Origin of the sequence: Microbacterium sp. Cr-K20 (assembly GCF_000708325.1) — a bacterium.
GTDB lineage: Bacteria > Actinomycetota > Actinomycetes > Actinomycetales > Microbacteriaceae > Microbacterium.
In genome coordinates this window covers 1-115,343 of record NZ_JARE01000028.1, presented here as the reverse complement: position 1 = coordinate 115,343, position 115,343 = coordinate 1, and the positions used below count along the sequence as shown (strand labels likewise).

Sequence of the window (115,343 nt, the reverse complement as noted above, 5' to 3'; positions counted from 1 at the left end):
GCGCGGCGGCCTACGACCAGCGCTGGAGCGATCACGCTCCGGTCGTCGTCGACTACTCGTACTGACCCGATCCGGGGGCGGCCTCGGCGTCGCGGTCGGTGCGCTCCGCATGACGGTACCAACCGCGGTACTCGAGGACTGTTCCGAGCACGGGGTTCGTGGCGCGCATCGCGATGGTGCGACGCTGCTCGGCGTCGTCCCAGCCGTCGACGAGGTCGACATCGAGGCGCAGGATGCCGCGAAGTGTGATCCGGTGTCTGCCGACCCGCAGGGCCACCGCGCGGGAGCGCATCCGCAGGGACCCCTCCGACGTGACGGAGCACTCTTCGAGCATCTCCACGCGTCCGCGAACGCCCAGTACGTTGTGGAGGATCCCGGGGCGCTCGGTCACCGTGAGGCGATCGGAGATGTGCTGGATCGCCCCGGGAAACCGGAACTCCCGCCGGGCGGCGAGGGTCGCCCGGCCCGATCTCGATCGGCCGGCCACCGTGTCGATCCGGAACGGGACATCGCGGGCGAAACGTGTGACGAGCAGTCCGGGGCCCACCACCGGGTACCCCAGAGCGGTCAGCCGCCCGAACCGGCTGCCGGCGACCGAGAACACGCCGGCCGCGCTGTCGCTCTCGGCCTCCACCCGCATCTGCGCGAGGATCTCCGGGTGCAGCCGCTCCGCGTCGTCGCCGAGCGCGGCGAGGAAGACGGCGCCCCTGGCCGTCATTCGCGAAGCTCCTCACGATAGGGCTTGACGGTCGCAGGCGCCGGCCCGTCGACGAACTCGCACGTGAACGCGCCGCGGTAGCCGAACAGGAATCCGAGGATGTCGTTGTGGATCTCGAGATCGATCAGGAACCGCTGCTGCTCATCGTCGTATCTCTCCCGCAGCCGCGCCCGCCCGCTGAACAGCATCGGGAATCGGAAGGCGAGAGGCCCCTCGTAGAACCGCTGCTCGCCGGAGGTCAGCTGCAGAGCGCCGTCGTCGGTGACGGTCAGGTCGAGGTCGACCGCCAGGTGCTGATGCGTGCCCAGATAGTCGACCACTCGACGGCGGGCGTCGCTGTAGATCATGGTGGCGTCGAAGCGTCGGCGACGACCGGGGCGCACTTCCATCGTCCGGACGAACGTCACGGTCTCACGGCCGAAATCATCGAGGTACGCATGGTTGTCTATCCGGAACGGGACATCGCGTCCGCGCTCCGGGAAGAGGATGTTCCGGAACGTCCCGATCAGCAGGAAGGGCAGCGTCCACCAGGGGCCACGACGCACCTCCGTCATCGTGCCGCGTCCGATGCAGCCGTACCCGGCCTCGACGCCGACCCCGAAGCGACGCTGGAGCTGCGGGTGGAGCCGGGCGAAATCGTCTCCGAGCGCGCGCTCGAAGATACCGGTCGACGTCGTCATGCGATCTCCTCGAGCGATCTCGGTGCGTCGTCCATGATCGTGCGCCCGGTGCGGCGGGCAGGTCGCGATCGACAGTTCCGCGCACGGGGCCGATATCCGCGGCGCAGCGACCGCCATCCGCTGGCTTGCTCCGGGGAGGTCCCCTCTTCCGCCCACATCCGCAGGCGGTCGAAACTCCGCGCGGTCAGCCACCACACGAACGGGCGGATGAGGAGCGGGTCGCACAGGCGCCCGAGCCATCCCCATCCCGGCACGTAGTCGTAGCCGGTCAGGAATCGCACGCCCTCCGGCGTCGGGATGTAGCGCCAGTACCCGCGACCCGCGCCCAGCGGGGACAGGGCGTCCTCCGTGTCGAACAGCAGAGCAGAAGTCCGCTCCCCGGCAGGTCCCTCGCGAGTGGCGAGGGAGACTCCCGTGCCGCGGATCGTGTGCACCCCGAGGTCGAGCTCGTATCGGAACTCCCGTGCGCCGTCCGATCGCGTGCGCTGCGGAACGATGTCGCTGAATCGCGCATCCCAGCGCACGTGAGAGGCGGGATCCTGCGTCAGCCGCCAGACCTCCTCCAGCGGCGCGCGGATGAGGACCTCGACGTAGAGGGCTTCGTCCCCTCGTCTGCGGCGGAGAGGGGATTCGGGCGTCATGCGCCCATCGTATGGGCCCCGCACACACCCCATAGGATTGAGGGTGTGACGAAACCGCGCCTTTACTCCGGAATGCAGCCCTCCGCCGACTCCCTCCAGATCGGCAACTACATCGGCGCGCTGCTCCAGTGGCGAGACCTGCAGAGCTCCTACGATGCCTACTTCTCGGTCGTCGACCTGCACGCGCTCACCGTCGCACAGGACCCGGCAGAACTCCGTGAGAAGACACGTCGCACCGCCGCGCAGTACATCGCCGCGGGCATCGAGCCGTCGCTGTCGACCCTGTACGTGCAGTCCCATGTGCGCGCGCACGCCGAGCTCGCCTGGATCCTCAGCACGATCACCGGTTTCGGCGAAGCCGGCCGCATGACGCAGTTCAAGGACAAGTCGACGCGGTACGGAGCCGATGCCACCAGCGTCGGCCTGTTCACGTATCCGGTCCTCATGGCCGCCGACATCCTGCTCTACCAGACCGATGTGGTGCCGGTGGGCGACGACCAGAAGCAGCACGTCGAGCTCACCCGTGATCTCGCCGAACGCTTCAACTCCCGCTTCGGCGAGACCTTCACGGTGCCGATGCCGGTCATCCAGAAGGAGACCGCGCGCATCTACGACCTGCAGAACCCGACCGCCAAGATGTCGAAGTCGGCGGAGAGCGACGCGGGAGTCCTGTGGATGCTCGACGACCCGGCGAAGTCGGCGAAGAAGATCATGCGAGCGGTGACCGACAACGAGGGCTCCGTGCGCTTCGACCGGGAGAACAAGCCCGGCGTCTCGAACCTCCTCACGATCTACGCGGCCCTCAGCGGCCGCCAGGTCGCCGCGATCGAGGACGAGTACGCGGGTCGCGGCTACGGCGACTTCAAGAAGGGCCTCGCCGAGGTGGTCGTGAACGAGTTCGAGCCCGTGCGCGCGCGTGCACTCGAACTGCTCGACGATCCTGCAGAGCTCGACCGCATCCTGGCCGAGAACGCCGGCCGCGCGGACGCCGTCGCCGATGCGACCCTCTCGAACGTGTACGACCGCGTGGGGCTCCTCCGGCGCGTCTGAGCCGCGCCCTAGGATGGGGGACGTGACTGATCCACAGCTGCCTCCCCCTTCCGGCGCCGAGCCCTTCGCGCCGCCGGCACCGCCCGCCGCACCGCCGTACGCAACGATTCCGAACGCTCCGGCTGCCGCGTATCCGGCAGCCCCTCCGGGCGCGTACCAGGTTCCCGTCGGCGGCTACGCCTCCCCGGCAGGCGCCTACACGGCCCCCGACACCACGGTCCGCCCGTCCGGCCTGTTCGGGACGATCGCGCTGATCCTCGCGCTCCTCGCCGCGGTCGTCACCCCCATCATCGCCGGCATCGCGGCCTTCGAGATCGGGCGCGTCCTCCCGCAGGGCGTGACGACGTCGACCACCGAAGACCTCAGCGTGCTCTCCCCTGCACGGGACCAGGTCCTCTGGGCCGAGCTCTCCTTCTGGATCGGCACGGTCCTCGGGATCGCCGCGATCGTGCTCGGCATCATCGCCATCGCCAAGCGCAGGGGCCGTGGCGCCGGTATCGCAGCCGTCGTCGTCGCCGTGCTCGGCGCGGTCATCTTCTTCACCGTGCTGGTCGCCGCGCTCGCGGCCGGAAGCGCCGCAGGCTTCGCGACCTACACGTCCTGACGACGCTCTCGGAGCAGCGGGAGCGCCACCGCGGCGTCAGCGCGGTGCGTGGTGCTTCTGCTGCGCCGCGAGAAGTCCTTCACCGACGAGGAGCTCTACCGCATCGGCGGCATCATCGACGAGGATCGGCAGGTTCGGCCGTTCCTCTTTGCCGAAGGGTGAGAGCACCCAGTCAGCGGGATCCTGGCGGCCGACAGGTCGACCGATCCCCACGCGCACACGGGGGAACTCCGCAGTTCCGAGCGCCCGAGCGACGTCCCGCACCCCGTTGTGGCCGCCGTGCCCCCCGCCGATCTTGAGCTTGACCGTGTCGAAGGGGATGTCGAGTTCGTCGTGCACGACGACGACCTGCTCTGCGGGCACCGAGTAGAAGCGCGCCAATGCCGCGACCGGGGTGCCCGAGACGTTCATGAAGGTGTTCGGCTTGGCCAGGACGAGCTTGTCCGAGCCAGGACGCAGCCACGTCTCGACGACGCGCGCTCCCCCCTTGTGCTCCCGGAACGCCTCGCTGCGTCGCGAGGCCAGCTCATCGACCACCATCTGACCGATGTTGTGCCGGGTGGTCTCATATCGCGGGCCCGGGTTGCCGAGTCCCACCACGAGCCAGGTCGATGCCATGTCGTCGTCCTCTCCCCGCCCGGTGCGAGCCCCGGTCAGGATACGACAGAGGGGACGCGATCGGATCGCGTCCCCTCTGTGATGAATCAGTCGGAGATCACTCCGCGGCAGCCTCTTCGGCAGCCTCGGCGGCCTCGGTGCTCTCGCCCTCGGCGTCATCCTCGGTGGGTGCGGCCGGGACGGAGATCGCGACGACGAGGACCTCGGGGTCGGAGAGCAGCGTGGAGCCCTTGGGGAGCTTCACGTCGGCGCCGGTGATGTGCGCGCCCTCTTCCAGGCCCTCGACCGAGACCTCGATGTTCTGCGGGATGTGCGTGGCCTCGGCCTCGATCGAGAGCGTGGTCGCGTCGAGGTTCACGATGGTGCCGGAAGCCGACTCACCGGTGACGATGATCGGCACGTCGATCGCGACCTTCTCGCCCTTCTTCACGACGAGCAGGTCGATGTGCTCGATGATCTGGTGTACCGGGTCGCGCTGGACATCCTTGACGAGGGCGAGCTGGCCCTTGCCCTCGATGTCGAGCTCGAGCAGCGCGTTGGCGCGGCGGATGATGAGCGAGACCTGGTGGCCCGGCAGCGCGACGTGCACCGGCTCGGTGCCGTGGCCGTAGATGACGGCGGGGATCTTGCCGGCGGCGCGGAGGCGGCGGGCGAAGCCCTTGCCGAAGCTCTCGCGGAGCTCGGCCTGGACCTTGGTGTCTTCAGACATGGGGTTCTCCTTCGGGGCACGCAGCGAAGGCGCCGCGCGGTGGTCTTGGAATTGTCGAACTCGCTGACGCAGGAGGAAAGCCACCGGGCTTGCTTCGCCGCGTCGATAACGGATGAACGCGCACGCGCAGAAGCATCCCTCGCCGAGGTACAGCCTCAATGGTACCGGATGACCCGATAGGCTGAGGACACCCGGTCCTTTTCTGCAGAACACGGAGAACCCCCATGCTCGACGGCGCCTTCCTCTCGCACGCAATCCTCTGGCTGATCGGCGCCATGACCGTGTGCGCGGCCGTCACGTCGTTCATCGCACTGTTCGCCATGGGCCGCTCGAGCTACCGCAAGGACTGATCGCGGCTCAGACCGCCGACGCCTGCACCGCATCGCGGATGAGGCGGAGCTCCTCATCCAGAGCGAGTGACGCAGACACGCGGACTCCGGCTTCACCGTCCTGCAGCGACTCCAGAGTCTCCAGCTGGGAATCCAGCAGGGATGCGGGCATGAAGTGCTCTGCGCGCTGCGTCAGCCGCGCCTCCAGAGTGGCGCGATCCACCACCAGCTCCACGAAGAACGTATCCGGCGACTCTTCGCGGATCGCATCCCGATAGCGACGACGCAGCGCGGAGCAGGCGATGACGATCCGGTCCTCGCCGTGGAGCGTCGCTCCGACCGTGCGAAGCCACGGCATCCGATCGGCGTCATCGAGCGGGATGCCGGCGGCCATCTTCTCGACGTTCGTCAGCGGATGCAGGTCATCGCCGTCGATGAAGCGCGCCCCCATGCTCTCCGCGAGCGCACTGCCGACGGTGGACTTGCCGCAGCCGCTGGGACCCATCACGACGATGCGCACACTCATATCTCCAGGCCGAAGTCGATGAGCACCTTGCAGGAGCTCGCGGGATCGGCCGCCAGCGCGAAGGCATCGTGAGCATCCTCCACCGGCAGCACCTCGCTGATGATACCGCGCACGTCGAGGCTGCCGTCGGCGAGGGCGGCGATGACGTCGTCGAACTCGTCACCGAAGCGGAACGAGCCGCGGAGCGTCAGTTCACGGGTGATCGCCGTGGCCAGGGGTGCCGGAACGTCTCCCCCGCGTTGCAGGCCGAGCAGCACGACGGTTCCGCCACGGATCGCCGCCGAGACCGCGGCCGCGAGACCGGGCACGGTGCCGCTGGACTCGACCACGACATCGGCGTGGAGCTCAGCGATCTCCGCCTCGGCCCTCGCATCGAGCGACCGGATGCCGCGCGCCTCGGCGATCTCGCGCGGACGCTGCTGCAGGTCGGTGACGGTGACGGACGCCGCCCCGCCGCGCTGGGCGACCGCGGCGACCAGCTGACCGATGGGCCCTGCGCCGATGACCACGACACGACGCCCGCGCACATCGCCGGCGCGCTGCAGGGCGTGCCAGGCGACGGCTGCAGGCTCGGCCAGCGCGGCGGTTCTCAGATCGAGTCCGGCGGGCAGGGGGTGCAGCATGCGCGTGGGCATCGCGACCCGGCGTGCGAACGCTCCCTGCGTGTGCGGCAGGTGCATCGCCGAGCCGAGGTACGTCGAAGCCGGGGCGAGATTCGGCTGATCCGACGGCCAGGGCGTGCGTCCGTCGCCGTGCGCGGTGAGGGGATGCACGGCGACAGCCGTTCCGACGACGGGACCCGACCCGTCCGCCGCCGCGACGGCCACGACGCCCGCGACCTCGTGCCCCAGGACCATCGGCTCGCGCAGCACGGAGGCCCCGGCTGCACCGTGCCGGAAGTAGTGCAGGTCGGAGCCGCAGATGCCCCCGTAGGCGACGTCGACGACCGCCTCGTCGGAGCGGGGCGCGGGAGCACCGATGTCTTCGATCCGCAGATCGTCGGCGGCGTGGGCCACCACGGCGAGATTGTCCACCATGTCTCCTCCTCGGTCAGACGAACGCCGTGACGAGCTCGACTCCGGCCACCCTGATCGTCACGTGCTGGCCGGGATGCACCGGCGCCTGCGAATGCGGGGCGCCGGTCATCACGACGTCGCCGGGCCCCAGCACGGACCACGCCGCGACATACGCGAGGCAGTCTCGGATCGGCATCGGCAGCTGCCGGCTCCCGGTCCGGGCGACGAGGAGCCCGTCGACCTCGACGTCGAGGTCGACGTCGTCGATCCCCACCACGGTATCGATCCACGGGCCGAGTGGCGTGTATCCCTCCCCCGACTTGGATTCGAAGTTGCGGGGATCGCTGTGCGCGCGGTCGGGGCTGGAGAGATCGTTCACGGCCGTGACGCCGAGCACATACTCGTGGGCATTCTGAGCCGTCAATCCGTGGGTCGCCCGGCCGATCACGACGGCGATCTCGCCCTCGGCCACCGGGGCGCCCGCATCGCGCCGCAGGGCGACCTCCGCTCCGCTTCCGATCACGGTCCGCGGGCTCTTGAGCCACGCCTGCACCGGCGAGGTGTGGTCGGGGCCGTTCTGGGCGATCCCGACGATGACGAGGGGGTCGACCGGCGCGACGACGGGTCCTTCGACGGCGTCGCCCTCGTCATCCGGGGCGCGGCCCTCGGCGAACGCGAGGAACGGGTCCGAGATCGGGATGAGCCCGTGGTCCGTCTCACGCACCCACCGGGGGTCTGCGGCGGACGCGACTCGACCGAGCCGCATCAGACGACCGCCGTCATGCCGCCGTCGACGAAGAGCGTCTGGCCGTTGACGAAGTCGCTCGCCCCGCCGGCGAGGAAGAGCAGAGCGCCGACGAGGTCTCGGGTGTCGCCCCAGCGTCCGGCCGGAGTGCGTCCGCGGACCCATGCCGAGAACTCCTCATCATCGACGAGCGGCTGCGTGAGAGCGGTCGCGAAGTAGCCGGGAGCGATGGCGTTGGCTTGGATGCCGTGCGGGGCGAGATCGGCGCAGAGCCCCTTCGTGAACATCACGATCGCGCCCTTGGTCGCCGAGTACGCGGCGATCGAGGGGCGCGCGAGCTGCGACTGCACGCTGCCGATCTGGATGATCTTCCCCGAACCGCGGGCGATCATCCCGGCGGCGACACGGCGCGACAGGTGGAAGACGCTGGAGAGGTTGGTCTGCACGAGCGCATCCCAGTCCTCGTCCGCGAACTCCGCGATCGGCGCCCGGCGCTGGACACCCGCGTTGTTCACGAGGATGTCCGGCGTGCCGATGAGCTGCTCGACCTCGCGCATCCCGGCATCCACCGCCGCGGCGTCGGTCACGTCGAAGACGACGCTGTGGGCCACGACCCCCGTGCCCTGCATGATCTCGGCCGCGACCGCCGCGGCCTTCGCGGCATCGCGTCCGTGGACCACGACGGTCGCACCCGCTCCAGCGAGTCCCTCCGCGAGGGTCCGGCCGATGCCCTGGCTCGATCCGGTCACGAGCGCCGTGCGGCCGCTGAGGTCGAAGAGGGCGAGGCCCGCAGGCACGGCGCTCACCGTCCGACGGCCTTGATCGAGACCGTCGTGGCGAAGACGTCGTCGCCGCCCTCTTCGCGGGAGACCTTGATCGCGTCGTCGATGCGGGTGAGATCGCGGCGGAGCGTCTCCGGAGCGAGGAACGTCGAGGCGGTCGTGATGATGGCGAGCACGGCCATGTAGATCGCCAGGAGCACCCAGTTCCCCTCGCTCACCGCGATCAGGTACGCACCGAGGACACCGGCGAGGCCGCCGGCGAGCACGGCCGAGATCTCGCGAGCCATCGCGACGCCGAGGTAGCGGTGACGGTTGCCGAAGAGCTCGGGGAGCATGGCGCACTGCGGTCCGAGCATGCTGTTCACGGCGACGCCGATGCCGATCGCGATCACACCGATGGCCACGGCGTAGTTCCCGAGCGACAGCAGCCACCATGCGGGGAACGTGTAGACGAGCATGAAGACGGCGCCGAACCGGTACACCGTACGGCGCCCGAAGCGGTCGGAGAGGTGTCCGGTGAACGGCACGGAGAAGACGCCGATCAGCGATCCGAGGGTGACGCCCCACGTGAGGAGGCTCTTGTCGGCACTGTCCCCGACCACCGTGACGAAGAAGGCGAGACCGAGGGTCTGGAACATGTAGGAGCCGCCGTTCTCGGCCATCCGCAGACCGATGCCGACGATGACGCCGGGGAGGCCGTGCGTGAAGATCTCCTTGATGGGGCGATCGGCGATCTGCTCGTGCTTCTCGAGCTCGACGAAGGTCGGCGTCTCGCGCAACCGCATCCGGATGAACAGGGCGAGGAGGATCAGCGCGAAGGAGGCGAGGAACGGCACGCGCCATCCCCAGCTCAGCAGCTGGTCCTCGGGGAGCAGCGTGATCAGCCCGAAGACGACCGCGGCGAGCAGGGTTCCGGCCTGGATGCCGACGAACGGCAGGGCGGAGAAGAACCCGCGGCGCTTGACCGGCGCGTACTCGGCCATCAGCACGGTCGCGCCCGCCTGCTCGGCACCGGCACCGAAGCCCTGGAGGAGGCGCATCAGCACCAGCAGGATCGGGGCCCAGAGCCCGATCGCCTCGTAGGTGGGCAGCAGACCGATCGCGGTCGATGCCCCGCCCATCAGGACGATCGTGGCGACCAGGACCCACTTGCGCCCGAGCTTGTCGCCCAGGACGCCGAAGAACAGGCCTCCGAACGGTCGTGCGAGGAAGCCGACGCCGAAGGTCGCGAACGCGGCGACCGTGGCCATGGCGGGGTCGTCCTGCGGGAAGAACAGGACGTTGAAGATCAATGCCGTCGAGAGCCCGTAGAGCGCGAAGTCGAAGTACTCGAGCGCGCTGCCGATGCTGGACGCGAGCGTCGCGCGGCGCAGATTCGCCGCGTACTCCGGGTCATCGGACACTGCGCGTGCTGAGGTGCGGTGGTCGGTCACTGCCATCTCCTTCGATCGGCTTCGCCTGCGGCGTGACCCCGACTGTACCAGCCCGTTGGATTGCGTTCAACCCTTTGGACCGAGTTTCGACGCACGGAAGGACAGACCGCGCGCAGGACGCGGCAGCGCGGAACGAGTCAGCGACGAACGGCGGTGCTGAAGGGGTTCGTCAACGCCGCGGCAGCCGCGCGCAGCGCCTCGCCCACGCGCTCGATGCGCTCGTAGTCCGCCTCGGCGGCACGGATGGCGACGCCGAGAGCCAGCGGCGGATCGGTCGGCGCCCAGCCCTCGAGCGGGACGGCGACGCCGACGATGCCGCGGAAGGACTCCTCCGCATCCAGCGCCCAGCCCCGCCGACGGGCGGTGGCGAGCGCTTCCAGCAGCCCCGCCATGGTCGTCGCGCTCCGCTCCGTCAGCGACGGGAAGACCGCGTCCTCGCCGAGGAGCTCGATGACCTCGGCATCGGTCATGGCGGCGAGCAGCGCGCGCCCGGTGGCCGAGAGCGGCGCGGGGAGCCGCGAGCCCAGCGGAGTACCCAGTCGCAGCGACCGCGACCCTTCGTGCCTGGCGAGATACAGCGCATCCGTGCCGTCGAGCATGGCGACCTGCACGAGCTCGGAGGCCAGCTGCGGCGAGGCCTCGCACACGCTGTAGAACTCGCGCACCTGGTTGAACTGGGCCGCGAACGCACCCCCGAGCTCGGCGGTGCGCACTCCCAGACGATAGCCCTGCGGCGTGCGGTCGACCATGCCCCCGGCCTCGAGAGCGAGGCACAGATTCGCGGTCGACGACTTCGCCAACCCGAGTTCGCCGGCGAGTTCGGTCAGTGTCCGGGGGCCACCGGCGTCGGCGAGGAGGCCGAGCAGGCGGATGCTGCGGGTGACGGCAGGCGCGGGATCGCGCCCCTCGCGGGTGTCGTCGTCCATGGCTGCGCCTTCCGCCGTCGGTGGGGCCGCGGGTGCACGCGCACCCGCCTGCGGATCAGTAGAACTCGACCGTATCGACCACGGCGGTCAGCGGCTCGCCATCGAGCAGGCGCGCCGCGTTCTCCGCGAAGCGCCGGGCGATCCGCTCCTCCTCCTTCGAGTTGAGCGCGGCCGTGTGCGGGCTCACCAGCACGTTCGGATGCGTCCACAGCGGCGAAGCATCGTCGAGGGGCTCCCGCTCGAAGACATCGAGAGCGGCGAAGGAGATCCGACCGTCGTCGAGAGCCGCGAGCAGGGCGGTCTCGTCGACGACCGAGCCGCGACCGACGTTGGTGATGATCGCCCCCGGCTTCACCGCAGCGAGGACGTCGGCACCGATCAGGTGATGGGTCTGGGCGGTGCCGGGCAGCGTCACCACGATCGCATCGACGTGGGCCACCGCGTCGCGCAGCTCCTCGAGCCGCACCAGGCGATCGACGCCGGCGACCGGCTCGCCCGACCTCGTCGTGCCCCACACCCTCGCACCGAGGGCATGGAAGCGACGCGCGCATTCCGCGCCGATCCCGCCGAGGCCGACGATCAGCACGGTCATCTCGTCGAGCTGCCGCATCTCCCAGCGGTCGGGCCAGGTGCGGGTGCTCTGATCCGCGAGGAGGCGAGGGAGGTTCTTCGCTCCCGCCATCACGCCGAACACCGCGAACTCGGCCAGCGGCCCGCCGTGCACGCCCGCACTGGTGGTGAAGACGACCCGATCGAGGTCTGCGCGGTCGAGCGCTGCGGCCTTGACCGCCGCCCCGCCGCCCGCCGCCGTCGTCATGACCCAGCGCAGTCGAGGGTTCGCCGCCACCGTGCGGGCGAGCGCTGCGGCGTCCACATCGGGGATGCCGAAGAGCACGTCGGCGGAGTCGACCAGTTCGTCGAAGGCCTGCTGCTCGCTCGCGGTGCGTGCGAAGTCCGGGTCGCCGGACCAATCCGCAGGCCCCCGCATCGGCGGGAGGAGCGAGTGATCGCGGACCACCTCGACGCGAGGCTCGAGCTCTTCGATGAGCCGGCAGAGGTCTTCGCGCAGCGGTACCGTCACGACGGCGCGCAGCTTCTTCTCGGTCCCCGTCATGCTGATCCCTTCCTCGGGAAATCTGGAATCCCTCACTTTAGCTCAGATCCATCCCGTTGGACACTGTTCTCTCCGTTGGATTGTTGCTACGGTGTGCCCATGGACATCTCATCCGTCACCGTCGGAGCCGTCGGACTCGGCGCCATGGGCCGCCCGATGGCCGACCATCTGCTCGCCGCGCACGGCCGACTGGTGATCCACGCCCGCCGCCCGCAGCCGGAACTGCTGACAGCCGGAGCCGACTGGGCGGAGACGCCGCGCGAACTCGCCTCCAGAGTAGACGTCCTCCTGATGATGCTGCCGGATCTTCCCCCGTTCGAGGCGATGCTCGACGGCCCGGACGGGCTCCTCGCGGATGCCGGCGAGCTGCTCATCATGATCGGATCCACCTCGTCGGCCCCGGCCGTCCGTGCGCTCGCGCAGCGCATCGGCGCGCAGACCGACGGACGGGTGCGAGTCGTGGACTGCCCGGTCTCCGGCGGCGAGGACGGGGCCATCGCCGGGACCCTCTCGATCATGCTCGGCGGCGATCCCGAGGACGCAGCCCTCGCGGCCGAGGTGCTGGCTCCGTGCGGCACCCCCGTCCTGCTCGGGCCGCTGGGCGCGGGCGAGGTCGCCAAGGCCTGCAATCAGCTCGTGGTCTCCGCCACCATCCTCGCGCTCGGAGAGGCCACGGTGCTCGCCGACCGCTCCGGACTCGACCTCGATGCCCTCTGGTCACTGCTCTCCGGCGGCTATGCGGGTTCGCGACTGCTCGACAGCCGACGCGAGAAGCTCGTCACGGGCGACGACTCCCCCAGCGGCGTCGCGGAGTACATGGTGAAGGATCTCGGCTTCGCCGCTGACATCGCCGAGGCCACCGGCACCTCCCCCGTGCTCCTTCCCACCCTGCGCGCCGCGTTCGACGAGCTGGTGGCCGCGGGCCTCGGAGACCGCGACATCGCCGTGTCGCGGCGCTTCATCGCGTCGCGTGACACGGACGAGCACTGACCTCCCGGACAGCGATACGCTGAAACCACCCCTTCTTCACCCTCGAGGAGCCTTCTGTGCCCGAAGCATCAGCGAACATCGGAGTCGTCGGACTCGCCGTCATGGGATCGAACCTCGCCCGCAACCTCGCCAGCCGCGAGGGGAACACCGTGGCGATCTTCAACCGCAGCTACGAGAAGACCCAGACGCTCCTCGACGAGCACCCCGAGGCCGGATTCGTCCCGGCCCGCACCTACCAGGAGTTCGCCGCCTCGCTGCAGAAGCCGCGCACCGCGATCATCATGGTCAAGGCCGGCGGCCCGACCGACGCCGTGATCGACTCCCTGGTCGAGGTCTTCGAGCCGGGCGACATCATCGTCGACGGCGGCAACGCCTACTTCCCCGACACGATCCGTCGCGAGAAGGCCGTCCGCGAGACGGGCATCAACTTCGTCGGCGCCGGCATCTCCGGCGGCGAGGAGGGCGCCCTGCTCGGCCCGTCGATCATGCCCGGCGGCTCGGACGAGTCCTGGGTCACGCTCGGACCGATCCTGCGCTCGATCGCGGCGGTCGCCGAGGGCGAGCCGTGCGTCACGCACGTCGGCCACGACGGCGCCGGACACTTCGTGAAGATGGTGCACAACGGCATCGAGTACGCCGACATGCAGCTGATCGCCGAAGCGTACGACCTGATCCGCCGCGGCACGGGCAAGACCCCCGCGGAGATCGCAGAGATCTTCGCCGAGTGGAACCGCGGCGAGCTGGAGTCCTACCTGATCGAGATCACCGCCGAGGTGCTCCGCCAGGTGGATGCCGAGACCGGCAAGCCGCTCGTCGACGTGATCCTGGATCAGGCCGGCGCCAAGGGAACCGGCGCGTGGACGGTGCAGACCGCGCTCTCGCTCGGCGTCCCCGTCTCGGGCATCGCCGAGGCGACCTTCGCCCGCTCGCTCTCCTCGCACCCCGAGCAGCGCGCGGTCTCCCGCGACCTGCCGGGCCCGGAGGAGGAGTTCTCGGTCGAGGACACCGACGCGTTCATCGAAGACGTCCGCCTCGCCCTCTACGCCTCGAAGATCGTCGCGTACTCGCAGGGCTTCGACGAGATCCGCGCCGGCGCCGCCGAGTACGGCTGGAACATCGACCTCGGCGCGATCAGCAAGATCTGGCGCGGCGGCTGCATCATCCGCGCCCAGTTCCTCAACCGCATCGCCGACGCCTACGCCGAGACGCCGGACCTGCCGGTCCTGCTCACCGCCCCGTACTTCACCGAGGCGATCACCCGCGCCCAGGCCGCCTGGCGCCGAGTCGTCATCGCGGCAGCCGAGGCCGGTATCCCGGCGCCGGCGTTCTCGTCGTCGCTGTCGTACTACGACGGCATCCGTGCCGACCGCCTCCCCGCCGCGCTCGTGCAGGGGCAGCGCGACTTCTTCGGCGCGCACACCTACAAGCGCATCGACAAGGAAGGCACCTTCCACACGCTGTGGTCGGGCGACCGCACCGAGATCGAGGCGGAAGACACGCACTGACGTCTCCTCACGTAGGGCCGGGCACCGCGAGGTGTCCGGCCCTTCGTGCATCACACGAGGATGTTGTGGTTGCGCCGGAAGATGTTCTGCGGATCCCACGCGGCCTTGGTCGCGCGCAGCCGCGTGAGCGCCTCCGCCGAGAACATCCCCGGAACCGCATCCGGCCGCTCGGTGTCGGCGAAGTTGCCGTACTCCGCCAGGCGACCGGCCCGGATGCCCTCGCCGTCCGCGTCGATCGCCGAACGGGTCTGCTCGTCGAGCATGCCGGGGATGTCGAACGCCCCGGCCATCACGAACCAGTTCGCCGCACGCGCCGGGAACGCCGTCTCCTCCTGCGCGACGTCGTGGAACGCGCCGCCCAGCGACCGGAGGAAGACCACCGAGGCCGGGTACGTGCGCCGGAACGCGACGAGCCGCTCGATCAGCGCGTCATCGAGCTCGGCGTAGAGCCCGTTGCCGCCGAGGAAGCCGGGAGGGGCGGGCGCGTCATCCCCCTCGGGCTGGGGCATCTCCATCAGGACCTCGCGATACGGCGGAGTCGTCACCTGCGTCTGCACGCCGGGGAGCGCGGAGATCGGCTCCCACACGGCGCGCAAGCGGTCGGGCTCCGGTGCCGCCCACACCGCGCTCAGGCGCGCTCCCGCCGGTGCGCTCGGGTCCATCGGCGGCACGTCCATGTACGTGACCGTGAGCTCACGCGGAGCGTCGCGGAGCAGATCGCGCGCGGCACGCAGCACCGCGGTCGCATCACCGTCGATCACACTCTCGGCGAAGGCGATCCCGGCCAGCGGATGCGCGGCGAAGTCGAAGCGCGTGACCACGCCGAAGTTGCCGCCGCCGCCGCGCAGTGCCCAGAAGAGCTCGGGGTTCGTCTCGGAAGATGCGTCGACCACCTCGCCCGAGGCGGTGACGACCTGCGCGCCGATCAGCTGGTCTGCGGCGAGACCCCAGGCCCGCACCATCCATCCGATTCCGCCGCCGAGCGTGAGCCCTCCGACGCCGACCGAGGCGGTGTCGCCGGAGCTCAGCGCGAGACCGTGTGCGGCGAGGGCCGTGGCGACATCGCCCCAGACCGCCCCTCCTCCGATGCGCACGGTCGTTCCCTCGACCTCGATGCCGGACAGGCCACCGAGTTCGAGACGGATCCCGTCGGCGGGTGCGTGCGACCACGGCCCGTGCCCGCCGGCGACGACGGTCACGGGGACGGCCTCGCGGGAGGCGCGTCTCACGACCTCGGCGACTTCGTCGACGGTCGAGGGACGGTGGACGGAAGGATCGGGAGCACCAGCGCTGTCAGCCATGGCGACATGGTAGCCAGAGCCGCCGACATCGTGCCCCCGTCCTCCGCACCGCCCTACTTCGTGATGTCCTGCACGACGCCCTTCGTCAGGCGCAGACGTCGAGTCGCCCGCCGGGCTACCGCCGAATCGTGGGTGACCACGATGATGGTGATGCCTTCCGCGCACAGGGACTGGAGCAGCGTCAGGATCTCGTCCCGCATGCTCTCGTCGAGGTTGCCGGTCGGCTCATCCGCGAGGAGCACCCGGGGGCGCTTCACGATCGCCCGCGCGATCGCCACACGCTGCTGCTGCCCGCCCGACAGTTCAGTGGGCAGGTGGTCGACGCGGTCGTCGAGACCGACATGCGACAGCGCCGCCGCGACCCGCTTCCGCCGTTCCTCCCTGTCGAGGTGCAACGGCTCGAGCGCCATGTCCACGTTCTCCGCGGCGGTGAGCGTGGGGATCAGGTTGAACCCCTGGAAGACGAAGCCGATCTCCTCGGCACGGATGCGAGCGAGCTCCTTCGCCGACGCCGAGGACAGCTCTCGACCGTCGAGCAGGAGCGAACCGGTGGAGGGAGTGTCGAGCGCGCCCAGCAGCTGCAGCAGCGTCGACTTCCCTCCCCCGGTCGGGCCCTGGATCGTGACGAACTCGCCGGGCAGAATCTGCAGATCCACTCCGGTCAGCGCCTTCACGATGCGTCCTTTCTGCGTATAGGTGCGCGTCACTCCTGCCGCGCGGTAGAGCGGTCGGTCCTGCTCCGGACCCCCTGTGGTCTCCACGATGTCTGCCATGGTCATGTGCTTCTCCTTCTCGTATGCCGCTGTGGACGGGCCGCTGTCGCCGATGCCGGACGGGATCATGCGACCGACCGCAGTGCTTCCGCCGGGCTGAGACGCGCGGCGCGCCAACCGCCGAATGCACCCGCCACGAGACCGCCGAGCACCGCGAGACCCACCGCTGCCACCAGCACCCAGGGTGTGAACGGCGCCTGCAGCACGATGTCGGCCGCCTGCGGCGTCGGCACCATCCCACCCGCGCCCCCGGTCGGGCCGGCGCCCATGCCGCCGGCGCCGGGGCCCTGACCGGCACCGCTCGCCGCGACAGTGGGCTTCAGGATGTTGATCACCACGATGCCGGCGACACCGAGGGCGAGCCCGACGGCCCCACCGATCAGGCCCTGCACCATGGACTCGCCCGCCACCTGGCGCACGACCCTGCCGTTCGACCAGCCGATCGCCTTGAGCGTGCCGAACTCCCGGGTGCGACGTCCGACGCCCGACAGGGTGAGGAGCACCGAGAGCAGCACGGCGACGGCGAGCACGATGATCGACAGCCACGTGCCGAGGTTCGTGATCAGGGCGCTCGCGTTCGAGAGTGATCCGGAGACGGTCGATGCGAGCTCGGACTGCGAGGTGACGGTCGCCTCCGGAAGCTCGTCGGCGAGCGCGGATTGCACGGCGTCGATCGACGCGGCCGAGTCCGCCTGCACGTACACGGTGGAGACGACGTCCTCGACTCCCGCGAGGGTCTGCGCGGTGCTCAACGGCAGGTAGACGTTCGCCGCGGTGTCCGCACTGTCCGAGGTCGAGCCGAGGAGCCCGACGACCTCGACGTCGGAGCCGGCCACATCGATGGCGTCGCCGACGGAGATCTCGTTCGTCGCGGCGTATGTGCCGTCGACGAGGGCGACGAGGGCATCGCCGTCGTCCGCGTCGAATCCGCGTCCCTCGCTCACCTCGGCCGAGGCGAGCGGGCCGATCGCCGTCGCGGCGGGATCGATCCCGAGCACGGAGAACGAGTCGACGCCGAACGATCCTCCGCCACCCTGTCCGCCCTCCGGGGGCGCCTGCCCCTCTTCGGGGGCGGCTCCCTGCCCGCCGTCCTGCGGAGCGAACCCGCCGCTGGGCATCTCACCGGAGAAGGTGGAGTTCGTGAGGCTCAACGCACCGGAGGCTGCTGCGACACCCTCCGTGGATGCGACCGTGTCGAGCACCGAGGAGTCGAGCGTGCCGCGCAGGAAGTCCGTCCGCAGCGTCGACTGCGCGAGAGTGGTGGTCTCACCATCGGTCTCCCCCGCGTCCGCGTCGAAGTCGAAGCGGGGCCCTCCGCCCTCGCCGGGCTCGGTGGCCGCCCCCGTCACGGTGAGATCGGTACCGACACCGTAGACGGATTCCAGCGCCTGCGTCTGCGCATCGCGCACGCCGGTCGTCAGGGCGTTGACGACGATCACGAGGGCGATCGCGATCGCCAATCCGACCGCCACGATCAGCGTCTGCTTCTTTCGGCCGGCGAGTTCCCGCCGCAGATATGTTCCGTACATCTCTCTCCTTCCGCCGCGGCCATCGCGGGGGTGAGATCGACGTTAGGAAGCGCGCATTTGCGAGATCGAGGGACGGGTGATGAGGAACCTATGGAACGGGTGACCGGGGGTCAGGCGCCGTGCAGCGCCTCCACGAACGATCGGGCGCGAACGGCGAGAGCCGCGAGATCGCCGCCGGGCGTCGCGGCATCGCCGACGAGGGGTCCGCCGACCCCGATGCCGAACGCCCCCGCGGCCAGGTACTCGCCCACGGTGTCGACACTCACTCCGCCCACGGGGATGATCCGCGCATCGGGGAACGGATCGCGCACCGCGCGGATGAAGCCGGCTCCGAGCGCCGACGCCGGGAACAGCTTGACCGCCGCACTGCCGAGGTCGTGACCGCGCTGGATCTCCGTGGGCGTGTACACCCCGGGGAGCACGCCGATCCCCTGCGCGACCGCGTACTCGACCGAGGCGCTGAGGGTGGGCGTCACCATGAACTGCGCTCCGGCCGCTGCTGCGCGCTCCACATCGGCCTCGCTGAGCACGGTCCCGGCGCCGATCAGCGCCTCGTCCGGAGCGTCCTGCACGACCTGGGCGATCGCTTCCTCGGCGTCCGGCAGGGTGAGGGCGATCTCCAGCGTCACGACGCCCGCATCGATGAGCGTGCGCGCCGCGGCAACCGTCGCATCGACGTCCGTACCCCGGAGGATCGCGACGAGCCGCGCGGTCCGCAGCCGCTCCCGGAGCTGCGCGTTGTCCACGGTGCTCACAGCGCCGCCTCCGCGATCGACCCGGCACCGTGCTGGACGGGCGCCTCACCCGCCCAGGGCCACGCCGGAATCCCGCCGACGTCGACCTGCACGCCGAGCAGCGCGCCGTCGGCCTCTCCGGGTGCTGCGAGTCCGATGCTCGCCGTCGTGATCACGAGCACCGAACCGACGAGGGCGACCGCGGTCGGTCGCTTCGCCGGGAGGGCGATCGTCTCCAGGAGTTCGCCCTCGGGCGAGTATCGACGCACTTCGGCGGCGTCCCACACCGCGACCCAGAGGTTGCCGTCGAAGTCGATGGTCATGCCGTCGGGGTTGCCGCCATCGACGCGGCACACCGTGCGGCGGTTCGACAGCGTGCCGTCGGGGGCCACGTCGAAAGCCTCGATGCTGCGGTGCGGCAGGGTGTCGATGTAGTAGAGGGTGGATCCCGTCGGATCGAAGGCGAGGCCGTTCGACACGGTCACACCGTCGAGGCGCGCGACGGGGATGCCGTCGGCGCCGATGCTCCACAGCGTGCAGTGGGGATCCCGCGGCATCGACTGACTGCCCACCCAGAAGCGGCCGGAGGGGTCGCCGCCGCCGTCGTTCATGTAGTCGCCCGGTGCGGCGACGTCGCCAGTGAGCGCCGTGACGACCGCGTCGTCGCCGACGTGCACCACGCGGCGATCGACACCCACCAGCCATCCGGCACCCGGCTCCGCGAGCGGGATCGGGGCTCCGATCTGCGCACCGATGACGACCGCGGTCTCGGGGATCACCCTGCCGTGCTCGAGTCGACCGCGATGCAGCGACCCGGTGGCCATGTCGATCCAGGCGAGGCCGCCGTCGCGACCGTCCCAGCGCGGCGATTCGGCCTGCACGTAACGGGCGTCGGAGAGGATCTCGACGGTTCGGGAGGGCGGGGTGTGCGACATCCGGATCATCCTTCGCTGGTAGCTCGTAACCGTTATGTGGCAGACTATCTCACAATATGCATAACACTTGCGAGAAATGTGGACACACGATGATGAAGCGGGGAAACAGCTGATGGCTCCGACACTCCACGGCCTGATGCCCATTCTGGCGACTCCGTTCGACGAGACGGGCGCCCTCGACCGCGCGAGCCTGCGCCGACTGGTCGAGTTCCAGCTCGCTTCCGGCGTCGACGGCGTCGCCGTCTTCGGGATGGCGAGCGAGGGCTTCGCCCTCACGACGGAGGAGCGCCGCACGATCCTCGACGATGTCGTCCGGGTCGTCGACGGGCGGATCCCCGTGATCGCCGGCGTCAACGGCACCTCCACCGCGACGTCCATCGAGCAGTCCCTCCTCGCCGAGGAGGGCGGCGCGGATGCCCTCATGGTGCTCCCGCCGTTCATGGTGAAGCCGCCCGCCGGCACGCTCGTGGACTTCTACGGCGACGTGGCCGCTGCGACCTCGCTCTCCGTCATGGTGCAGGATGCGCCCGGCGTCACCGGCGTGGCCATGGCGCCGAACCTGATCGCCGAGATCGCCCGCCTCGACGGCGTCGATTCCGTCAAGGTCGAGGCGCCGCCGACCGCCCCCAAGGTCGGAGCGGTCGTCGCCGCGATCGAGGACCCCGACTTCGCGGTGCTCGGCGGTCAGAACGCCCAGTTCTGCCTGGAGGAGTACGCCAGGGGCGCGGTGGGCACGATGCCGGCCTGCGAGTTCCCCGACCTGCTCGGCCCCGTGCTCGCGCTGTTCACCGAGGGGCGCGTCGAGGAGGCGCGTGCCGAGTTCCGTCGTATGCTCCCTCTCGTGCTCATCGGTCTGCAGGGAGGCATCGCCTGGGCGGTGCACAAGGAGGTGCTCGTCGCACGCGGCGTGATCGACCATGCCACGGTGCGCTACCCCGCATCGCGCCTGGACGCGGGCAGCCGCGCCTCGGTCAAGCTCGTGATCGACGAGCTCGCCCTGCCCCCGATCCCCGCCACGGTGCGCGTGTGACACGCCGCGGTGTGCTGCTGATCGGCGGCAGTTCCGACATCGGACTCGCGATCGCCCGCGCCTTCGTCGACGGCGGAGACGCCGTCGTCGGCGTGGGGCTCGAGGACTCGGCGGACCCGGTCTTCGAGCGCTACCTGGTCGCGGACTGCAGCGCGCCGGAGGCCGCCGACCGCGCCGTCGCCGACGCCGAGCTGGCGCTGGGCCGGCTCGACGTGGTGGTGCTCGCCGCGGGCCGCATGCCGATCGGGCGTGCCGAGGCCACGAGCGACGAAGACTGGCGCGGAGCGCTCGGCGCGACGCTGGACTCGGCGTTCTTCGTGGCGCGGGCGGCACTCCCCCGCCTCACGCGCGGATCGTCGATCGTCGCGGTCACCTCGGTGAACTCATCGCTCGCCGCCCCTGCCCTGCCCGCCTACGCGGCCGCCAAGGCGGGCGTGGACGGCCTCGTGCGGCAGCTGGCGCTCGACTACGGCCCCCAGGGCATCCGGGTCAACGCCGTGCAGCCGGGCAGCATCTCAGCCGCGGACACCGGTGAGAGCGAGGGCTACCCCCTCGGACGCATCGGCCGACCGGAGGAGGTCGCCTCGGTCGTGGCATTCCTCGCTTCCGACGCCGCCTCCTTCGTCACGGGAACGTCCATCGCGGTCGACGGCGGCCTCTCGATCTCGTCCCCCGCAGCCTGGCTGAAGCCGGTCCTGCGGGATCGCTGGCTCTGATCCCGCAGTCCACACGACGAAGAAGGCCGCGTCCCCTTTCGGGACGCGGCCTTCTTCGTGCGGGGGCTCAGGCGTTGGAGTCGAGCAGCCCCTGGACTTCCTTCTTCAGCGCGTTGAGCCCGGCCTGGGCCTCGACCTGACCGGCGAGGATCGTCGCGACCCCGGCACCGATCGCGGCATCGATCTGCGCCGTCACGGCGACACGGTCCCACGCGGCGCCACGAGCGTGCTCGGAGACCTCCGTGCGGAACGCGCCCTGGAACTTGTCGGCCGCGAGCGCCGGGATCTTGTCGGCGACGCTCTTGGCGGCCGGAGCCACGGCGGAGTTCTCGTACAGCGCCGTCGCCGCTTCGACGTTGGTCGCCGCATAGAGGATGAAGTCGCGGCTGGTGAGCTCGCCCTCGCCCGCCGTCGCGAACACGCCGCTGCCCCAGGCCCGGTTGAAGGAGTCCTTGCCCCCGGCCGTCGGACGCGAGATCGCTCCGATGTTGTCGATGATGTTCTGCGCGGCACCGTTCGTCTTGACGAAGGTCGAGGCGAGCGGGGCGTCGTCGTAGAGCGCGGCCCGGCCGCTGGCGAACAGGATGCGGGCATCGCTGCGGGCGACGTTCGTCTGGGTCAGACCCTGGTCCTGCAGGGACTTGTACCAGGTGACGGCCTCGACGCTCTCGGCGTCGCCCAGCGTGCACTTGAGGTCGTCGGTGACGACATCGCTGCCGAAGCCCCACATCCACGGCACGGAGTCCTTGAGGTCGGGGTTCTTGGTGACCGCGGCGTACGGGATCAGCGACTTGTCCTGCTTCTTGATCTTCTCGAGCGCGGTGGCGAACTGCTCCACCGTCATGCCCGACTTGATGCCGACGCTCTTCGCGATCTCGCCGTTGGTGATGATGCCGATGCCGGCGGCCGTGAGCGGCAGCACGAGCAGCTTGCCGTCCATCGTGTACGAGTCGAGCACGCCCTGCGGGATGCCGAGCCCCTTCGCGAGGTCGGTGAGGTCGGCGAGCACATTCATCGGCGTGAGGACCTGCCATCCGCCCGACTGGCCGACGCCCATGAGGTTGCCGGAGCGCCCGGTCAGGGCGAGCTGCGTGGCCGCCTGGTCGTACGGGTAGATGACCGGGGCGACCTTGACGCCCTCCTTCTTGGAGAACCCGTCGAGGATCCCCTGCCACGCGGACTTCAGCGCCTCCTCGCCGAGTGAGTTGCCGTAGAAGTTGATGGTCGCAGCTTCCGTCGCGGCACCGGCCGAGGCCCCTCCGGCACCGGCTCCGGGGGCGGCGGGCGTTGCACACCCGGCGAGCGCGAGGGCACCGAATGCGGCGAGCACGGTGCCGCCTCCGAGGAAGGCTCGGCGGCTCAGCTGTGAGTTCGAGATGGTCATGGAGACTGCTCCTTCGAGGTGATGGGGGTAGAGCTGTTCGGGAGACGCATGGCTACCCCTTGACCGCTCCGGCGGCGAGGCCGGAGACGAAGTAGCGCTGCAGGAGGACGAAGATGATGACGAGCGGGAGCGACGTGATGAGGGACGCCGCCATGAGCGCCGGCCAGTCGGCCGTGCCCTCGCGGATGAACGCCTGGGTCAGACCTGCCGGCAGCGTCTGCTTGTCGGGGCCGGCGAGCGTGAGGGCGAAGAGGAGATCGCTCCAGCCGCGCATGAAGGCGAACATGCCCGCGGTGATGAGACCGGGGACCACGAGCGGGAACACGATGCGGAACATGGTGCCGGTGCGTGAGAGGCCGTCGACCTTGGCCGCCTCGAGGATGTCGTCCGGAAGGGCGTCGATGATGCCCTTCAGCAGGAACACCGCGAGCGGCAGGGTGAACGTCGTGAACGAGATGATCAGCGCCGTGTAGGTGTACAGCAGCCCGGCCGAGCTCAGCATCAGGTACAGCGAGATGAGCAGCAGTGCGCCCGGGATCAGCTGGCCGATGAGGAACATGAACATGATCGCGTTGCGGCCGCGGTAGCGGAACTTCGACAGCGAGTACGCCATCAGACCACCGACGAGCACCGCGAGCAGGGCCGTGCCGGTGGACACGATGATGCTGTTCAGCAGGTTCTTCAGCAGGAGGTCGTTCTGGAAGAAGCCGATGAAGTTGTCGAACGTCGGGTCGACCGGGAAGAACGGCCGATCCAGGGAGAAGACGTCCTCCTTCTTCGTGAACGCCGTCGCCGTGAGCCAGTAGACCGGCAGCAGGCCGAACAGCGCCAGCAGCAGGAGCAGCACGCGCCCCGGGATGGACAGGTGGGGGCGGATGATCGACTCCCCCACATCGCGACTACGGCGCATCACTTCTCCAGCCGTCGGTTGAGGAACAGGTATCCGCTCGTGATGATCGCGAGCAGGACGAGCCAGAGGGCGCCCATGGCGGAGGCCTTGCCGAGTTCGTAGCTGCCGAAGGCGAGGTCGTACAGGCTGACCGCGAGCGTCGTGGTCGAGTTGCCCGGCCCACCGCCGGTCATCACGAAGATGGTGTCGAAGTTGCCGAAGTTGTAGATGAACTCGAGCACCGCGACCAGGGTGACGGGGCCGGCGATGTGCGGCAGCGAGATGTGGCGGAACCGCTGGGCACGCGTCGCACCGTCGATGGTGGCGGCCTCGATCTGCTCGCTCGGCAGGGTCTGGAGCACCGCGAGGGCGACGACCATGATCCACGGGAACGAGTGCCAGGTCTTGGCGATGACCACCGCGGCCATCGCACCGGTCGGGGTGCCGAGCATGCTGACCTCGGGGAGCCCGAAGATCGAGAGCACGTGGTTGACGACGCCGTAGCTGTCGTTGAAGATCCACGCCCAGAGGAAGGAGACGACCACACCGGGCAGCAGCCACGGCAGCATGAGCGCGCCGCGCAGGATGTTGCGTCCGCGCATGCGGGCGTTCAGCAGCAGCGCGAGGGCGACGCCGAGGATGAGCGGGAAGACCGTCGCGAGCGAGGCGAACACCAGGGTGGTGCCGAGGCGGGCGAAGAACTCGTCCCAGACCGCCACGTAGTTGTCGAGGCCGACGAACGTGCGCTCCGGGCGGAGCAGCGACTGGTCGTAGAGGCTGGTCCAGATGCTCGACACGAGGGGGAAGATCGCGATCACGAGGAACAGGAGGACCGCGGGAAGTGCGATCATGAAACCGAAGGTGCGGTCCTTCGCCCCCAACGTGGAGCGCCGCCCTGAGCGAGGCTCGACGGCCTTCTGCTCGCTCTCTGCGGGCCGCTCGAGTATGGCTTGTTGCATTGCAGTCACTTTCCAGTAGAGACGACCCCGGAGGGCCCTGCGCATCGTCGTCACAGTCGTCGACGTCGACGTGCGGCCAGTTAACCACAATGCGGATGCGAAATCCACAAAATGCATAAGACACCCACATTTGTGTTGCTCGAAGCCATTTCGCTGAATAGGATGACTGGCAACGGCGACGAGCCGCGGTCGCGCAGATGCGGCCACATCACCAAGGAGGAGTCACCATGGCGTCGGAATCGGTAGGCGGCACGCAGACCGTCGAACGGGCGATGTCGTTGCTCGCATGCTTCACGGAGGAATCCGGCGAGCTGAGGGTCTCCGAGCTCTGCACGCTGACCGGCCTCGGCCAGTCGACGGTCTCTCGCATGATGTCGGCACTCGACCGCATGAAGTTCGTGGTGCAGGACGCCCGCACGGGCCTGTACCGCCTCGGCCCTGCGGCGGTGTCCCTGGGCACGGTCGCGATCAACGGTTCCCCCATCTTCCGCGCCTCGCGGCAGATCGCGCAGAACCTCGCCCGCCGGATCGAGATCGGCGTGAACGTGGCCGAGCTCAGCGGTTTCACCTTCACCTACCTCTGCAACTTCGAGGGCGCCCTGGCGCCGAAGTCCTTCGCCATGGCGGGTCGGACCGGGCCCCTGCACGCCACCGGCATCGGCAAGGCCCTGCTGTCGGGCATGTCCGACGCACAGGTCGACGAGTACTTCGCGCAGACGCCGCAGCGCTTCACGCCGCACACGATCGTGGACCGCGCGGCGATGCAGACCGCACTCGACGAGACGCGCAGCCGCGGCTACGCGACCGAGATCGAGGAGCTGGCCTTCGGTCGCGCCTGCATCGCCGCGCCGATCCGCAACCGGGCCGGTGAGATCGTCGCCGGCATCTCGGCCAGCGGCCCCCTCTCCGTGCTCGATCTGCACGAACCGCATCAGGAGCTCGCCCTGCAGCTCATCGAAGCCGCCGACGAGATCTCGGTGGCCCTCGGGTACAGCCCGTCGCGCACCGCATCGGCGTTCGCGGCGCTTTGACCCTCGGCCGCACTGCGGCTTCCCCCCTCTGACGACGGCACCTGCCGCCGGCCGTTCGACCACCCCGTCTATTGGAGACCCCAGTGAGAATCACGCGCGTCCAGACCTTCCCCCTCTACCTGTCGAAGGAGGATGCGAACAACTCGTACGCCGGCGACACCGCCGTGGATCACCGCGGGTACGTCATCCGTCCGCCGTGGCGGAGCCTGTACTCCCCCGGTTACGAGACGCTGCTCGTCAAGATCGAGACCGATGAGGGTCTGGTCGGCTGGGGCGAAGCCCTCGCCCCCGTGGCCCCCGTCGTCGCCGCGGCCATCGTCGACAACCTGCTCACCCCGCTCATCCTCGGCGAGGATCCGCGCTCGGTGCGCACGCTGTGGCACCGCATGACCGAGTCGATGCGCGAGCGCGGACACCTCACCGGGCATCAGGCCGACGCCATGGCCGCCGTCGACATCGCGCTCTGGGACCTCTGGGGCCACGCCACCGGCCTCTCGGTGTCCGAGCTCGCCGGCGGACGCTTCCACGAGGTGCTGCCGACCTACGTCTCCGGCATCCGCGGTGTCGATGACGTCGAGCGCGCCGAGAAGACCGCAGAGCTCGTGGAGGGCGGCGTCCGCCGGATCAAGCTGCACCTCGGTGTCGACATCCGCACCGACCTGGCGACCTACGACGCCGTCCGCGGTGTGCACCCCGACCTCGACGTCGCGCTCGATGCGCACTGGACGTACCGGCTCGGCGAGGCACGCGCACTCGGCCGCGAGCTGGACGACCGGCGCGCCTGGTTCTTCGAGGCGCCGCTCGCCCCGGAGGACGTCGAGGGGCACCGCGACCTCGCGACCGCCCTCGCCACCCCGATCGCGATCGGCGAGGCCATGCGCAGCCGCTTCGAGTTCACGGACTGGCTCACCCGCCGCGCGGTCGGTCTGACCCAGCCCGACATCGGCCGCACCGGCATCACCGAAGGCCTCGCGATCGCCGCGGTCTCCGATGCCTTCCACGTGCCGGTGGCGCCGCACCACTCCGCCGCGTTCGGCATCGCGATGGCCGCCGGTGTGCATGTCGCAGCGAGCGCCGCGTCGCTCCTCGCCTTCGAGTACCAGCCGTTCACCCTTCCCGTCGCCAACCGCCTGCTGACGACCCCGCTCGAGGTGCGCGCTGACGGCGGTTTCGTGGTGCCGACCGGCCCCGGGCTCGGCGTGACCGTCGACGAGGACGCGATCCAGGAGTACGTGCGGCACTGACCCGCAGCGACATCCGACGAAGAACGGGTGGGCGGGCCGGATCTCTCCGGCCGCCCACCCGCTCTTCCGCGTCAGTTCCCGATGCGCACGAACTGTGCGGCGCTGACCCGGTGGATGCTGGTGTTGCGGACCTCGAGTCGGACCGTGCCGGTGGCCCCGGCGGCGTAGCGGAACGAGCCGAGCGAACGCCAGGCGGCCGCGCCCTGCGTCTGGTCCACGACGACCTCGGAGCTGCCGTCCTGATGCTCCACGACGTAGGCCGCCGAGGTCGTGGTCGTCGAGTTCGTGGGATACCAGACCGAGACGCGGTAGAGACCGGCCTCCGGCAGCTCCACGTTCCACGTCACCGTGCTGCCCACCGAGTCGGAGTCGCTGTACCGCGTCCTCGTGCCGTTCCATCCGGAGAGTCCACTGGGGTACCAGTTGCCGGACTCCAGGTAGCCCGGCCACGGGGACTGGGTGTGCGCGATGACACCCTCGTCGGCGACGCGCACGAGCACGCCCCGGCGCAGGGTCTGATCGAGTCGCGCTTCGAACCGCGTCGACGAGCCGGGCGCGACGCCCGACCCGGCGGTCACCGTCCAGGTGTGGGTGAGGTCGGATCGCGGCGGCACCGTGATGCTCGTGCTCTGCTGCCCCACACTCCACCCGCTGACGCCGTACAGCGCGAGCGTGCCCTGCAGCGGGGTGACGCCCGTGTTGATGACCAGCGCGGTGAGCTTCGCGACGGCGCCCGGCCCGCTGACGATCTCGACATCGGAGGTGAGTGACACCAGCCGTCGACGGTCGATCACCTCGATCGCAGCCGCGCGCAGCTGCACCGGATCCTCCCCCGCGACCGTCACGTTCGCGGTGACATCGACCTCGCCGAGCTCCGCGTTCGTCGCGATGATCGCCGCCGATTCCACCCGCGCGGAGCCCTCCGCGGGGACCGTGATCGCCGGTACGGTGCCGTCGAGCTGCCACCCCGCCGGCAGGGCCACCGTGATGTCGCCGGTGATCGGGTCACCGGTCGCGTTCCGCACCTCGAAGGTCAACGGCACGCGGTCCCCGGCCGTACCCGTCGCCTGCGCGATCACGTCGCCCACGATTCCGGAGTTGGCTCCGGTGATCCGGGCGGGCAGCCGCAGGGTCACCTCTTCGGTCGTCGTCCCGCCCGTGGTGATCGTGTACCTGAATTTGTCGGTGAGGTCGTCTACCGGGATCGTCCACTCGTAGGGATACGCCTTCGCGGGAGCCTGCTTCGCCGGCTTCCCGCCGATGCGATACGACAGCGTCGCCTGCTGCTCGGTGTCGATCTGCACGTAGGCGTCATAGCCCTGTCCGTCGGGCCGCACCAGGAGCATCCCGCGGGCGATGCCGTAGTCGGTGGCGGGGTCGGTGTCGACCTCGTGGAAGCTGTCGCGGCCATGATCGGCCACGTCGTCGAACGGCAGCCCGGGGCGCTGCACGTCCACGTTCCGGATGACGAGGGCGACGAGCCCGCGCGCCGGCACACTGACGGTGACCCGGCCACTGACCGCCGCGCCGGTGGACCGGGCGCCGTTGGCGGTGACCAGCTCGACGGCACCGGAGAACCCCCGGGGAATGCCGGTCAGCTCGGTGGCGAGGTCGACGATCACCTGCTGCGCCGCACCGGCGGAGTTGGTGAGACTGACGTAGAGAGCATCGTTGCCGACGCCGCCGATCCAGTTGACGAGCGGATTGGAGACCGAGATCAGCCCCGCAGGGAGATAGGGCCAGACGCCGTCCTCGCCGAAGAACGTCCCGGGCGCGTGGCCGTAGGCGAAGAACTTAAAGTAGGCGAAGTCGGCCTCGAACACGTGCGGGAACTCGATCGCCCCGCCGCTGCGGTAGAAGCTCTCACTGAGCAGGTAGTCCATCGCGAGGCCGAGCTGCGCGGGGGCGTGATGGAAGTAGTACCCGGTGATGCCCACCGGACCGCTCGTCGCGAAGTCGGGCTTCATGTGCGCGACCTGGAACTGTCGGCCGTAGTAGCCGGGATAGGTCGTGAACCGGCCGATCACCATGTTGTGGGCGATGTCGCCCAGCAGCTCGTCGCCGGTGTGATGCGCCAGTCGCAGCAGGGCACCCGCCCAGCACGGGTTGAACACATACCCCCCGCCCGGGTTGGTCAGTGTGCTGACGCCGAGCTTGAACGACGACAGCGCCTCGAACGTGAGACCCGAGGGAGACACGTACCAGGCCGGGACGGTCTCGGTCGGCACGTTCGTGGTCGGATACGACGGCAGCGACGAACGCGACTCCCAGTCGTACTGCTGCTTGATCACGTGCCCTGCCGGTACCGTGACCGTGCCACCCGGAACCGGGCGGACCGCCGTCTGCGTGATGAAGCGCTGGACCTCCCGATACGCACCGTCGAGGAACTCGGCCTCACCCGTCGCCTCGAACATCTCGAGCAGGTCGACCCAGTACTTCGAGAAGCTGTACGCGAACCCGCCGGGCGGCTGACCGTTGCTGCGGTACGGCTCCAGGATCTGCTCCTGCGAGTAGCGGCGGGCGATGAGCGTCGCCTCCGCCAGGTAAGCCGGATCCCCGGTGACCCGGTACGTCGCGAGGGCGTTCGAGAACGGCGCCCTGCTCTGCCCGACGACGCCGGCCTTGGTCGCCTTCACCGCGAGCCGCTGGATGCCGGCGTTGCGGCCGTGCGTGAGCTGGTAGAGCGACGCCAGGTTCACGGCATCCGTGGGGATCCTGCCGATGCGGTACTGGCTCGTGTCGTTGTAGACCGGGCTCCCGATCATCGGTGTGTGCCCGATGCCCTTCCGGGAGAGCTGGTACTCGACGAGCGGCCGCGCACGGCGGTCGTACAGAGTGCCGTCTGCAGTGCCGGTGAGATAGTGCGCCGAGAGGACGACGCCGCTGGCCGCCGCGCGCACGGCATCCTCGTTCTCCACGTCGACGAACCCCTTGGCGCGGTTCCACCACCCGGAGTACGAGGGGATGTAGTCGGTCGAGTCGTCTCCGTCGGGTTCCACCGCGATCAGCGCCGCCATCGCGTGCACGGCGTCGGTGAGCGAGCGGTCGTAGACGTTGCTGCGGTAGGCGGTCAGCCCGTACTCGTTGCGGCACAGCTGCGCGTACGTGCCGTACAGCGTGTCCGGGCGTGCCGCGAGGCCGAACGCGAATCCGCGCTGCTCGCCGACGGCCATGGCCGTGCGCAGGCCCGGCTGCGGCGCATACATGCTGGGCACGATGTCGAGGCTGTCGTTGCGCAGACTCATCCCGTAGGGCTGCCGGTCGGCCATCAGCTGGCGCTCGTGCACGAACTCGGCCACTTCCGCGGGCAGGTACACGCCCGAGGTGACGGCCACATCGCCCACGGCGTACTGGGTCAGCGCCATCGGCGCGAAGAGCTCCCATGCGCCCAGGGGCGCGGATCCGTCGAGCACCGAGAGCGCGTGCTGATACGACCCGCACAGCACCTCGTCGAGGTCGTCGAGCGATTTCGCGTCCTGGCTCTGGTAGCCGACGATGTAGTCACCGGCGGTCTTGGCGGTCAGCACGTAGTGCGCCTCAGGGTGGGCGCCCTCCAGCCGCCAGCGGACGACCAGGTCGACGTCGTCGGTGCTCGTGGTCAGCTCGATGGCCTGCGAGCCGAGCACCTGGTACGACGTGAAGCCGAGCCAGCTCGGTGCGAGCGGCCCGTACAGCTCGGGAGCACTCCCCGACGGCAGTGTCCCCTCCAGCACGAGCCACTGCTCGTCGAAGCGGTGCGCCGGGTCGGTGACCTGCAGCCACCCGCCGTTGTGCGCGACCTCGAGGTCGCGCACGATCGTGGCCCCGCCGTCCCACGTGGCCTGGGAGAACGTCATCCGGTGGTTCTGTCCGACCAGCTGCGCGACCTGCGTGAACGCGAGATTCGGTTTGTCGAGGCGCCGGAGGGCGTCGGCGTACGCGCCGCCCGTCGTCGTGAGCTCCGTCGCCGCTGCGGGAGCGGCTCCGTACGACGACCCGAGCACCGGGGGAAGCACTCCCGCGATCACGAGCGCTCGCAGGACGGAGCGTCGGCTCCACAGCAGAGGATTGTCTTCGGCTCCATCGCCAGGCATTGAATCCATGATGCACATACTGCAATCCGTATGCGATCATGTCAATGCGTCGGCCTCGCGGGCCATGACGCCGCCTCGTCGTGCCACGCCGGTAACGTCGAGCAGGCAGAACCACCCGAAAGGACACGTGCGGTGCCCCAGGATCCTCCCGTCGAGTTGACCGAGTACTCACTCAGCGCGCTGCTGACCCCGCCCGCGTCGCCCGTCGAGCCGGACGACTTCGACGACTTCTGGCGCGCGACCTTCGAGGAGTTCGGCACGGGTCCCGTCTCGTGGGAGCTCACCCGAGATCTCGCACCGACCGCGACGCACCGCGTCTCGGAGATCCGCTTCCACTCCTCGGCCGGTGAGGCCGCTGCGGCCTACGTGGTACTGCCGCACACGCTCGGGAGTGCACCTCGCGGGCTCGTCGTCGGACACGGCTACGGGGGCCGCGCAGCACCCGACCTCGACCGGGTGCCCGACGACACGGCCGCGATCTTCCCGGTCGCACCCGGGACGCACGCCGGCACCGCGAGCCGCTTCCCCGCCCTCCCTGACGAGCACGTCCTGGCCGGGATCGCCCACCGCGACACGTACTCGCACCGCTTCAGCGCAGCGGACATCTGGCGCGCCGCCACCGTCCTGCTCGAGATGGTGCCCGCGGCGGCCGGGGCCCTCGACTTCAGCGGCGGCAGCTTCGGCGGCGGCATCGGCGCGATGGCCCTCCCCTGGGACGCCCGCTTCCGCCGCGGCGTGCTGGACGTGCCGAGCTTCGGTGACCACGACGTGCGGCTCACACGTCGGTGCACGGGGAGCGGGGAGGCCGTGCGTCAGCATCTGCTCCAGCACCCCGAGGACCGCCCGGTGCTCGACTACTTCGACGCGGCGATCGCGGCACGGCGGCTGCGGATTCCCGTGCACGTGACCGCGGCGGTGCTCGATCCGGCCGTCGACCCCCGCGGCCAGTTCGCCGTCTATCACGCGCTGACCGGGCCGCGTCGCCTGAGCGTCCGCGCCGCAGGGCACCTTCCCGGCGAGATCGGCGAGCTGTCGGACCGGCTCGCTCTGCAGGCCGGCATCGACTTCCTCGCCCTCCCCGACGAGCGGCTGGCATGACCACGCGCCACGCCTCCCAGACAACACATAGCGATCTCCATAGAAATCACATAGGAGATTCCGCAGAATAGGGGTATGACCAGCGACCTGCCCGAACTGCGCCGCCCCGACGGCACCCCCCTGCGCATCCTCGCCGTCGACGACGAGCAGATGCTGACCGACCTGCTCGCGATGGCCCTGCGCATGGAGGGCTGGGAGGTGCGCACGGCCTCGTCCGGCATGGAAGCGCTCCAGGTCGCGCGGGAGTTCGAACCCGACGCGCTCGTGCTCGACATCATGATGCCCGACCTCGACGGCATGTCCGTGTTGAAGCGGCTACGCGAGTCGGGGAACCTCGTCCCGGTGCTGTTCCTCACCGCCAAGGATGCCGTGGGCGACCGCGTCGCCGGCCTCACCGCCGGCGGTGACGACTACGTCACCAAACCGTTCAGCCTGGAGGAGGTCATCGCACGACTGCGCGCGATCATCCGCCGCACCGGCCACGCGACCACCGACGACGGGCAGTCGATCCTGCGCGTCGCCGACCTCACGCTCAACGAGGACAGCCACGAGGTCGTGCGCGACGGCACCGAGATCGAGCTCACCGCGACCGAGTTCGAGCTGCTCCGCTACCTCATGCGCAACGAGCGACGGGTGCTGTCGAAGGCCCAGATCCTCGACCGGGTCTGGAGCTACGACTTCGGCGGCAAGTCCTCGGTCGTCGAGCTGTACATCTCGTACCTGCGCAAGAAGATCGACGCTGGCCGCACGCCGCTGCTGCACACCGTCCGCGGCGTCGGCTACATGATCAAGGCTCCGCAGTGAGCTCAGCGACGATGATGAGACGGCCGATGAGCCTGCAGACACGGCTGATGACCGCCGTGATCGGGTTCGTGTCGCTGATCCTCATCATCGTCGCCGTCATCACCAGCGCCACGCTGGGCAAGACCATGGAGGACCAGCTCGACCAGAAGCTGAACAACAGCGCGCACGCGCTGGTGGGCGTCACCGAGGCCTTCGCCCCGTCGGCGGCGACCGCACAGAACGTCCTCCTGGCCGGTCGCTACTCTCCGCCGGCCGGGCTGCTGTTCGTCGTCTCGAGCCCGGTGACCGGCTTCAGCGGGTCCCTCGTGAAGAGCACCGCCGCCGACGAGCTCACCGGAACCCTGCAGCCGTTGACCGGCGAGCAGCTGAGCGAAATCGCGGCGGCGTTGAAGGGTACGTCCGTCGCCACGGTCTCCCTCACCGACCTCGGCTCGTATCGGGTCATGGCACTGCCCTCGAACAACGGCGTCCTCGCGGTGACCGGGCTCCCCCGCGACGAGATCCAGAGCCAGCTCACGCAGCTGCTCACCGTGATCGCCCTCGCCACCATCGGCGGTCTGATCCTGCTGGCGCTGACCACCGCGATCACCATCCGGGTGAGCCTGCGCCCGCTCCGCGCCGTCGCGGTCACCGCGACCAGGGTCGCGAACCAGCAGCTCGATCGCGGTGAGGTCACGATCACCGAGCGGGTACCGGCATCCGAAGCCGATCCGCGCACCGAGACCGGCCTGGTCGGAGCCTCACTGAACAAACTCCTCGACCACGTCAACACCTCGCTGGCCTCGCGGCAGAAGAACGAGGAGCGGATGCGCCGCTTCGTCGCCGACGCGAGTCACGAGCTGCGCACCCCGCTCGCCTCCATCCGGGGGTACTCGGAGCTGTCGCTGCGCGCGCTGCATCAGCGTCCGGCCGCGGAGCAGGGTCCGGAGGTCATCGAGGGCACGACCTCCTCGCTCGAGCGCATCCAGGCGCAGTCCCTGCGGATGACCCGTCTCGTCGAGGACCTGCTGCTGCTCGCACGGCTCGACGAGGGGCAGGAGCTGGTCTACGGCACCGTCGACCTCACCCAGCTGGCGCTCGAAGGACTCTCGGATGCTCGACCGACGGCGACCGACCACCACTGGAGCATCGAAGTGCCGGACGAGCCCGTCACCGTCGTCGGCGATGCCGGACGGATGCACCAGGTCGTCGCGAACCTCCTCGCGAACGCCCGGACGCACACGCCGGCCGGCACCAGGATCACCCTGAGCGTCGCACGAGAGGGCGCGGACGCCGTGCTGCGCGTGCACGACGACGGCCCCGGCATCGACCCCGCCATCCGCGAGGAGCTCTTCGCACGCTTCGCCCGCGGCGACAGCTCCCGGGCTCGCCAGACCGGGGGAACCGGACTGGGCCTCGCGATCGTCAAGGCCATCGTCGAGGGCCACCACGGAACGATCTCCGTGGCCAGCGAGCCCGGCGACACGACCTTCACCGTGCGCATCCCGGTCAACCCTGCGGCCGCGACCGCCGAAGACGACGCGTTCGAGGCCTGACGGCCGGCATCTCTGCGGAGATCCTGCCCGCCGCGCTCCTGGTCGGCGTACACATGTCGGGAGGATGCACGACCGTCGGGGCATCTCACGGCGATTCGTCCGACATGCGTACATTCTCCCGACAGACGCACACGCCTGACCTCGAAGACCTCAGTGACGGGCACGCAGACGTACGATGGCGGCGAGTACGGCCGTCTCGACTGAGGGCCAGGCGTGGACGATCTGGGCGTAATCGAACCTCAGCGTCTCGTATCCGAGAGCCGACGCCGCGGCATCCCTCACGAGATCACGGTGGCGATGCGCGGGGCCGTCATGGTTGCCCTTCCCATCGGCCTCGAGGATCAGACTTCCGTCGAGCACGAAATCCACTCTCCCGACGGACGGGATGGTCACCTGGCAGTCCAGGCTGATGCCGTGCAGGTGCAAGCGCAGCCGGAGCAGTGACTCGAGGCCGCTGTCGGCATCCGATCGCGCCAGGTCGATCAACCAGTGCGCGCGGGCCGGTAGGCGGCGGCGGATGCGGCGCAGTGCCGCACCGGTGATCTTCTGTTGCACCAGTGCGGACTCGACAGCAGCGAAGAACGCCTCGTCTCCGCCGCATCGGTAGACGTGGATGAGTACTTCCTCCAATGGGGCAAGCCCCACCCCGGCGTGCCCCGCGTCAAAGTGCGCGACGCACTCGCACGTCTCGTGATGGGTGCGGCCCTTCGCCCCCAGCCAGACGTGAACGGGGCCGCCGGGGTCGAGTGCCCAGACGCCATACAGGCGCAACGCGTGCGCGCAGGTGAGGGCCCCGCCGTGCGCGGCAGCCTCAACGACGGTCGTGTCTGCGTTCGGCCCGGCGAACACTCCTGTCCTCACACGGATCAGGGCGCCGGCATGAACCGCATCCGCGCGCATCCGACGGTCGATTCCGTACTTCTGGAGCAGTGTGCCCCGCACGACGCCGCCATGCAGGTCTGTCACGGATAGAGCGCTGAGCATCCACCGATCCTGATGCCCCGAGACGGCTGATAGAGATCGATTCCGCCCGTTGTGGGCCGATCCGAAGCGGATGCGGGATGTGCAGAAGTGGATGCGCCGTGCACTCGTCGGCAGGATGCACGGATGTCGGGACGCCTCGCGGCGAGTCGTCCGACATCCGTCCGTTCTCCCGACGGGTGTACCGGCCGGCCGGCCGTGAGCCGGATCAGTAGCCGGCGAAGGCGTCGGTCGTGAGGGCGCGGGCCTTCTGCAGTGCGGGGGCGAGATCGGCGATCAGGCGCGGGGGTCCGGAGATGAACGCGTGGCGGGTGCCGAGGTCGGGGACGGTGCGCTCCAGCGTCTCGGCGTCCAGTCGTGCTCCCTGCGCCCAGGTCCAGTGCGCGGGCAGGTCGAGCGGCTCGTCTCGGGTGAACACGACCGTGCGCACGCCCGTCGCGGCGAGCTCATCGCGGAAGGCGAGCTCGGAAGCCTCGGACGCCACGTACACGAGCACCACGTCGCGTTGCTGGCCCACGGCCTGGAGCTGACGTAGCTGGGACACGAACGGCGTGACGCCGATGCCCGCGGCGACCATCAGCACCGGGTGATCGCTGCGCGGCAGGATGAAGTCGCCCCAGGTGCCCGTGACCGCGAACGTCGCGCCCGGCTCGGCCGCGGCGAGAGCCCGCTTGTAGCTCGACGGATGCTTCTGGTCGCCGTTCTTGTAGGCGATGCGCAGCGTCGGCAGATCTGCCGGCGCCGACACGATGCTGAACTCGCGACGGGTGCCGCGCGCGTCGGGGCGGTGATGCGGGACGTCGAGCTCGAGGTACTGCCCCGGCAGGAACCGGACCCGCCCCTTGGCCCGGAACGTCAGCTCCTGCGCGGTCGGGGTGATGAACTCGCGACGCTCGAGCACGAGTCGCACCGACCCCCGCAGCGCGAACGCGAAGGCCACCAGGTTTCCGATCAGGAGCGCCCGCTCCTGGCCGAGCGTGAACAGGCCGGCGACCGAGATCGGCCATCCGGCGAGCAGACCCACCATGACGGCCACCACGAGCTGCTGGCGGCGACGCGGGGGCAGGGTCAGCGGCTCGGAGAGCATGAACGCCCCGAGGAACAGGAACGGCGACTGCAGCACCGCGAACTGCAACGCGGTGAGCACGTCGAAGCCGATGTCGAACTGCACGGCCTGCACGGCCTGACGCACGACCGAGGTGGCGACGGCGACCAGCACGAACACCAGCACCACCCGCACCTTCTCGGTGCGCCACAGCACCGCGAGACCCAGGATGAGCACGGGGATCGTCAGTACCGGCGTCCCGACCCACCATGACGACGAGGTGCCCAGCCACTCGAACGCCCCGAAGGCGCCGAGAATCGAGACGACGGCCGCACCGAAGGCCGCCGGGTTGAAGATGTGTCGACCGCGCCATGCGATCAGGTACTTCGACACGCTCGCCACGGCTCCGGCGAGGGCGAGCCCGAGAAGGGCGCCGAGCTCGACGCCGGGGCGGAGCACGAACAGCAGGATGAGCGCCGTGACGAGGGAGGATTCGATGCGCCACGGGAGCCGCAGGATGCGCTGGGCGACAGCGTCGACGACCGAGATCACGCTCGCGAGCACCAGGAACGACGCCAGCATCTCGAGCGGCGTGGGCGAGACGATCACGCCGAGCAGCGAGAGCACGAACGCGATCACCGCCAGGGCGATCAGCGCGAACAGCACGAGGCGATACATCGACAGCGAGCCCAGCACTGCGAGGACCCGCTGGCGTGCGGCGGCGAATGAGGTGATCACGTTCTCCACTCTTCCCTAGTTCGGCGCCGCGGGGCGCGTGTCCGCCCCCACGATGAACAGTTCCGCGGGGCATCCCGGCGAGTGCTGCACCCGGCCGTCGGTGCTCATCCGCACCCATTCCACGCCCCAGGCGCCGGCGAGCTCCGGTCCGCCGTCGAAGAACAGCGCGGTCGAGACAGCATCCGCCGTCATCGCGTCGGGAGCCAGTGCCCAGGTCGCCGCCCAGGTGCGCACCGGAAGCCCCGTGCGGGCGTCGAGCACGTGGTGCAGTCCGTTCCCCCATGCGCGACGGTTGACGGCGGAGGCGCACAGCGCCCGGTCGCGCACCTCGACGACACCGATCGCCTTCGTCGCGTCGTACGGATGCTCCAGCCCGATGCGCACACCGGCACCCCGCACCCGGATGTCGCCGCCGGCATCGACCACCACATCGCCGGGCACGTCCCCGAGCAGGTCCATCACGAGGTCGACCAGTCGCCCCTTGCCCAGGGCGCCGACGTCGAGGAGCACGGGTGCGGATGCCGCGACCCCGGCCGTCGTCCAGGACACCTGCGCCTGCCAGGCGTCCGGAGCGCGCACCGCGTCTCCGCCGACGAGCGAATAGCCCGCGTCGTAGCCCAGAGCTTCGAGACTCGCCGCCACGAGCGGGTTGACCGCGCCACCCGTCGCCACCGAGAGCTCGCGGTAGGCGTCGAGCATCGGAGCGGCGTCCGGTGAGGCGAACGAGCCGCCCTCCCGTCCGAGCCGCGTCACCGCGGAGTCGTCACGGAATCGGGACCACTCGCGGTCGAAGCGCTCGATCTCGGCGTCGACCGCCGCACGCGCCGGGTCCGCGAGCGGATCCGTGGTCTCGATCTCCCAGCGCGTTCCGATCGCCTCGAAGCGCCAGCTCGCCATGCGGCCTCAGGCGCCTAGGAGGCCGCCTGCTCCTTGATCGACTCGACCGCGTCGTTGAAGCCGCCGCTGGTGAGCGACGAGCCGGCGACCCGGCTGACGTTCAGCTCGTCGATCGACTTGCCCTCGACCTCGTCCGCGATGCCGTCGATGAACTGGCCCTGGTACTGCTCGGTCTCAGGTGCCTGCGGGTCGCCCGTGACCTCGACGTCGGTCACGACGCCGTCGGCGAGGGTCAGCGTGACGGAGATCTGCTCGACCGTCTCGGGTGTCTGGTACGAACCGTCGGCCGTGTAGGTGCCGTCTGCGTAGGTGGCGGTCGCGTCGCCGCCCGAGGACTCCGAGGAGCCGGCGTCGGGCGTGCTGCCGGTGTCGTTCGGGGTGTCACCCGCGTCGGCGGTGCCGGAGCATCCGGCGAGGACGAACAGGCCCGCGATCCCGAGGATGGCGGAACCCTTGCGGACAGAGGTCGGTACGGTCGTGCGGATCATGCGGGTCCTCCCGGCGCGGTGTCGTTCGACGGGTTCGTCGACCCTTCGACCGTAAGCACCGTGTCTATGCGCGGGCTGTGCCGTGACGATGCGTTACGCGTCGCCACCGAACATGCTCGTCACGGAGCCGTCTTCGAAGACCTCGTGGATGGCGCGGGCGAGCAGCGGCGCGATCGGGAGGATCGTGAGGTTGTCCCAGCGACGCGACTCGGTGAGCGGGATCGTGTCGGTGATGACGACCTCGTCGATCGACGAGTCCTGCAGACGATCGGATGCCGGGTCGCTGAAGATCGCATGGGTCGCCGCGACGATCACACGGTGCGCCCCGGCCGCCTTGAGCGCCTGGGCCGCCTTGACGATCGTGCCACCGGTGTCGATCATGTCGTCGACGAGGAGGCAGGTGCGCCCCTCGACGGTTCCGACGATCTCGTGCACCGAGACCTGGTTGGCCACCTTCGGGTCACGACGCTTGTGGATGATGGCGAGCGGGGCACCGAGGCTGTCCGACCAGGTGTCGGCGACGCGCACACGACCCATGTCGGGCGAGACGACGGTGAGGATCTCGCGGTCCGCCGGCGAGAGCGTGCGCTGGAAGTAGTCCAGCAGCACGGGCTTGGCGAACAGGTGGTCGACGGGTCCGTCGAAGAAGCCCTGGATCTGCGCCGCATGCAGGTCGACGCTCATGACGCGATCGGCACCGGCGGTCTTCAGCAGGTCGGCGACGAGGCGGGCGCTGATCGGCTCGCGGCCGCGGCCCTTCTTGTCCTGACGCGAATACGGGTAGTAAGGCGCCACGACGGTGATGCGCTTGGCCGACGCGCGCTTGGCGGCGTCGATCATGATGAGCGTCTCCATGAGCCACTCGTTGACCGGCTCGCCGAACGTCTGGATCAGGAAGAGATCGACGCCGCGGATCGAGACCTCGAAGCGGGCGTAGATCTCACCGGAGGCGAACGTGCGGTGCTCGACAGGGGCGATCTCCGTGCCGAGCGCCTCGGCGACGGCCGCCGTGAGCGCCGGGTGCGAACGCCCGCCTGCGACGACGAGTCGCTTCTTGGTCTTCGCGATGATGCCGGGAGCCACGCCGTTGTCGCGATCCAGATCGACCGTCTTCTTCTTGCGCGCCATGCTCCGCCTATTCCGCCGAATTCTCGCGGGACGCAGCATCCGCCGCGCCCGTCCCTGCTCTGTTCTTCGCGACCCAGCCTTCGATGTTGCGCTGGGGTGCGACGGTCATGGCCAGTGCTCCGGCCGGGACATCCTTGCGGACGACCGCGCCGGCGCCGGTCTTCGCGCCAGCTCCCAGCCTAACGGGCGCGACGAGCACCGTGTGCGAGCCGGTGTGCACCTCGTCGCCGATCTCGGTGCGGTGCTTGTTCACGTCGTCGTAGTTCGCCGTGATGGTGCTCGCTCCGAGGTTGACGCCGCGGCCGATCGTGGCGTCGCCGACGTAGGAGAGGTGCGGGACCTTGCTGCCCTCGCCGATCTCGGCGTTCTTCGTCTCGACGTAGGCCCCGATCTTGCCCTTGGCGCCGAGGACGGTGCCGGCGCGGAGGAACGAGAACGGGCCGACCGTGGCCTCCGCGCCGATCACGGCGAGGGTGGCATCCGTGCGACGGACGGTCGCGTCCTCGCCGACCTCGCAGTCGACGAGGGTCGTGTCCGGTCCGATCACGGCACCTGCGGCGATGAACGTGGCACCCAGGATGTGGGTGTTCGGAAGGAGCGTGACGTCGGGCGAGAGCTTCGCGTCGTCGTCGATCCAGGTGGTGTTCGGGTCGATGACGGTGACGCCCTCGAGCTGCCAGCGACGCACGATGCGCTGGTTGAGCAGGCGACCGACCTCGGTCAGCTGTGCACGGTCGTTCACCCCGAACGTCACCGAGATGTCGGAGACGACGGATGCCGCCACCCGGTCGCCGTCGCGGCGGAGCAGGCCGGGCACATCGGTCAGGTACATCTCGCCCTGCGCGTTGTCGAGACTGAGCTGCGGCAGGTACGTGCGCAGCGTCGAGGCCCGGAACACGTACATCCCGGCGTTGATCTCGCGGACCGCGGCTTCTTCCGCACTCGCGTCCTTCTGCTCGACGATGCGGTCGACCCCACCGTCGGCATCGCGGACGACGCGTCCGTAACCCGTCGGGTCGTCGACCAGTGCGGTCATGAGCGTGGCCGGCGCACCGGACGCACGGTGCTCCTCCACGAACGCGGAGAGCGTGTCGGCGTCGGCGAGCGGGCAGTCTCCGGAGAGCACGAGCACATCGCCCTCGAAGTCGCCGGGAAGGGCGTCGACCGCCACCTGCACGGCCCGCCCGGTTCCCGGCACGTCGTCCTGGTCGACGAACACCGCGTCGGGGTAGTCCTTCGCGAGGGCGGCGACCACCTGATCGCGCTCGTGCCGCACGACCACCTCGACGTGCGCGGCCTGCAGCCGCCCTGCGGTGGTGAGCACATGCCCCACCAGAGGGCGCCCGCCGATCGGGTGCAGCACCTTGGGCAGACGCGACTTCATGCGCGTGCCCTGGCCTGCAGCGAGGACGATGATGGCGAGATTGTTCCCAGTCATGCTCCGCCGCCAGGACTCGAACCTAGACCTAACAGCTCCAAAGGCTGTCGTGCTGCCATTACACCACGGCGGACCGCGCCGCCCAGGAGGGCACCGCGGGGTCAAGTCTGCCATGCTCCGGCCTGTGTTCCGATGTGCGCGGATGCCGCCCCTCCCGCGCCGTCATGGTTCGGAAACACGCCTCTGGGATGCTGACACCATGAGCATCGTGATCGAAAGGGTCGAGACGGCGACCCCCGCCCTCGCAGAATTCCTGGTCGCCCACCACGCCGAGCTGGAGCACACCGCGCCCGCGGAGAGCCGTCATGCGCTGGTCTTCGAGCGCCTGCTCGCTCCCGGTGTCCGGCTGTTCGCCGGCTCGATCAACGGCCGCCCGGTCGCCACCGGCGCGCTGGCCACGGTCGAAGACGGCCACGAGGAGCTCAAGTCGATGCGCACGGATCCGGCCCTGCGCGGCCGCGGACTCGGGAAATCGATGCTGGCCTTCCTCCTCGCCGATGCGCAGGAGCGCGGCATCCGTCGACTCTCGCTCGAGACCGGCAGCGACGACTTCTTCATCCCGGCACGCGCGATGTACGCGGCGGCGGGCTTCCGCGAGTCAGGCCCGTTCGGCCGCTACGTCCCCGACCCGTACAGCGCCTTCATGACCCTCGAGCTTTCCGTGGTGTCCGTCACCCCTGACCCGCACACGCGATAATGGGCGGATGAGCGAGGTGGATGAGGTCGACCGGATCGTCGGCGCGTGGAACACCCAGCGTCCCGACCTCGACTTCTCACCCCTCGAGGTGCTCTCGCGGATGGACCGCCTCTCGCGCCATCTGGACCGCGCCCGCCGCGACGTGTTCCGTCGCAGCGACCTGGAGCACTGGGAGTGGGATGTGCTCTCGGCCCTGCGCCGCGCAGGCGCGCCGTTCCAGCTCTCCCCCAAGCAGTTGCTGCAGCAGACCCTGGTCTCGAGCGGCACGATGACCAACCGGATCGACCGGCTCGTCGGCCGCCGCTTCGTGCGCCGCGAGGCCGACCCCGGCGACGGGCGCAGTGTGCTCGTGACGCTGACCGACGACGGGCGCATCCGCGTGGATGCCGCCATCACCCGCCTCGTCGACGTGGAGGCCGACCTGCTGCAGGCGCTCTCGCGCTCGGACCGGGATCGCCTCGCCGGCCTGCTGCGCAAGCTGAGTCTGAGCTTCGACACGTGAGCGGCTGCGCCTGATGGGCATGCCCTCTCCCCTCCCGGTGCGCGACGGCGTCGGAGCGACCCGACTGCACCTGCCGCTCACCGGCTCCTGGCCGACGGTCGCCGCGTACATGGTCGAGCGCTTCTTCCACCTCGATCCGGAGCGTCTGCTCGAACGGTTCGACCGCGGCGACATCGTCCGGGCCGACGGGTCGCCCGTCCCCCGCGATGCACCGCTCGGCAGCGTCGAGTTCGTCTGGTACTACCGCGAACCCGCCGTCGAGACCCGGATGCCGTTCGAGATCGAGATCCTGCACCGGGACGACCATCTCGTGGTGGTCGACAAGCCGCATTTCCTGCCCACCACCCCCGGCGGCAAGTTCCTGCAGAACTCGGCCCTGGTGCGGCTGCGCAACCTGCTCGACAATGCCGACCTCGCGCCGATCCACCGTCTCGATCGAGCGACGGCCGGACTGCTGATGTTCTCGACGCGCCCCGCGACCCGCGGCGCCTACCAGCTGCTCTTCGAGAAGCGGCAGGTGCAGAAGGTCTACGAAGCGGTCTCCGAGCTCCCAGAGAACGGGACGCCTCCGTCGTTTCCCGTCGTGTACCGCAACAACATCGAGAAGCTCCGCGGACAGGTGCGCGTGCAGGTCGATGAGTCCAAGGAGCCGAACTCCGAGACCCTGGTCGAGCTGATCCGTACCGACGACCGCGTGGTGCACACGCTGCTGCGACCGCACAGCGGCAAGATGCACCAGCTTCGGGTGCATCTCGCCGCCCTCGGCATCGGCATCCTGAACGACCGCTTCTACCCCGAGCTGCAGGAAGATCGGCCGGACGACTACGACCGACCGCTGCAGCTGCTGGCGCGCGAGTTGCGCTTCGTGGACCCGATCAGCGGGCAGGACCGGGTGTTCACCACGCGCCGCACCCTGCAGGAAGCACCCGTCAGCGACGCATGACCTTGCGGGCCAGGCGCGTGCCGAGCATCTGCACCAGGTGCACGAACACCACGATCAGGACGATCGCCGCCCACATGACGAGCGGCTCGAACTGCCGGAAGCCGTAGATCTGCGCGAACGCACCGAGCCCGCCCCCGCCGACGAGCCCCGCCATGGCCGTCATGTCGATCAGCGCCACGAGGATGAACGTGTAGCCGAGGATGAGCGGCCCGAGCGACTCCGGGATGGCCACGGTGAAGAGGATGCGCCACGGGCCGGCTCCCATCGCCCGCGCCGCCTCGATGACTCCGGGAGAGACCGAGACGAGGTGCTGCTCCACGATGCGCCCGATCGCGAACGCGGCGGCGAGACCGATGATGAAGGCGCCGGCGGTGGTGCCGATGCCCACGCCCACGACCGCGCGGGCGAGCGGCTGCGCGACCACGAGGAAGATGATGAACGGGATCGGGCGGAAGAAGTTCACCACGAGGTTCGCGAGCACCGAGATGACCCGGTTCGCTGCGAGGCCACCGGGGCGCGTGACGTACAGGATGATGCCGATCGCCAGCCCGAGGATGCCGCCGAGCACCAGCGCGAACGACGTCATATACAGGGTCTCGAGTGCGGCTGCCCAGAACTCGGGCCACAGTTCGTTCAGACGCTCCATCAGCGGGCCTCCTCTGCGGCGATCTCGGTCACTTCGACGCGTTCGGCGATGCGGGCGAGCGCACCGTCGATCGCTGCGGCGTCACCACGGATCGCGAGCGTCAGATGCCCGAAGGCGCGCCCGCGGATGTCGTTGATCCCGCCGAAGACGAGCTCGAAGTCGAGGCCGGCACCGGCGAGGTCGAGGAACACCTGCGCCTGCGACGAGTCGCCGTCGCGGAACGAGAACGTCACCAGGCGGCCCCGGTGCCGCTCGCGGAGCACCGCGAGTTCGGCCGGCGACGGCACGCCCTTCACGACCGTGCCGACGAAGCGCTGGGATGCCGGGTTCTGCGGAGCGGAGAAGACGTCGAACACGTCGCCGTGCTCGATCACGCGGCCGTTCTCCATGACCGCGACCTTGGTGGCGATGGTCTGGATGACGTCCATCTCGTGCGTGATGATCACGATCGTGACGCCCTGCTCCTGGTTGACCCGCTTGAGCAGGTCGAGCACCTCGTGCGTGGTCTGCGGGTCGAGGGCGCTGGTGGCCTCGTCGGCGAGGAGGATCGCGGGGCCCGTCGCGAGGGCCCGTGCGATGCCGACGCGCTGCTTCTGACCGCCCGAGAGCTGTTCGGGGTAGGCCTTGGCCTTGTCGGCGAGGCCGACGAACGACAGCAGCTCGGCGACCCGCTTCTCGATGTCGTCCTTGGACCAGCCGGCGAGCTTGAGCGGGTAGGCGATGTTGGCCCTGACGCTCCGCGAGGAGAACAGGTTGAACTGCTGGAAGATCATCCCGATGCCGCCGCGGACCCCGCGCAGCTCGCTCTCCTTGAGCGCGGTGATGTCGACGCCGTCCACCGTGATGGTGCCGCTCGTGGCCGGCTCGAGGGCGTTGATCAGCCGCACGAGCGTGGACTTGCCGGCGCCCGAGTATCCGATGATGCCGAAGACGTCGCCCTTCTCGATCTCGAGGCTGACGTCGTCCACGGCGACGACCTCTGACCCCTCACGGGTGCGGGGCGGATAGGTCTTGGAGACGTTCGTCAGGGTGACGATCGGCATGGGCTGCTCCGGTCTGCTTCGGGAACGAAGAATCGGGTGACGCTTCTCGCGGCACCCGATTCTCCCTCATCGGACGAAAGGGGGTTTCCCCGTCCTCCTACTTCTTCGAGTCCGCGTCCTTCTGGACCTTCTCGAGCGACGCGACGAGGTCCTCGACCGGGGTCTGCAGCGCCACGGCGGTGTCGCCCGAAGACTTCAGCAGACCCTTCTGGACGTCTTCATTCGTCTGGAAGATCTCGACGAGCTTGAGGTACGTCTCGTTGTCGGCGTCCTCGGCCCGCGCGGCGAAGATGTTCACGTACGGCAGCGCGCCGGCATCCTCGGGGTCGTCCTGGGCGATCGCGTCCTCGAACGAGAGACCGGCGGGCTCCACGAAGTCGTTGTTGATGATCGCGGCGGCGACGTCGGGCAGCGACGTCGGGACGATCGCGGCCTCCAGCGCCTTGACCTTGACCTCGGACTTCTCGGTGTCCACATCGGCGAGGTCGGAGTACGGGGTGCCACCGCTCTTCAGCTCGATGAGGCCGGCCTGCTGCAGCACGTTCAGCGCGCGGGCCTGGTTCGAGGCGTCGTCCGGGACGGCGACGGTCTCGCCCTTCGGGATGTCCTTCACGTCGTCGTACTTGGTCGAGTACAGACCGAGCGGGTAGATCGCGGTCGACCCGATCGGGGTCAGGTCCGCACCCGAGGCGTTGTTGTACTCCGCGAGGTACACGATGTGCTGGAACTGGTTCAGGTCGATCTCACCCTCGGTGAGCGCCGGATTGGGCTGCTCGTAGGAGCCGAAGTCGACCAGCTCGACGGTGATGCCCTCCTCGGCTGCGGCATCGACGAATGCGGGCCACTGCTCATCGCCCTTGCCGACGACGCCGATCTTCACGACCTCGTCCTCGGTCGAGCCCGCGCTGCCGGAACCGGCTTCGGAGGATGCCGTCGCGCAGCCTGCGAGCGCGACGAAGAGCGGGACCGCGGCGAGTGCGGCGATGACGGAAGTGGTGCGGCGTGACATGGGAAGGAGTTCCTCTCGTGGGGGGACTCGAATACGTTAGGCAGACGCCATCGAACGTGCGGAATCGCGTCGTCACACGGCGTCACAGCCCGCTCGGCGCAGGTTAGTCGAACTCCTCGATCCCCTGCAGACGCACCTGCTCGAGGTCGAGGCGGGCCGAGATGCGGCGCACGACGAGGTCGTCGACCGTCCCCGCACCGCGCAAACCCAGGAGCACCTCGCGCTTGCGGTCGATGAGGGCGAGCTTGAGGCGCGTGTGCTCCTCGTGCCGGATCAGCGGCGAGCGCTGCGCGAGGTCGACGTCGGCCGAGGTCGCGATCATCTGCAGAACCGTCCCGTCGGTGCCATCGGGCCCCGTGGCCTGATCCACTCCCCCGCTCGGTGCCGGATCTTCTTCGGGCGGATCAGCGGCTCCGGCACTCAGCGGATCGGGCTCGTCGAGCATCTCGTCCAGTGCGTCGGCCTCCGCGTCGACGATCGCCTGCTCACGCGCCAGTGTGCGCGCGTTCGCGAACTCGAGCATCGCGTAGCCCTCGGTGCGCACACGGTCGCGGACCTCCTGCCCGATGCCGTGCTCGGCGGCGAGATCGTCGAGGGCCGCGAGCGCCGCACCCGAGATCGCCCGCTCGGCGAGCTCGTACTCCTCGTCCTCGACATGATCGACGGGGAACCGCGCCCAGCGCACGAGCGCGGGGAGCAGCGGGGCCTGCACGAGCAGGCTCAGCATGATGACTCCGGCCGTGACGAACACGATCTCGTCGCGTCCGGACACCACCCCGCCCTCGGTGATCGTGGCGGGGACCGACAGCGCGATCGCGAGCGAGACCGCACCGCGCATGCCGGCCATGGTCGACACGACGCGCGCCCGCGACCGGGCTCCCCGCGCCGGACGCCCACCGGTCTGGCGCTGGAAGAGCACGTTCAGCACCTGGAACACGTAGCGCACGACCAGGAGGGTCGCCCACACCGCGAGCGTGATCAGCACGAGCCGGCCGATCGCCGCCGCCGAGATCTCGTGCACGACGTACTGCACCTCGAGGCCGATCAGCACGAACAGCGCGCCGTTGAGCAGGAAGACTCCGAACGGCCAGGCCGCATCGGCCTGTCGTCGGGAGGACGCCGTCGTCACGCGCGGCGACACGTAGGCGACGATGAGCCCGGCGACGACGACCGCGAGAACGCCGGAGGCGTGCACCATCTCGGCAGCGAGGAACGCCGTGAACGGGATCAGCAGCAGCGCCACGTTGATCACGATCGTCGAGGAGGTACGCCGCAGCAGCAGATAGCCCAGACCGGCGATCACGACGCCCGCCGCGATCCCGCCGACGTAGGAGATCAGCACGTCGAGTGTCACGGAGAGCGGTGTGATCTGGCCGCCGAGCGCAAGCGACACCGCGATCGCGTACAGCACGAACGCCGTGCCGTCGTTGGTGAGGCTCTCGGCCTTCAGCTTCATGAACGTGCGGCGCGGCAGCAGCCGTCCGAGCGCCGCGACAGCGGTGGCATCCGGCGGTGCGACGGCGGCCCCCAGGATGAGCGCGATCTCCCACGGCATCCCGAACAGCACGCCGATGCCGGCGACCGCGAAGGCCGACGCGACCACGAGGACCGTGCTCATCGGGAGGATGTAGCGGAAGTCGCGGCGGATCGAGCGCAGCGACGTCGTGAGACTCTCCCAGAACAGGATCACCGGGAGGAACAGCAGCAGCACCGTCTCCGGTGGCAGCTGCACTTCACGCAGCGGCGGGACGAAGCCGAGCAGCAGTCCGAAGATGACCAGGACGAGGGGCAGCGCGAGACGCACGCGCGGGGCGATCAGGGTTCCGACGAGAATCGTGAGTCCGAGCAGGACCGTTACTTCGAGGCCTTCCATCCCTACCTCCCAACAGCGTCAGGAGAAGGATATTCCTCGGTCAGCCAATCTCCTCGGTGAGTTCGAACCAGCGCAGCTCCAACTCCTCGATCTCGGCCTGCTGATCGCTGATCTTCTTCATGCGATCGCCGAGTCCCGCATAGTCGGCCTGATCGTGATCGGCGAGCGCGGTCTTGGCGGCATTGACCTGCTGCGTCAGCTTCTGGATGCGCCGCTCGAGGGAGGAGATCTCCTTCTGCGCCGTGCGGAGAGCCGCGCCGTCGAGACCTGAGGCGTTTGCCGTCGCCGTCGCCGTAGCTGCCGACGTCGCAGTCTGCTTCGAGCCCGCCGACGCCTGCAGGTGGCGCAACCGCAGGTACTCGTCGACGCCTCCGGGAAGGTGCCGCAGGTGGCCGTCGAGGATCGCGTACTGCTGGTCCGTGACGCGCTCCAGGAAGTACCGGTCGTGGCTGACGACCAGGAGCGTGCCCGACCAGGAGTCGAGCAGGTCTTCGATGGCGGCGAGCATGTCGGTGTCGAGGTCGTTGGTCGGCTCGTCGAGGATCAGCACGTTGGGCTGGTCGAGCAGCACGAGCAGCAGCTGCAGACGGCGCTGCTGACCACCCGAGAGGTCCTTGACCGGGGTGGAGAGCTGGGCGGAGTCGAACCCGAGGCGCTCGAGCAGCTGTCCGGGCGTGAGGTCCTGCGCCTTCGAGCCGGCACCCATCGAGTACGAGGTGCGCAGCCCCGAGATGATCACGCGCACCGGGTCCTTCCAGCGCTGGGTGAGCTCGTCGAGCCGCTGGGTGAGGGTCTGCACCTTCACGGTCGTGCCGCGCTTGACCCGGCCGACCGTGGGTTCCACGGTGCCGGAGATGAGCCCGAGGAGCGTGGACTTGCCGGCGCCGTTCACCCCGAGGATGCCGGTGCGCTCCCCCGGCGCGATGCGCCACTCGATGTCGCGGAGCACGACCTTCTCGCCGCCGTCCGCCGTCGGGTAGGTCACGCCGACGTCGAGAAGGTCGACCACGTCCTTGCCGAGACGCGAGACGGCCAGCGACTGCAGCGACACCTTGTCGCGGATCTCGGGCACGTCGGCGATGAGCTCGTTGGCCGCGTCGATGCGGAACTTCGGCTTCGCCGTGCGGGCGGGAGCACCGCGCCGGAGCCAGGCGAGCTCTTTCTTGGCCAGGTTCTGTCGCTTCGCCTCGGTCGCCGCCGCCATCCGGTCGCGCTCCACGCGCTGCAGGATGTACGCCGCGTAGCCGCCCTCGAAGGGCTCGACGATGCGGTCGTGCACCTCCCAGGTCTCGGTGCAGATCTCGTCGAGGAACCACCGGTCGTGGGTCACGACCATGAGCGCGCCCGAGTTCGGCGACCAGCGCTTCTTGAGATGCGCGGCGAGCCACGTGATCGCCTCGACGTCGAGGTGGTTGGTGGGCTCGTCGAGGGCGATGACGTCCCAGTCGCCGGTGAGCAGCTTCGCGAGCGACACCCGGCGCCGCTGGCCACCGCTGAGCGAGCCGATCTCGGCATCCCACGGCAGATCGGTGAGGAGCCCGTCGATCACGTCGCGGATGCGCGCATCACCCGCCCACTCGTACTCCGGGGTGTCGCCGACGACGGCGGCGCTGATCGTGAGGTCGTCCGGCAGGTTGTCGGCCTGGTCGAGCACGCCGATCCGCGTGCCGCCGCGCACCGTGACGCGGCCGGAGTTCGGCTCCTTGATGCCGGCGAGCATGCCGAGGAGGCTGGACTTCCCGTCGCCGTTGCGGCCGACGATGCCGATGCGGTCACCCTCTTCGATGCCGAGGGTCACGGAGTCGAAGACGACCCTGGTCGGATATTCGAGGTGCAGGGCTTCAGCCCCGAGAAGATGTGCCATGTTCCTTCCAGGGTAGCCGCGCGCGATGGGTACGGCGGCCAGCCTAAAATCGACGGGTGCCAAGTAAACGCCGGGTGTTCTCGCTCATGCTCGACGATCGCAAGGCGAAGCTGGTGCAATCGCGAAGGCGACCAGGTCGCTACGAGCTCAGCGTCGACGGGATCCCGCAGTCCGTCGTGTCGATGACGGATCCCACCGAACTCGAGTACGCCTACACCCAGCACATCGCCAGGGCGATGGATGCCGCGGCCGAGCCCGGTGCACCGCTGTTCACCGTGCATCTGGGAGCCGGAGCACTCACGCTGGCCCGCTATGTCGAGGCCACGCGTGCCGGCTCACCCCAGCTCGTGGTCGAGTTCGAGCCCGCTCTCTACGACGCGGTGATCGCCGCGCTGCCCCTGCCCCCGGGCGCTGATGTGCGGGTCATCTTCGGCGATGCGCGAGCGGTCGCCGACGCGGAGCTCCCGGACGAGTGGGCGGATGCCCGCTTCACCGTGGTCGACCTCTGGGATGCCGCCGTCATCCGTCATCACGTGGCCAGCCAGGAGTTCTACCGCCGGGTCGCCGCGCGCTCCGCCGCAGACGGCGTCGTGGCCGTGAACCTGCTCGACGGGCATCCGTTCGAGTATTCACGGCGACAGGCAGCCACGCTGAGCTCGGTGTTCGATCACGTCGCCGTGGTTCTCGACGCGGAACCGAACGATGACGAAGGGCCGCTCGGCAACGTCGTCGTCTTCGCGAGCGATGAGCCACTCGACGTCGTGACGACTCCCGACCTTCTCGGCACGCCGCGACCGCACATGCTCCATGACGATGAGCTGACGTCGTGGATCGCCGACGCGCGCATCATGACCGACGTCGACGGCACGGACTCCCCCGACCCCGACGACCCGATCTGGGATTAGCGGAGACAACGGCCGAATCGGATGCCGGAATCCCGGGGAACATAGTTTCGAATGTCGGTGGTCTGTGATGGACTGAAGTCATGACCGCACTGCTCGACGCGACCGACACCCAGATGGCGATGCTCGCCGATCTGGTGGCGTCGCTCGAGGCGGCCGAGGCGACTCTGAGCAGCATGCACGCGGCCCGAGACGGCATGCTCGCGATGGCCGGTCGCCTGGCGATCGACATCGCCCGCGAGGCCGCGCATCCCGATCATGGCGACATGGCGATCCGCACGGTGGCGGCCGAGATCGGCGCCGCGCAGCATCTCAGCGACCGCACGATCGAGCGGCGGATGGCCGACGCCTCCTGGCTCGTCGAGCGCTTCCCTTCGGTGTGGGAGGCGCAGGGCGCGGGGCGCATCAGTGGCGCTCATGCGCGGGTGATCGTCGACGCGGGCGCCCACCTCGACGATGCGGCCGACCGACAGGCCTATGCCGCCGAGGCGGTGGCGATCGCCGAGACCGAGTCCCCGAACCGGCTGCGACGGCTCGCACGGCGCCTGGCCGAACGGTTCCAGGAGCGCACGGTCAGCGAACGGCACCGCGAGGCGCGCAAAGGCCGCCGCGTGTGGACGAGAGATCTCGACGACGGGATGGCCGAGCTCGGCACCCGCGGCCCGGCCGCGCTCATCCACGGCATGTTCGACCGGCTCTCGCAGATGGCGCATGCAGTGAAGCAGGACAATGCCCACGTGGCGAGAGATTCCGGCCCCGATGGCCCGCCGGCAGACGAGCGCACGATCGACCAGTTGCGTGCCGACCTGCTCGCCGACCTCCTGCTCACGGGCACGCCGGCAGGACACGACACGACCGACGGACTGCTCGGCGAGATCCGCGCCCGCGTCGAGGTCTCGGTGCCGGTGATGTCGTTGATGGACGATGACCGCGATGTTCCGGATGCCGCCGCTTTCGCGCGCACGCCCGGCGATGTCGGATGCGGGCGCTCCGGCGGCTCCCTGCCGTCCGTCCTCCCGCCTGCCCTGCTCGACGGCATGACGCCGATCGACATCACCACCGCCCGCAGGCTGGCCGGCTCGGCCATGGGCTGGGATCGTGTGCTGACGCATCCGATCTCCGGCGCGCTGCTCGCTGTCGACAGATACCGGCCGAGCGAGCAACTGCGGCGACATCTGCGCGCGCGGGATCAGCGGTGCCGGTTTCCCGGGTGCGGGATCGTGGCGCGGAAGTGCGATCTCGACCACAATCACGCGGCCTCGACCGGAGGCGCGACCACAGATGTGAACCTCGCGGCGTTCTGCCGACGACATCACATGCTCAAACACCACTCCCCCTGGCACGTCGAACAGCGTGCGGGCGGCGTGCTGGAGTGGACGAGCCCGACCGGACGCACTTACATCGATCGGCCGCCTCCCCAGAACACGGTGACGTTCACGGAATCGGCAGTTCCGGTTCCGTTCTGAACACAGCGAACGGGCCGCCCGAACCCGAAGGTCCGGACGGCCCGTGGATGCTGCGGTATTACTGGTACGACTTCACGATCTCGAGGAGGCTCGGGACGTTGGCGTACGCCTCGGCCGCGTTCTCCTTCGTGACGATGACCGGCGGCAGCAGGAACGCGGGAACGACCTTCACGCCGTTGTCGTACTGCTCTTCGTCGTTCACGTCGACCTCTTCGCCCTTCTGGAGCTGGCCGACCATCTTGATCGACTGCTCGACGAGGAGCGTGGTGTCCTTGTTGATCGTGGAGTACTGGATGCCCTCCATGATCGACTTCACCGACTCGACCTCGGAGTCCTGGCCGGTGACGACCGGGACGTCCTTGCCCGCACCCTGCACCGAGGTGATGATGGCGCGAGCGAGCGTGTCGTTCGGGGACAGGACGCCGTCGAGCGCCTCAGAGCTGTAGGTCGACGTGAGGATCGAGTCCATGCGGCGCTGGGCGTTCTCGGCCTTCCAGCCCTCGGTCGCCGTCTGGGCGATCTCGGTCTGACCCGAGACGACCTTCAGGGTGCCGTCGTCGATCTTCGGCTGGAGGACCTCCATGGCGCCGTTGAAGAACACCGCGGAGTTCGCGTCATCCGGCGAGCCCGAGAACAGCTCGATGTTGTACGGAGCCTCGTGGCCCGCACGCTCGGCGAGACCGTCGAGCAGAGCCTGACCCTGGAGCTTGCCGACCTCGAAGTTGTCGAACGCGACGTAGTAGTCGACGGCCTCCGTGTTCTCGATCAGACGGTCGTACGCGATGACGGCGACACCGGCGTCGCGGGCGGCTTCGACCTGCGTCGCGAGCTGCTTGCCGTCCTTGGCGCCGATGATGATGACCTTGGCGCCACCGGTGACCATCGCCTGGATCTGGTTCTGCTGCTCGGCGACCGTGTTGCTGGCCGGCGCGTACTGCACGTCGGCCTTGAACCCGGCCTTCTCGAGTCCGTCGGTGAACAGTTGACCGGCGAGGACCCAGTTCTCCGAGGTCTTGTCCGGAAGGGCGACACCGATCGTGGCGTCGGCGGCGAAGCCTGCTGCCGCCTCGTCGCCACCATCGGCGCCGGTGTCTCCGCCACGCTCCGAGGAGCAGCCGGTGAGGGCGAAAGCGCCCACGGCGACGATCGCTGTCGCCGTAAGAAGCATCTTCTTCATGTGATCTCTTTCTCTGGTGTGTGTAGGTCTCGACGCGTGTGCGTGCGCAGTGAGACCCCTACTATCCGCGCGTCTCGTCGACGGCGGGGGCTTCGTACTTCTGGTTGGTGGGGTAGTTCGCCTTCGGGTCGAAGGTGTCGGTCATCGGATCCTCCTTGCGGCCGAAGCGACGCGTGAGGAAGCCGGTGATCGACGGGCGGCCCTGCTGCTTGTTCCAGACGTCGACACCGACGGCGAACAGGAGCACGAGGCCCTTGATCATCGAGACCACGTCGGCACCGGCGCCCAGCAGCGCGAGACCGTTGTTCAGGAACGCCATCACGAGACCACCGATGATCGAGCCGATCACGGTTCCGATACCGCCCGAGACGGCCGCGCCACCGATGAAGACCGAGGCGATCGCATCCAGCTCCCAGCCGTTGCCGTCCTGCGGCCCCGAGGCCGTGGCCCTGGCGACATAGATCATGCCGGCCAGCGAGGCGAGCACCGACATGTTCATCATCACGAAGAAGTCGACCCAGCGGTCCTTCACACCCGACAGGCGCGCGGCCTGGCGGTTGCCGCCGACAGCGTAGATGTGGCGGCCGAACACGGTGTTGTTCGTGATGAACGAGTAGAGGATGACGAGGGCGAGCAGGATGATGCCCGAGATCGGGAAGCTGGTGCCCTCACGGCCGGTGGCGAACAGCCATCCCGCGACGAGGATCACGACCGAGATCAGCACGACCTTGGTGACGCTCACCCACAACGGCGCCATGTCGGCACCCATCTTGTGCTGGATGCGACGGGTGCGGATCTCCCAGAACACGATCCACGCGACGCCGAGCAGGGCGAGCAGCATGGTGAAGACGTTGAAGGGCACGGGGATGAACGACAGCTCGGGCAGGTAGCCGGCGCCGATGACCTTGAAGCCCTGCGGGACGGGGATCGACTGCGAGTCGCCGACCCACTGGTTCGCACCACGGAAGAACAGCATGCCCGCCAGCGTCACGATGAACGCCGGTACCCCGACATACGCCACCCAGAACCCTTGCCAGGCACCGACGAGCACGCCGACGCCGAGACCGAGGAGCACGCCGAGCGGCCAGGGGAGATTCCAGTCGGCCATGGCCTTCGCGACCACGATGCCGGTGAACGCGGCGACCGAGCCGACCGACAGGTCGATGTGACCCATGATGATGACCATCACCATGCCGATCGCGAGGATCAGGATGTACGAGTACTGGTTGACGACGTTGATCAGGTTGCCGGACGAGAGCGTGAGGCCGGTGCCCTTGAAGATCCAGGTCAGCACCTGGAAGACGACCAGGATCACGACGAGGCTGCCGAGGATGCCGAACTGGCGGAGGGTCGACTGGCCGCCCCCGAACATCTTCGTGATGTCCTTGAAGTGGAAGCCGCGCTTCGTTGCGGTGGTGTCGGTGGTCATGCGGATGCTTTCTGGTTCGTCGAGGTCATGCTGCGCATGAGGTCCTCGGGTGTCGCCTGGTCGGCCGGGATGCAGTCGGTGACCCGACCTTCGAAGACGGTGTAGATGCGGTCGGAGATGCCGAGCAGCTCGGGCAGCTCGCTGGAGATGACGATGACGCCCTTGCCCTGTGCCGCGAGCTGGTTGATGATCGCGTAGATCTCGTACTTCGCTCCGACGTCGATGCCGCGGGTCGGCTCGTCGAGGATCAGCAGGTCGGGGTCGGTGAACATCCACTTCGCCAGCACGACCTTCTGCTGGTTTCCGCCGGACAGCTTGCCGACCCCCTCCTCGACCGAGGGCGTCTTGATGCGCAGGGCCTTGCGGTAGTCCTCCGCCACGGCGAACTCGGCGCGCGCATCGACGACGCCGCGCTTGGCGATCTTGGAGAGCTTGGCGGCGACGACCGAGCGCTTGATGGTGTCGAGCAGGTTGAGCCCGAGCACCTTGCGGTCCTCGCTGACGTACGCCAGGCCGTGCTTGATCGCGGACGAGACGTCGTGGAGCGCGACCTCCTGGCCGTCCTTGATCAGGGTGCCGGAGAGGAAGTTGCCGTAGGAGCGACCGAAGATGCTCATGGCGAACTCGGTGCGCCCGGCGCCCATGAGCCCGGCGATGCCGACGACCTCGCCGCGGCGGACGTTGATGTTCGAGCCCTTGACGACCATGCGCTCCGGGACGGTCGGATGCTGCACCCACCAGTCCTTGACCTCGAAGAACACCTCGCCGATCTCGGGCGTGCGGTCGGGGTACCGGCTCTCGAGCGAGCGGCCGACCATGCCGCGGATGATCCGGTCCTCGTTGATCTCGCCGCGGGAGATGTCGAGCGTCTCGACCGTGCGGCCGTCGCGGATGATCGTGATCTCATCGGCGATCTGCTCGATCTCGTTGAGCTTGTGGCTGATCATGATCGACGCGATGCCCTTGGCCTTGAGGCCGAGGATCAGGTCGAGCAGGTGCTGGGAGTCGTTCTCGTTGAGCGCGGCGGTCGGCTCGTCGAGGATCAGGAGCTTGACCTCTTTGTTGAGCGCCTTCGCGATCTCGATCAGCTGCTGCTTGCCGACGCCGAGGGTCTTGATCTGCGCGTCCGGGTCCTCACTCAGCCCGACGCGGGCGAGGAGCTCGATCGTGCGCTCCTTCTGCGCCTGCCAGTCGATGCGTCCGCCGCGGGAGATCTCGTTGCCGAGGAAGATGTTCTCGGTGACCGAGAGCTCGGGGATGAGCGCAAGCTCCTGGTGGATGATCGCGATGCCGGCCTGCTCGCTGGCGACGATGTCCTTGAAGCGCTGCTCCTCGCCGTACAGCAGGATCTCACCCTCGTAGGTCCCGTACGGATACACCCCGGAGAGGACCTTCATCAGGGTCGACTTCCCGGCGCCGTTCTCCCCGCAGATCGCGTGGATCTCGCCGGCGCGGACGGTGATGGAGACATCGGCCAGCGCCTTGACCCCCGGGAACTCCTTGGTGATGCTGCGCATCTCCAAGATCGGGCCTGACACAGTCGGCAACGTTGCAGTGGTGCTCACGGATCATTCCTCGCGACGTGCGGTCACCTTCAATGTGACCGTTCACATCGATATATCGTCGTCTTCTGACGGACCGCTGTCAAGTCCGCGCCGGGATTTCGTGTCGCTACCGTGATGCACAGGCATTGCGCAGGCATGGCGCAGCACCATCGCGTCTGCGACGCACCGCGGTTTCTCGACGGTCAGCGTGATGCAGCGGATTCGCGCGCACGCAGGATCGTCTGCAGCGGGCCGAACTCCGGCACCTGCTCACCACGGATCTGCGCGAGCAGGATGCGCACGGCGCGGCGCCCGAGCTCGGGGAAGTCCTGGTGCACGGTGCTGAGCGACGGAGCCACATGCGCCGCGACGGGGATGTCGTCGAAACCGATCACACTCACGTCGTGCGGGACGCGTATCCCCGAGTCGCGGAACCCGTGCATCAGCCCGATCGCCATGAGGTCGTTCGCGGCGAACACGGCGGTGAAGTCGCGGCGGAGGGCGAGCTCCTTGCCCGCGAAGTACCCGAAGTCCGCGGTCCAGTCGCCGCGGATCGGCGGGAACGTGGGCAGATCGGCCTCGCGCAGTCCGTCGAGGTAGCCGCGCATGCGCGACTCGGCCTCGATCCAGTCCTGGGGTCCAGCCAGGTGCAGGATGTCGCTGTGACCGAGCGAGATCAGGTGCTCCGTCGCCGCTCTGGCACCGGCGACCTGGTCGGCGGACAGGCTCACCCCGTCCGAGCCGGATGCCGTCTGCAGCGTGACGAACGGCATGTCGACGGACATGCCGCGAAGGACATGGAACACCCGCACCTGCGGCGCGAGCACCACGATCCCGTCGACCTGCTCGCGCGAGAGCTGCCGCACCGCGTTGCCGATCGCCTCCGGACTCGTCGCGGGGAGGTTCAGGGTCGAGACCGAGTACCCCTCCTCGCGCGCCGCATCCTCGATCCCGGCGATGGATGACGTCGGACCGAACTCCCCGATGGTCGCCGAGAGGATCCCCAGCATGTTCGACTTGCTGGTGACCAGCGCCCTGGCCGCGAGATTCGGCCGGTAGTCGAGCACGGCGATCGCGTCGAGGACCTTGGCCTTCGTCTCGGGACGGATGCTCGGATGATCGTTCAACACCCGGGACACGGTCTGATGCGAGACCCCGGCGAGCCGCGCGACGTCGCGGATGCTGGGCAGCCGCGCACGCTCGGAGGCGGTGGACATCACTTGCCTCCTCGCGTGTGCACGGTCACATCGTCACTTCATTATGTCTGCTGGGACGCGCGCACGCACCTCTCGCCGACCGTCGCCGCGCGTCGCCGGTTGTGCGGGAGCACGGGAACGTACACCCGGTTTCGTCGGACTGCACCGGAACGGCCTCCCCCAGCATGGCATCGTGACCACGTGGACACTCTGCTGCGCGGCGGGCGCGTCATCGACCCGAAGACCGGATCCGACCGGATCGCCGACCTCCTGATCACAGAGGGACGGGTGGCCGCCGTCGGTGATGCACTCACGGCACCGGTGGATGCCGACGTCGTCGACGCCACGGGTCTCATCGTCGGCCCCGGCTTCGTCGACCTGCACAGCCACGTGCACTCGATCGCCGGACAGCGTCTACAGGCGATGGACGGCGTCACCACCGCACTCGACCTCGAAGCGGGCCTCATGCCGATCGCCGAGGCGCTGGCGCGTGCCGCGGCAGACGGCCGCCCCCTGAACTACGGATTCTCCGCCTCCTGGTCGCAGGCACGGGCGTACGCGCACCTCGACCGGGCGCCCGTCGCCGACTTCGCCGCGTCGATGGACCTGCTCGGCACGCCCGAGTGGCAGCGCGCCTCCTCCCCCGCCGAACGCCGCCGCTGGTTGAGCCTGCTCGAGGACGAGCTCGGTGCCGGCGCACTGGGGATCGGTGTGCTCATGGGCTACGCGCCCCGCTCCGACCCGGACGAGTATCTGGAGCTCTCCCGGCTGGCCGCGGCCGCACATGCCCCGACGTTCACGCACGTGCGCGAGCTGATCGAAGCCGACCCCCGCACGCCGATCGACGGGTCGGAGGAGCTCGTCCGCGCGGCCGCCGAGACCGGCGCCGCCATGCACCACTGCCACGTGAACAGCACGTCGCTGCGCCACATCGACCGCGTGCTGGCCCTGCTCGACCGCAGCCGCGCGGCGGGCTCCCGCGTGACCGTGGAGGCCTATCCCTACGGCGCGGGCAGTACCGCGATCGGCGCGTTCTTCCTCGCTCCGGAGAAGCTCAAGGGACTCGGCATCACCCCGAGCTCGCTCGTGCTCGTCGACACCGGCGAGCGCATCGCCGACGAGGCCCGGCTGCGCGAGGTGCGCGCGACGGACCCCGGCGCCGCGTGCATCGTGACGTTCCTCGACGAAGCCGATCCCCTCGACCGCGCGCACCTGGACCGTGCCCTCGCCTACCCCGATTCGATCGTCGCGAGCGATGCGATGCCGATCTCCTGGGCGGCAGCCGACGGTCGGACCGTGTACGAGCAGCGCGACTGGCCCCTGCCATCCGGCGGGCACACGCATCCGCGCACGGCCGGGACGTTCACGAAGTCGCTGCGTCTCATGGTGCTCGAGAGCGACACGTGGACCTGGCCGGAGGCCTTCCGTCGCTGCTCATTCCTTCCGGCGCGGGTGCTCGACGAGGTCTCCTCGGGCATGCGGGGCAAGGGGCATCTCGCTGTCGGAGCCGATGCCGACATCGTGGTCCTCGATCCGGCGACCCTCACCGACCGGGCGACCTACTCCGACCCGACCCGGCCCTCGCGGGGCATCCGCTACCTGTTTGTGCACGGCACCCCCGTCGTGCACGCCGGGGAGATCGTGACCGAGGCCCTGCCGGGGCGCCCCGTACGAGGGAACGCCTGAAGCATCGATCCTTCGTCCGGGCGAACCAAGGTCCGCGCAAGTCTCGTCGCCCGACACCAACGGGCCGGCGGAGCACGCGAATAGTCTCGGCCCATCGCCGTCGCCTCGAATGCGACGACCCACTCGATGTAGAGGAGCGCACGTGTCCGACCTGAACGAAATCGGCAGCTGGGTGCGGGAGAACCTTCCCGCGATGCTGGCCGACGCGCACATCCCCGCGGCATCCGTCGCGATCCTGGCCGACGGTGAGATCTTCACCACCGCCGCCGGAATCCTGAACCGCAACACCGGTGTCGAAGCCGACGTGGACTCGGTCTTCCAGATCGGCTCGATCACCAAGACCTGGACGGCGACGCTCATCATGCAGCTCGTCGACGAGGGACTGCTCGACATCGACGCCCCGGTGCGCGACACCGTGCCCGCCTTCGCGATCGGCGACGATGCGGCGGCGAGCACGATCACGGCCCGGCAGCTGCTGAGCCACGTGAGCGGCTTCGAGGGCGATCTCTTCAACGACACCGGGGTCGGCGACGACGCCGTGGAGAAGTACCTCGCGACGATCGCCGACGCCCCGCAGCTCTTCACCCCCGGCGAGCGCTTCTCGTACAACAACGCCGCCTTCGTGGTGCTCGGCCGCATGGTCGAGGTCCTGCGCGGCACGTCGTACGACCAGGCGCTGCGCACGCACCTCGCCGGTCCGCTGGGCCTGACGCACGTGGCCACCACGGCCTCCGAGGCGATCATGTTCCGCGCCGCGCTCGGGCACATCCCGGCCGAGGGCAGCGACGAGCCGGTGGCCGCCCCCGTGTGGAATCTGGTGCGCTCGAACGCACCCGCCGGGTCGATGCTCGCCATGACCGCGCATGATCTGGTGAGCTACGCGCGCATGCACCTGGACGGCGGCGTCGCTCCCGATGGGACGCGCATCCTGTCCGAGGAGAGCGTCCGCGCGATGCAGGAGCGTCAGGTCGATCTCCCCGAGCTCGGCCTGATGGGCGACGCGTGGGGCCTGGGCTGGGAGATCTTCGACTGGGAGGGCGGGCCCGTGATCGGCCACGACGGCGGCACGATCGGGCAGAACGCGTTCCTGCGGATGGTTCCCTCCGCGGGGGTCGCCGTGGCGGTCCTCACGAACGGCGGGCAGACGGTCGACGCTTACCACGCCATCACCTCCCGAGTGCTCACGGCGCTGGCCGGGGTCACGATGCCCGCGCTGCCCACGATCCCGGAGACGCCGGTCGAGGTCGACGTGGACCGCATCCTCGGCACGTATTCGTCGTCGGTCTCGGACTCGACCGTGCGACTCGACGACGACGGCCGCATCTGGCTCGAGCGCACCATGAAGGGGATCTTCGCCGAGCTGGGCCCGGCGCCGGAGCCGGTCGAACTCGTCGGCTGGACGACCGACACGCTGCTCCCCCGCAAGCAGGAGCGCGGGATGCGCATGCCGCACGCCTTCGTCGGCGACGACGGCACCGGACGTGCGCTGTACCTGCACACCGGACGAGCCGACCGCCGGGTCGACGCATGAGCACCGCCACGGCGACGGCGCCGGATATTGCGGCGCTCTTCACGGAGGCCGGCGCGACCGGGTTCCTGCACGCGCGGGAGATCGGCGAAGAGGGCGGGCCCGAGGTGAGCGTCGACGCCGACGAGCCCGTGGTGCTCGCCTCGGTGTTCAAGATCCTCGTGCTCACGGCCTACGTGCGCGCAGTTGCCGCCGGGGAACTCGACCCGACCGAGCGGACCACCGTGACGGCGCGCTACCGCATCGGCGGCGTGGGCACCGCCGGGTTCTCGGACGACGTCGAGGCCAGTTGGCGCGACCTCGCGCAGAACATGATGACCATGAGCGACAACGCCGCCACCGACGTCGTGTACCACCGGCTCGGGAGTGATGCCGTGAACCGGGTCATCAGCGACCTGGGGCTGCGGCACACGCGGCTCGTGGGGTGCTGCGAAGACCTGTTCGCCTCGGTCGTCTCCGATCTCGGCGGCACACCCGACAGCGACCTCGACGAGCTGTTCGAGGGGGCGAGCGCCGAACAGATCCTCGCACTCGACGCGGTGCATCCGGCCAAGACCTCGCACTCCACCCCGCGGGATGTCACGACACTGCTCTACGCGCTGTGGACCGACACCGCGGCGACGGCCGAGGCGTGCCGTCAGGCCAGGGACATCATGGCGCAGCAGATCTGGCCGCACCGGCTGAGCTCCGGCTTCCCCCCGGGTGTCCGTATCGCGGCGAAGACCGGCACGCTGCCCACCTGGCGCAACGAGGCCGGCGTGGTGACCTATCCCGACGGCCGGCAGTACGCGGTGGCCGTGTTCACCCGCGCCGCGTCGCTGGCCGAACGACAGCCTCTGGTGGACGCCTCGATCGGCCGCGCGGGCTTCGCGGCCGTCGAGCACCTGCGCGCCCTCTGACCTGATTCCTGCACCATCCACCTGCACCATCCCGAACACTGCTGGAGGCTTCTGATGCGTTCTCGTACCCCGCTGATCGCGCTGCTGGGCGTTGCGGCGCTCGCCCTGACATCCTGTGCCGCGAGCGCCCCGCCCGAAGGAGGCGAGAGCCCCGACGGCGTGCTCGCCGATGGAAAGACCTTCACCTCGGTGATCTCGACCGATCCCGGAAGCCTCGACCCGTTCATCACCGTGATGTCGGTCGCGCGCTCCATCGACCGGTTCCTCTACGCGCGCCTGGTCGAGGTGATGGAGGACGGCAGCATCTCCTCCGGCCTCGCGGAGAAGTGGGAGGCGGACACCACCACCGCCACCTTCACGCTCCGCGACGACCTCAGCTGCGAAGACGGCACGCCCCTGACGGCGACCGACGTCGCGGCGAACATCAGCCACATCGGCGACCCGGCCAACGGCTCCCCCCTCGTCGGACTGCAGGTGCAGCCGGGCACGACAGCGGTCGGCGACGACGAGGCCGGCACCGTCACCGTCACCAGCGGGCGCCCCGACTCGTTCCTGATCGAGAACATCGGCAGCATCTCGATCGTGTGCAGCACGGTGATCGACGACCCCGACGCGCTCGCGAAGGGCGAGGGCTCGACGGGCATGTTCACCATGACCGAGATCGCCCCCAACAGCCAGTACACGCTCACCCGGCGAGAGGACTTCGCCTGGGGTCCGGACGACTGGGACCCGGCACAGAAGGGTCTGCCCGACACCGTGGTGTTCCGCGTCGTGCCGAACGAGACCACCGCGACGAACCTGCTGCTGTCCGGCGAGGTCAACTCGGCCCTGATCATCGGTCCCGACCGTGCGCGCGTGGAGGGAGCCGGACTCTTCCACACCGACCTCGAGACGCCCGGAGGCTCCTTCACCTTCAACCAGGCCGACGGCCGCCCGACCGCGGATCAGGCCGTGCGCGACGCCCTCATGCAGGCGGTCGACCTCGAGCAGATGCGCCAGGTGATCGGCAGCGGCAACGCCACCGTCCCCACCGGACTCGTGACCATCTCCCCCAACCCGTGCCGCGCCGACACGGTCTCGGGCCATCTTCCCGAGCTCGACGTCGATGCAGCCGCCGCAGCGCTCGATGACGCCGGCTGGACGGCCGGGTCGGATGGCGTGCGCGCGAAGGACGGGGAGACGCTCACTCTGCGGATGATCTACTCCTCCCAGCTCGGAGACGCCGGAAACGCCGCGGCCGAACTCGCCCAGGCGGCCTGGAAGGAGCTCGGCGTCGACATCAGCGTCACCGCCGTCGACTCGCCGACCCTCAGCGAGATCCTGTTCTCGACCGGCGACTGGGACATCTCGGCCGCCCCGCTGACGGTCTCGCTGCCGAGCATGCTCGTGCCGTTCTACTCCGGCCCCACCGCCCCGGAAGGCACCAACTTCGCCTCGATCGACAACGCCGACTACACGGCCGCCGTGACCGCCGCCTCCGCGAAGGCCGGCAGCGAGGGCTGTGATGACTGGGCCGCGGCCGAGGAGGCCCTGTTCGAGACCACGAGCGTCGTCCCGTACGCGAACATCACCCGATCGACCTTCGCGAGCAAGGCGACCTTCACCGAGGGCGACGGCATCGACCCGACGTCGATCCGCATGTACGAGTAGACCGAAGACCGGAGACAGCCGATGGCCAGCACCACCGCCACGCAGGCGATACTGATCAGATCCGCACGGTCGGACAACCCGTGGGTGTCCTTCCTGGTCCGTCGCGGAGGGCAGTTCGTCCTCGCGGTGTGGGTGCTGGTCACGGCTGCCTTCCTCATGATCCATCTCGTGCCCGGCGACCCGGTGCGCGCCGCCCTCGGGATGAACGCCCCCGCCGACCTCGTCGAGGCCAAGCGCGCCGCCCTCGGCCTCGACCAGCCGCTCATCGCGCAGTACTTCCGCTACATCGGCGGTCTGTTCACCGGCGACATGGGCACCTCGATGATCACCAGTCAGCCCGTCTCCGAGATCATCGCCACGCGGCTCCCTGCGACCCTCCAGCTCGCGCTGCTCGCGGTGCTCCTGGTGCTGCTGGTGTCCGTCCCGCTCGGGGTGACGATGGCCGTCGCGACCCGCGGTGGCCGCCGTCGCGGCCTCGAGCTGGCCTTCGCGACCGGATCCGTCATCCTCGCCGCGATCCCCGAGTTCCTCCTCGCCGTCGGACTCGTCTACTTCTTCGCGGTATCGCTCGGCTGGTTCCCCGTCGCCGGCAACACCGCCCCGTTCTCGCTGGTGCTCCCCGTGATCGCCCTCGCCGTCGCCCCGACCGCGGTGTTCTCGCGCATCATCCGGGTCGAGGTGCTGTCCGTCCTCAACCAGGACTTCATCCGCACCGCCCGGGCCAAGCGGCTCGCGCCGCACCGGATCTACTCGCGCCACGCACTGCCGAACGCCATGACCGCGACCCTCACCCTCACCGGCCTGCTCCTGACGGGCATGGTCGCCGGCACCGTGCTGGTCGAGAACGTGTTCGCCTGGCCGGGCCTGGGCACGATGATCGTGCAGTCGATCCTCACCAAGGACTACTCGGTCGTGCAGGGCATCGTCCTCGTCTACGGGATCGGGGTGCTCATCGTGAACCTGGTGGTCGACGTGATCCTCGCCCTCCTCGACCCTCGATCCACCATCCGGGAGGCATGATGTCGGCACGTACGGCATGGTCGGGCATCGTCCGCTCACCACTGGGGATCACCGCTCTCGCGCTCGTCCTCCTCGTCACGCTCACCGCGATCTTCGCGCCGATCGTCTGGGGCGCGCAGGCCGAGCAGGTAAACCCGACCGAGATCACCCAGGGACCGAGCGCCGCACACCTGCTGGGCACCGACACGCTCGGCCGCGACGTGCTCGCCCGCGTGCTGGTGGCGACCCGGCTCTCGGTGGTGCTCGCCGTGATCGCCGTGATGATCGGCGTCGTCGCCGGCACCCTGCTCGGCACCGCACCCTCGGTGCTCCCCCGCTGGCTCGGACGCCCGATCGTCGGCTTCGTGAACATCGCGGTCGCCTTCCCCGGACTCCTGCTCGCGCTGTTCTTCGCGGTCATCTTCGGGGTCGGATCCACCGGCGCCGTCCTCGCGATCGGGTTCGCGATGGCGCCGCAGTTCGCGCGGCTCACCCAGACCCTGTCCGCGGCGATCGCCGGACGCGACTTCATCGACGCCGCTCGGGTGGCCGGCGTCTCGCGGTTCCGCATCCTGATCCGTCACATCCTGCCGAACATCGGCGAACCGCTCATCGTGAACGCCACCGTCTCCGCGGGATCGGCACTGCTCGCCTTCGCCGGACTCTCCTTCCTCGGCCTGGGCGTGCAGGTCCCCGAGTACGACTGGGGCCGGCTGCTGGGCGAGGGCCTGAACCGGATCTACCTCAACCCGGCGGCCGCGCTCGGACCCGCCGTGGCCGTGGTGATCGCCGGACTCGCGTTCAACCTCCTCGGCGAGACCGCAGCCGCGGCGCTCGGCGGACGCTCCGCGCGACGCCGCCACCGCCTCCCCGCGATCGTGCGTCCTCGAGCCGCTCAGCCCGCGCCGGTCGACGGCGAGGAACCGGTACTCCTCGTCGACGATCTGCGCGTCTCCTTCCCGACGCCGAGTGGATGGGTCACCCCCGTGCGCGGCGTCTCGTTCACGGTCGCGCGTGGCGAGGCCATCGGCGTGGTCGGCGAATCGGGCTCCGGCAAGAGCCTCACCGCCCTGGCCGCCGCCCGGCTCATCGAACGCCCGGGTCACGTCGACGCCGCGCGACTGGACTTCTGCGGCACCCCGCTGCTGACGACGTCCGACCGCGCGGTGCGGAGCCTCCTCGGCACCTCGCTCGCGATGGTCTTCCAGGACCCGATGACCTCGTTCAACCCGACGAGGCGGATCGGCTCGCAGCTCGCCGAGGCTGCTTCCGAGCACCAGGACATCACCCGGAAGCAGGCGATGGATCGGGCGATCGAGCGTCTGCAGTCGGTGCGGGTGCCCGCCGCGGCACGACGCGCCCACCAGTACCCACACGAGTTCTCCGGCGGCATGCGGCAGCGGGCGATGATCGCCATGGGGCTCATGAACCATCCGCGCCTGATCATCGCGGACGAGCCGACCACCGCGCTCGATGTGACCGTGCAGCGACAGGTGCTGCAGCTGCTGGCCGGCGTGCGCCGCGACACCGACGCCGCGATCCTGCTGATCAGCCACGACATCGCGGTCGTCGCGCAGACCTGCGACCGCGTGCTGGTGATGTACGCGGGACGGATCGTCGAGGACCTGCCCGCGGCGAACCTGCACACCGACGCCCGGCACCCGTACACCCGCGCCCTGCTCGAGGTCGTGCCCGAGCTCGACGCCGACCGCGACGAGCCCCTCAAAGTGATCCCCGGCCGTCCGCCGGCACCGGGCGCCCTCCCCGCCGGATGCGCGTTCGCCGCCCGCTGTCCCCTCGCCACCGACCTCTGCCGGGAGAGCGACCCCGAGCTCCTGGCCGATGAGGCCGGGCATCGGGTCGCCTGCTGGCATCCGGTCACCGGAGAGGCGGAGGTCGCTGTGGCGGTGGCCACGACGGCGGACGAGGCCGCCGCCGATGACGAGAGGGTCCTGCGATGAGCGAGCTGCGTTTCGACCGGGTCAGCGTGCGCTACGGCTCGCACCGCTCCGGCCTCACCGCCGTCGACGATGTGTCCCTGACCGTCCCGTCCGGGTCGGTCGTCGGGCTCGTGGGTGAGTCGGGTTCGGGCAAGTCCACGCTCGCCCGCGCGGCGATCGGCCTCGCGCCGATCAGCGAGGGCGCCATCACGCTGGACGGAGTGGACGTGCGCGGCTTGCGCCGCCATCGCCCCATCCAGATGGTGTTCCAGGATCCGTTCTCCTCGCTCGACCCGCGCATGACCATCGGCGAATCGATCGCCGAGGCCCTCCCCCGCGACATCCGCGGAAGCAGGGCCCGCCGTGCCGAGGTCGCACGACTGCTCGACCTCGTGAACCTCGACGCCGACCGCGCGCAGTCGCTCCCGGCCGCCCTCTCCGGCGGGCAGCGCCAGCGCATCGCCCTGGCCCGCGCTCTCGCCGCCCGCCCCGAGGTCGTGATCGCCGACGAGATCACCTCCGCGCTCGACGTCTCCGTACAGGGCTCGGTGCTCAACCTCGTGCGCGACCTGCGGGTGGAGCTCGACCTGACGATGCTCTTCATCTCGCACAACCTGTCCGTCGTCCGATACCTGAGCGATCACATCGCGGTCATGTACCTCGGCCGGATCGTGGAGGTCGGGCCGACCGAGCAGGTACTGGCCGACCCGCAGCACCCGTACACGCGGGATCTGCTCCAGGCGGCACCCACCCGGCACGGGAACCTGCTGGCCGTCGATCCGCTCGCCCCCGTCGATGTGGAGCCCGCCGACCCGCACGCCCCGCCCGGCGGCTGCCGCTTCCACCCGCGGTGCCCGATCGGTCCCGCGGCGCGCCCCGATCGGAAGATCTGCGTGATCGCGGAACCGCAGCGGCCCACGGGCACGGTGGGCGCGGCCTGCCACTTCGCGGGGCTGCCGACGGATGCGCCGATCGGAACTGTGCCCATCTCCCAAAGCATCCCCCTGGTTTCGGCCTCGACCACAACACCGACCCCGCTCTCTGCGGACACAGTGAACTGACCATCCGATTGGAGCTCCCATGAACCGTGTCACCGTCGACGACCTGCTCGCCGTCCGCACCCCCGAGCAACCGGCACTGTCACCGGACGGCACCCGCATCGCCTTCGTGCTGCGGACGACCGACCGCGACGGCGACCGGGACACGCGCGCCCTGTGGCAGGTGCCTACCACCGGCGGCGACCCGGCCCCGCTCACGCACGCGACGGCCGACTCGACCCCGGTCTGGAGCCCCGACGGGTCACAGCTCGCGTTCCTCCGCGCGCAGGACGGCCCGGCGCAGCTCTGGCTGCTCCCGGCCGCCGGCGGCGAGGCACGCGGACTCACGACGCTCCCGCTCGGCGCCGGCGCTCCGGCCTGGAGCCCCGACGGCACGCGCATCGCGTTCACCGCCCCGGTCGACAGCGCGGCGCTTCCCGACGAGACCACGGAGACCATCCTCGCCCGACGCTCGGCGCCGGCCTCGACCGACCGGCTGGGCTACAAGGCCGATGGTGCGGGCACCCTGGGCACGCTCGTGCAGCAGCTGCATGTGCTCGACGTCGACTCGGGCAAGGTGACGGTCCTCACCCGCGGCCGCTCCCACGCCTCCGACCCGTTCTGGTCGCCCGACGGCACACTCCTCGCGTACTCGGCGAGCGTCGAGGACGATGCCGATCTGACGATGCGGATCCCCGTGTTCGTGCGCTCCGCCACCGACCCGAACAGCGCGGCCGTGCAGGTCAGCGCCGCCGGTGTGCAGGCGACGGCCGTGGGATGGACCCCGGACGGCCGCCATGTCGTCGCCGCCGGACGCACCGACACCGAGGTCGGCAACGCAGACCTCCTGCTGTTCCCGGTCGACGGCGGCGAACCGCAGAACATCACGCGCAGTCTCGACCGCAACGTGATGCCGGGTGGTCCCGGCTACCCGGGCGGCATGCCGCAGTTCACGGACGGCGGGGACCTCGTGTTCTGCCTCCGAGACAACGGCTACTCGCACGTGTACCGCGTCGCCCCGGACGGTTCGGGGGCCACTGCCCTGGTGGACGGTACCGCGAACGTGTCAGGACTCTCGGTGGCGGCATCCTCCGCGGCGATCATGCTCGCGACGCCGGAATCCTTCGGCGACATCGCAGTGCTGGACCTCACGGATGGATCCACGCGTGTCCTCACCGACTACGGCACACCCGCATTCGATCTCCTCCCGGCGGAGGAGCGCCGTTTCACGATCGCCGACGGCACCGTCGTCACGGGCTGGCTGCGCCGCGATCCCGATGCTGCCGGCCCGCTCCCCCTCCTGCTCGATGTGCACGGAGGTCCGCACAACGCCTGGAACGGTGCCGCCGACCTCGTCCACCCGTACCACCAGGTGCTCGCGCGCCGCGGCTGGGCGATCCTCACCCTCAACCCCCGCGGCAGCGACGGCTACGGCGACGCGTTCTTCTCCGCGGTCTCCGGCGGGTGGGGCGTCAACGACGCGAACGACTTCCTCGAGCCGATCGACCAGCTCGTCGCCGAGGGCATCGCGGACCCAGCCCGACTGGCCGTGACCGGATACAGCTACGGCGGCTTCATGACCTGCTTCCTCACGTCGCGCGACGACCGCTTCGCGGCGGCCGTGGGCGGAGGGGTGGTCACCGATCTCTTCTCGATGGGCGGCACCTCCGACTTCGGGCACCACCTCTCGGCGAAGGAGAACGGCGGGCTCCCCTGGCGCGATGAGGAGCGCCTCTCCGCGCAGTCCCCGTTCACACAGGTCGACCGGGTCACCACCCCGACTCTGATCCTGCAGGGTGCGGCCGATGACCGTTGCCCGGTCGGTCAGGCCGAGCAGTGGTTCACGGCGCTGCGCGAGCGCGACGTGCCCACGCGCCTGGTGCTGTATCCCGGTGGCTCGCACCTGTTCGTGCTCTCCGGTCCTCCGTCGCACCGCGCCGACTACTCGCAGCGCGTGATCGACTGGGTCGAGCAGTACGCGCCGCCGGCCGGCACGCCCGTGCGCGCCCGCCTCGACGCCCGGCACTGGCAGCAGCGACTGAGCGCGCTGGCCGCAGCGCACAAGGTGCCCGGCGCGACCCTCGGCATCCTGCGTCTCGGCGAGGAGCCGGTATATGCGCACCACGGCATACTCAACGCGCGCACGGGCATCGAGACCACCGACGACTCCGTGTTCCAGATCGGCTCGATGGGCAAGGTGTGGACGACGACCGCGATCATGCGCCTCGTCGATCAGGGTGTGCTCGACCTCGACGCCCCGGTCGTCTCGTACGTGCCGGAGTTCTCGTCCTCCGACCCGGAGATCACGCGGACAGTGACGCTGCGTCACCTGCTGAATCACACCAGTGGGATCGACGGCGATGTCTTCACCGACACCGGCCGCGGCGACGACACGCTCGAGAAGTACGTCGCGCTCCTGGACGGCGTCGCACAGAACCACCCGCTCGGCGCGACCATGTCGTACTGCAACTCCGGATTCTCGCTGGCCGGGCGCGTGATCGAGAAGGTCACCGGAACGACCTGGGACCAGGCGATGCGCGACCTCGTGTTCACGCCCCTCGGACTCACCCACTCCTCGACCCTCCCGGAGGAGGCGATCATGTTCCGGGCAGCCAGCGGGCACACCGTGGTCGACGAAGACGGTCCGCACCTCGCGCCCGCCTGGATGCTCCCCCGATCGATGGGACCGGCCGGACTCATCAACTCCACCACGGCCGACGTGCTCGCCTTCGCCCGCATGCACCTGGCAGGCGGACTGGCCGCCGATGGGACGCGTGTGCTGTCCGAGGCCGCCGTGGCGCGGATGCAGGAGCGTGAGGTGGACATGCCCGACCCGTACTCGCTCGGCGATGCGTGGGGCGTGGGCTGGATCCTGTTCGACTGGGACGGCCACCGCCTCATCGGGCACGACGGCAACACGATCGGGCAGGCGTCGTTCCTGCGCATCCTCCCCGAGGAGGGGCTCGCGGTGACGCTGCTGACGAACGGTGGCAACACCCACGATCTCTACGTCGAGCTGTTCGGCGAGATCTTCCGCGAGCTGGCGGCGCTGGAGGTGCCGGCCGGCCTCACGCCGCCCGAGGAGCCGTTCACGGATGACTTCTCCGAGTTCGAGGGCGTCTACGACCGCTCGGGCGTGCGCACCGAGATCTTCCGCGACGACGACGGCCTGCGCATGCGCACCACCCTGAACGGACCACTCGCCGCCATGCTCCCCGACCCGGTGCAGGAGCATCCGCTGGTGCCCGTGCGTCGCGGCGAGTTCGTGATGCGTCCCGAGGGCGAGCAGGCCTGGCACGCCGTGGTGTTCTACTCCCTGCCCAGCGGCGAACGCTATCTGCACCACGGCGTCCGCGCGGCGCCGAAGGTGTCGTGATGCCGGTGCAGGCCGGCGTGGACCTCGACCTGGTCCTCGCCGACATCGAGACACTGGTCTCCTGCGAGTCGCCGTCCGATGACCTCGACGCCGTCGCCCGCAGCGCCGATGTCGTCGCCGCCCTCGGCGAGCGCCTGCTGGGCGTCGCGCCGGAGCGCATCGTGATCGACGGACGCTCCCACCTGCGCTGGCGGTTCGGTGAGCCCACGGTGCTGCTCCTCGGTCACCACGACACGGTGTGGCCCCTCGGCTCCCTGCGGCGGCATCCGTTCCGCATCGACGACGGCGTGCTCCGCGGCCCGGGATGCTTCGACATGAAGACCGGTGTCGTGATGGCCCTCCACGCCGTCGCCGCGCTGCCGGACCGCACCGGCGTCAGCATCCTGATCACGGGCGACGAGGAGCTCGGTTCGCCGAGCTCGCGCGCCCTGATCGAGCAGGAGGTGCTCGGCTGCGCGGCGGCGCTCGTGCTCGAAGCTTCGGCCGACGGCGGCGCCGTGAAGGTCACCCGCAAGGGGGTCTCGCTCTATCGGATGCACGTCACCGGTCGGGCGGCTCATGCCGGATTGGAACCGGAGCGCGGCGTGAACGCGGCGGTGGAGGCCGCGCACCTCCTCCTCGCGGTCGCCGAGCTCGGTGCCGCGGCGGCGGGGACCAGCGTCACACCCACGCTCCTGCGTGCCGGCAGCACGACGAACACGGTGCCCGCCGATGCGGAGTTCGCGGTCGACGTGCGGGTGCGCACGGTCGCGGAGCAGGACCGGGTGGATGCGGCGCTCCGCGCCCTCCCTGCCACGCTTCCCGGCGCCACGGTGCGCGTGGAGGGCGGCCCCAACCGTCGGCCGATGGAACCCGAGGTCTCTGCGGACCTGTTCCGCGCCGCGGTGGCGATCGCCCAGGAGGCCGGTCTGACGCCGTTCGAGGGCGTCGCGGTGGGCGGTGCGTCCGACGGCAACTTCACCGCGGCGCTGGGGGTTCCGACCCTCGACGGCCTCGGCGCGGTGGGCGGCGGAGCCCACGCCGACGATGAGCACGTGATCGTGGCGATGATCCCGGAACGCATCCAGCTGCTGCAGGGTCTGATCTCCGGAGCGCGGGCATGAGCATGACGGATGCCGCAGCTTTCCGCGCCTCGCCGGAGGAGGCCGCCGACGCGGCGAGCGCCGCCGCGTCGAGGGCGGGGGTGGAGATCCGGCTGCTCGAGGATGTGGGGGACTTCGCCCGGGTGGCGGAGCTGTTCCAGAGCATCTGGACCAAGCAGGGCGAGACCTCGCCGGTCAACGTCGAGACGCTGCGCGCCCTGTCGAAGGCCGGCAGCTACGTGGGCGGCGCGTTCGAGCACGACGAGCTCGTCGGCGCCTGCTTCGGCTTCTTCGCGGCCCCGGATCAGCGCGCCCTGCACAGCCACATCGCCGGGGTCTCGGCACGGATGCGCGGTCGCAGCGTCGGCTTCGCGCTCAAGGTGCATCAGCGCGCCTGGGCGCTCGAGGAGGGCCTCGACGAGATCTCCTGGACGTTCGATCCGCTGATCAGCCGCAACGCCCACTTCAATCTCGTGAAGCTCGCCGCGACGCCGACGTCGTACCACCGCAACTTCTACGGGCACATGGCCGATGCGCTCAACGGCGCCGATGACACCGACCGGATGCTGGTGACCTGGTACGTGCGCGACCCGCGCGTTGTCGCCGCCTGTCACGGGGAGCCGTCCGGCTCGGGAGACGTCGCCGACGCCGAGCCACTGCTCAGCGTGGGCGAAGACCTCGGGCCGCTCCGGCATCGCACCGACGCCCGGCTCGTCCGCGTGGCGCTGCCGCGCGACATCGAGACGCTGCGCCTCTCCGAGCCCGCCCGCGCGACCGCGTGGCGTCTGGCGCTGCGGGAGACGCTCGGATCTGCGCTGGAGGGCGGAGGGCGCGTGCTCTCGTTCGATCGCTCCGGCGCGTACACCATCGACAGAGGAGAACAGGGATGAAGCTCACCGGATTCGAGCTGCGTGTGATCGAGATGCCGCTGGTGTCACCGTTCCGCACGTCGTTCGGGGTGCAGACCGTGCGCGAGGCGCTGATCGTGCGGGCCGTCACCGACGAGGCCGAGGGCTGGGGCGAGGGCGTCGCGATGAACGACCCGCTGTACTCCTCCGAGTACGTCGAGGCGAGCGTCGACGTGATCACCCGCTTTCTGCTGCCGGCGCTCGCGCAGGTGAAGGACCTGCATGCGGGCGGCGTCGGTCCGGCTCTCGCGAAGTTCAAGGGGCACCGGATGTCGAAGGCCGCCGTCGAACTGGCGATCCTCGACGCCGAGCTGCGGGCCACGGGTGTGCCGCTGTCGCGCGAGCTGGGCGCCGTGCGCGACCGGGTCGACTGCGGCGTCTCCGTCGGCATCATGGACTCGATCCCCGAGCTCCTCGACGCCGTCGACGGCTACCTCGACGAGGGCTACGTGCGCATCAAGCTCAAGATCGAGCCGGGGTGGGACATCGATCCCGTCCGTGCCGTGCGCGAGCGGTTCGGCGACGACGTGCTGCTGCAGGTCGACGCGAACACCGCCTACCACCGGGGCGACGCCCGGCACCTCGCCAAGCTCGACCCGTTCGACCTGCTCCTGATCGAGCAGCCCCTCGACGAGGAGGATCTGCTCGGGCACGCGCAGCTCGCGAAGGCCATCACCACGCCCGTCTGTCTCGACGAGTCGATCGTCTCGGCCCGTGCTGCCGCCGACGCCATCGCGCTGGGTGCCTGTTCGATCGTGAACATCAAGCCCGGCCGCGTCGGCGGCTACCTCGAGGCCCGTCGCATCCACGACGTCTGCGTGGCGAACGACATCCCGGTGTGGTGCGGCGGGATGCTGGAGACGGGGATCGGCCGGGCGGCGAACGTCGCTCTCGCGGCTCTCCCGGGCTTCACCCTCCCCGGCGACACCTCGGGCTCCGGTCGCTACTACTCCCGCGACATCACCGAGCCGTTCGTCGTGGAGGACGGCACGCTGACGGTCCCGACCGGACCGGGCATCGGCGTGACGCCGGATGCCGATGCGCTGGATGCCGTGACGGTGCGCACGGAGTGGATCACCTTCTGAGCTGATGCGACGGGGCACGACGAGCCTGTCGAGATCGACCAACTGTCGATACGATTTCGTCGTGCCCCACAGCTCCGCGACCGGTGGTCGCCCCCTAGCCTGGGCCCTGTGCTCATGTCCGTGACGACAAAGCCCCGCGCCAGCCTCGGCCGGGTCATCGAAGACCTCGGCAACACCCTGCTCGAGGTGGTGAGCGGTGCGGTCGACGATGACACCGAGATCGAGACGGTCGTCATCCACGATGTCCTCGACGACGCGATGCCGATGCGCCGCGCGCTCGTCCTCGGCGTCGGCCTGAGCGATCCGGACGAGATCGCGGAGCTCCTCCGGGTCCTCGCCACACAGCAGGCCTCCGCCCTGGTCCTGCGTGCGCCCGTGCGTTCGGAGCAGCCGGTGCGCGAAGCATCCGAGGCGACCGGCATCCCCGTCCTCGCACTGACCCGCGGCGCGTCGTGGGCGCAGCTGGCGGCGATGCTGCGGTCCCTGATCGCCGAGGGCGACGTGGGCGATCAGGGAGCCACGACACTCGGCGGGATGCCCTCCGGTGACCTGTTCGCCCTCGCCAACGCCATCGCGACCCTGCTGAACGCCCCCGTGACGATCGAGGATCGCAACTCCCGGGTCGTCGCCTTCTCGGGCCGCCAGCACGAAGCCGACCCCGCCCGCATCGAGACCGTGCTCGGACGGCAGGTGCCCGAACGGTTCGCACGGCAGCTGGAGGAGCGCGGCGTCTTCCAGGAGCTCTACCGCAGCGTGGACCCGATCGACGTCGGCCCCGTGAACAACACCGAAGGACTCCCCTCGTTCCCGCGCGTGGCGCTCGCGGTGCGCGCGGGCGACGAGATCCTCGGCTCGATCTGGGCCGCGGTCCAGGAACCTCTATCCCCCGATCGTGTGCGCGCGCTGAAGGACTCCGCCGGCCTGGTGGCCCTGCACATGCTGCGGCTGCGGGCCGGTGCCGATGTCGAGCGCCGGCTGCGGGCCGACCTGCTCGCCACGATCCTCGAAGGCGGTCCGGGAGCCGCGGATGCCACCGCCCGGCTGCGTCTCAGCGATCATCGATGCGTCGTGCTGGCGCTGTCGGCAGCGGAGGAGAGCGACGACGAACCCTCCGCCGGCGCCCGCGGGGTGGCCGAGCGGCAGCGCATCGCCGACGCCTTCGCCGTGCACCTGGGCGCCGTCTACCTCCGCTCGGCCGTCGCCGTGATCGGCAACGTCGTGTACGCGGTCGTCGGCATCCGCCCGGAACAGGGTGATGCGGAGACCGGGGCGGAGCACCGCGATGCGGACAGCCGCGCGGCCCGCGTCGCGACCGACTTCCTCGGGCGGCTCGGGGCCACCAGTGAGATCCGCATCGGCGTCGGCACCGTCGCGGAGGACGCGGCGGGCATCCCCGCGTCGCGCGCCAACGCCGACCGCGCCCTCCGAGTGGTGCGTCAGACGCCTTCGCGCGAGCCCGTCGCCCGGTTCACGGCCGTGCAGATGGAAGCCCTGCTGGTCGAGCTCGGAGATCTCGTCCGCTCCCGGGGCGACCAGCCCACCGGCCCCGTCGCTCGGCTCCTGGCACAGGACCGGGAGAAGGGCACGCATCTGGTGGAGACGCTGCGGGCCTGGCTCGACGCGTTCGGAGATGTGGCGGTGGCTGCGGCCCGCGTGTACACGCACCCCAACACGTTCCGGTATCGGCTGCGCCGGCTGTCGGAGATCAGCGGACTCGATCTGACCGATCCGGACGCACGGTTCTCGGCCATGGTGCAGCTGCGGCTCCTCATCCCCCGCGATGGAGGTCTGATCGACGGCTGAGGCTCGTGGCCGGTCGCCGTCGACACCCGGCGTGTGCGGCTCGTGGCCTTCCGTCGAGTGCGCGTGATGCCCGCTCGTGGCCGGCATCCTGCGTATCTGACAGTCATCACACCACATCGCGATCATTCAGACCATAGAGTGGATTCTGATTGATCGATCCGATCAATCTGTGGGAGTCAACGAAGGCGACGGTGATCGAAATGGCCAATCTCGACGAGACCGACCGGAGGATCCTCACGGTGCTCGACCGCGACCCGCGCCGACCGGTGGCTCTGATCGCCCAGGATCTGGGCCTCGCCCGCGGCACCGTGCACGCCCGGCTCGACCGGCTCGAATCCGGCGGGTATCTGCGCGCCCACAGCGCGCGCATCCTCCCGCAGGCACTGGGGCGCGGCGTCGCGGCCTCGATCCTCGTCGAGCTCGATCAGCACCAGATCACCGCCGCGATCGATGCGCTCAGCCGGGTTCCCGAGGTCCTGGAGTGCTTCGCCCCCGCGGGCGACACCGACCTGCTGCTGCGCGTCGTGGCCAAGGACCCCGACGACCTCTATCGCGTGGCCGAGGTCGTGCGCCTCTGCCCCGGCATCCTCCGCACCTCGACGAGCCTGTTCCTCCGCGAGGTCATCCCCTACCGGGTGAGCGCGCTGCTGCAGGCGGAGTGAGGCGCGGGAATCGGGTGTCAGCCGATGATGCGGGCGCCCGGGACGGGGCCGTGCACGTGGAGCGGGTCGAGGCCGGTCTCGCGCAGGGCGGACTGCACGTCCTGCGCCGTCTCGGGGTCGGGACAGAGGAGGGCCACGGTGGGCCCTGAGCCCGACACGATCCCCTGCAGCGCACCGGCCGCGACACCCTGCCGGATGGTGTCGGCGAGGTCGGGGCGCTCGAACAGCGCGGCGGCCTGCAGGTCGTTGAACAGGGTCTCGGCGAGCTGGGCGGGGTCTCCCGAGCGCAGCGCCTGCAGCACCGGGATCGGCACGTCGAGCGAAAGCGGCGGGTCGTCGGCGAGGGCGCCCTCCTCCTCGCGCAGGATGTCGAGTCGCTCGTAGACCACCGGCGTCGAGAGCCCCTCGTCGCTCGGCACCAGGATCCAGTCGAAGCGTCCGCGCGCGAGCGCCGGATTGAGCTGATCGCCGCGGCCGGTGCCGACCGCGGTGCCGCCGTGCAGCGCGAACGGCACATCGGCGCCGAGACGGGCGGCGAGGTCGTGCAGCCGGGCCTGCGAGAGCCCGGTCCCCCACAGTGCGTCGCAGGCGACCAGAGCGGCAGCGGCATCCGCCGACCCTCCGCCCATGCCGCCGGCCACGGGCACGCTTTTGCGGATCTCGAGGGCGACGCCGCCCGGGTGGTCGACGGCGAGCGCGAGCAGCTTGGCGGCGCGCATCGCCAGATTGCGGTCGTCGAGCGGGACCGAGCCGATGTCCTCCACGCCGGCGACCGTGACCGAGAAGTCGTCGGCCGGGCGCGCGATCACGTCTTCATACAGCGAGACCGCTTGGAAGACCGTCGCCAGCGCGTGATAGCCGTCGTCGTGCCGCCCGCCGACCCCGAGGTAGACGTTGATCTTCCCCGGGGCGCGCACGTGCACGGAGTCGGTGGACGCGGCGTGGCTCATGATCGGATCACAGCTCCGAGGACTTCGCCCACAGGTTCACGTCGATCGCCCCGGCGAGCTCGTCGATGCGGGCCAACTCCTCCGCGGTGAAAGTCGGACCGTTGACGGCGGCGATGTTCTCGTCGAGCTGCTCCGGGCGCGACGCGCCGATCAGCGCGGAGGCGACGACCGGGTTACGCAGCGTCCACTGCAGCGCCAGTTGCGCGAGCGACTGTCCACGGCTCTGCGCCACCTCGTTCAGCGACCGCAGCGTCTGCACGGCTTCATCCGTGAGCCGACCGTCCGGCAGCGAGCCGCGCTTCTGCGCCCGCTCGGCCGTGCCGTCGCCGAGGTACTTGTCGGTGAGCAGCCCCTGTGCGAGCGGGGTGAAGGCGATCGCGCCCAGGCCCGACTGCTCGAGGGTGTCGGTCAGGCCGTCTTCGACCCAGCGGTTCAGGATCGAGTACGCCGGCTGGTGGATGACGAGCGGCGTGCCGAGCTCCTTCGCCACGGCGACGGCCTCCGCCGTGCGCTCGGCGCTGTACGAGGAGATGCCGACGTAGAGCGCCTTGCCCTGGCGCACGAGCGTGTCGAGCGCGCCGACGGTCTCGGCGATCGGGGTGACGGGATCGACGCGGTGGGAGTAGAAGATGTCGACATAGTCGAGGCCCATGCGGGTCAGCGACTGCTCGGCGCTCGCGAGGATGTACTTGCGGCTCGCGAAGTCGCCGTAGGGGCCGGGCCACATGTCCCAGCCGGCCTTCGACGAGATGATCAGCTCGTCGCGGTACGGGCGGAGGTCTTCGGCGAAGATGCGTCCGAAGTTCTTCTCGGCCGAGCCGTAGGGCGGGCCGTAGTTGTTCGCCAGGTCGAAGTGCGTGATGCCGCGGTCGAACGCGTGGCGCAGCAGCGCGCGCTGGTTGTCGAGCGGGATGTTGTCACCGAAGTTCCACCACAGCCCGAGCGAGATCGGGGGCAGATACAGCCCGGACGTGCCGACCTGGCGGTAGGAGAACTGCTGGTATCGGCTCTCGTCCGCCGCGTACGGACGGTGCAGCTCGGGGACATCGGGGCGGAAGCGGGGGGAGTCGGTCACGGTGCCAGATTAGTCCCTGGTGCCTGCTGCGCGATGCGCTGGTAGTCCTCGACCGTGAGGTCTTCGCCGCGGGCCGTGGGGGCGACGCCGGCGGCGATCAGCACCTCGGATGCTGCCGCCGAGCTGCCGAAGATCCCCGACAGCGCCTGGCGGAGCATCTTGCGGCGCTGGTTGAAGGCGGCATCCACGATCTTGAACGTGCGGCGGCGCTCCTCCTCGGTGCCGCGCTCCCCCTCGGACCGGTCGAAGCCGACGAGCAGGCTGTCGACGTTGGGCACCGGCCAGAACACCTGGCGCGAGACGTTCCCGGAGAGCTTCCACTCGCCGTACCAGGCCGCCTTGACGCTGGGCGAGCCGTAGATCTTCGACCCCGGCTTCGCGGCGAGACGCTCGGCGACTTCGGCCTGCACCATCACCACCCCGCGCTGCAGGTAGGCGAAGTTCTCGAGGAAGTGCAGCAGCACGGGCACCGAGACGTTGTAGGGCAGGTTCGCAACCAGCACCGTGGGCTCGCCCGGCAGCTCGGTGATGCGCAGCGCATCCGCGTCGACGACGGTGAGCCGGTCGGCCTCGACGCCGTGCTCGGCGGCGGTCTGCGCGAGTCGGGCCGCGAGGCGGTGGTCGATCTCGACGGCCGTGACGGATGCCCCGGTCTCGAGGATCGCGAGGGTCAGGGAGCCGAGCCCCGGACCGACCTCGACCACGCGCTCATGCGGTTGCACACGGGCGGCCTGCACGATCTTGCGCACGGTGTTCGCGTCGGTGACGAAGTTCTGGCCGAGCTTCTTGGTCGGGGTGACGTCGAGCTCGGCGGCGAGTCGGCGGATCTCGGTGGCGCCGAGCAGGGTGACGGTCATCCTGCCATTCTCCCCCACTCTCCCGGTGACCCCCGCCGATGTCCCCTGCCGTCAGTAGTCTTCTCTGGTGCCCTCCCTCGGTGAACTCGTCGCCCCCCGCCGCATGGGCCGCGATTTCCGCTGGCTCCTCGCCTCGTCGTGGACCAGCAACATCGGCGACGGCGTGGCCCTCGCGGCCGCTCCCCTGCTGATCGCGTCGATGACGTCGTCGCCGATCCTGGTGGCATCCGGCGCGATCCTGCAGTTCCTCCCGTGGCTGCTGTTCGGCCTGCATGCGGGAGCGATCGCCGACCGCTTCGACCGCCGCCGCCTGGTCATGTTCGCCAATGCCGCGCGGGCCGTGGTCCTCCTCGCCCTGTGCGTGTTCCTCGTGACGGGCGTCGCGAACATCTGGATCGTGCTCGCCGTCGCCTTCCTCTACGGCACCGCCGAGGTCTTCGTCGACACGGCGGGCAGCACGCTGCTGCCGATGCTGGTGAAGCCCGCCGACCTCGGCATCGGCAACGCCCGCCTGCAGGCCGGGTACCTCGTCGCGAACCAGTTCGCCGGCCCACCGCTGGGGGCGTTCCTCTTCGCGGCCGGCACCGCCTGGCCGTTCCTGCTCGAGGTCGTGTGCGTGAGCTTCGCGGTCGTGCTCATCTCACGCATGGCGAAGACGCCCGTCCCGCCGCGCGAGACCGACATGCACCCGCCGGTGCACACCGACATCGCCGAGGGCATCCGCTGGCTGTGGCGCAATCCGCCGGTGCGCATGCTGGTGCTCATCATCCTGGTCTTCAACATCACGTGGGCCGCGCCCTGGGGCGTGCTCGTGCTGTACGCGACCGAACACCTGCACATGGGCGCGGTCGGCTACGGCGCGCTCACGACGGCATCCGCAGCGGGCGGCATCCTCGCCACACTCAGCTTCGGCTGGCTGGAGCGGCACGTGTCGTTCGCGACGCTGATGCGGGTGGTGCTCTCGCTCGAGGTGCTCATGCACCTGTCGTTCGCGCTCACCACCACGGGCTGGGTGGCCCTGGTCATCATGTTCTTCTTCGGCGCCTACGCGTTCGTGTGGGGCACGATCTCCACGACCGTGCGGCAGCGCCTCGTGCCCGCCGAGCTGCAGGGGCGCGTGGCCTCCGTCAACATGGTCGGGGTGTTCGGCGGCATGGTCGTCGGCCAGGCGCTCGGCGGCGTGATCGCCCAGGTCTGGGGCCTCACGGCACCGTGGTGGTTCGCGTTCGTCGGCGCGGCGCTCACGCTGCTGCTGGTGTGGAAGCCGATCTCGCAGATCGTGTCGGCGAAGCCCGTGGAAGAACCCGAGAGTCAGTCGGCGAACGAGCCGTAGACCCGCAGGGTGTTCTCGGCCAGCTGGGCGCACAGCTCATCGACCTCGATACCGAGTTCGGCCGCCATGAAGCGCACCGTGATCGGCACGAGGTACGGGGCATTCGGACGCCCCCGCAGCGGCACCGGGGTGAGGAACGGCGCGTCCGTCTCGACCAGGAGGCGATCCAGCGGAGTGACCTTCAGCGCGTCCCGCAGGTTCTGGGCGTTCTTGAACGTCACGTTCCCCGCGAACGACAGGTGGTACCCGGCATCGGCGCAGACGCGCGCCATGGCGTCGTCGCCCGAGAAGCAGTGGAACACCGTGCGCTCGGGGGCGCCGACGCGGCTCAGGGTCTCCAGCACCGCATCGTGCGCGTCGCGGTCGTGGATCTGCATCGCGATGCCGTGCTTCTTCGCCAGCGCGATGTGCGCCTCGAACGAGGCGAACTGCGGCGCCTGCCGCTCGGGCTCGGTGCGGAAGAAGTCGAGCCCCGTCTCGCCGATCGCCCGGGTGCGCGGGTGGGCGGCGAGCTCGTCGATCACCGCGAGAGCCTCATCGAGGCGGCCCTCCTCCGCATAGGTCGGCGCGTCGTTCGGGTGGATGGCGACGGCGGCGAGCACGCGCGGATCGGATGCCGCGGCCGCGACCGCCCACCGCGACGACTCGATGTCGCCCGACGCCTGCACGACCCCGGCGATGCCCACCGCCGCCGCCCGATCGAGCTGCTCGGTCAGCGACAGCGGGTCATCACCGTCGACGATCTCCAGGTGCGCATGGTTGTCGTACACCGGGACCGTGAGCGGCTCGGGGGCCGCCGGATACTTCAGATCCTTGCGTCCGTCGCCGTCACGGCGCTGCACATACGTCCCCGACATCTCCGTGACCGACCTTGCTCAGGCCGTGGCCTCCACCCGGGGGAACAGCGGTGCGAGACCGTTGACGCTGGTGCCGGGGCGCAGCACGCCCCAGGCTCCGGCCTCGCGGATCGGCTGGTCCTGCAGACGACCCAGGGTCTCGGCGGCACCGAGTGCGACCCAGAGCTTCTCGGTCGACTGCGGCATCACGGGCGAGAGCAGCACCGCGAGCGCACGCAGACCCTCGGCGCAGGTGTACAGCACGGTGCCCAGGCGACCGCGCTGAGCCTCGTCGCGAGCGAGCGCCCAGGGCTCGTTCTCGGTGATGTAGCCGTTGAGCGCGTCGACGATCGTCCAGATCGACGAGATGGCCTCGTCGATGCGGAACTGCGCGACCGCGGCATCCGCGTTCGACGCCGCATCCGCCACGATCTTCTGGATCGCGAGGTCATTCTCGGTGTACTCGGCCGCGGGCGGCACGACCCCCTCGAAGTACTTCTCGATCATCGCCGTGGTGCGCGAGGCGAGGTTGCCGAAGCCGTTCGCGAGCTCGGCCTGGTAGCGGGCCGACAGGTCTTCCCACGAGAACGAGCCGTCCTGGCCGAACGCGATCGCGGACAGGAAGTAGAAGCGGTACGCGTCGGAGCCGAACACGTCGGTGATCTCGGTCGGCGCGATGCCGGTGAGCTTCGACTTGGACATCTTCTCGCCGCCGACCAGCAGCCAGCCGTGCGCGAAGACACCCTGGGGCACCTCGAGGCCGGCAGCCATCAGCAGGGCGGGCCAGATCACGGCGTGGAAGCGCAGGATGTCTTTGCCGACCACGTGGTAGGCGGGCCAGCGACGCGCGAACGTCTCCTCGTCGGAGCCGTAGCCGACGGCCGTGGCGTAGTTCAGCAGCGCATCGACCCACACGTAGATGACGTGCGACTCGTCCCACGGCAGCGGGATGCCCCAGTCGAAGGTCGAACGCGAGATCGACAGGTCCTTGAGTCCCTGGCTCACGAACGACACGACCTCGTTGCGCGCGGAATCCGGGCGCACGAAGTCGGGCTGCGTCTTGTAGAGCTCGAGCAGACGGTCCTGGAACTCGCTCAGCTTGAAGAAGTAGTTCTTCTCCTGCAGCAGCTCGAGCGGCTTCGAGTGGATCGCGCAGACCTTCAGCCCCTCGAAGGGACCGGTGCCGTCGACGATCTCCGACTCGGGCTTGAACTCCTCACAGCCCACGCAGTAGAGCGCCTCGTACTCGCCGGCGTAGATGTAGCCGCGGTCGTACAGGCGCTGGAAGAACGTCTGCACGTTCGTCTCGTGGCGCTCCTGCGTGGTGCGGATGAAGTCGTCGTTGGCGACGTCGAGCGTCGTCAGCAGCGGGAACCAGCTCTCGGTGACGAGCTTGTCGACCCATTCTTGAGGGGTGACGTTGTTGGCTGCCGCGGCGCGCAGCATCTTCTGGCCGTGCTCATCGGTGCCCGTGAGCATCCAGGTGTCATCCCCCGCCTGGCGGTGCCACCGTGCGAGCGTGTCGACGGCCACCGTCGTGTACCCGTGACCGATGTGCGGCACGTCGGAGGGGTAGTAGATGGGCGTGGTGATGTAGAAGGATTCGCCTGCGGGCATGGAGCAATTCTAGGTGTCCGGGCACCGGTGGTTACGCGCTCAGGCCACCGAGACGTCGATGCGGTGCCATCCCTGCGCGCCGTCGGGTGCGGGCGGCGCCGGATCCGATGTCTGGGTATCGCCCTCGACGCTGAGCGCCCGGCACTCGACGGTGTGCGATCCACTCTCCGCCGTCCACGCCAGACTCCACTGCACCCAGGTGTCGGCTGAGATGGCGGTCGCGAGCTCGGCACGCTGCCACGGCCCGTCGTCGATGCGCACCTCGACCCCGGCGATGCCGACCTGCTGCTGCCACGCCATCCCCGCGATCACGGTGTCGCCGGCCGGAACGGACTGGCCTCCACGCGGCACATCGATGCGGGACTGCAGCTTGATCGGCCCGCGCTCGGACCATCCCCGTGTGGTCCAGTACGCGGTGGCGCGGTCGAAACGGGTGACCTCGAGCTGGGTGACCCACTTCGTCGCGGACACGTATCCGTAGAGCCCGGGGACCACGAGTCGCGCCGGGAACCCGTGTTCGATCGGCAACGGCTCGCCGTTCATGCCGACGGCCAGCAGCGCGTCGCGGTCGTCGGTGAGCGCCTCGATCGGAGTGGATGCCGTGAAGCCGTCGGACGAGGTCGACAGCACCATGTCGGCGTCAGGATCCACACCCGCGCGGGCGAGCAGCTCCCGCACCGGAACGCCCAGCCAGCGGGCGTTGCCGATCAGCGATCCGCCGACCTCGTTCGACACGCACGCGAGAGTGACGTCGGACTCCTGCATCGGCAGGGCGACCAGCTCGTCCCAGGTGAGGCGCACCTCGCGGTCCACCATCCCGTGGATGCGCAGCGACCAGTCGGCCGGGTCGATCCGCGGCACGATCAGCGCGGTGTCGATGCGGTAGAACTCGGCGTTGGGGGTGACGACCGGAGCGAGGCCGGGGATCTCCAGGTCGGCGCCGGCAGGGACCGGCGCCGCCGCTCGCGCCGGCTTCGGCAGCCGCAGCGCGTCACGGACCACCTCGATCGAGCGGGTGGCCCCGCGCGCGACGTTCCCGACGATCAGCAGCACGAGTCCGGCCGCCGCGGCGCCGGTCGTCCAGATCAGGAACCGGCGCCGGTCGATCTCGTCCGGGGCGATTCCGGCGACGGGCCGGAGCCTGCGCACCAGCATCCGCACGACGATCACCGCGACGAGACCGGCGACGAGGCCGGGGAGCCAGGCGAACGGCCCCGCACCGGGGCGGATCATCGCGGCCACGACGGCGAGTGCGCCGAGAGCAGCGAGGATCACGGCCCCGATCGGAGGGCGTCGCAGCTCCAGGAAGCCGGCGAACGCGGCGACGACCGCGAGGACGATGGCGACCCCGACGATCAGGGCCACCTTGTCTCCGGTGCCGAACAGCGCGATCGCCGTGTCCTTCGCCCAGCTCGGCGCGAGGTCGATGAGCCCGCTGCCGATCACGGCGAACGGGCTCGCACTCGGCTCCACGACCGCAGCGACGAGTTCGGCCAGGCCGACCGCGACGACGGCCGCGCTCAGGCCCGCGGCTGCGGATCGGATCCGGTCCTGCCGCGTCGAGTGCCTCGCGTGCGTCGTCATTCCCTGAGCGTAACCCCGAACTCAGAGCCCGTTGCGGCGCGCGACCTCCCCGAGCCAGGCGAGGGACGGCTTCGGCGTCCGTACGAACGTCTGATGGTCGAAACCGATCAGCCCGAAGGTGGGGGCGAAGCCGCTGGCCCACTCGTAGTTGTCCAGTGCGCTCCAGTGCTGGTACGCCCGCACATCGATGCCGTCGGAGATCGCGCGGTGCAGTCCCTCGAGCGCACCCTGCGTGTAGGCGATGCGGCGGGTGTCGTCGGCGGTCGCGATGCCGTTCTCGGTCACGAGCACGGGCACCCCTCCGCTGCGTTCCCATGCGCTGCGCACACCCATCTCGAGCGCCTCGGGGAAGAACTCCCAGCCGGTCAGGGTCGTCTCCACATCCGGCGACACGGGTCGCGGACCCTCCGGTCCGATGAAGGTGCGCGTGTACGCCTGCACGCCGACGAAGTCGTCGCCGGCCGACTGGTCGAGGTACCAGTGGTCACGCGGGTCGCCGTATTCGGCGAGCATCTCGTCGGCACCCGGCTCACCGGTGGAGTGGAACGCCTGCGTGGCGATGGTCCAGCCGGCCTTGACCCCCGGCACCGAGTGCAGGATCTCGGAGGCGCGGTGGTGCGCGTCGAGCAGGGTGTCGGCCACGGCGAGGTCGGGGTTCGGGAGGCCGAAGGCGACGAGGTTCGCGGCGTCCTCTCCCCCGGCGAGCATCGCGGCGATGTTGGGCTCGTTGATGGTGCACACGTACTCGACGCCGTCGAGGATCGGGAGCACGGTCTCGACGTAGCGGGCGAACAGGTCGACCGCGTCGTCGGCACGCCAGAAGCCGTCCTTCTGGAACCACTGCGGCACCGTGAAGTGCATGAGCGTGACCGTCGGGTCGAGCCCGTTCTCGCGCGCCGTGTCGATCATGCGGCGGTAGTGGTCGAGCATCGCCCGCGAGACGAAGCCGCGCTCGGGCTCGATCCGCGCCCACTCCACCGAGAACCGGTAGGAGTTCAGCCCGGCGTCGGCGAGCAGCCGCATGTCCTCCGGGTAGCGGTGGAAGTGGTCGGCGGCGTCACCGGAGGGCTCGACCATGGGCGAGCCGGGGGCGTGTTCCATCGCCCACCAGTTGCTCGTGGTGTTGTTGCCCTCCACCTGGTGGGCCGCGGTCGCGGCACCCCACAGGAAGCCGTCGGGGAATGCGAGCACGAGTGCTCCTCTCATGAGTGGTTCTATCGGATACGAGTCGGATTGGGCACGGCGTCCAGCAGCTGGATCGTGTACGGATCCTCCGGATGCTGCAGCACCTCGGCGGTCTCTCCGCGTTCGACCACGCGGCCGCCGTTGAGCACCAGGATGTTCTGCGTCACGAGCCTCGCGCTCAGCAGGTCGTGCGTGATGTAGAGCATGCTGATGCCCCATCTCTCGCGCAGATCCTCCAGCAGCGCCAGCACGCCCGCACGCAGCGAGACGTCGAGCATCGAGACCGGCTCATCGGCGATGAGCACCTGCGGGTCGCTCGCGAGCGCCCTGGCGATCACGACGCGCTGCCGCTGCCCGCCCGAGAGCTGATGCGGCAGTTTCGCCGCGAACTGCTCGACGGGCGTGAGGCCGACGGTCTCGAGCAGCTCGAGCACCCGCGCCCTGGCTTCCTGCCCGCGCAACTTCGTGTAGTTCATGACCGGGCGCGTCAGCGCGTACTCGACCGTGTGCAGCGGGTTGAGTGCCGCGTACGGATCCTGGAACACCATCTGCACGTCCTTGCGCAAGTCACGCAGACCGCGGCGCTTGAGGGTCGCCACGTCGACATCGCCGAAGCGGACGGTGCCGGAGGTCGGCTTCTCGACGCCGGTGAGCATCTTCGCGATGGTCGACTTGCCCGAGCCCGAGGCCCCGACGAGCGCGAGCGCCTCCCCGGGTTCCAGCCGGAACGACACATCGTCGACGGCCGTCACCGCGTCCTGTCCACGGCGCGGGGCCGGATAGTGCTTGGACACCCCGTCGACCACGATCGCCGCATCGGCGCGACGCGCATCCCGCGACGACACGGTCGGCAGCGTCTCGGTGACGTCGGTGCGCGAACGGCCTTCGGCGCGCCGCGTCCCGAGGTCGACGAAGCCGGGGATCGACAGGGTCTTCGCGCGGGGGTCGGCGTAGTGGCTGAGCAGCATCCGCGTGTACTCGTCCTTCGGACGCTGCAGGATGTCGATGCTCGGCGCGTCTTCGACGATGCGCCCCTCGTGCATCACCATCACCCGGTCGGTGGCCTCGAGCACGATGCCGAGATCGTGGCTGATGAGGATGGCCGTGAACTGCTCGGCCCGCTGCAGCTCCTTGATCGTGTCCATGACGGCGTGCTGCACGAGCACGTCGAGCGCGGTGGTCGGCTCGTCGAAGACCATGAGCTGCGGCTCCAGCGACAGCGCGAGCGCGATCGAGGCACGCTGGCGCATACCGCCGGAGAGCTCCCCGGGGTAGCGGGCGAGCACCGAGGCGTCGAGCCCGACCTTGCCGATGAGCTCGCGGGCCCGCGCATCCCGGTCGCCCTTGGGCACGTGGCCGTGGGCGGCGAAGATGTCGCGGAAGTGGTTGCCCACCGTGCGCACCGGGTTCAGTGCGTTCATGCCCGACTGCAGCACCATCGCAAATCCGCCCTGGCGCTGACGACGCAGCTCCTCGGCATCCAGCTCGCGGATGTCGCGCCCGCCGAAGAGGATGCGGCCGCCGCTGATGCGCGCCGGAGGCTTCTGCAGCCGCGTCAGCGCGAAGCCGAGGGTCGACTTGCCCGACCCCGACTCGCCGACGAGTCCGACGAACTCGCCGCGGCGCAGTGAGAACGAGACGTCGTGGACGGCCGCGACAGGTGTCGCTCCGGGAGAGGCGTACTCGACGGACAGGGAGTCGACCTCCAGCAGCACATCATTCGTGTTCATGGCGGTCATCGGCCCTTCCCCTCTCGCAGGCGCGGATTGGAGATGCCGTCCACGCCGAAGTTGATCAGTGTCAGGCTCAGCGCCAGCAGTGCGATGCACAGACCGGGGGCGAACAGCAGCAGCCACTGCCCGGTGAGCAGGGAGTTGGAGTTCTGCGCCCAATAGAGCATGGTGCCCCAGCTGACGATGCTGGAGTCACCGAGGCCGAGGAACTCCAGGCCGGCCTCGGCGAGGATCGCCGCCGTCGCCGCTCCGAAGAGCGTGCCGGCGATGATCGACGTCATGTTCGGCAGGATCTCGCGGAACACGATGCGCGTCCGGCTGTCCCCCGAGAACTGCGCCGAGGTGACGAAGTCGTTGCCGCGCAGCGACTGCGTCTGGCTGCGGAGCACGCGAGCGCCCCACGCCCAGCCGGTCACCACGATCACGGCGATGATCATCAGGATGCCGCCGTTCTGCAGGTAGGCGGCGATCACGATCATGAGAGGTAGGCCCGGGATCACGAGGAAGAGGTTGACGATGAAGCCGACCACCTCGCCCGCGAAGCCGCGCATGTACCCCCAGCTGAGGCCGATCAGCACAGCGACCATGGTGGACAGGATGCCGGCGGCGAAGCCGACCAGAAGGCTGATCTGCGCACCGTAGATGAGCTGGCTGAGCACGTCCTCCCCCGCGGCAGTCGTGCCGAGCCAGTGCGCCCAGGAGGCATCGGCGTTGCGGTCGAACCCGTTCTCCTTCGGCCCGTAGGGGGCGAGGACCGGGGCGAACACCGCGACCAGCACGAAGAAGGCGAGGATGCAGAGGCCGAGTCGGGCTTTGCCGTTGCTCCAGAGGGTGGCGACCATGCGCCCGAAGGCGCGCCACGGGCTGGGCGCGGCGATGCGCTCGGCGGGGATCTTGACGTTCATGGTGGAAGTCATCGGCGTGTCCTCGGGTCGAGAACCCCGTAGAGGATGTCCACGAGGAAGTTGGCGATGAGCACGCTCACGGTGATCATCAGGAAGAGCGCCTGCATGAGCGGGTAGTCCTGCCCGATCACGGCGTTGAAGAGCAGGTACCCGATGCCGGGATAGCCGAACACCTGCTCGACGAGGATCGATCCGCCCACGACACCGCCGAGCGTGAGCCCGAAGCCGGTGAGGTTCGGCAGGATCGCGTTGCGCGCGGCGTAGCGGAGGGCGATCGTGCGGCCGTGCAGCCCGTTCGCCTCGCCGAAGGTGATGTAGTCCTCACCGAGCGTGTTGATCATGGCGTTGCGCATCCCGATGATCCAGCCGCCGAGTGAGGTGAGCAGGATGGTGAGGGCCGGGAGGAACGCGTGGCTCAAGAGGTCTCCGAGGAACTCCCAGGTGAACCCGGGGGTCGTCGTCGCGGAGTAGGCCCCCGTCGTCGGGAACCAGTGCAGCACGTAGCCGAAGAAGAACAGCAGCAGCAGCGCGGTCCAGAAGTAGGGGAACGTGCTGAGGAAGGAGCCCGTCAGCGTCGGCAGCGTGTCGAGCCAGGTGCCTCGGCGCCAGGCGGCCGCGACGCCGATGAGGGTGCCGATCACGAACGCGAGGATCGTGACGATGCCGACGAGGGCGATCGTGTACGGCAGTGCCGTCGACACCATGCTCGCCACCGACTGCGGGTAGAACGTGTACGAGACGCCGAAGTCGAGCCGCACGACCTGGCCGAGGTAGGCGATGTACTGATCCCACAGCGACCCGGTCGGCACGCCCAGCTGGGCTTCGATGGCGGCGCGCGTGGCGTCGGACACCGGCCCGTTCTGGGACAGCTTGGCGATAGCGGCATCCGCCGGGGAACCCGGCATCATGCGCGGGAGGAAGAAGTTCAGGGTGACGGCGGCCCACAGGGTGAGCACGAACAGGCCGAACTTCTGGAGCACGTACTTCACTTGTCGTCCTCCTTGACTCGCTCGAGCCGCGTGAAGATGCCCAGCGGCGCGGAATCGTAGTTCTGCGGAATCATGTACGGGTCTTCCTCACTCGGCCAGCCGGTGAACTTGGCGTCGTTGAACAGACCCCAGATGCCGCCGTAGTAGAGGCCGATCACGGGCATCTCGTCGTAGACGATGCCCTGCAGATCCTTCACGATCTCGGCCTGGCGATCGGTGTCGACGGTCTCGCGGTACTCGGCCAGCAGCGCGTCGGCCTCGTCCGAGCGGTAGCGCTCGAAGTTGTTGGCGGTCGTCTCGCCCGATGGCACGTAGAACTCGCTGGAGAGCAGGTTGTTGTAGGCCTGGTAGACGTCGCCGTTGCCCATGCCGCCGATCGCCATCTCGAAGTCGCCGTTGCTGATCGCGCTCTGGTATCCCGCGGGCTGCGGGAGCTTGAGCGTGACCTTCACGCCGACCTCGGCGAGCTGACTGCGCACGGTCTGCGCCGCCCTGGTCCAGTCGGTGAAGCCGTTGGCCGTGGTCAGCGCGAACTCGAGCTGCTCACCGTCGGCGTCCACGAGCCGGTCGCCGTCGAGGGTGTAGCCCGCCTTCTCGAAGGCTTCGAGCGCAGCATCCGTGTCCTGCGTGATCATGCCCTCGTCGGGGATGCTCGGGTCGAGATACTCCTCCTGGTTCGGGAGGATCAGTCCGGTCTGGCCGGCGGGCTCCATGTACCCCTCGGAAGCGGTCTCGGCGATCTCCTCGCGATCGAGGGAGAGCGCGATGCCTCGGCGGACGTTCACGTCGTCGAAGGGGGCGACCTCGAGGTTCGGCATCAGGGCGATCACGCCGCCCGGCGGGAACCACCACTTGTTGTCCGGACTCGCCGCACCCCAGGTGCCCTCCACGTCCGAGATGAACGAGTACGCCCAGTCGTATCCGCGGCTCACGGTGTCGAGCTGCGAGTTGGTCGAGGGCAGGATGATGTGCTCGATCTCGATCTTGTCGGCCTGCCAGTAGTCGGGGTTGCGGTCCATCGAGTACTGCTGGTCGTTGTAGTTGCCGAGCACGAACGGCCCGGTCCCGACCGGTGTCTCGTTGCGGTACGTGGCGGGGTCCTTCACGTCGGCCCAGAGGTGCTCCGGCACGATCATGGTCTGGCCGAGGATGGGCAGCGACGGAGCATCCTCGGTCTGGAGGTGCATGATCACGTCGTCGCCCTCGGTCTCGACGCTCTCCAGATGCTGCCAGGCACCCTTGATGTCGAGCGCGGGGTTGTCCTTGAGCAGCTGGAACGTGAAGGCCACATCGTCCGGCGTCAGGTCTTCGCCGTCGCTCCACTCGACGTCGTCGCGGATCGTCATGACGATGGTGCGGGCGTCGGGCTGGGACCACTCGGTCGCCAGCCAGGGGTTCTGCGTGCCGTCGAGCGGGTTGACCAGGATCAGCGGCTCGTAGATCCACCGCGACGCCGTGCGCGTGTTGGTGAGATACGGGTTGAAGTTCCTCGTGAAGAACGGGTTGCCCTTGTCGGCGTTGATCAGCATCGTGTCGTCGCCGATCGAGGGATCGGGTTGGGATGTGATCTGGATGCTGCAGCCGCTCAGTGCGACTGCGGCTGCTGCAAGGCCGACGATCGCCGTTCTGCGCCAGCGTCCCATCATCCGCGCTCTCGGTGTTCTGCCACCGGACATCTGCCACCTCATGTCGTCTCTGTCATGACCGACGGCCTGCGCCGCCTCAGCGATTGTAAGCGCATACATTTTTCGAAAGCAACCCCTTGACACCGGCGTGGCGCCGTGCCGCGGGGCGTCAGGAAGGGCGCTGCGAGCTCTCGCGAAGGAGGATCTGCAGCGGCAGGCGAGCCAGCACAGGCTCGGCCTCCATGCTCTCCAGGCGCCGTGCGAGCACCTGGACGGCCGCGCGCCCGAGGTCGATCATGGGCTGGCGGATCGTGGTGAGCGGGGGGCGCGACAGCGCGGCCGCCTCGATGCCGTCGAACCCGGTCACGAGGATGTCCTCGGGCACGCGGATGCCGGCGCCGCGGAACATGTCGAGCGCGCCGAGCGCCATCTGGTCATTCGCGGAGATCAGCGCTGCCGGCGCGCCGGATGCGACGAGTTCCTCGGCGGCACGACGGCCCGAGCCGCGGGTGAAGTCGCCGCGGAGGACGGTCACGTCGTCGAGGGATCGGCCCGCGGCCGTCACCGCCGCCGCGAACCCCTCCCACCGCTGCAGGCCGTCCGGCGAGTCCTCGGGGCCGGCGAGGAAGGCCAGCGGCCCGTCCCCCACCTGGGCCAGGACATGCCGGGTCAGCTCCGTCATCGCCTCGGCATTGCTCACCGTGACGTGGTCGTAGTGATCACCGCGCGGCGGCCCGGAGAGGACCACGACCGGGATCCGCCGGGCGAGGCGCGCCAGCACGTCGTCGGGCACACTGCTCGCGAGCACCATGAGGCCGTCGACACGGCCGGCCATGTCGCGCACCGTCGACCGGTCGGGATCGTCGCGTCCGACGCCGACCATGAGTACGAAACCCTGCTTCCACGCCTCCAGCTCCGCACCGCGCAGCACCTCGTCGAGGAAGAGCATCGAGGTGTGTCCGTCATCGCCATCCGCGTCATCACGGACGATCGCGAACGGCGGCGCGTCGGCATCGGAGAGCACGTCCAGCGGCGGAGCGTCTTCCGCGGCGTCGAACCCGGGGAAGTACAGCCCGAGCACCCCGGTGCGGCGCTCCGCGAGACCCCGGGCACTGCCGCTGGGCACATAGCCCAGGGCGGACACGGCATCGAGCACGCGCTCCCGCGTGACCGGACGCACCGCATCCGGCGAGCGCAGCACGCGCGACACGGTGGCGATGGACACGCCGGCCCGATCGGCCACGTCGTACACGGTCGCCGCCTTGCTCACGGTCATGCCCCTCCGGAGCGGGCGGCCAGCGCGGCCTGGTAGAGGTCGCGGGAGGAGAGGCCGGTGAGCGCGGCGACCTCGGACGCGGCATCCTTCAGGCGGATGCCGTCGGCGACGAGCTTCTGCACCTGGGCGAGCGCGTCCTCCGGGGAGGCGTCGCGGCGGGAAGCCCCCTCGACGACGACGACGATCTCGCCCTTGACGCCGTCCTCGGCCCAGGCGACCAGCTCGGATGCCGTGCCGCGGCGCACCTCCTCGTACAGCTTCGTGAGCTCGCGGCACACCGCGATCCGCCGCTCGTCGCCGAACGCCGCCCCCATGTCGGCGAGCGCGCTCGCGAGGCGGGCGGGCGACTCGAAGAACACCATGGTGCGGGGTTCCGCGGCGAGCGCGCGAAGGGTCGAGCGGCGCTCCCCCGGCTTGCGCGGCAGGAATCCCTCGAACGTGAAGCGGTCGGTGGGGAGGCCCGAGATCGCGAGCGCCATCAGCACCGCACTCGGACCGGGGATCGCGGTCACCGTCACACCCTGGGCCACGGCCTCGGCGACCAGCCCGTAGCCGGGATCGCTGACGGTCGGCATCCCGGCGTCGCTCATCACGACGATGTCGGTCTCCGCCGCGAGGGCGGCGAGCTCTGCGGCCTTCTGCTTCTCGTTGTGGTCGTGCAGCGCGATCAGGCGCGGACGGTTGTCGATCTGCAGCGCCTTCAGGAGTCGCACCGTGGTGCGGGTGTCCTCCGCGACGACGACCTCGGCGTTCTCCAGCACCTCCACCAGGCGGCGGGACGCGTCGCCGAGATTTCCGATCGGAGTGGCGGCGAGGATGATCACCCGCCCAGCTTAGGCGGGTTGTCTAGGCTGGACCGGTGACCGCGCCCGTGCCCCTGCTCCCTGCCCCCGAGGCACGGCTGACGCGATACGGGCGACTTCGCGACCGCGTGCTCCTCGATCCCGACTGGGGCCGCGCCATCCGATGGCTCGCCCCACTGGTCATCACCGCGCTGGCCGCGGTCCTCCGGCTGATCGGCGTCGCCCATCCGCACGAGCTGGCCTTCGACGAGACCTACTACGTCAAGGACGCCTGGTCGCTGTGGACCCTGGGCTACGAAGGCACCTGGGGCGACGGCGCGAACCAGGCGTTCCCGACCGGCGAGGATCTTCCGCTCTCCGACCAGGGCGCGTTCATCGTGCATCCGCCGCTGGGCAAGTGGCTGATCGCGCTGGGCATGGCGATCGGCGGCCCGGAGAACAGCGGCGGCTGGCGGCTGGCCACCGCGCTCTTCGGCACGGCGTCCGTCTTGCTGGTGTACCTGATCGCCCGGCGCCTCAGCGGCTCGGTGGTCGTCGCGACCGTGGCCGGCACCCTGCTCGCGATCGACGGGCTCAGCATCGTGATGAGCCGCATCGCCCTGCTCGACGGCATCCTGACGTTCTTCATCCTGCTGGGCGTGCTGTTCGTGCTGATCGACCGGCAGCGGACGATCCCCGTGCTCGAGAGGCGCGACCCCGACGCGCCGGATCCGTTCTGGGGGCCCGTGCTGTGGCGCCGTCCGTGGCTGGTCGCCGCGGGACTCGCCCTGGGCGCGGCGTGCGCCGTGAAGTGGTCGGGGCTCTACGTCCTCGCCGGCTTCGGGCTGTACGTCGTGATCACCGATGCGCTGGCCCGGCGCCGCGCGGGCGTGGTGCTGTGGCCGACCGCCGCCGCATTCCGCCAGGGGCCCGTCTCGTTCGTGCTGCTCGTCTTCCCGGCTCTCGCGGTGTACCTCGTCAGCTGGACGGGCTGGCTCGTGACCGCCGGCGGCTATGACCGCAAGAGCGACACCAACCCCCTGCTCGCACTGTGGAAGTACCACGAGTCCATGCTCGGATTCCACGTGGGCCTGAGCCGCGGGCACCCCTATGCGAGCCCCGCGTGGGAGTGGCCGCTGCTGCTGCGTCCGACCGCGGTCTGGGTCGACCCCTCCCCCTCGGGTTGCGGCACGGATCACTGCATCGGCGTGATCTCCGCCGTCCCCAATCCGCTCATCTGGTACGGCGGGGTCGCGGCCGCCGTCTACCTGATCTATCGACTCGTGCGGAGCTGGATCACGCGGCAGCCGGTCGGGCCGGAGCTGACCGTTCCGCTCGTGGGCCTGGCGGTCACCTACCTGCCGTGGCTGATGTTCCCCGAGCGCACGATCTTCCAGTTCTACACGGTCGTGATGATGCCGTTCCTCGTGCTCGCCCTGGCGATGACGCTGCGGATCATCGCCGGAAAGCGAGAGGATCCGCTGTACCGACGGCAGTCCGGCGAGCGCACGGTGATCATCTTCCTCACGTTCGTCGTGCTGGTCTCGGCGTTCTTCCTGCCGCTGTGGACCGGGACGAGCGTGCCGTACGAGTTCTGGCTCCTGCACAACTGGCTGCCCGGCTGGGTGTGAGGGCGTGAGGCACTAGGCGGGATCGTCCGTCGCGACGTGGTCCACCAGCGGGAGCACCCGCCCCGAGAGGTGGGTGCGCATCGCGATCGAGGAGGCCGTGCGGGCGACGCCGGGCACCAGCGCGACCCGGTCGAGCACCTCCTGCAGCCGCGTGGCGTCCCGCGCGACCAGCCGCAGCTGCATGTCGCTGGCGCCCGTGACGGTGTGCATGTCGACGATCTCGGGCACCGCGTCCGCCAGGGCCGTCGCCACCTCGTCGTGCCCGACCTTCTGATCGATCTCGACCAGGCAGAAGGCGACCACGCCGTAGCCGAAGCCGGCCGGGTCGACGCGCGGCACGATCGCCTCGATCACCCCGCCCTCGTGCAGGCGCGCGAGACGGCTCGTCGCAGTGCCGCGGGCGATCCCGAGCCGCCGCGCGACTTCCAGGATCGGCAGCTGCGGCGACTCGGTGAGCAGCCGGATGAGCTGGGCGTCGAGGCGATCGATGCGCATCGGCTACTCCCGCGGCACGCCGGCCCGCGCGTATCCCCTGGTCGCGCGGGCGACGAGGAGGAGCACACCGGTGAGCGCGAGGGTCAACAGGAGCTGGATGCGCGCTGCCGGGTCGATCATCGCGAGTGCGATCACCGCGGCGAGCAGCACCAGGCACAGCCACGACAGCCACGGGAAGCCCCACATCCGCATCGGCATCTCCTCGCCCGTGCGATCCGCGCGGGTGCGGAGGATGATCTGCGCGACCGCCGTGGCCGTCCAGATCACGAGCAGCGTCGAGCCGACCACGTTCAGGAGCGCGGGCAGGACCACATCGGGGAACGCCCAGTTGAGCCCGACCGTCACGAAGCCGAAGGCGACCGAGGCCAGCACGGCGACGAACGGCACGCCCTTGAGGCTCGTGCGGGTCGCGGCCAGCGGAGCGAGTCCGCGCTCCCCCAGCGAGTACGCCATGCGGGAGGCACCGTAGATGTTGGCGTTCATGGCCGACAGCAGCGCGACGATCACGATCAGGTCCATCACGAGACCGACGCCGGGCACGTTCAGGGTCTCGAGCACCGCCGAGAACGGGCCGTCCTTGACCGCGGGATCGTTCCACGGCAGTACCGCCACGATCACGAAGATCGATCCGACGTAGAAGACGAGGATGCGCACGAGCACCTCGCGCACGATGCGGCGGATGTTGTGTGCGGGGTCGTTCGACTCGGCGGCGGCGATCGCGACGACCTCGGTGCCTCCGAACGCGAACACCACGATGAGCAGGGCGCCCGCGATGCCGGCGATGCCGTTCGGGGCGAAACCGCCGTTGTCGACGAGGTTCGCGATGCCGGTCGCGGGCACGCCGGGGATGAGTCCGACGATCGCGCACACGCCCACGATGAGGAAGGCGATGATCGCCGCGACCTTGATGGCCGCGAACCAGAACTCGAAGCGGCCGTAATTGCGCACGCCGAACAGGTTCACGGCGGTGAGCGCCACGACGAAGATCAGCACCCACACCCAGGCGGGGATGCCCGGCGTCCAGTTCGCCACGATCGCCCCGGCGCCCGTCGCCTCGGCGGCGATCACGACGACCAGCTGGATCCAGTAGAGCCAGCCGACCGCGCTGCCGGCGCTGCGGCCCATCGCCTTCTGCGCGTACGAGCTGAAGGCGCCGGAGCTGGGTCGCGCCGCGACCATCTCGGCCAGCATCGCCATCACGAGCACGACGATGCCACCGGCCACGAGGTACGAGACCAGGACAGCGGGGCCGGCGATGCTGATCGCCTGGCCCGAACCGACGAACAGGCCGGCGCCGATCGCGCCGCCGAGCCCCATCATCGAGATCTGGCGGCGGGTCAGCCCCGGATGCAGACCCTTGGTGGTCGTCGTGGTGGGGGGAAGTTGTGTCGCGCGGTCGCCGGTCATGCGCCGACCTCCACACGCGCGGCGGTGAGCGCCTGCTCGACGCGATCGATATCGGTCGCGGAGCCGGAAGAGATGCGGATCCCCTCGCCGGCGAAGGCCCGGGCGACCACGCCGCCGGCCTGCAGCAGTTCCTCGAGCTCGCCCGTGCGATCACCGGAGGGGACCCACACGAAGTTCGCCTGTGAGGGGACGGCGGGCCAGCCGGCCGCGGTGAGCACATGGTGCAGGCGGTCGCGTTGCTCGATCACCTCGCCGATGCGGACCGCGAGCTCGTCTTCGGCGTCCAGCGAGGCGAGGGCCGCCGTCTGGGCGAGGTCGGTGACCCCGAACGGCACGGCGACCTTCCGCTGGTTCTCGGCGACGGCGGCCGGGGCGATCGCGTAGCCGATGCGCAGCCCGGCGAGCCCGTAGGCCTTGGAGAACGTGTGCAGGACGGCCACGTGCGGGTGGCGTCGGAACAGCTCGATGCCGGCACCGCGGCTCTCGGTCGTGTCGAAGTGCACGTACGCCTCGTCGATCACCACGAGCACGTCGTGCGGCACGGCGGCGACGAAGCGCTCCAGTTCGTCGGCGCCGACCACAGTCCCGGTGGGGTTGTTCGGGTTGCACACGAAGATCAGGCGGGTACGCGGGGTGATCGCGGCGAGCATCGCGTCGAGGTCGTGCGCGTGATCGGCATCGAGGGGTACGGCGACCGGCGTGGCCCCGGCGATGCGGACCAGCGAGGGATACGCCTCGAACGAGCGCCAGGCGAAGACCACCTCGTCGCCGTCGCCGGCCACCGCGTGGATGAGCTGCGAGGCGATCTCGACCGAACCCGCACCGACGGTGACCTCGGCGGGGTCGACACCGTAGCGGGCGGCGAGACGCTCACGGAGGCCTGCCGCGCTCATGTCGGGATAGCGATTGATGCCGTCGACCCGATCGCGCACGGCCTGGGCGACCGAAGGAAGCGGCGGATGCGGCGACTCGTTCGAGGAGAGCTTCGACGCACCGGCCGGGGCGGAGCGCCCCTGACGGTACGCGGGAACGGCGTCGAGTCCGGCGCGGGTGGGGAGAGGCATCGTCAGAGCATCCTTGCTGTGATCGCGGGTGGGGTCGCGCAACAGTAGAACGGATGCCGGGCACTGGGCAAACGGTGCACCGGATGCTGCGCAACCCGCGCAACCGGACGGTGTCTGCGCGCGGATTGCTGTGCAGATTGTGCACCCGCAACCATGGCTGACCTCAGCGGGAGATCGAGACCTCGGCCGGGTCGCTCACGGGCAGGCGGCACACGAACGCGCGGCAGTCGTAGGCGCGTTCGGCGGCCGCATCCTTGCCCTCGAACAGCTCGAAGCCCGCTTCGGTGAACGCCTGCGCCTGCGCGGGGGTGACGACGGCGATGACCTCGGCGTCCGCACCCCGGGCGGCTGCGGCGAGCGCACCGTCGCGGTCGGCGGTGATCACCATGAGCTGCCGGGGCGGGAGGGCGAGGCCCGCTGCCACCCGCAGCAGGGTGCCGTGGGCGAACGGCTGCTCCAGCGAACGCGACGCGAGGGCGCTCACGGTCGCGGCGGCAGCCTCGCGGTACCGGTCCCCCGCTCCGAGCCACCAGGCGGTGAGCGCGGCTCCGGCGACCGCGGCGGCATCGGAGGGCAGGTCGCCGTCGGTCTGGTCGGGCGAGGTCGCGATGCCCTGCGCCGAGAGCAGCGGATCGTCGCCGCCGGTGCCGGCGAGAGCGTCGTCGAGGACGCCGCGTGCCGTGACAGCCCACTCCGCCTCCCCCGTCGCGAGGGCGAGGGCGAACAGGCCGTCGGCGAGGAGTCCGAGATCGGCGGGGGTCGCCACTGCGGCGGATGCACGGCCGTCGAGCGAGGTGCGGACGAGCGGGCCCGCGGCGTTCCGGTTGACCCGCAGCACGTGGTCGGCGGCGGCAGCGGCCGCATCGATCCAGGTCCGCTCGCCGAATGCCGCACCCGCCCGGGACAGCGCGCCGATCGCCAGGCCGTTCCACCCGGTGATCACCTTGCCGTCGACGGCCGGCGGCTCCAGGTCCGCGCGGTCGGCGACCGGACGAAGGTAATAGCCGCCCTCGCTGCGGGCGCCGTCGATCGTCGACTCGGAATCCTGCGCGGCACCGAACCCTCCGGCGTCGCGACGGAGCACGTCGATCAGGAAGGTGGCGATCCCGCGCCCCGTCGACTCGTCCCCCGCATCCCGCGCGACGTCGAGCAGCTGCGCGTTGTCGGTGAGCATCCGCTCGTAGTGCGGCACCGTCCAGTCGCGCTGCGTGGCGTATCGGAAGAAGCCGCCGTCGGCGTCGTGGAGGTCGGACCCGGCCATCGTGGCGAGCGCCCGTGCCGCCGACGCCGCGGCCTGCGGAGCGCCCTCCCGCACCAGCGGATGCTGCAGGAACCGCAGCGTCGTGGCGACGGGGAACTTCGGGGCACCGCCGAAACCGCCGTGGACGCGGTCCTCCCGTTGCGCGATCGTCTCCGCCGCCGTCGCGATCGCCACCACGTCGGGCAGGTCCGAGGCGGTGGACTCCCCCGCGCGGGCGAGGGCGTCGGTCACGGCATCCGCCGACTCCTCGGCCTGCTCGCGCCGCACGGTCCATGCCTCGCGCACCGCGGCGAGCACGTCGCGGAAGCCGGGCATCTGGCCACGGGCTTCCGGCGGCCAGTAGGTGCCGGCGTAGAACGTGCGCCCGCGGGGCGTGGTGAACACCGTGAGCGGCCAACCGAGGTTCTGCGTGAAGGCGGAGGCTGCGGCCATATAGGCTCCGTCGACCTGCGGATGCTCCTCGCGATCGACCTTCACCGCGACGAAGCCGTCGTTGATGAGGGCGGCGGTATCCGGATCGGCGAACGACTCCCGCGCCATCACGTGGCACCAGTGGCAGGTCGAGTAGCCGATCGAGATCAGCAGCGGCACGTCGCGGCGCTCGGCCTCCGCGAACGCCTCTTCGCCCCACGGGTACCAGTCGACCGGGTTTTCGGCGTGCTGGCGGAGGTACGGGCTGAGCGTGTCGGCGAGCCGGTTGGTCATACCCTCACGCTACGCCGCGCGGAGCGCGCGCGGTCAGCCGACGAGAAGCTCGACGGGACGCGAGGCCGCGTAACCCACGAGCGGCAGGGCACGCTCGGCGGCGAGAGAGATGCGCGCCTGGAGCACATCCGAGGCGATCTCGTAGCCGTCGAAGTCGGTGTTGCTCGCGTAGACGCCGACCGGGAGGGTGAGCGCCTGGAAGAACGCGAACAGCGGCCGCAGCTGGTGCTCGATGATCAGCGCGTGCTTCTCGCCGCCGCCGGTCGCCGCGAGCAGCACGGGCTTTCCCACCAGGTCGTACTGGCCGACGAAGTCAAAGAGGTGCTTGAAGAGACCGGTGAACGAGGCACGGTAGACGGGGCTGCCCACGATCAGCAGGTCGGCCGACTCGATGGCCTGCAGCTGCGCCTCGACCTCCGGCGGCAGCTGGTCGCGCTGGAGCGCGCCCGCGAGGCCCGGGCCGATCTGCGTGAGCTCGATGAGCTGCGACTCGACCTCGGCACGCTCGGCGACGGCGGCCGTGATCGCGCGGACGAGGGCGGTCGTCTTGCTCGGCTCGTGCAGGGATCCCGACACGGCCACGACACGGAACGGAGCTGTCATGCCTCGAAGTTACTCACGACGACGCCCCGTGTCGCGCGGAGCGACACGGGGCGTCATGTAGGCCCGGGGGCCCGATCCGATGACCGGGGTCAGTTGACCTCGTCCGGGTGCGAGCCGACGCGGCCCGAGCCGTCGAGCGGGTCGAGGGCGTCGATCGCCGCGATCTCGGCATCCGTCAGCTCGAAGCCGAAGACGTCGAGGTTCTCGCGCAGTCGCTCGGCGCGCACCGACTTCGGGAACACGATGATCCCCTTCTGCAGGTGCCAGCGCAGCACGGCCTGCGCGGGGGTGACCCCGTGCGCGGCCGCGGCATCAGCCACCGCCGGGGTGCCGAACAGGTCGTACTTGCCCTGCCCGAGCGGACCCCAGGCCTCGATCTTGATGCCGTGCTCGCCGGCCCAGGCGACCACGTCGCGCTGCTGGTAGGCCGGGTGCAGCTCGATCTGGTTCACGGCCGGCACCACGCCGGTCTCTTTCATCACGCGCTCGAGGTGCGGCACCAGGAAGTTCGAGACGCCGATGCTGCGGGTGAGACCCGCCTCACGCAGCTCGATGAGCTTCGTGAACGCGTGCAGGTAGTCGCCGATCGCGGGGGCCGGCCAGTGCACCAGGTACAGGTCGACCTTCTCGAGGCCGAGCTTGTCGAGGCTCTCGCCGATGGCCGCACGCGGCTCGTCGCCGTGGTGACGGTCATTCCAGAGCTTGGTCGTGATGAACAGCTCGTCGCGGGCGATGCCGGACGCGGCGATCGCGGCGCCGACGCCCTCTTCGTTGCCGTAGATGGCGGCGGTGTCGATGTGGCGGTAGCCGATCTCGAGCGCCTCGCTCACCGCGCGCTCGGTCTCTGCCGGCGGCACCTTGAAGACGCCGTAGCCGAGCTGCGGGATGGAGTTGCCGTCGTTCAGTTCGAGTGCAGGAATGCTCATCCCTCCAGCCTATGACCGGCATCCGACGTCGAGGCCGGGGATGAAGAAACAAGTGCCATCGCGGCCGCCCCGCGGCCGACGAGCCGTTCCAGCGGTCCTCGGCCGAAGAACATCGACCAGAGCGTCGTCACCACCAGCAGCCCGATGGCGGTCGCGGCCCAGAACTCGTTGCTGGAGAAGAAGCCGCCGGGCCCACCGAACAGCACGATCGACAGCACGTGCGCACTGTATGCCGTCAGCGGCATGGAGCCCAGCGCGCCCAGCGGCAGCAGCACCCAGCGCAGCGGTCGGCTGAGCAGCAGGCACAGGGCGATGACGGTCAGCGCGAAGCCGCCGGAGCCGAGTACCTCGGCCGTGCCACCGCTGTGCGGCTCGACCGCGAACACCGCCGCGAGCACGGAGCCCAGCGGATCGGACGCTTCCAGCGCCTGCGGATACCCCTCCCACCCGCTCGGCATCGAGACGTCGAAGGAGCTCTCGCTGAACGAGGAGCCGTCGACGAACGAGGAGCTGCTGTATTCCGCCGGTGTGGTGAGGCCCGCCGCCTGACCGATCGCACCGAGGCCGTAGCCGACCACCGCGAGCACGATGCCGACCGCGAGCGCGATCACGGCGGTGCGCACACGCTCGACGTGCATCCGTCCCAGCGCCATGCCGCCGAGCACGAGAGCCAGCCACACCGTGATCGGGTAGGTGCCGTAGAGCACGAAGCCGATCCCGGTGCCGAAGGGATGCAGCATCACGGCTCCGAGGAACGCCAGCAGCGCCGGGCCGACCAGCGCGAGCACGGCCGCACCGAGCAGCAGCTGCCACGGGCGCCACCGGAGGAACGGGATCACCGCGACATAGAGGATGCCGTAGAGCGTGAGGATCACGGCGATCGGAGTGTTGAGCATCTCCAGCGCCAGTCCGATCAGGAAGATCACGGCCCCGCGCCCGACGAGGTTCAGGCGGATGCTCGGGAGGCGCTCGCGCTCCGGAAGCGCGCTGCGTCCGGTCATCAGCGCGATGGACACTCCGGCGAGGAGCGCGAACAGGATCGACGACCGCCCGTGCACGAGGTCGGTCCACGTCGCCGGGTCCATCCACTCGAACGCCTCGGTCTCGCCGATGTGCGCGCCCGCCATGCCGAGGATCGCCAGCCCGCGAGCGACATCCAGTCCGAGGATGCGCGGCGGGCGCCCGAACTCGCGGAACCAGCGGACGGGGGCTGCAGCGGTGATCACCAGATGATCGTAGGGGGCGAATCCCGTCATACGATGGAGGGCTATGTCCTCCCCCGTGATCTCCTACCCTCCGGAGCTGCCCGTCAGCGCTGCCCGAGGCGAGATCGGCGACGCCATCCGCGACCACCAGGTCGTGATCGTCGCGGGCGCCACCGGGTCGGGCAAGACCACCCAGCTGCCGAAGATCGCGCTCGAGCTCGGACGGGAGCGCATCGCACACACCCAGCCGCGTCGGCTCGCCGCCCGGACGATCGCGGAGCGGGTCGCGGAAGAGCTCCAGGTCGAGCTCGGCACGCTCGTCGGCTACAAGGTGCGCTTCACCGACAAGGTGTCGGACGCCACGCGCATCGCGCTGATGACCGACGGCATCCTGCTCAACGAGATCCACCGCGATCGACTGCTCACCCGCTACGACACGATCATCATCGACGAGGCGCACGAACGCTCCCTCAACGTCGACTTCCTGCTCGGCTACCTGGCCCGGATCCTCCCGGAGCGCCCCGACCTCAAGGTGATCATCACCTCGGCGACCATCGACCCGGAGAGCTTCGCGAAGCACTTCGCCGCAGCGGATGGCACACCGGCGCCGATCATCGAGGTATCCGGTCGCACGTATCCGGTCGAGATCCGCTACCGCGGACAGGTCGAAGACGGGGACGACGAGGACGCACCGGCCGAGCCGGAGGACGAGGTCTCGGCCATCGTCGCCGCCCTGCGCGAGCTCGACCGCGAGGCGCCGGGCGATGTGCTCGTGTTCCTCCCCGGCGAGGCCGAGATCCGGGATGCGGCCGACGCCGTGCGCGGCGCCTACGCGAACGACCGCGCCCCCACCGAGGTGCTCCCCTTGTTCGGCCGGCTCTCCGCCGCCGACCAGCACCGCGTGTTCGAGCGCAGCAGGGTGGCAGGAGTCCGCCGCCGCGTCATCCTCGCCACCAACGTCGCCGAGACGAGCCTCACGGTGCCCGGCATCAAGTACGTCATCGACACCGGCACCGCGCGCATCTCCCGCTACAGCAACCGCTCCAAGGTGCAGCGACTGCCGATCGAGGCGGTGTCGCAGGCCTCCGCGAACCAGCGATCCGGCCGCGCCGGCCGCACCAGCGACGGCATCGCGATCCGCCTCTACTCGGAGGAGGACTACGACCGGCGCCCGGAGTACACCGAGCCCGAGATCCTGCGCACCTCGCTCGCCTCCGTGATCCTGCAGATGCTGTCGCTCGGCTTCGGCGACATCACCGCATTCCCCTTCCTCACCCCGCCCGACTCGCGGGGCGTGAAGGCTGCGTTCGACCTGCTCACCGAGCTCGGCGCTGTCGAGCCGTCCCGCCGCGACGGCGCTCCGCACCTCACCCGCATCGGTCGCGACATCGCACGCATGCCGATCGACCCGCGGTTCGCGCGGATGCTGATCGAGGCGGGGCGCGGGGGCTCGGGGGGCACCGTGACCCGCGATGTGCTCGCGATCGTCTCGGGCATGACGATCCAGGATGTGCGCGAGCGACCCGAAGAGCGCCGCGAGGAGGCCGACCGCCTGCACGCGCGGTTCGTCGACCCGACCAGCGACTTCCTGACCCTGCTGAATCTGTGGAACCACCTGCGCGAGCAGCAGCGCGAACTCGGATCCAGCGCGTTCCGTCGACTGTGCCGCTCGGAGCACCTCAACTACGTGCGAGTGCGGGAGTGGTTCGACGTGCACCGTCAGCTGCGCACGCTCGTGAAGACGCCCGACCGCGCCGGCGACGACACCGGAACGAGCGACCCGGACGCCATCCACCGCGCCCTGCTGTCGGGACTCCTGTCGCAGATCGGCCTCCTCGACGAGCGCACCGCCCCGGCGGGCAAGGCGCACTCTCCCGCGAAGGAGCCGAAGGGCCGTCGCATCGCGGAGTACCGGGGAGCCCGCGGCATCCGCTTCTCGATCTTCCCCGGCTCGGGACTGCGCAAGAAGAGTCCGCGCGCGGTGATCGCGGCCGAGATCGTGGAGACCTCCCGCACGTTCGCGCGCACGGTCGCCGCCATCGACCCGGCGTGGGCCGAACCGCTCGCCGGAGACCTCGCCAAGCGCCAGGTGACCGAGCCGCACTGGTCGAAGGATGCCGGCGCCGCCGTCGCGTTCGAGAAGGTCACGCTGTTCGGGCTCGAGATCATCCCGCGCCGCCGTGTGCAGTTCGCGCGCATCGACCGGGCCGCCTCGCGCGAGCTCTTCGTGCGCCATGCACTCGTCGAGGGCGAGTGGGACCCGACGCGGATCGACAAGCGGGTGAGCGCGTTCTGGCGCAGCAACGCCGAGCTGCGCAAGCGCCTCGAGAAGCTGGAGGAGCGCGAGCGCCGCCGCGACATCCTCGCCGGCGACGAGGCCGTCTTCCGGTTCTACGACGAGCGCATCCCCACCGACGTGTTCGACGTGCGCTCCTTCGAGAGCTGGTGGCGTGAGGCCATGGCCACGACGCCGAAGCTGCTCGTGATGCGCGAGAGCGACCTGATCGACGACGAGGAGCGCGCCGACCAGCGCGAGTTCCCGACACGGTGGACGCAGGGCGACCAGGTGCTGGGCCTCGCGTACCGGTTCGAACCGGGCGCCGACGACGACGGTGTGAGCGTGGTCGTGCCACTGCCGCTGCTCGCGCAGCTCGAGGACCGCGGCTTCGACTGGCAGGTTCCGGGCCTACGTGCCGAGCTCGTCACCGGGCTGCTGCGCGCGCTGCCCAAGGCCATCCGCCGCCACGTCGTACCCGCCGCCGACTGGGCCGAGAAGTTCGGCGCCGAGCTGGCCGAGCAGGGTCCGGAGTCGCACGGCGGCCTCCCGCCGCGCACACTCAAGGAGGCGCTGGCCCGGCTCATCCAGCCGCTCGCCAACCAGCTCGTGTCCGCCGCCGACTTCGACGACGAGCGCGTGCCGCCACACCTGCGCATGAACTTCCGCGCGGTCGACGAACGCGGCCGGGTGGTCGGCTCGGGTCGCGACCTGCGGGCGCTGCAGGCGCAGCTCTCCGACCGGGCGCGCAGCAGCGTGGCGCGATCGATCGCCGCGCCGCCGAAGTCCGGCGCCAAGGGTGCCCGCAACGGCGCTGAGCGCGGTGGTGCCGAGCGCGTCGCTGCCGCACCGATCGAACAGACCGGCCTCACGGCGTGGACCTTCGGAGACCTGCCCGAGGTGCTCGACACGCGTGTCGCCGGCGGCGTCGTGCGCGGCTACCCGGCGATCGTCGACCAGGGCAAGACCGTGTCGGTGCGCGTCGAATCGACCCCGGATGCCGCGGCCGCCGCCACCCGCGACGGCGTGCTGCGGCTCGTGCTGCTGGGCGTCCCCTCCCCCTCGTCGTACGTGCAGGAGCACCTGACGAGCCAGGAGAAGCTCGCCCTCGCCGCCTCGCCGTACCAGTCCGCCGCCGCCCTCATCGAGGACTGCCGAGCGGCCGTCGCGCGGCAGGTCATCGAGCAGACGGCACCGGGCGGTATCGTGCGCAGTGAAGCCGACTTCACCCGGGTGCGCGACGCCGTCTCGGGCGTGCTGGTCGATCAGCTCTTCGCGTGCGTCTCACTGGTGGCCCGCATCCTGACGAAGTCCCGCGATGTCGAACGCGGCATCAAGTCGCAGAACTCGCTCGCCCTGCTCGGCCCGCTGAACGACATCCGCACACAGCTGAGCGGCCTGCTGCATCCGGGCTTCGTCTCCGCGGCCGGAGTCGACCGTCTCGCACACTTCCCGCGCTACCTCGAAGGCATGCTCGACCGGCTGAAGACGCTCGGGAGCGAACCGGGCAAGGATCGTGCGCGCATGACCGAGTACGAACGGATGGCGAAGGCGTTCGAGGATGCGGGCGGCACCATCCCCCTTCCGTCCGACGCTCCCCCAGCACTCGTCGAGGTGCGCTGGCTGCTCGAGGAGTACCGCGTCAGCGTGTTCGCGCAGCGCCTCGGCACCGCGCAGCCGGTGTCGCCGCAGCGCATCATGAAGGTGCTGTCCGGACGCTGATCCGCGACGGCGGGCGTCAGCGCGGGTAGCCTGAATCCATGGCACGCGCGATCGTCTACACCGAGTTCGGCTCCCCCGATGTCCTGCATCTGATGGAGATCCCCGATCCCGTCGCGGCCCGCGGCGAGGTCGTGGTGCGCATCGAGGCGGCGGGGGCGAACCCCATCGACGCCAAGCTGCGCAGTGCCAAGCGTCCGTCTCCTCCGATCACCGAGCCGCGTCCGGTCGGCTTCGACGGGGCCGGCGTGGTCGAGCTGCTCGGCGAGGGTGTCGACGACTTCGCGGTCGGCGACCGGGTGGCGATCCGTGACGCGCACGGCACCTACGCCTCGGCGATCGCGATCGACACCGAGAAGCTCGCGAAGCTCCCCGACTCCGTCACGGCCGCCGAAGGGGCGGCCATCGGGATCCCCGCGGGCACCGCGTACCAGTCGCTGCGCTCGCTCGGGGTCACCGAGGGCGACGTGCTGCTCGTGCACGGCGGCTCCGGCTCGGTCGGACAGGCCGCCGTGCAGTTCGCGGTGGCCTGGGGCGCGACCGTGATCGCGACGGCGAGCCCCGCCCGCCACGAGCAGCTGCGCGAACTCGGCGCGATCCCCGTGGCCTACGGCGACGGTCTGCTCGACCGCGTGCGCGACGCCGCCCCCTCAGCCGTCACCGTGGCGCTGGACTGCGCCGGCACCGACGAGGCCATCGAGACCTCGCTCGCCCTCGTCGCCGACCGCGACCGGATCGCGACGATCGTGCGCGGACCGGATGCCGCGTCCTTCGGTATCCGTGCCTTCTCCGGCGGCTCCCCCGTACCCCTGACCGACGAGGAGCTCGCCTGGCGCGCCGAGGCGCTCGCCGAGACGATCGCCCTCCTCGACGCCGGCGACTTCGTGATCGAGCTCGGCCCCCAGCTGCCCCTGACCGAGGCGGCGCAGGCCCATGAGCTCATGGAATCCGGCGCCGCCTCGGGCAAGATCATCCTCGTCCCCTGACGGCGAGGGGCCGTCAGAGCGATCAGGCCGGTGCCACCGGCCGTCCGATCGACAGCATCAGCCGGTTCGCCCAGTTGAAGAACGCGGCGCCGTGGATGAGGTCCGAGATCTCCAGGTCGTCGAGTCCGGCGGCGCGCAGCCGGACGATCTCGTCCTCGCCGAACGCGTTGGGCGTGTCGGTGAGGGCGACGGATGCCGCGACGACGGCGTTCCAGCGCTCGCCGAGGTCCGCGTCCACGCCCTCGTCGAGCAGCAGGTCGACGTCGTCTGCGCGCTTGCTGTGGTGCGCGGCGAAGCGTGAGTGCACCGAGGCGCAGAACACGCAGCCGTTGCGGCGGGAGGCCGCGGTCGCGGCGAGCTCTCGGTCGGCTCGCGGCAGACCCTCCGCGGCGTTGTAGAAGATGTCCTTGTCGACGAGGGTGCGGGCCTTCAGCACCTCGGGGTCGCGGGCGAGCAGCCGGAAGTAGTCGTTCTTCGCGCGAGCCGCATCGACGAGGCCGTCGTAGTGGCGCTCGGTCAGCTCCGCCTCGGCGAGGGGCTCGAGGTGCGGGACCCACCCGACCTCGCCGCGGGTGAACGCGTGCGGGTGCGGGGCGTCGTCGTGCCGGAGCACGCTCTGTTCGGCGGTCATGCGGCCTCCTCCTCGGAGATCTCGGCGGTCAAGCCCGCAGCGGCGAGCACACGGAGTTCGGTGACGACGCGCTGCTGGAAGGCGAGGAACGACACCAGCTGCGACAGCGTCACGATGCCGTCGGCCGACCAGCCCGCATCGAGCAGACGGCCGAGGTCGGCGCCCGAAGCCTCGCGGGGGCGGAACACCAGCAGGTGCGTGTGCGCGAGGGCGGCGGCGAGGCGCTCACCCACCGCGGCGATGACAGTCTCGGACGGGACATAGCGCGCCCCGTCGGTGTTCTCGGCCTGCAGTCCGAGCTCGGTGTAGGTGCCGAAGGGTCCGGTGGTCGCCGCCCGGGCGGCCTCCGCGAGCACGACGGTGGCCCGCTGCGGGTCGGCCTCCTGCGCACGACCGGCGTAGAACTCGGCGGTCGGGTCGTCGGCTCCGGCGAGACCGGTGGCGAAAGCGGCCACGAGTTCGCGTTCGGCCTGCGAGACGTGCTCCGTGCTCACCGGCTGGAAGAGGGCGTCGAAGCTCGCCTGCAGCTGCTCCCTGGTCACCGGACGGCGACGGCGCAGGGCATCGAGCTCCGGCGTCACCTCCGCGATCCGGTCCACGATGTCGTCGGTCATGCGTTCTCCTTCAGGGTGAGGTTCTGGTCGGTAGTGGTTCCGTGCGGGGTCGGGGTCAGCGCGTAGCCGAGGGCCGGGGCGACCTCGTCGGCGAAGAGCGCGATCGAGCGCAGCACGTGCTCGTGCGGGGCGTCGACCGAGTGCACCTGGAAGGCCACCTCGGTCGCGCGGGCGAGGGTGGTGTCGGCGGCGAGCGATTCCGCCACCTGCTCCGGCGTGCCCAGGTGCGTGTCGAGCGCGGCGATCAGCTCGTCGATGCTGTCGCCCGGAATGGTCTGCCCCTGACGGCGGAAGCCCTCGGCCGCCCGGCGCAGACCGACCTCGGCGAAGCGCAGCGCCTCGGCACGGTCGTCGGCGACGAACACGGTGCGCGAGGCGGTGATCCGCGGCGCCACCCCCTCCGGCAGCGCTTCGAGGTACGCGTCGATGATCGGATCCTGCAGGGCAGACAGCGGTGCGTGCAGCCGGTCGGCACTGCGCGGCTGCGTGCGAGACAGGAGCAGCCCGTGTCCATGGACGCCGGCCCGATGCCCGCCCGGCGCCGAGAAGGTCGCCTGCCAGACACGGTCGGCGAGATCTCCGGCATCCGGGTAGAGGGTGTTGCCCGCCCCGACGTCACGGCCGGCGAGAGCGTCGAGCAGTGTCCGCAGCTTCCGGTCGTAGGTCGGCGCCTTGTCGCGCACGTCCTCCCCGAACGGCACGAACGACGAGGGCGTGCCGCCGCTGCCGAGTCCCAGATCCACGCGCCCCCCGGAGAGCAGATCGGCGACCACGGCGTCCTCCGCCACCCGCACGGGATCCTCCAGCGGCAGCGTGATCACCCCGGTGCCGAGACGGATGGTGGAAGTCACGGCGGCGACGTTCGCGAGGAACACCAGGGGCGACGGCAGCCCGCCCTCGGCCGCGTGGAAGTGGTGCTGCGCGACCCACGCCCGTCCGATGCCGTGTCGCTCGGCCTGCTGGATCTGCGCGGTCGCGAACGCATATCGCTCGGCAGGAGCGGCATCGTCGAGCAGTCGGGTGAAGAAGGCGACGGTGGGGGTGGTCATACGACGGTCTCCGTTCGTCCCGGTACTGCGGCCAGCAGCTCCCGGGTGTAGTCGTGCTGCGGGTCGCGGAAGAGGTCTTCCGTCTGCCCCTCCTCGACGATCCGGCCGCGGCGCATCACCGAGACCGTGTGGCTGATCCGCCGCACCACCGCGAGGTCGTGCGAGATGAACAGGTAGGTGAGCCCGAGTTCGGCCTGCAGGGAGGTGAGCAGCTCGAGGATGCGGGCCTGCACCGTGACGTCCAGCGCCGACACCGCCTCGTCGAGCACCACGATGTCGGGGTCGATCGCCAGCGCGCGGGCGATCGCGACGCGCTGCCGCTGCCCGCCTGAGAGCTCACGCGGGGTGCGCCGTGCGACCTCGGCGGGGAGTGACACCCGGTCGAGGAGGGCGAGAGCGCGCTCGCGGCGCTCGGTGCGACTGCCCACGCCGAAGTTCACCAGCGGCTCGGCGACGATGTCGGCGATCTGCTGGCGCGGATCGAGCGACGCGAACGGGTTCTGGTAGACGAGCTGGATGCGTCGGCGGAGCACCCGCAGTTGCTCGCGCTTCGCGTGGGTCACGTCGTCGCCGTCGACCTCGATCGTCCCGGCATCCGGTTGGTGGAAGCGGGTGATGAGCCGTGCCGTCGTGGTCTTGCCCGAGCCCGACTCCCCCACGAGCGCATGCGTCGTGCCCTTGCGCACCCGGAACGACACGTCGTCGACGGCACGGAAGCGCTCGCGCCCGGCGACGCGGAACTCCTTCACGAGCCCGTCGGCGACGATCGCCCAGGGGTTCTCGGCGGCGACCGCCGCGGCATCGCGCAGGAACGGCGGGGCATCCGGCCGACGGAAACCTGTCGCGAACGCCGGAGCGTCGGCGAGCAGCTGCTTCGTGTACGGGTCGGCCGGTGCGGCGAGCACCGCCTCGCTGGAGCCCTGCTCGACGATGCGACCGTCTTTAAGTACGACGAGCCGCTCGGCCCGGTCCGCCGCGACACCGAGGTCGTGGGTCACGAGCAGGATGCTGGTGCCCTCCTCGCGCTGCAGCTCGTCGAGCAGGTCGAGCACCTTGCGCTGCACCGTGGCGTCGAGGGCGCTGGTGGGCTCGTCGGCGATCAGCAGCCGCGGCCGCAGGGCGATCGCGGTGGCGATGAGCACGCGCTGGCGCATGCCGCCCGAGAGCTCGTGCGGATACTGGCGCGCCCGCAGGTCGGGGTCGTCGATTCCGACACGGTCGAGCAGCTCGATGGCCCGTGCCCGCCGCGAACGCCGATCCCGGTGCCCGTGCAGACGGAGGATCTCCTCGACCTGCGCGCCGATCGTGCGCACGGGGTCGAGCGAGGTGGTCGGATCCTGCGGCACGAGACCGATCTCGGGCCCGCGGATGCCGCGCAGCGCACGGTCGGACCATCCCGAGATGTCGAGGTCGCCGAGCAGCACCCGCCCGCCGTCGACGCGGCCGCCTTCGGGCAGCAGCCCGAGCAGGGCGTGCGCGGTGGTGGACTTGCCCGAACCCGACTCCCCCACGAGCGCCAGGGTCTCGCCCTCGGCGATCCCGAACGAGACGCCGTGCACGACCTCGCGGCGCCGGTCCTTGTCGCCGTAGGAGATCCGCAGATCGGTGGCGGAGATGACGGCGCTCACTTCGCGCTCCTTCCGATGCGGTGGCTGATCCGGTTGGCGCTGAGGACGACGACGACCACGACGAGACCGGGCAGGGCGGTGAGCCACCAGGCGGTGCCCACGTAGTTGCGGCCGTCGGCGATCAGCAGGCCCCACTCCGGCGTGGGCGGCGGCGCACCGTAGCCGAGGAACCCGAGCGTCGAGATCGCGAGGATCGCCGTGCCGAACTGCAGCGCGGCGAGCGCGACGATCGGCGTCAACGAGTTGGGCAGCACGTGCCGGCGCAGCACGGTGAAGAACGTGCCGCCGCTGCCGAAGGCCGCTTCGACGTACTCGGTGCGCCGCACACGGGCGACCTCGGCGCGCATGAGCCGGGCGAACGCGGCGACGCTGCCGAGACCCACCGCGATCGCGGCGTTCACGGTGCCGAAGCCGAGCAGGATGATGACCGTGAGGGCGAGGAGCAGCCCGGGGATCGCGAGCAGCACGTCGACCACGCGCATCAGCACGTCGTCGACCACACCGCCGACGGCACCGGCGATCGCCCCGATCAGCGTGCCGAGGGCGAGGCCGACCGTGACGGCGATGAGCGCTCCCGAGAGCGAGTGCACCGCACCGTGCACGACCCGGCCGAACAGATCGCGGCCGAGGGTGTCGGTGCCGAACCAGTGCGCGGCACTCGGCGGGAGCAGCTTGTCGGCCGGCACGCCCGTGAGCGGGTCGCCGGGGGCGAAAACCCCGGGGATGACGGCCCAGAGCACGGCGAGCGCGATGATCGTATAGGCCAGGTACAGACCCCATGCGCGGCCGCGCAGTCGGCGGCGAGGGGCCCTCTCGGTCTCGGTCGCGGCCGGCTGCGCCGGCGCGGCCGGGTCGGGCCCGACCACGGGATCGATAATCACGGGAGCGGTCATGCGGTCGCCTCCTGGAGTGCGCGGGGCACCGAGGCGCGGGCGACGGTGCGTTGGCGGGGGTCGATGAGCGGGGTCACGAGGTCGACCGCGAAGCTGATGATCACGAAGCCGAGGGCCGACAGCAGCACGACGCCCTGCAGCACCGGGATGTCCTGGTTCGCCACGGCCTGCTCGGTGAGCCGGCCGATGCCCGTGCGGCCGAACACGGTCTCGGTCACCACAGCTCCGCCGACGAGCTCGCCGAACAGGACACCGGCGATCGTCAGAGTCGGCACGGCGGCGTTCCGGGCCACCGAACGGGTGAGCACCCACAGCGGCGGAGCACCCTTCGCCCGCACCACCGTGACGAACGGCTGCGCCTGCACCTGGTCGATCGCGCGCACCAGCACCTGGGCGAGCGGCGCCGAGATGGGTACAGCGAGCGTGAGCACCGGCAGGACGAGTCCGGCCACCGGGTCGGCGCCGACGATCGGCACCCATCCGAGCCCGAACGAGAACACCTGGATGAGCAGGATGCCCAGCCAGAAGACCGGCACCGCCACGAACAGCCCGGGCACCTGACGCAGGCCGTCACGCAGCCAGGCGAACGGTGCGAGGGAGGAGAGCCCGGCGATGAGGATGGCGAGGATCAGCGCCACGATGAGTCCGAGCGACGCGAGCAGCAGCGTCGCGGGCAGGGCCTCGCCCAGCATCGTCAGCACCGGGGTGCCGAACTGGGTCGAGAACCCGAAGTCCCCGGCGAGGAAGCCGAGTCCCGCGTGCACGTACTGCTCCCACCACGGCAGGTCTGCGCCGTAGGTGGCGCGGATGCTGTCGAGCTGGTCCGGCGACAGCCCGAGGCTGGGGTCGGAGAACTTGATCAGGATCGCATCGCCCGGCAGCAGCTGTAGCAGGAAGAAGGTGGCCGTGAAGGCCGCGATCAGAACGATCGCGGCCTGCCCGGCTCGTCGGAGGACGAAGCTCATCGTGTCACCGGCGCTCTCAGTGCTCGGCGAGCCAGACGCCGGAGAACGTCGGACGCCCCACCGACTCGAAGGCGACGCCCTGCACGTAGGTCGCGGTGCCGTACACCTGCGGCTCCTCGAACAGCGGGATGACATAGGCCTGCTCGGCGATGTAGTCCTGCACGGCCTGCGAGGCGGCGATGCGCTTGTCGGAGTCGGGCTCGGAGGCCACGGCGAGCAGCAGCTCGTCGAGCTTCGCGTCCTTCGAGATCAGCACGTCGCGGTTCTTCGTGAAGTACTGGCTCTTGATGACGTCGAGGTCCGCGCGTCCGACCATCGAGTGGTAGAAGCCGGTCTTCAGCGGATCGCGGGTGTCTTCGGCCGCGCTCCCGGCGTCGCCGGGCTTGACCGAGAGCTCCACACCGACCTTCGCCAGCTGCTGCGCGACGAGTTCGAGCGTCTGCTTCGACAGCGGCTGCGGCTTGGCTTCGTAGACCGTGATCGACAGGCGCTCGCCGTCCTTCTCGCGGATGCCGTCGGAGCCGGGCTCCCACCCCGCCTCGTCGAGCAGTTCCTCGGCCTTGTCGGGGTCGTAGGCGTAGTGCGCGGACTCGTCCTTGTAGCCGACGGCCTGCGAGGAGAGCACCGACGTCGCCACCGGGTAGTTCTCGGTGAAGAGCGTGTCGACGACCTCCTTCGCGTCCACGGCGGCGACGAGCGCCTGGCGCACGCGGATGTCGCCCAGCAGCGGGTTCTCGGGGCGCAGGGCGATCGAGTTGTTCACGCCGCGGGTCTGCGGGGCGTAGAGCGTGAAGCCGGCGCCTTCGACGCGGTCCTCGTCGAACGCCTGCACGTAGCGGACGTAGTCGGCCTGACCCGCGAGCAGCGAACCGATGCGCACCGAGTCCTCGGGGGTGATCAGCACGTGCACGGCGTCGAGGTAGGGGCGGCCGTCGTTGTCGACGCTGTCGGGGCCCCACTCGTAGTCGTCACGGGCGGTGAGCGTGTACTCGGTGCCGAGCTTCTCGTCGGTGACGGTGAACGGTCCGGATCCGATGATCTCGGCCGCGTTGCCCGCGCCGAAGTCCTCGATCGTGCCGTCGAGCGTCTCCGGCGACAGCAGGCCCGAGTTGATGGTCGAGGTGGCCTGCAGGAACCCGGGCGACGGCGCACTGAAGCGGAACGTCACGGTGTCCTCGTCGACGACCTCGCTGCTGGCGTAGTTGTTGATCGCCTCCGAGACCGTGAGGCCGCGGTCCGCATCGCCCAGCCCGTACGTGTCGAAGTTCTTCGCGACGGCCGCGGCATCGAGGACGGTGCCGTCCGAGAACGTCACGTCGGGGTTCAGGTCGAACGTGTACTCGGTGGCATCCGCGTTCACGGTCCAGTCCGAGGCGATCCACGGCTCGATCTCGAGCGTCTCCGGGTTCTGCCAGGTCAGGCGAGCGGCGATGTTGTTGACGATGCCGCCGTTCGGGTAGAAGCCGGCCTGCGGCGGGTACAGGTTCGTGTACGCCTGGTGCTCGAGGTAGGTGAGCGTGCCGCCGGTGACGGGGTCGCCGCCCTCGGCGGGGGCGTTGGCAGGAGCAGGCGAGGAGGCGCAGGCGGCGAGGCTGCCCGCGAGGAAGAGCGGGACCGCGATGGCGGCGGCACGGATGAGACGGCGGTTCATGCGGAGGGTCTCCTGGGCTTCGGGTGTCGGGATGTGTTCACGGTAGGAATCGGAGTGGCCGTGCCGCGAGGCGGCGGACACCGGGTGTCGCGCGACGACACGAGTGGTCACGCGTCGACATACGAGGAAATGCGCAGACGGTCGCGGAGGGTCGCGCCCTCGCTCTCCGTCGCGTGTCGCAGCAGGCCGCGGCGGCGCAGCTCGGGGGCGGCCTGCCGCGTGAACGCTTCGAACTGGGCGGGCTGGAAGGCAGACAGCACGTTGAACCCGTCGGCTGCCCCCTCGTCGCGCCAGGTCTCGAAGTGGTCAGCGATCGTCCGGGCGTCGCCGACCACGAAGGCCGCCGGCACCGCGTTGGCGGCCACGAGGTGCCGCCAGGTCAGCGGATCTCCGGTCGTCACCCCGGCTCCCGAGACGCGCAGTCCGGCGATGCCGGCGAGGCGCTCGATGAGTGCGGAGCCGCGCTCCCCCAACCGCTGCGCCTCGGCGGCCATGACCGGGCGGTCGAACTCCGACGCGCGCAGCGGGTCGTCTGCGGCGACGTCGAACGCATCGGCGAACGCGGCCACCGTGCGGTTCGGCGGGAACGCAGTGCGGGTAGCCTGGTGCCCCTCGGCGAGCGGCACCAGCGCGAGCAGGCGCTCGACGATGCGGCGGGCGTCGGCATCCGTGTCGGCGACGACCGGCAGCACCGGGGCGATCACCTTCACCGCATCCGGAGACCGTCCGGCTTCGGCCGCGATGTCGCGCAGCAGGCGGCGCGTGGCGATCGCGTCGGCGAGCGTCGGCGCGGCGGTCAGCGCGAG

The 115,343-nt window shown here is 69.9% G+C and carries 98 protein-coding genes, 1 tRNA gene and 1 pseudogene (1 of these 100 running past the window's edge); 35 read left to right on the top strand and 65 right to left on the bottom strand.

All coding sequences use genetic code 11. The features are described 5' to 3' along the window. Nucleotides 1-65: the 3' end of an exodeoxyribonuclease III gene (locus GZ67_RS0105095; protein WP_029262561.1), read on the top strand. Its footprint begins 775 nt before the window's first position; 65 of the gene's 840 nt are visible here — the last part of the coding sequence; the start codon falls outside the window, past its left edge; its stop codon occupies nt 63-65. Here the strand turns inward: GZ67_RS0105095 and GZ67_RS0105090 are convergent. The 3 genes from GZ67_RS0105090 to GZ67_RS19630 are packed head-to-tail and all read right to left on the bottom strand — an operon-like array spanning nt 53 to nt 2,039. Beyond that, nucleotides 53-718, bottom strand: coding sequence for a DUF4166 domain-containing protein (locus tag GZ67_RS0105090; protein ID WP_029262562.1), 666 nt, complete (start codon nt 716-718; stop codon nt 53-55). The two genes, GZ67_RS0105095 and GZ67_RS0105090, sit on opposite strands and share 13 nt — an antisense overlap. Then, the gene (locus tag GZ67_RS0105085) at nt 715-1,398 is read right to left on the bottom strand and encodes a DUF4166 domain-containing protein (protein WP_029262563.1); all 684 of its coding nucleotides are present in this window, start codon (nt 1,396-1,398) and stop codon (nt 715-717) included. Before GZ67_RS0105085 ends, GZ67_RS0105090 begins: the two co-directional genes overlap by 4 nt. Then, a complete protein-coding gene (locus GZ67_RS19630) occupies nt 1,395-2,039 on the bottom strand; it encodes a hypothetical protein (protein ID WP_081859885.1) in 645 nt (214 codons plus the stop codon). Before GZ67_RS19630 ends, GZ67_RS0105085 begins: the two co-directional genes overlap by 4 nt. A gap of 45 nt (nt 2,040-2,084) precedes the next feature. Between GZ67_RS19630 and trpS the strand changes: the two genes are divergently transcribed. Together trpS and GZ67_RS0105070 are read left to right on the top strand one after the other, a co-directional pair. After that, nucleotides 2,085-3,089, top strand: a complete 1,005-nt coding sequence (gene trpS, locus GZ67_RS0105075) for a tryptophan--tRNA ligase (RefSeq protein ID WP_081859884.1) — start codon at nt 2,085-2,087, stop codon at nt 3,087-3,089. A gap of 22 nt (nt 3,090-3,111) precedes the next feature. Then, nucleotides 3,112-3,693: a hypothetical protein gene (locus GZ67_RS0105070; protein ID WP_051662343.1), complete on the top strand. Its 582-nt coding sequence runs from the start codon at nt 3,112-3,114 to the stop codon at nt 3,691-3,693. Between the two features lie 36 nt (nt 3,694-3,729). Here GZ67_RS0105070 and pth read toward each other — a convergent pair whose 3' ends face one another. Continuing rightward, complete coding sequence (pth, locus tag GZ67_RS0105065; RefSeq protein WP_029262567.1) at nt 3,730-4,311, bottom strand: aminoacyl-tRNA hydrolase; 582 nt, start codon at nt 4,309-4,311, stop codon at nt 3,730-3,732. A 97-nt stretch (nt 4,312-4,408) separates the two neighbouring features. Then, nucleotides 4,409-5,020: a 50S ribosomal protein L25/general stress protein Ctc gene (locus GZ67_RS0105060; protein ID WP_029262568.1), complete on the bottom strand. Its 612-nt coding sequence runs from the start codon at nt 5,018-5,020 to the stop codon at nt 4,409-4,411. A gap of 224 nt (nt 5,021-5,244) precedes the next feature. On the opposite strand from GZ67_RS0105060, the gene GZ67_RS21130 reads away from it, so the two are divergent. After that, nucleotides 5,245-5,370, top strand: coding sequence for a hypothetical protein (locus tag GZ67_RS21130; protein ID WP_258134167.1), 126 nt, complete (start codon nt 5,245-5,247; stop codon nt 5,368-5,370). 7 nt (nt 5,371-5,377) lie between these two features. On the opposite strand, the gene GZ67_RS0105050 is transcribed toward GZ67_RS21130, so the two are convergent. The 7 genes from GZ67_RS0105050 to GZ67_RS0105020 form a co-directional block, all read right to left on the bottom strand. Further along, complete coding sequence (locus GZ67_RS0105050) at nt 5,378-5,875, bottom strand: gluconokinase (protein ID WP_029262569.1); 498 nt, start codon at nt 5,873-5,875, stop codon at nt 5,378-5,380. Beyond that, on the bottom strand, nt 5,872-6,912 hold the full coding sequence (locus tag GZ67_RS0105045; protein WP_029262570.1) for an alcohol dehydrogenase catalytic domain-containing protein: 1,041 nt from the start codon (nt 6,910-6,912) through the stop codon (nt 5,872-5,874). Before GZ67_RS0105045 ends, GZ67_RS0105050 begins: the two co-directional genes overlap by 4 nt. 13 nt (nt 6,913-6,925) lie before the next feature. Continuing rightward, on the bottom strand, nt 6,926-7,615 hold the full coding sequence (locus GZ67_RS0105040; RefSeq protein WP_231481694.1) for a fumarylacetoacetate hydrolase family protein: 690 nt from the start codon (nt 7,613-7,615) through the stop codon (nt 6,926-6,928). A 41-nt stretch (nt 7,616-7,656) separates the two neighbouring features. Further along, nucleotides 7,657-8,442 carry an SDR family NAD(P)-dependent oxidoreductase gene (locus GZ67_RS0105035; protein ID WP_029262572.1) on the bottom strand — a complete coding sequence of 262 codons (786 nt, stop codon included), beginning with the start codon at nt 8,440-8,442 and terminating at the stop codon, nt 7,657-7,659. Beyond that, on the bottom strand, nt 8,439-9,857 hold the full coding sequence (locus GZ67_RS0105030; protein WP_029262573.1) for an MFS transporter: 1,419 nt from the start codon (nt 9,855-9,857) through the stop codon (nt 8,439-8,441). The genes GZ67_RS0105035 and GZ67_RS0105030 overlap by 4 nt, the downstream gene beginning before the upstream one ends. Before the next feature lie 131 nt (nt 9,858-9,988). Beyond that, nucleotides 9,989-10,777, bottom strand: coding sequence for an IclR family transcriptional regulator (locus GZ67_RS0105025; RefSeq protein ID WP_029262574.1), 789 nt, complete (start codon nt 10,775-10,777; stop codon nt 9,989-9,991). 55 nt (nt 10,778-10,832) lie between these two features. Beyond that, entirely contained in the window at nt 10,833-11,891 is a 1,059-nt protein-coding gene (locus GZ67_RS0105020) for a D-2-hydroxyacid dehydrogenase (RefSeq protein ID WP_029262575.1), read from the bottom strand. Between the two features lie 99 nt (nt 11,892-11,990). Between GZ67_RS0105020 and GZ67_RS0105015 the strand changes: the two genes are divergently transcribed. Together GZ67_RS0105015 and gndA are read left to right on the top strand one after the other, a co-directional pair. After that, nucleotides 11,991-12,881 (top strand): NAD(P)-dependent oxidoreductase, encoded by an 891-nt coding sequence (locus GZ67_RS0105015; protein WP_029262576.1) that lies wholly within the window; start codon nt 11,991-11,993, stop codon nt 12,879-12,881. 56 nt (nt 12,882-12,937) lie between these two features. After that, entirely contained in the window at nt 12,938-14,386 is a 1,449-nt protein-coding gene (gene gndA / locus GZ67_RS0105010) for an NADP-dependent phosphogluconate dehydrogenase (protein ID WP_029262577.1), read from the top strand. Nucleotides 14,387-14,436: 50 nt separating this feature from the next. On the opposite strand, the gene GZ67_RS0105005 is transcribed toward gndA, so the two are convergent. The 5 genes from GZ67_RS0105005 to GZ67_RS20060 all read right to left on the bottom strand — a co-directional run bounded on the left by GZ67_RS0105005 (nt 14,437) and on the right by GZ67_RS20060 (nt 19,658). Then, nucleotides 14,437-15,687, bottom strand: a complete 1,251-nt coding sequence (locus tag GZ67_RS0105005; RefSeq protein WP_081859883.1) for an FAD-binding oxidoreductase — start codon at nt 15,685-15,687, stop codon at nt 14,437-14,439. Nucleotides 15,688-15,740: 53 nt separating this feature from the next. Then, nucleotides 15,741-16,466 carry an ABC transporter ATP-binding protein gene (locus tag GZ67_RS0105000; protein ID WP_081859887.1) on the bottom strand — a complete coding sequence of 242 codons (726 nt, stop codon included), beginning with the start codon at nt 16,464-16,466 and terminating at the stop codon, nt 15,741-15,743. Nucleotides 16,467-16,525: 59 nt separating this feature from the next. Further along, the gene (locus tag GZ67_RS0104995) at nt 16,526-17,989 is read right to left on the bottom strand and encodes an ABC transporter permease (protein WP_029262580.1); all 1,464 of its coding nucleotides are present in this window, start codon (nt 17,987-17,989) and stop codon (nt 16,526-16,528) included. 110 nt (nt 17,990-18,099) lie between these two features. Next, complete coding sequence (locus GZ67_RS0104990; RefSeq protein ID WP_197021054.1) at nt 18,100-18,744, bottom strand: bifunctional 4-hydroxy-2-oxoglutarate aldolase/2-dehydro-3-deoxy-phosphogluconate aldolase; 645 nt, start codon at nt 18,742-18,744, stop codon at nt 18,100-18,102. Continuing rightward, complete coding sequence (locus tag GZ67_RS20060) at nt 18,741-19,658, bottom strand: SMP-30/gluconolactonase/LRE family protein (protein ID WP_051662342.1); 918 nt, start codon at nt 19,656-19,658, stop codon at nt 18,741-18,743. Before GZ67_RS20060 ends, GZ67_RS0104990 begins: the two co-directional genes overlap by 4 nt. Nucleotides 19,659-19,770: 112 nt before the next feature. Between GZ67_RS20060 and GZ67_RS0104980 the strand changes: the two genes are divergently transcribed. Beyond that, a complete protein-coding gene (locus GZ67_RS0104980; protein WP_029262583.1) occupies nt 19,771-20,688 on the top strand; it encodes a dihydrodipicolinate synthase family protein in 918 nt (305 codons plus the stop codon). Next, nucleotides 20,685-21,404, top strand: coding sequence for an SDR family NAD(P)-dependent oxidoreductase (locus tag GZ67_RS0104975; RefSeq protein ID WP_029262584.1), 720 nt, complete (start codon nt 20,685-20,687; stop codon nt 21,402-21,404). The genes GZ67_RS0104980 and GZ67_RS0104975 overlap by 4 nt, the downstream gene beginning before the upstream one ends. Nucleotides 21,405-21,471: 67 nt before the next feature. Here GZ67_RS0104975 and GZ67_RS19620 read toward each other — a convergent pair whose 3' ends face one another. The 3 genes from GZ67_RS19620 to GZ67_RS0104960 are packed head-to-tail and all read right to left on the bottom strand — an operon-like array spanning nt 21,472 to nt 24,528. Beyond that, nucleotides 21,472-22,788 (bottom strand): extracellular solute-binding protein, encoded by a 1,317-nt coding sequence (locus GZ67_RS19620; protein ID WP_036303617.1) that lies wholly within the window; start codon nt 22,786-22,788, stop codon nt 21,472-21,474. A gap of 52 nt (nt 22,789-22,840) precedes the next feature. After that, nucleotides 22,841-23,698, bottom strand: coding sequence for a carbohydrate ABC transporter permease (locus GZ67_RS0104965; protein WP_051662341.1), 858 nt, complete (start codon nt 23,696-23,698; stop codon nt 22,841-22,843). After that, nucleotides 23,698-24,528 carry a carbohydrate ABC transporter permease gene (locus GZ67_RS0104960; RefSeq protein WP_231481692.1) on the bottom strand — a complete coding sequence of 277 codons (831 nt, stop codon included), beginning with the start codon at nt 24,526-24,528 and terminating at the stop codon, nt 23,698-23,700. Before GZ67_RS0104960 ends, GZ67_RS0104965 begins: the two co-directional genes overlap by 1 nt. 335 nt (nt 24,529-24,863) lie before the next feature. Between GZ67_RS0104960 and GZ67_RS0104955 the strand changes: the two genes are divergently transcribed. Next, the gene (locus GZ67_RS0104955; protein ID WP_029273785.1) at nt 24,864-25,667 is read left to right on the top strand and encodes an IclR family transcriptional regulator; all 804 of its coding nucleotides are present in this window, start codon (nt 24,864-24,866) and stop codon (nt 25,665-25,667) included. A gap of 83 nt (nt 25,668-25,750) precedes the next feature. Further along, a complete protein-coding gene (locus GZ67_RS0104950) occupies nt 25,751-26,911 on the top strand; it encodes a mandelate racemase/muconate lactonizing enzyme family protein (protein ID WP_029262589.1) in 1,161 nt (386 codons plus the stop codon). Between the two features lie 71 nt (nt 26,912-26,982). On the opposite strand, the gene GZ67_RS19615 is transcribed toward GZ67_RS0104950, so the two are convergent. Next, complete coding sequence (locus GZ67_RS19615; RefSeq protein ID WP_136025734.1) at nt 26,983-30,993, bottom strand: golvesin C-terminal-like domain-containing protein; 4,011 nt, start codon at nt 30,991-30,993, stop codon at nt 26,983-26,985. A gap of 123 nt (nt 30,994-31,116) precedes the next feature. Between GZ67_RS19615 and GZ67_RS0104940 the strand changes: the two genes are divergently transcribed. From GZ67_RS0104940 to GZ67_RS0104930, 3 genes are all read left to right on the top strand, one after another. Next, nucleotides 31,117-32,082 carry an acetylxylan esterase gene (locus GZ67_RS0104940; RefSeq protein ID WP_051662339.1) on the top strand — a complete coding sequence of 322 codons (966 nt, stop codon included), beginning with the start codon at nt 31,117-31,119 and terminating at the stop codon, nt 32,080-32,082. 75 nt (nt 32,083-32,157) lie between these two features. Beyond that, entirely contained in the window at nt 32,158-32,886 is a 729-nt protein-coding gene (locus GZ67_RS0104935) for a response regulator transcription factor (RefSeq protein ID WP_029262591.1), read from the top strand. 26 nt (nt 32,887-32,912) lie between these two features. After that, a complete protein-coding gene (locus tag GZ67_RS0104930; RefSeq protein ID WP_029262592.1) occupies nt 32,913-34,421 on the top strand; it encodes a sensor histidine kinase in 1,509 nt (502 codons plus the stop codon). Nucleotides 34,422-34,571: 150 nt separating this feature from the next. Here GZ67_RS0104930 and GZ67_RS0104925 read toward each other — a convergent pair whose 3' ends face one another. From GZ67_RS0104925 to GZ67_RS0104895, 7 genes are all read right to left on the bottom strand, one after another. Then, entirely contained in the window at nt 34,572-35,405 is an 834-nt protein-coding gene (locus GZ67_RS0104925) for an endonuclease domain-containing protein (protein WP_051662338.1), read from the bottom strand. Between the two features lie 205 nt (nt 35,406-35,610). Next, nucleotides 35,611-37,185 (bottom strand): FAD-dependent oxidoreductase, encoded by a 1,575-nt coding sequence (locus GZ67_RS0104920; protein WP_029262594.1) that lies wholly within the window; start codon nt 37,183-37,185, stop codon nt 35,611-35,613. Nucleotides 37,186-37,200: 15 nt separating this feature from the next. Further along, a complete protein-coding gene (locus GZ67_RS0104915; RefSeq protein WP_029262595.1) occupies nt 37,201-38,082 on the bottom strand; it encodes an FAD:protein FMN transferase in 882 nt (293 codons plus the stop codon). A gap of 14 nt (nt 38,083-38,096) precedes the next feature. Beyond that, on the bottom strand, nt 38,097-38,570 hold the full coding sequence (locus GZ67_RS0104910; RefSeq protein WP_029262596.1) for an FMN-binding protein: 474 nt from the start codon (nt 38,568-38,570) through the stop codon (nt 38,097-38,099). 93 nt (nt 38,571-38,663) lie between these two features. Continuing rightward, the gene (locus tag GZ67_RS0104905) at nt 38,664-39,698 is read right to left on the bottom strand and encodes a ribose-phosphate diphosphokinase (RefSeq protein WP_029262597.1); all 1,035 of its coding nucleotides are present in this window, start codon (nt 39,696-39,698) and stop codon (nt 38,664-38,666) included. 7 nt (nt 39,699-39,705) lie between these two features. Beyond that, nucleotides 39,706-41,136, bottom strand: a complete 1,431-nt coding sequence (gene glmU / locus GZ67_RS0104900) for a bifunctional UDP-N-acetylglucosamine diphosphorylase/glucosamine-1-phosphate N-acetyltransferase GlmU (RefSeq protein ID WP_029262598.1) — start codon at nt 41,134-41,136, stop codon at nt 39,706-39,708. Nucleotide 41,137: 1 nt separating this feature from the next. Then, nucleotides 41,138-41,209, bottom strand: a tRNA-Gln gene (locus GZ67_RS0104895). Between the two features lie 126 nt (nt 41,210-41,335). Between GZ67_RS0104895 and GZ67_RS0104890 the strand changes: the two genes are divergently transcribed. From GZ67_RS0104890 to GZ67_RS0104880, 3 genes are read left to right on the top strand one after another with little or no spacing between them, the layout of a single operon-like run. Next, nucleotides 41,336-41,833, top strand: a complete 498-nt coding sequence (locus tag GZ67_RS0104890; RefSeq protein WP_029262599.1) for a GNAT family N-acetyltransferase — start codon at nt 41,336-41,338, stop codon at nt 41,831-41,833. A 7-nt stretch (nt 41,834-41,840) separates the two neighbouring features. Continuing rightward, on the top strand, nt 41,841-42,335 hold the full coding sequence (locus GZ67_RS0104885; RefSeq protein WP_029262600.1) for a MarR family winged helix-turn-helix transcriptional regulator: 495 nt from the start codon (nt 41,841-41,843) through the stop codon (nt 42,333-42,335). Between the two features lie 19 nt (nt 42,336-42,354). Beyond that, nucleotides 42,355-43,278, top strand: coding sequence for a pseudouridine synthase (locus GZ67_RS0104880; RefSeq protein WP_197021055.1), 924 nt, complete (start codon nt 42,355-42,357; stop codon nt 43,276-43,278). On the opposite strand, the gene GZ67_RS0104875 is transcribed toward GZ67_RS0104880, so the two are convergent. The 5 genes from GZ67_RS0104875 to GZ67_RS0104855 form a co-directional block, all read right to left on the bottom strand. Beyond that, a complete protein-coding gene (locus GZ67_RS0104875) occupies nt 43,265-43,924 on the bottom strand; it encodes a methionine ABC transporter permease (RefSeq protein WP_029262602.1) in 660 nt (219 codons plus the stop codon). The two genes, GZ67_RS0104880 and GZ67_RS0104875, sit on opposite strands and share 14 nt — an antisense overlap. Then, nucleotides 43,924-44,967 (bottom strand): methionine ABC transporter ATP-binding protein, encoded by a 1,044-nt coding sequence (locus tag GZ67_RS0104870; RefSeq protein ID WP_029262603.1) that lies wholly within the window; start codon nt 44,965-44,967, stop codon nt 43,924-43,926. Before GZ67_RS0104870 ends, GZ67_RS0104875 begins: the two co-directional genes overlap by 1 nt. Nucleotides 44,968-45,064: 97 nt before the next feature. Then, a complete protein-coding gene (locus GZ67_RS0104865) occupies nt 45,065-45,976 on the bottom strand; it encodes a MetQ/NlpA family ABC transporter substrate-binding protein (protein ID WP_029262604.1) in 912 nt (303 codons plus the stop codon). A 103-nt stretch (nt 45,977-46,079) separates the two neighbouring features. Continuing rightward, complete coding sequence (locus GZ67_RS0104860) at nt 46,080-47,849, bottom strand: Na+/H+ antiporter (protein WP_029262605.1); 1,770 nt, start codon at nt 47,847-47,849, stop codon at nt 46,080-46,082. A 40-nt stretch (nt 47,850-47,889) separates the two neighbouring features. Beyond that, complete coding sequence (locus GZ67_RS0104855) at nt 47,890-49,713, bottom strand: ABC-F family ATP-binding cassette domain-containing protein (RefSeq protein WP_029262606.1); 1,824 nt, start codon at nt 49,711-49,713, stop codon at nt 47,890-47,892. Between the two features lie 56 nt (nt 49,714-49,769). On the opposite strand from GZ67_RS0104855, the gene GZ67_RS0104850 reads away from it, so the two are divergent. Next, on the top strand, nt 49,770-50,618 hold the full coding sequence (locus tag GZ67_RS0104850) for a spermidine synthase (RefSeq protein ID WP_136025732.1): 849 nt from the start codon (nt 49,770-49,772) through the stop codon (nt 50,616-50,618). An 80-nt stretch (nt 50,619-50,698) separates the two neighbouring features. Next, nucleotides 50,699-52,081 carry an HNH endonuclease signature motif containing protein gene (locus GZ67_RS0104845; RefSeq protein WP_029262608.1) on the top strand — a complete coding sequence of 461 codons (1,383 nt, stop codon included), beginning with the start codon at nt 50,699-50,701 and terminating at the stop codon, nt 52,079-52,081. Between the two features lie 58 nt (nt 52,082-52,139). On the opposite strand, the gene GZ67_RS0104840 is transcribed toward GZ67_RS0104845, so the two are convergent. The 4 genes from GZ67_RS0104840 to GZ67_RS0104825 all read right to left on the bottom strand — a co-directional run bounded on the left by GZ67_RS0104840 (nt 52,140) and on the right by GZ67_RS0104825 (nt 57,448). Beyond that, nucleotides 52,140-53,258 carry a substrate-binding domain-containing protein gene (locus tag GZ67_RS0104840; protein WP_029262609.1) on the bottom strand — a complete coding sequence of 373 codons (1,119 nt, stop codon included), beginning with the start codon at nt 53,256-53,258 and terminating at the stop codon, nt 52,140-52,142. Nucleotides 53,259-53,319: 61 nt separating this feature from the next. Further along, entirely contained in the window at nt 53,320-54,687 is a 1,368-nt protein-coding gene (mmsB, locus tag GZ67_RS0104835; protein ID WP_029262610.1) for a multiple monosaccharide ABC transporter permease, read from the bottom strand. Continuing rightward, a complete protein-coding gene (gene mmsA / locus GZ67_RS0104830) occupies nt 54,684-56,225 on the bottom strand; it encodes a multiple monosaccharide ABC transporter ATP-binding protein (RefSeq protein ID WP_036303631.1) in 1,542 nt (513 codons plus the stop codon). The genes mmsB and mmsA overlap by 4 nt, the downstream gene beginning before the upstream one ends. 209 nt (nt 56,226-56,434) lie before the next feature. Continuing rightward, complete coding sequence (locus GZ67_RS0104825; protein ID WP_029262612.1) at nt 56,435-57,448, bottom strand: LacI family DNA-binding transcriptional regulator; 1,014 nt, start codon at nt 57,446-57,448, stop codon at nt 56,435-56,437. A gap of 180 nt (nt 57,449-57,628) precedes the next feature. Between GZ67_RS0104825 and GZ67_RS0104820 the strand changes: the two genes are divergently transcribed. From GZ67_RS0104820 to GZ67_RS0104760, 13 genes are all read left to right on the top strand, one after another. After that, the gene (locus GZ67_RS0104820; RefSeq protein WP_029262613.1) at nt 57,629-59,113 is read left to right on the top strand and encodes an amidohydrolase family protein; all 1,485 of its coding nucleotides are present in this window, start codon (nt 57,629-57,631) and stop codon (nt 59,111-59,113) included. Between the two features lie 142 nt (nt 59,114-59,255). Continuing rightward, the gene (locus GZ67_RS0104815) at nt 59,256-60,644 is read left to right on the top strand and encodes a serine hydrolase domain-containing protein (RefSeq protein ID WP_029262614.1); all 1,389 of its coding nucleotides are present in this window, start codon (nt 59,256-59,258) and stop codon (nt 60,642-60,644) included. Beyond that, nucleotides 60,641-61,540, top strand: a complete 900-nt coding sequence (locus tag GZ67_RS0104810; RefSeq protein ID WP_029262615.1) for a serine hydrolase — start codon at nt 60,641-60,643, stop codon at nt 61,538-61,540. The genes GZ67_RS0104815 and GZ67_RS0104810 overlap by 4 nt, the downstream gene beginning before the upstream one ends. Before the next feature lie 54 nt (nt 61,541-61,594). Then, nucleotides 61,595-63,190, top strand: coding sequence for an ABC transporter substrate-binding protein (locus GZ67_RS0104805; protein ID WP_029262616.1), 1,596 nt, complete (start codon nt 61,595-61,597; stop codon nt 63,188-63,190). A 21-nt stretch (nt 63,191-63,211) separates the two neighbouring features. Continuing rightward, nucleotides 63,212-64,210, top strand: coding sequence for an ABC transporter permease (locus GZ67_RS0104800; protein ID WP_051662337.1), 999 nt, complete (start codon nt 63,212-63,214; stop codon nt 64,208-64,210). Next, nucleotides 64,207-66,150, top strand: a complete 1,944-nt coding sequence (locus tag GZ67_RS0104795; RefSeq protein WP_029262618.1) for a dipeptide/oligopeptide/nickel ABC transporter permease/ATP-binding protein — start codon at nt 64,207-64,209, stop codon at nt 66,148-66,150. The genes GZ67_RS0104800 and GZ67_RS0104795 overlap by 4 nt, the downstream gene beginning before the upstream one ends. Next, entirely contained in the window at nt 66,147-67,190 is a 1,044-nt protein-coding gene (locus tag GZ67_RS0104790; protein WP_081859880.1) for an ABC transporter ATP-binding protein, read from the top strand. The genes GZ67_RS0104795 and GZ67_RS0104790 overlap by 4 nt, the downstream gene beginning before the upstream one ends. Before the next feature lie 19 nt (nt 67,191-67,209). Beyond that, nucleotides 67,210-70,542 (top strand): serine hydrolase, encoded by a 3,333-nt coding sequence (locus tag GZ67_RS0104785; protein WP_029262620.1) that lies wholly within the window; start codon nt 67,210-67,212, stop codon nt 70,540-70,542. Beyond that, nucleotides 70,542-71,645, top strand: coding sequence for a M20 family metallopeptidase (locus tag GZ67_RS0104780; protein ID WP_029262621.1), 1,104 nt, complete (start codon nt 70,542-70,544; stop codon nt 71,643-71,645). Before GZ67_RS0104785 ends, GZ67_RS0104780 begins: the two co-directional genes overlap by 1 nt. Beyond that, entirely contained in the window at nt 71,642-72,514 is an 873-nt protein-coding gene (locus GZ67_RS0104775; RefSeq protein ID WP_197021056.1) for a GNAT family N-acetyltransferase, read from the top strand. Before GZ67_RS0104780 ends, GZ67_RS0104775 begins: the two co-directional genes overlap by 4 nt. After that, entirely contained in the window at nt 72,511-73,617 is a 1,107-nt protein-coding gene (menC, locus tag GZ67_RS0104770; protein WP_029262623.1) for an o-succinylbenzoate synthase, read from the top strand. The genes GZ67_RS0104775 and menC overlap by 4 nt, the downstream gene beginning before the upstream one ends. A gap of 120 nt (nt 73,618-73,737) precedes the next feature. Then, complete coding sequence (locus GZ67_RS0104765) at nt 73,738-75,420, top strand: PucR family transcriptional regulator (protein ID WP_136025729.1); 1,683 nt, start codon at nt 73,738-73,740, stop codon at nt 75,418-75,420. Between the two features lie 200 nt (nt 75,421-75,620). Beyond that, nucleotides 75,621-76,082, top strand: a complete 462-nt coding sequence (locus GZ67_RS0104760) for an Lrp/AsnC family transcriptional regulator (RefSeq protein ID WP_029262625.1) — start codon at nt 75,621-75,623, stop codon at nt 76,080-76,082. Between the two features lie 17 nt (nt 76,083-76,099). Here GZ67_RS0104760 and GZ67_RS0104755 read toward each other — a convergent pair whose 3' ends face one another. From GZ67_RS0104755 to rsmA, 3 genes are read right to left on the bottom strand one after another with little or no spacing between them, the layout of a single operon-like run. Then, entirely contained in the window at nt 76,100-77,032 is a 933-nt protein-coding gene (locus GZ67_RS0104755) for a 4-(cytidine 5'-diphospho)-2-C-methyl-D-erythritol kinase (RefSeq protein WP_029262626.1), read from the bottom strand. Nucleotides 77,033-77,039: 7 nt separating this feature from the next. Then, the gene (gene mgrA / locus GZ67_RS0104750) at nt 77,040-78,107 is read right to left on the bottom strand and encodes an L-glyceraldehyde 3-phosphate reductase (RefSeq protein WP_029262627.1); all 1,068 of its coding nucleotides are present in this window, start codon (nt 78,105-78,107) and stop codon (nt 77,040-77,042) included. Next, complete coding sequence (gene rsmA / locus GZ67_RS0104745) at nt 78,104-78,964, bottom strand: 16S rRNA (adenine(1518)-N(6)/adenine(1519)-N(6))-dimethyltransferase RsmA (RefSeq protein ID WP_029262628.1); 861 nt, start codon at nt 78,962-78,964, stop codon at nt 78,104-78,106. The genes mgrA and rsmA overlap by 4 nt, the downstream gene beginning before the upstream one ends. Before the next feature lie 67 nt (nt 78,965-79,031). Between rsmA and GZ67_RS0104740 the strand changes: the two genes are divergently transcribed. Then, a complete protein-coding gene (locus GZ67_RS0104740; RefSeq protein WP_029262629.1) occupies nt 79,032-80,297 on the top strand; it encodes an MFS transporter in 1,266 nt (421 codons plus the stop codon). Here GZ67_RS0104740 and GZ67_RS0104735 read toward each other — a convergent pair. The 10 genes from GZ67_RS0104735 to rsmI form a co-directional block, all read right to left on the bottom strand. Beyond that, nucleotides 80,276-81,154, bottom strand: coding sequence for a TatD family hydrolase (locus GZ67_RS0104735; protein WP_029262630.1), 879 nt, complete (start codon nt 81,152-81,154; stop codon nt 80,276-80,278). The genes GZ67_RS0104740 and GZ67_RS0104735 overlap by 22 nt on opposite strands. 18 nt (nt 81,155-81,172) lie before the next feature. Then, nucleotides 81,173-82,750 (bottom strand): methionine--tRNA ligase, encoded by a 1,578-nt coding sequence (metG, locus tag GZ67_RS0104730; RefSeq protein WP_029262631.1) that lies wholly within the window; start codon nt 82,748-82,750, stop codon nt 81,173-81,175. 39 nt (nt 82,751-82,789) lie between these two features. Then, nucleotides 82,790-84,334 (bottom strand): molybdopterin-dependent oxidoreductase, encoded by a 1,545-nt coding sequence (locus GZ67_RS0104725; RefSeq protein ID WP_051662336.1) that lies wholly within the window; start codon nt 84,332-84,334, stop codon nt 82,790-82,792. Between the two features lie 21 nt (nt 84,335-84,355). After that, nucleotides 84,356-85,525: a glycoside hydrolase family 1 protein gene (locus GZ67_RS0104720; protein WP_081859879.1), complete on the bottom strand. Its 1,170-nt coding sequence runs from the start codon at nt 85,523-85,525 to the stop codon at nt 84,356-84,358. A gap of 23 nt (nt 85,526-85,548) precedes the next feature. Beyond that, nucleotides 85,549-87,249 carry an ABC transporter ATP-binding protein gene (locus tag GZ67_RS0104715; RefSeq protein WP_029262634.1) on the bottom strand — a complete coding sequence of 567 codons (1,701 nt, stop codon included), beginning with the start codon at nt 87,247-87,249 and terminating at the stop codon, nt 85,549-85,551. 5 nt (nt 87,250-87,254) lie between these two features. Further along, nucleotides 87,255-88,169, bottom strand: coding sequence for an ABC transporter permease (locus GZ67_RS0104710; RefSeq protein ID WP_029262635.1), 915 nt, complete (start codon nt 88,167-88,169; stop codon nt 87,255-87,257). Further along, a complete protein-coding gene (locus GZ67_RS0104705) occupies nt 88,166-89,146 on the bottom strand; it encodes an ABC transporter permease (RefSeq protein WP_029262636.1) in 981 nt (326 codons plus the stop codon). Before GZ67_RS0104705 ends, GZ67_RS0104710 begins: the two co-directional genes overlap by 4 nt. Continuing rightward, entirely contained in the window at nt 89,143-90,792 is a 1,650-nt protein-coding gene (locus GZ67_RS0104700; protein WP_029262637.1) for an ABC transporter substrate-binding protein, read from the bottom strand. The genes GZ67_RS0104705 and GZ67_RS0104700 overlap by 4 nt, the downstream gene beginning before the upstream one ends. A gap of 148 nt (nt 90,793-90,940) precedes the next feature. Then, complete coding sequence (locus GZ67_RS0104695; protein ID WP_029273782.1) at nt 90,941-92,047, bottom strand: LacI family DNA-binding transcriptional regulator; 1,107 nt, start codon at nt 92,045-92,047, stop codon at nt 90,941-90,943. After that, nucleotides 92,044-92,871, bottom strand: coding sequence for a 16S rRNA (cytidine(1402)-2'-O)-methyltransferase (gene rsmI / locus GZ67_RS0104690; protein WP_029262639.1), 828 nt, complete (start codon nt 92,869-92,871; stop codon nt 92,044-92,046). Before rsmI ends, GZ67_RS0104695 begins: the two co-directional genes overlap by 4 nt. A 35-nt stretch (nt 92,872-92,906) precedes the next feature. Here rsmI and GZ67_RS0104685 point away from each other — a divergent pair, with 35 nt between their 5' ends. Then, entirely contained in the window at nt 92,907-94,460 is a 1,554-nt protein-coding gene (locus GZ67_RS0104685) for a dolichyl-phosphate-mannose--protein mannosyltransferase (RefSeq protein ID WP_029262640.1), read from the top strand. Nucleotides 94,461-94,472: 12 nt separating this feature from the next. Here GZ67_RS0104685 and GZ67_RS0104680 read toward each other — a convergent pair whose 3' ends face one another. The 7 genes from GZ67_RS0104680 to GZ67_RS0104650 all read right to left on the bottom strand — a co-directional run bounded on the left by GZ67_RS0104680 (nt 94,473) and on the right by GZ67_RS0104650 (nt 102,147). Then, nucleotides 94,473-94,955 (bottom strand): Lrp/AsnC family transcriptional regulator, encoded by a 483-nt coding sequence (locus tag GZ67_RS0104680; RefSeq protein WP_029262641.1) that lies wholly within the window; start codon nt 94,953-94,955, stop codon nt 94,473-94,475. A gap of 3 nt (nt 94,956-94,958) precedes the next feature. After that, nucleotides 94,959-96,362 carry an amino acid permease gene (locus GZ67_RS0104675; protein ID WP_029262642.1) on the bottom strand — a complete coding sequence of 468 codons (1,404 nt, stop codon included), beginning with the start codon at nt 96,360-96,362 and terminating at the stop codon, nt 94,959-94,961. Next, nucleotides 96,359-97,426, bottom strand: a complete 1,068-nt coding sequence (gene hisC / locus GZ67_RS0104670; protein ID WP_029262643.1) for a histidinol-phosphate transaminase — start codon at nt 97,424-97,426, stop codon at nt 96,359-96,361. The genes GZ67_RS0104675 and hisC overlap by 4 nt, the downstream gene beginning before the upstream one ends. A 163-nt stretch (nt 97,427-97,589) precedes the next feature. Then, nucleotides 97,590-99,392, bottom strand: a complete 1,803-nt coding sequence (locus GZ67_RS0104665) for a thioredoxin domain-containing protein (protein WP_029262644.1) — start codon at nt 99,390-99,392, stop codon at nt 97,590-97,592. Nucleotides 99,393-99,425: 33 nt separating this feature from the next. Further along, on the bottom strand, nt 99,426-99,995 hold the full coding sequence (msuE, locus tag GZ67_RS0104660) for an FMN reductase (RefSeq protein ID WP_029262645.1): 570 nt from the start codon (nt 99,993-99,995) through the stop codon (nt 99,426-99,428). A gap of 89 nt (nt 99,996-100,084) precedes the next feature. Continuing rightward, nucleotides 100,085-100,921 carry an aldo/keto reductase gene (locus tag GZ67_RS0104655; protein WP_029262646.1) on the bottom strand — a complete coding sequence of 279 codons (837 nt, stop codon included), beginning with the start codon at nt 100,919-100,921 and terminating at the stop codon, nt 100,085-100,087. Then, nucleotides 100,918-102,147 carry a heparan-alpha-glucosaminide N-acetyltransferase domain-containing protein gene (locus tag GZ67_RS0104650; protein WP_231481690.1) on the bottom strand — a complete coding sequence of 410 codons (1,230 nt, stop codon included), beginning with the start codon at nt 102,145-102,147 and terminating at the stop codon, nt 100,918-100,920. The genes GZ67_RS0104655 and GZ67_RS0104650 overlap by 4 nt, the downstream gene beginning before the upstream one ends. 43 nt (nt 102,148-102,190) lie before the next feature. Between GZ67_RS0104650 and hrpA the strand changes: the two genes are divergently transcribed. Both hrpA and GZ67_RS0104640 read left to right on the top strand, forming a co-directional pair. Then, on the top strand, nt 102,191-106,123 hold the full coding sequence (hrpA, locus tag GZ67_RS0104645) for an ATP-dependent RNA helicase HrpA (protein ID WP_029262648.1): 3,933 nt from the start codon (nt 102,191-102,193) through the stop codon (nt 106,121-106,123). 38 nt (nt 106,124-106,161) lie between these two features. Then, a complete protein-coding gene (locus tag GZ67_RS0104640; RefSeq protein ID WP_029262649.1) occupies nt 106,162-107,106 on the top strand; it encodes a quinone oxidoreductase family protein in 945 nt (314 codons plus the stop codon). A gap of 22 nt (nt 107,107-107,128) precedes the next feature. Here GZ67_RS0104640 and GZ67_RS0104635 read toward each other — a convergent pair whose 3' ends face one another. The 8 genes and pseudogenes from GZ67_RS0104635 to GZ67_RS0104600 form a co-directional block, all read right to left on the bottom strand. Then, entirely contained in the window at nt 107,129-107,737 is a 609-nt protein-coding gene (locus tag GZ67_RS0104635; RefSeq protein ID WP_029262650.1) for an alkylhydroperoxidase domain protein, read from the bottom strand. Then, nucleotides 107,734-108,351, bottom strand: coding sequence for a CMD domain protein (locus GZ67_RS0104630; RefSeq protein WP_029262651.1), 618 nt, complete (start codon nt 108,349-108,351; stop codon nt 107,734-107,736). Before GZ67_RS0104630 ends, GZ67_RS0104635 begins: the two co-directional genes overlap by 4 nt. Beyond that, nucleotides 108,348-109,400 carry a putative FMN-dependent luciferase-like monooxygenase gene (locus GZ67_RS0104625; RefSeq protein ID WP_029262652.1) on the bottom strand — a complete coding sequence of 351 codons (1,053 nt, stop codon included), beginning with the start codon at nt 109,398-109,400 and terminating at the stop codon, nt 108,348-108,350. The genes GZ67_RS0104630 and GZ67_RS0104625 overlap by 4 nt, the downstream gene beginning before the upstream one ends. Then, on the bottom strand, nt 109,397-111,028 hold the full coding sequence (locus GZ67_RS0104620; protein WP_029262653.1) for a dipeptide ABC transporter ATP-binding protein: 1,632 nt from the start codon (nt 111,026-111,028) through the stop codon (nt 109,397-109,399). Before GZ67_RS0104620 ends, GZ67_RS0104625 begins: the two co-directional genes overlap by 4 nt. Next, nucleotides 111,025-111,921: an ABC transporter permease gene (locus GZ67_RS0104615; protein WP_029273781.1), complete on the bottom strand. Its 897-nt coding sequence runs from the start codon at nt 111,919-111,921 to the stop codon at nt 111,025-111,027. The genes GZ67_RS0104620 and GZ67_RS0104615 overlap by 4 nt, the downstream gene beginning before the upstream one ends. Beyond that, nucleotides 111,918-112,886, bottom strand: a complete 969-nt coding sequence (locus tag GZ67_RS0104610; protein WP_029262655.1) for an ABC transporter permease — start codon at nt 112,884-112,886, stop codon at nt 111,918-111,920. The genes GZ67_RS0104615 and GZ67_RS0104610 overlap by 4 nt, the downstream gene beginning before the upstream one ends. A 16-nt stretch (nt 112,887-112,902) precedes the next feature. After that, on the bottom strand, nt 112,903-114,537 hold the full coding sequence (locus GZ67_RS0104605; RefSeq protein WP_029262656.1) for a TIGR04028 family ABC transporter substrate-binding protein: 1,635 nt from the start codon (nt 114,535-114,537) through the stop codon (nt 112,903-112,905). A 107-nt stretch (nt 114,538-114,644) separates the two neighbouring features. Continuing rightward, nucleotides 114,645-115,343: pseudogene (locus GZ67_RS0104600) on the bottom strand (LLM class flavin-dependent oxidoreductase); the annotation flags it as partial.

Bases quoted from the DNA above. Each gene is read 5' to 3' on its own strand.
- GZ67_RS0104860 (WP_029262605.1), bottom strand. From the start codon at position 47,849: ATGGAAGGCCTCGAAGTAACGGTCCTGCTCGGACTCACGATTCTCGTC.
- GZ67_RS0104630 (WP_029262651.1), bottom strand. From the start codon at position 108,351: ATGACCGACGACATCGTGGACCGGATCGCGGAGGTGACGCCGGAGCTC.
- GZ67_RS0104635 (WP_029262650.1), bottom strand. From the start codon at position 107,737: ATGACCGCCGAACAGAGCGTGCTCCGGCACGACGACGCCCCGCACCCG.
- GZ67_RS0104710 (WP_029262635.1), bottom strand. From the start codon at position 88,169: ATGACTTCCACCATGAACGTCAAGATCCCCGCCGAGCGCATCGCCGCG.
- GZ67_RS19620 (WP_036303617.1), bottom strand. From the start codon at position 22,788: ATGACCATCTCGAACTCACAGCTGAGCCGCCGAGCCTTCCTCGGAGGC.
- GZ67_RS0104695 (WP_029273782.1), bottom strand. From the start codon at position 92,047: ATGACCGTGAGCAAGGCGGCGACCGTGTACGACGTGGCCGATCGGGCC.
- GZ67_RS0105020 (WP_029262575.1), bottom strand. From the start codon at position 11,891: ATGACGGGGACCGAGAAGAAGCTGCGCGCCGTCGTGACGGTACCGCTG.
- GZ67_RS19630 (WP_081859885.1), bottom strand. From the start codon at position 2,039: ATGACGCCCGAATCCCCTCTCCGCCGCAGACGAGGGGACGAAGCCCTC.
- GZ67_RS0104605 (WP_029262656.1), bottom strand. From the start codon at position 114,537: ATGAACCGCCGTCTCATCCGTGCCGCCGCCATCGCGGTCCCGCTCTTC.
- GZ67_RS0104625 (WP_029262652.1), bottom strand. From the start codon at position 109,400: ATGACCACCCCCACCGTCGCCTTCTTCACCCGACTGCTCGACGATGCC.
- GZ67_RS0104955 (WP_029273785.1), top strand. From the start codon at position 24,864: ATGGCGTCGGAATCGGTAGGCGGCACGCAGACCGTCGAACGGGCGATG.
- GZ67_RS0104915 (WP_029262595.1), bottom strand. From the start codon at position 38,082: ATGGCGAGCTGGCGCTTCGAGGCGATCGGAACGCGCTGGGAGATCGAG.
- GZ67_RS20060 (WP_051662342.1), bottom strand. From the start codon at position 19,658: ATGTCGCACACCCCGCCCTCCCGAACCGTCGAGATCCTCTCCGACGCC.
- GZ67_RS0105045 (WP_029262570.1), bottom strand. From the start codon at position 6,912: ATGGTGGACAATCTCGCCGTGGTGGCCCACGCCGCCGACGATCTGCGG.
- GZ67_RS0104755 (WP_029262626.1), bottom strand. From the start codon at position 77,032: ATGAGCCACGCCGCGTCCACCGACTCCGTGCACGTGCGCGCCCCGGGG.
- rsmA (WP_029262628.1), bottom strand. From the start codon at position 78,964: ATGACCGTCACCCTGCTCGGCGCCACCGAGATCCGCCGACTCGCCGCC.
- GZ67_RS0104840 (WP_029262609.1), bottom strand. From the start codon at position 53,258: ATGAAGAAGATGCTTCTTACGGCGACAGCGATCGTCGCCGTGGGCGCT.
- GZ67_RS0104890 (WP_029262599.1), top strand. From the start codon at position 41,336: ATGAGCATCGTGATCGAAAGGGTCGAGACGGCGACCCCCGCCCTCGCA.
- GZ67_RS21130 (WP_258134167.1), top strand. From the start codon at position 5,245: ATGCTCGACGGCGCCTTCCTCTCGCACGCAATCCTCTGGCTGATCGGC.
- hrpA (WP_029262648.1), top strand. From the start codon at position 102,191: ATGTCCTCCCCCGTGATCTCCTACCCTCCGGAGCTGCCCGTCAGCGCT.
- msuE (WP_029262645.1), bottom strand. From the start codon at position 99,995: ATGACAGCTCCGTTCCGTGTCGTGGCCGTGTCGGGATCCCTGCACGAG.
- menC (WP_029262623.1), top strand. From the start codon at position 72,511: ATGAAGCTCACCGGATTCGAGCTGCGTGTGATCGAGATGCCGCTGGTG.
- GZ67_RS0104615 (WP_029273781.1), bottom strand. From the start codon at position 111,921: ATGACCGCTCCCGTGATTATCGATCCCGTGGTCGGGCCCGACCCGGCC.
- GZ67_RS0104655 (WP_029262646.1), bottom strand. From the start codon at position 100,921: ATGAGCATTCCTGCACTCGAACTGAACGACGGCAACTCCATCCCGCAG.
- GZ67_RS0104930 (WP_029262592.1), top strand. From the start codon at position 32,913: ATGAGCCTGCAGACACGGCTGATGACCGCCGTGATCGGGTTCGTGTCG.
- GZ67_RS0105025 (WP_029262574.1), bottom strand. From the start codon at position 10,777: ATGGACGACGACACCCGCGAGGGGCGCGATCCCGCGCCTGCCGTCACC.
- GZ67_RS0104725 (WP_051662336.1), bottom strand. From the start codon at position 84,334: ATGACGACGCACGCGAGGCACTCGACGCGGCAGGACCGGATCCGATCC.
- glmU (WP_029262598.1), bottom strand. From the start codon at position 41,136: ATGACTGGGAACAATCTCGCCATCATCGTCCTCGCTGCAGGCCAGGGC.
- GZ67_RS0104735 (WP_029262630.1), bottom strand. From the start codon at position 81,154: ATGTCGGGGACGTATGTGCAGCGCCGTGACGGCGACGGACGCAAGGAT.
- GZ67_RS0104790 (WP_081859880.1), top strand. From the start codon at position 66,147: ATGAGCGAGCTGCGTTTCGACCGGGTCAGCGTGCGCTACGGCTCGCAC.
- GZ67_RS0104795 (WP_029262618.1), top strand. From the start codon at position 64,207: ATGATGTCGGCACGTACGGCATGGTCGGGCATCGTCCGCTCACCACTG.
- GZ67_RS0104825 (WP_029262612.1), bottom strand. From the start codon at position 57,448: ATGTCCACCGCCTCCGAGCGTGCGCGGCTGCCCAGCATCCGCGACGTC.
- GZ67_RS0104870 (WP_029262603.1), bottom strand. From the start codon at position 44,967: ATGCCGATCGTCACCCTGACGAACGTCTCCAAGACCTATCCGCCCCGC.
- GZ67_RS0104775 (WP_197021056.1), top strand. From the start codon at position 71,642: ATGAGCATGACGGATGCCGCAGCTTTCCGCGCCTCGCCGGAGGAGGCC.
- GZ67_RS19615 (WP_136025734.1), bottom strand. From the start codon at position 30,993: ATGGATTCAATGCCTGGCGATGGAGCCGAAGACAATCCTCTGCTGTGG.
- GZ67_RS0105090 (WP_029262562.1), bottom strand. From the start codon at position 718: ATGACGGCCAGGGGCGCCGTCTTCCTCGCCGCGCTCGGCGACGACGCG.
- GZ67_RS0104925 (WP_051662338.1), bottom strand. From the start codon at position 35,405: ATGCTCAGCGCTCTATCCGTGACAGACCTGCATGGCGGCGTCGTGCGG.
- metG (WP_029262631.1), bottom strand. From the start codon at position 82,750: ATGCCCGCAGGCGAATCCTTCTACATCACCACGCCCATCTACTACCCC.
- GZ67_RS0104810 (WP_029262615.1), top strand. From the start codon at position 60,641: ATGAGCACCGCCACGGCGACGGCGCCGGATATTGCGGCGCTCTTCACG.
- GZ67_RS0105005 (WP_081859883.1), bottom strand. From the start codon at position 15,687: ATGGCTGACAGCGCTGGTGCTCCCGATCCTTCCGTCCACCGTCCCTCG.
- GZ67_RS0104965 (WP_051662341.1), bottom strand. From the start codon at position 23,698: ATGCGCCGTAGTCGCGATGTGGGGGAGTCGATCATCCGCCCCCACCTG.
- GZ67_RS0104805 (WP_029262616.1), top strand. From the start codon at position 61,595: ATGCGTTCTCGTACCCCGCTGATCGCGCTGCTGGGCGTTGCGGCGCTC.
- GZ67_RS0104845 (WP_029262608.1), top strand. From the start codon at position 50,699: ATGACCGCACTGCTCGACGCGACCGACACCCAGATGGCGATGCTCGCC.
- GZ67_RS0104875 (WP_029262602.1), bottom strand. From the start codon at position 43,924: ATGGAGCGTCTGAACGAACTGTGGCCCGAGTTCTGGGCAGCCGCACTC.
- GZ67_RS0104785 (WP_029262620.1), top strand. From the start codon at position 67,210: ATGAACCGTGTCACCGTCGACGACCTGCTCGCCGTCCGCACCCCCGAG.
- GZ67_RS0104680 (WP_029262641.1), bottom strand. From the start codon at position 94,955: ATGCGCATCGATCGCCTCGACGCCCAGCTCATCCGGCTGCTCACCGAG.
- GZ67_RS0104960 (WP_231481692.1), bottom strand. From the start codon at position 24,528: ATGATCGCACTTCCCGCGGTCCTCCTGTTCCTCGTGATCGCGATCTTC.
- GZ67_RS0105015 (WP_029262576.1), top strand. From the start codon at position 11,991: ATGGACATCTCATCCGTCACCGTCGGAGCCGTCGGACTCGGCGCCATG.
- pth (WP_029262567.1), bottom strand. From the start codon at position 4,311: ATGGCATCGACCTGGCTCGTGGTGGGACTCGGCAACCCGGGCCCGCGA.
- GZ67_RS0105000 (WP_081859887.1), bottom strand. From the start codon at position 16,466: ATGACCATGGCAGACATCGTGGAGACCACAGGGGGTCCGGAGCAGGAC.
- GZ67_RS0104865 (WP_029262604.1), bottom strand. From the start codon at position 45,976: ATGTCACGCCGCACCACTTCCGTCATCGCCGCACTCGCCGCGGTCCCG.
- GZ67_RS0104700 (WP_029262637.1), bottom strand. From the start codon at position 90,792: ATGATGGGACGCTGGCGCAGAACGGCGATCGTCGGCCTTGCAGCAGCC.
- GZ67_RS0104715 (WP_029262634.1), bottom strand. From the start codon at position 87,249: ATGAACACGAATGATGTGCTGCTGGAGGTCGACTCCCTGTCCGTCGAG.
- GZ67_RS0104905 (WP_029262597.1), bottom strand. From the start codon at position 39,698: ATGGCGCGCAAGAAGAAGACGGTCGATCTGGATCGCGACAACGGCGTG.
- GZ67_RS0105030 (WP_029262573.1), bottom strand. From the start codon at position 9,857: ATGGCAGTGACCGACCACCGCACCTCAGCACGCGCAGTGTCCGATGAC.
- GZ67_RS0104780 (WP_029262621.1), top strand. From the start codon at position 70,542: ATGCCGGTGCAGGCCGGCGTGGACCTCGACCTGGTCCTCGCCGACATC.
- GZ67_RS0105050 (WP_029262569.1), bottom strand. From the start codon at position 5,875: ATGAGTGTGCGCATCGTCGTGATGGGTCCCAGCGGCTGCGGCAAGTCC.
- GZ67_RS0105085 (WP_029262563.1), bottom strand. From the start codon at position 1,398: ATGACGACGTCGACCGGTATCTTCGAGCGCGCGCTCGGAGACGATTTC.
- GZ67_RS0104675 (WP_029262642.1), bottom strand. From the start codon at position 96,362: ATGACCGGCGACCGCGCGACACAACTTCCCCCCACCACGACGACCACC.
- GZ67_RS0104995 (WP_029262580.1), bottom strand. From the start codon at position 17,989: ATGTACGGAACATATCTGCGGCGGGAACTCGCCGGCCGAAAGAAGCAG.
- GZ67_RS0104640 (WP_029262649.1), top strand. From the start codon at position 106,162: ATGGCACGCGCGATCGTCTACACCGAGTTCGGCTCCCCCGATGTCCTG.
- hisC (WP_029262643.1), bottom strand. From the start codon at position 97,426: ATGCCTCTCCCCACCCGCGCCGGACTCGACGCCGTTCCCGCGTACCGT.
- GZ67_RS0104665 (WP_029262644.1), bottom strand. From the start codon at position 99,392: ATGACCAACCGGCTCGCCGACACGCTCAGCCCGTACCTCCGCCAGCAC.
- GZ67_RS0104855 (WP_029262606.1), bottom strand. From the start codon at position 49,713: ATGGCACATCTTCTCGGGGCTGAAGCCCTGCACCTCGAATATCCGACC.
- GZ67_RS0104610 (WP_029262655.1), bottom strand. From the start codon at position 112,886: ATGAGCTTCGTCCTCCGACGAGCCGGGCAGGCCGCGATCGTTCTGATC.
- GZ67_RS0104935 (WP_029262591.1), top strand. From the start codon at position 32,158: ATGACCAGCGACCTGCCCGAACTGCGCCGCCCCGACGGCACCCCCCTG.
- GZ67_RS0104910 (WP_029262596.1), bottom strand. From the start codon at position 38,570: ATGATCCGCACGACCGTACCGACCTCTGTCCGCAAGGGTTCCGCCATC.
- GZ67_RS0104760 (WP_029262625.1), top strand. From the start codon at position 75,621: ATGGCCAATCTCGACGAGACCGACCGGAGGATCCTCACGGTGCTCGAC.
- GZ67_RS0104800 (WP_051662337.1), top strand. From the start codon at position 63,212: ATGGCCAGCACCACCGCCACGCAGGCGATACTGATCAGATCCGCACGG.
- GZ67_RS0104885 (WP_029262600.1), top strand. From the start codon at position 41,841: ATGAGCGAGGTGGATGAGGTCGACCGGATCGTCGGCGCGTGGAACACC.
- mmsB (WP_029262610.1), bottom strand. From the start codon at position 54,687: ATGACCACCGACACCACCGCAACGAAGCGCGGCTTCCACTTCAAGGAC.
- GZ67_RS0104980 (WP_029262583.1), top strand. From the start codon at position 19,771: ATGGCTCCGACACTCCACGGCCTGATGCCCATTCTGGCGACTCCGTTC.
- GZ67_RS0104880 (WP_197021055.1), top strand. From the start codon at position 42,355: ATGCCCTCTCCCCTCCCGGTGCGCGACGGCGTCGGAGCGACCCGACTG.
- GZ67_RS0105060 (WP_029262568.1), bottom strand. From the start codon at position 5,020: ATGTCTGAAGACACCAAGGTCCAGGCCGAGCTCCGCGAGAGCTTCGGC.